The organism is Thermoactinomyces sp. CICC 10523 (genome assembly GCF_016055105.1).
Classification (GTDB): Bacteria; Bacillota; Bacilli; order Thermoactinomycetales; family Thermoactinomycetaceae; genus Thermoactinomyces_A; species Thermoactinomyces_A daqus.
Genome location: NZ_JAECVX010000002.1, coordinates 111,782 through 227,124, shown reverse-complemented (window position 1 = coordinate 227,124; position 115,343 = coordinate 111,782). Strand labels below are relative to the sequence as shown.

Here is a 115,343-nt window from a genome sequence, read left to right as displayed (position 1 = left end):
CCAGAACCAGGCCGTTGACATCCCGTTTTTGATCAGGCTGCTTCTTCTTTTTCTTTTACCATTGAAGGAAGATAACGTTTGACCAGTTTGGTTCCCGCCTGATGGACGATAATCGCACTCACAACGCCGACTGCCAGACCTCCCAGAACATCCGTCGGATAATGATGTCCTACATAAATGCGGGAGAACCCGATCAGCAAAGCCAACAGAAACATAGGCACCCCAGCTTTTCTGCTAAAGAACCAAAGCGCCATCGCAATCGCCACCGCTCCGGCCGTATGGTCGCTGGGAAAAGAGGCGTTGGGATCGTGAGGCAATAACAAATGGACATGGTGAGTGACAAACGGACGCGGCCGATTATATAGAACTCCGATTAAAAAATTCACCGCCATCGCCACACAGGGTGACACAAAACCAAATACGGCGGCCAGGCGCGTAGCGGGACGAAGTGCCATGATCATGACGACGAGCACACAAACGTAGGGACCATAAGAGCTGAGCGCCTCAAAAACATGGTCCTGCACTGCGTTATGCCCCGCCAATCCATTGATATATTGAAACAGTCTGTAATCCAAAGCCAACCTCTCCTTCTTTTTTCTTTCCGTTTGTACATCTGCAAAGACACCAAATGAACAAAATAAGTTCACGTGAAAACAAAAAAATTCTTCCGATTGATGACAGGCATGGTTTCTGTCCCGGGATTATTGCAAAAAAGAGGAATTTCTTCATGAAAACGGGTCAAGTATGAACTTTTTATCTTTCGCCGGTGTCCTTTGTCTACAGTAAGAACATATAAAATGCAAGAAGGTTGATCAGCGATGGCCAAATCGGATAAAATCCTCATCAGTTTCCTCTCTTCGCTCAGCAAAAAGAAAAAGCAGTTCCTCTGGGAAATGCTGATGTTCATGTCGCTCTTGGGAACTTTTGCCGCATTATCTGAAGATCTCATACACGGTAAATTAAAGCTGTTTGACACCATCATCGGTGAGTGGATCTACCGCTTTACCGAACCGGGAGTAACAACAGCAGCAGTCTGGATTACCACTCTGGGCTCGGCCTTTGTAGAGGTTCCTTTGTTATTGGGAACAGTGGCCTGGCTGCTCTTCCGCTCCAAAAAGCACTGGCAAGCCGTGATGTTGGCGATCAGCCTGTCCGGGAGCGAATTATTAAACCTCTTCCTGAAAGAGATATTTCACCGTTCCCGCCCTACGCTCCCGCATCTGGTCGAAGCCGGCGGATACAGTTTTCCCAGCGGGCACGCGATGGCAGCCGCTTCGTTTTACGGCATGCTGGGCTATTGCATCTGGCGAAGCCGGCAAAAGCAAGGGAAATGTTCTTGGCCTTTGCCGGCCTTTACAGGAATGCTCATTTTTTTGATTGGCTTGAGCCGGGTTTATCTGCGGGTTCATTTTCCCAGTGATGTCATCGCCGGTTTTGTCGCCGGAGGAGCATGGCTGATCATTTGTATCATGGTTTGGCAAACAATCGACAATCACAGCCACAGCTGAACCGGTGTTCCTCTTGGTTAGCGACAAGGAGAGAAAGCGCAAAAAAGTGAAGGGAGAACCGGGAGGCCCGGGAATGTGGATTGGCACAAAACTTTGGCCGTCATCAACGCCGGAGAACCGCACTCAAAGGATTAAACGGAAAACATGACGCGACGAGTGCAAGCCATCTTTGCAATCTCTGCGATAAAGCTATGTCCTGGCATAACCTGCCGCAGGCATATATTCCTGTGCAATTCTCCTATTCTTCTCTAAGCATGAAGATTTCCTTGCAGTTGCGGATGAGGACGGACAGGACCGACCGGAATCTGCAACAGGCATGTTTCTCCTCGCGATTTCATCCCGTAAAGCCCGTCACTAAGGTTCACATCAAATCCGAGAAGCGGATGTCCTCCCATCCCGAGCGCCGACGCCGCCAACAATAATCGCTGCATCAGCATGCCCGCTTCCATCTGTTGGATGCGATATCCCCTGTATCCAAGTGCCTCCTTCAAATGATTCCGGTCTCCGGTCACATGCAGGCAGAGGGGAACCTGGAACAGATTGACATTGTGCAAGGTCATTCCCTGTTGCAAACTGAACCGATGATCTCCGGGCTGCAGCAATTGCAAAGCATGAGCATCGCTGTCATAGCGATAGGCACCATCCGGGATGCCTTCAACGCCATAAAAACAGCCTGCAAGCGAGATACGAGGCCTGGCTTTTTCCTGTGATGCATCCAAATCATTGCGATAGGCGAAGGAAACGGTTGCCTCTTTAAGCAGAGCAGCCAGTTGATGTTGGCACACTTTGCCCAAAAAGAAATCCATGCCAGGTGAGTACCGCTTTCGGCAGGCCGCTGCCAGATCATATGACAATCGGTCCGCCTCAGGCAAAGTGAGTGACGGCCCCTCACCGCTGACGCGCTTCCCGCCGGCCGGCCGTTGAAACGACGGCATGGTTTCCAACATCGCCGCCTGATTCATCTTCACCAGCATCGGATACGGTTTTACCTTCCGCGAGCGAATGAAATGCCGGTGCCGTATTTCCGGCAATTCCCGGCACAATTCCCTGTCCCTGACCTGCCCGTCTCCGTCCGATCCCCCGGCAAACCAAGCGTCCACCGGCTGCAGTGACAGCGGAATCACGGCATATACGCTTTCCTCTTGTTCACTTAACCCGAGCAGATGGTTCACAGCCCGATCGAGAAATTGGAAGCAGACGCCGGAGACGAAGCCGAACCGTTTTGCCAATTCCAGCAACTGACCGATCAGTGCGCCGGCATCCAACCCTTGCAGCCGATAGGAAAAGTAATTGTATTTAAAAAAATTTTTCCAAAAGACGGTTGAAACAAAAACCGTGGCAAAACATGACGACCAATCGCAGCGGTTGCCGAGCGCCCGGAGCAAATAGGAATCAAAATTCCCCTCGCGCAACAAGACAAGCCGGTGATGTGCCACATCATAATGATAGATTCCGTCCGGCACCTCTTCCATCTTCAAATAGAGATACAATTCGTTTGGATACAACGCCCCTCCTGAGGGAACAAACCGGCGACTGCGGTGCATCGGTCCCCGGCCTTTTCCCGTGGAATCGAGTGCATAAGCAGGCTGGGAACATTGGGTGAGCCCGTATCCATACCAGAGAAAATGTCCCATTTCGCGAAGACGGGGCTGCACGGGCGCTTCTCCTCCGATGAGCGACAGCGGAACTTCCGATGACAGGGGGATCGCAGGCAAATCCTGATAAAGTTTATAGGGAAGCGGTGCATCCTCCCAGTCCACCTTACAGTCCGGCGGCCTGACTTTGTCGACATCAAAATGCAGCGACTGCAGAAACTCATCCAGATTCATCCTTATCTCTCCCGAATGCGGTTTATGGAAACGGATGCGGATGCGGATTGAGCTGATCAGGGGTCAGCCGCCGTTTGGCATACCCCAGTTCGGCCGGAACCTGCAATACCCTATCCAACCCGGTCAAGCGCACCAGATGATGCCCGAACGTGATCGGCAACATTCCCGGAATCAGCACTTTCACGCAAAACAGGCCATTGCGCCTTAATTCCGGTGTCGTTTGGTCGACCACAATCACATCAAGATTCACGCGGCGAAGCTTTTTTATTATCCTCTTCAGATCATCAGTCAAATCCGGATACCACTCCTCCCGTTGGAATTCCTCAGCAAATGTTCGCAGCGGCCGATTTTCATCCAGCAAAAACCGCAGGCGCTCTTCCGCTTCGGGCAGCCCGTAAAGCAGGGAATGATCCTCCATCTGTTGCACCAGGTAAGGATCGCGATACATTCGCATGCACTTGTCACGGTTCGCTTCCAGCTTCTCATCCAGATTGAGCATCATGCCTGCCAGCTCGTGAATCGCGCTTTTTGCTGCCCGGACCGGATCCGGATGGGCGCCGGCCGCACAGAGGAGATTCATGCCCTTTGGTTTCCGGTTTTTGGCCAATGCCCACACACCGGGAATCCCGTGTTCCATCGTCGCGTTAAACAGATGGACATCATACCCGGCCACCGCTCTGATGCGATCGACCATTAATCGCAATTCCCGATCCTCCGCAGAATACGGATCAAGACGCGGGAGCGGCAATTGCGCGTACCAGGTAATCAGGAATGAATCGCGTTCGACCACTTCCAAAATGCCGTAAAAGATCGCCTCTTCCAAACTTCCGCCCACAGCGCACCCGTTGGACGTTTCATAAACAAAGCCATCCTCAAAGCCCAGGCTGTAATAGGCAAGCAGTTTTGGCACGAGAATCGGACGTTCCTCGGTAAATGAATAGCCCCATACCCAATCCATCGAACGGTCAGGATCAAACGGTTTAAAGGGAAAAATCAGCTCCTCATATTGTTCCGGCGCGTGCACCCCCACCTTCAGCGGATTGAGCGCCTGACTTTCCAGATTGCGGTAACTGTCATGAACTGTCATCCGTTTGCCACGGGGGGTGATGCCGCAATACCGCTCCAGGCTCTCCAAAATCGCCGTCATTTCGCTCTCCGCATAGGAATGGGTCCGGCCTGCCGATGTCTCATCTCCCCGGAGCAAGGGCATGTTTACCCCCACAACTGCGAACGGCGTGACAGAATCGATCATTTTTCCATTAAAGAGACCGGTACGGTGATCCAGATAGTCCCTGGCCAGACATTCCTTCAGATCATCGAGCGAACGGCAGCGGTAACTGTCCGCGCTGATTTTCGGATTCGGTTTCAGGGAAAGGCGCGCCGCAGCCGGGGAATCATCGGGCAATCGACTGCAAACCGGGCACAGCGGGTCGGGATGGAAAAAGTGACGAGAGCTTTGGAGCGTTCTCAGATTGAGCAAATAGAGATGTTCTTGTAAATGGGACTCTTTTCCTTGCAAAACTCTGTGTGTTTCCTCCGTCAGAACGTGAACCATCTGCAACAGGGCGGAGCGCGATGCCCATGCGTCACGTTTAAGTCCCCCGATGTCTGCAAGGCGTTGCTGAAGTTCCAACATCTCGGCGCGATCCGTTCTCGCCATCATCCGCCTTGCATCAGCGCAGCGGGTACATCCCGGCACACCCGGGCGAACCAGCGGCCCGACCACACCTTCGCCAAAGAAAGCGAAGCCGCGCAACCAGGAAATCCCGGCAGATGAAAACACCTCCTCGGCCACGGCATAAACGGAGGGATCCCAGGAATCGTGCAGCATCAAAGCCATCTCTGCTGTTTCCGGCACGCCTGTTGTTAAATTGCTTCTCCGAACGACCCGGTATTGGGGAGAGATCTCTTCACACACCATGTCCGCCAAAAGTCCATCTCCGACTACCAACACCACCGCGCTCATCTTGTCTCCCCCCTCCTTAGCAACACGCCAAACACTCCTGCCAGTGCTTTCTGTAAAAAGGGTTCCAGTGCCAAATCCAAGACGAAAACCTCCCAGCCGTTCTGTGTCAGAATCTGAGAGGCAGATTGCCACAATTGTGATGAGGATTCCCCGCAGGAAGGCAACCGCAGGTGATGCGGTTCCTGATCCCGTAATAGGACAGATGAAACTTCTGCTGTTTTGATTCCCCCGCACTCCGTTTGATTTTGTTCTCTTTGCACGGCCTGTTGCAATGCCGTTCGCAAGGCCATGGTCTCATTCAAGCCGGCACTGCCAATCCATCTGCCTCCCGTACCGATCCAAACCACCGGAAACCCGCATACGCTTTCGCCCAAACCGATCACCGCTTCCCCGTGCAAGGTTGTCAATGCTTGCAAAAAAAACTGGGAGCGTTCATCGCTGACCTCCGGCAACTGCACCGGAACAACAACAGGCCGCCGTTCCATCAGTTGCTTCACCAGTTCATCAGCCAGGCACTTTTGCAATCCGCGACAGAACGCTTCGGCAACGGTTGTTCCTGCGCCGACACCGACAAATTCCTGCGGCTGGATGATGCCATCCTTTACGAGCAAACCGGTCATTTGAGATACATATGCCTCGACTCCGGCCAAACCGGCTTCCCTTCGCGCTTCTTCATGCGTCAGCCCGGAACAGATGATTTCCGGCAAGAGTTCTGCCGGCCCGTCCGACAGCGGATTCACCGCCTGGATGCGGCACTGGGACAACGGAAGCTGTTTCAGGTCTCCTTCTCCCCAAACGTGGAAAATTCCCGATTCCACCGATGTCAGGTGATTGAAATAAGAAAACAAATCCGTTCCTGCCCCGCTGCCCGCACTCTCTTCCAGCTGCTGAACAGGCTCCTGAACCCATGTTGGTTCCCTGTGTCCGGCCACCAATGGATGGGGGAAAAACGAGTGCCAGCTTCCTTCCAATGTATCCGGATTCAGCAAAAATAATTTATTTTTCTCTTCCGCCTGAGCCACGCCGGTAACAGTTTTGAACAAGGCGAACACGATCACATTGGCCAACAGCGCCCCGGCGGTCGACGGGAATGCATTTTGCCCAGTTTCTTTGCCAATTGCGTTCCGGTGCAGACGCCGCCACGCCGATTCCCAACATCCCTCCGCGCCCGGTTCCACCACCGGCCCCGCCATCCCGAACCGGGCAAAACCGACGGCCGGGAGAAACACTTTTTTCTCCTCCCGGCAAATGGCATGAAGCAGCCGCAGTTCATCAAGCCCTCTTCCTGGCGACACGTATAAAACATAATCAAACGGATCCACCGCTTCCCGCCAGAAATCCGGCCCCTCCTTGTCCCGGCAAATTTCCTCCAGTTCCACCTCAGGGTCGGTTTTGCGGGCATGCGACGCCAATTCAAACAAGCGCTCGCGATTGGTTGGATGTGAGCCGGTTACCAGCAGACGCAACCGGGGCAATCCGGATTCCAGCAAGGCCTGCGTTAATGAGGCCAACATCGGGCCGCAGCCGACTGCCAACACTTTGGCCCGGCGATAGGACTCAAAACGGGAAGCGCCGGAGTCGGCCAACGTATCCAGAAATTCAATCTGCGAAGCAAATTTTTGCCGCACTTCATCGGTTAATTGGTGCGGACGATCTTCGCTCACATCCCGCACAAAGCCGTTTTGGCACAATACTTCCGCTATTTCATACACCCGGTTGCGGTACGCCTCCGGCAATCCGTCTGTTAAATCCTTCAAGGTGTGCTCGCCGTTAAACATCGGCAGCAGCTTTTCCATCCACTGATCGACCGTTTCGCCTTCAATCCGGAATGAGCATGAGTTATTCCGAAAGTACACCCCTCCTTTGGCATCCGGGAAAAAAAACGTGTCCCCCTTCACTTTCAAACGCATGGAAGGCTTCAAACCGGTCATTCCACTCCTCCTCACCGCGGGTCTGTTTTGCCCCGCATCATTTCCCGTTCATTGATATCTTATCTGCAGTAATTTGTCCTCTTTCCTGTTGATCTGAAAAAAACCCTGCGAGCCGGGCAGCCGGCTGGCAGAGTCAACCAATTGGGGGACAATGCTGTTTTCAAGTCTAAAAAATAGGAAATACACACGCAAAACATCCAACGCAACCGCCACAGCCGAAGCACCTGCCGCAACCGCCGCATCGGAAACATCCTCCGCATCTCCAGCACCTTTGTGATACTTCCGCATCATAATAGTAGGGATATTCAGGGTATTCCCAAGTCTCCAACTCCCCGGGCTTAAAACTGTCCACGCTTAATTTTTGAATTTGTTTTTTAAAATCATCCATGATCAGCAACCTCCGCTTATGCAATGAATGCTTGCGCCGGAACATCACTGAACCGGCATCTTTTGCCTTTGCTCAAATCTGCTTCATATTTATGAAAAAGAGTCCGTTGTGGTTACGTGTCCCGATCATTTATTTTGTTCAATTTGTTTCCGTCTTCGGATCGCGATCATCCAGGCATAAAAAAAGACTTGACTGCACAGAGCCAAGTCTCGATCTTTCCCTTCAACGTTGCAGACGGGTACGTACACTGCCCGTCTCGCTCTTAAAAAAGGCCGGACGGTACCGCTTTCAACCCTGCAACAGCCATTTATGTGCCGGCTGGTCAAAAGGTTTGAGCCGGCGTCCATCACCACCGCCTAAGAACCAGAGGTAGTAGATTTTGTAACCGCCCGCCGCGGACACGGGATGGTACCCCTTATGCAGGGCGACCGCATCTCCGTGACGAATGATAAAGGATTCGTTTACCTCACCGTCCTCGGTGTAGACGAGCTGTACACCAAAACCTTGCTGCGGCTCCATCTGAAAATAATAGATTTCTTCCATTTTCACTTCTGTCTCGTTGTTTTCGTCATGTTTGTGCGGCGGATAGCTGGACCACCCGCCGGGTTCACCGTAGGTTTCGCCGAGCACGATCCGCTGGACGCGCCCTTCTCCATTGTCGGCGATAATGTCGTGTACCTCCCGTTTCCAAGTCTCTTTGCCACGGTGATGGACGACGATCTCTTCCGGTTCGACCAGAAACGGTTTAAATTTTTGCTCCGCCTTCACTTTGCAAACCCCGATCTGAAGCGTTCCGCCTCCGGCTTCCGTCACTGAAAACGCCGTACGGATCGGTACATAGAGAGCCGTCGCCTTTCCGGAAAACACATTTTCCCGTCGACCGACCTGTTCCCATGTTAGCCCTTCCACGGTAAACGTGGCTTTTCCGCCGAGGATGACCAGCACCGTTTCATAATCTCCCGTTTCCCCGCGCCAGGTTTCTCCCCGGCCCAAACGCAGGAAATCGAAACGGTTATATTCAAGGACATCACAAGACTCATCGATCACGCTTTGATAGCCGGATTTTTCTTCGACATGGTATAACAGTTTCATTTTTCAACCTCCCGATCTCCAAACCTTTCCGGTTGCGCCATCTCTGCGGGAGAACAAAAAACACAACGTTATCATAATACATTCTAAATTATAAGAATATACTCATCAATATTAAAGACGGATATCGTCCGGCTGGCAGGAAGAGTTATTTCGCTCGGTCGGGATTTCGGCCGATCTATGGCCGCACGGATTGCTGATGCGCATATACGGCCGGATTCCCTCTTCATCTCTCATAATGCGGCTCTGTTTAAAAGCTAATCCAGTATTTTGCCCATATAATATTCGTCGACAAAACGGTCTTCCAAAATCAGAGAATGTTTTCTCGTCCCTTCCCGCTGAAAACCCATTTTTTCATATAACGAGACGGCGGCAACGTTGTAGGTCATCACCGTCAATTCCAAGCGGTGGATCCGATGCTGCCGGGCCCAGTTTTCTGCGGCATGCAGCAGTTTGCTTCCCCAACCTTGACCTCTGGCTTCCCGCAACAATCCCAGCACCAGATGGGCCGTGGCTCGGTTCCGCCGAAATCCTCCGCCGAAAACTTCAATAAAACCGAAGATTTTTTCTCCTTCTTCGGCAATGAAAACCGTTTGATTGGGATGACTCAGGATTTCCTGAATCCACTTTTCCTGTTCTGCCACTTTTTCTGTTCGTTCACCCGGTTCCAGCAGCATAAATTCGGTTTCCAGGTCAAGTTGCCGGAGGAACGCCAAAAAAGAACCGGCATCCCGGCGTCTGATTTCGCGAATTTGCATCTGTCCCCCGCCCCTTCAATTCATTTTGTCCGGCCGTGGACACACCCGGCCGAAGGTTGCCGGCAAAGCCTGAACAGGAATCGAGACCCTGCTTCCTCTTTTTGCCCCTAATTCAGATTGCCAGCCGCATCAGCCGATCGTCCACGGCATCTTCTGTCAATCCGTCAGTGACTGCGGATGATCCTCCAGGATTTGCACATACCCCGATGTTCCGTCCACCCTGATGTATTGCCCGTCCTTGATTTTCTCCGTTGCCCCTTCGACTCCGACAACAGCGGGAATGCCGTATTCGCGGGCGACCACGGCACCATGGGTCATCAAACCTCCCACTTCCATGACCAAAGCTTTGGCCGAATGGAAAAGCGGGGTCCACCCCGGATCGGTAAATGGGGCGATCAAGATTTCACCCGGCTTTAACTCCGCTGATTCCGGCTTTAAAACGACACGGGCATACCCTTCCGCCACCCCGGAGGAGACCGGTGTCCCGACCAGGGAATCTTCCGGAACCTCAATATCGTTCCTTATTCCCGTAATCACTTCCCCTTCGCTTGTCATCAACCGGGGAGGGGTCAGTTTTCGCTGCCATTCATACTCTTTTTTGCGCTGGCTGATCCTGGTTTGCACCTCGCCGGAATCTCCTTGTTCCAGGAGCAAAGTCAATTCATGGAGAGTGAGGTAAAACACGTCCGTCTCCTGCTCCAACACCCCATTTTCCGCCAGCTGGCGGGCTTCTTCCATTATCGCCCGCTTAAACAACGCGAAATGACGGATCATGGTAAACTTGTGATGCTCACGTATTCCCATCACATTGCGATATCTGCGGATCAGAAAGGACATCCACTTCGCTTTCAGCCAGCCGCCCTTCTTCTCGCGAAGCCGTCTGAGCAGTGTTTCTTCCGCTTGTTCCGCCTCGATGATCCCCTGCTTGAAGCGGGTTCGATGTTCTCCGGGTTCCACCGTTTGCAGATGGCTCAATATGGCCGGTACCAACGTGGTTGGCGCTTCATGCCAGCGCGGTCTGGTAATGTCAATCTCACCCGGACAGCGCGTCCCGTATTTATCCAAAAAATGCGCAAAGGCGGCGCAAAAATCCTCTCCACCCTCCGCTTTCCCCAGCTCATCATAAAGCGTCGCGTCCGTGGCTTTTTTCAACGCTGCGATCACTTCGGGGTACGGCCTCGCGGCATCCGCCAAATCCCCGAGCGCAAGTCCCATCTCGCTCGTCACATTGCCCGGCAGCGACCGGTTCAACAGCGGAACTTCCCGGGCATCACCGAGCCAGCGAACGGAAAAATGCTCGATCCATTTCAGTGTCACGATTCCGGTGAAAAGGTAAGGGGCGAAATGGGAAATCATCCTGAGCAACAGCGTTCCCAAATTTTCACGGATTTTTTTGATCCGCTCCGCCCCGGTGAGCGAGGCGAGTTCCTGTTTGCTCTCTTCCACCAGCCGCTCCATCATCTCGTTACATTTATCCACTGCCTTGGAGGGATCGCTGAAGAAAATAATCCGGATCACCTTGGCGAGCAAAGGCGGAATAATACGCCGGACGGTTCTGCCCACTTCCTTGTTGGGAACCGCTTCCTGCAAAAAACGTTCGCGCTGGATGACCTCGGACAACGCATAACTCATCCGTTCATCCATATTGACCATCAGCTTCGGGATGATTTTCCGGGCAACTTTGGAATATAAAACCGGAGTCAGGTCGATATAGATCCGCCCGCCTGCTTCCAAAGCGGCTGTGCTTTCCCCCGTGTGCGGATCCCGCTTTCCGAAAGGAAAAACCGTCCGCATGGTCGAAACCGCCAACGGCCGCATCGCTTCCGTCATCATCTGCTGATGACCGAAGGAGAAGAAAACGTGCAACTTTCCATCCTCTTCAACCTGCGGAACCGGAAACAAAGAGGTGATCGGGCGACTTTGCAGGATAAAAAATCTCCCGTCAGCCAGACACCATTCGATATCCTGCGGGCTTCCGTAATGGGCCTCGATTTTCTTTCCCAGCTCCGCCAACGCCAAAATATCCCGGTCAGCGAGAGCTTGTTCGTTCCGCTGCTCGTGGGGCAAGTCGCAGGTTTTGGTTCCCCCTTCCGGCAACGGGAAAATCGCTTTTTGCTTGTCGGCAATCTTTTTCCTGACGATTTTTCCGGAGCGCACCTGATAGAGATCGGCAGAGACAATCCCGGAAACCAGCGCTTCTCCCAGACCGAAGCTGGCATCGATCGAAACGGTGCGGCGGTGGCCGGTAATCGGGTCAGCCGTAAATAAGATCCCGGAAACTTCAGGGAATACCATTTGCTGCACGACAACTGACAACAATACGTTCCGATGATCAAAACCGTTTTTGATCCGGTAGATGATTGCCCGATCCGTGAACAGAGAAGACCAACACTGCTTTACGGCCTGAAGGAGTTGCTGTTCCCCTTTCACATTCAAATACGTTTCCTGTTGCCCGGCGAACGATGCCGTCGGCAAATCTTCCGCCGTCGCACTGGAGCGGACGGCATAGGCGGCGTCGTTCCCCGCTTCCTGCCAAGCTTCGATCAGGGCATTGCGGATCTCATCAGGAATGGGCAAGGTATGCAAATGCTCACGGATTTTTTGCCCGATTTCCCGAATTGGTTCCAGCTGTCCGGCATCCAACTGCTCCAGCTGCCGAAAATACCCATCCATTTCACTGCTTTCATGAATAAACCGCCGATAAGCAGAAGTGGTGACACAAAATCCGGCGGGAACCGGAAAACCGGCTTTAGTCAACTCCCCGAGATTTGCTCCCTTCCCCCCGACATATGGAAGACTGGCATGATCGATGTCGTGGAAGCTCAATACATATCGCTCTATCGAACTCACCCTCTTTATGTGAAGTGTATATCCGGTCAGATCGTGCCTCCCCACGTTTTTAATGGTCAGTGAGGAGTAACACTCTCCAGCCGATTCTTAAAGCCCGGCGCTAGCAAAAAAGCGCTGTCTGCCCGCATCTGTCAGGTTCCCCTCAATCATGAGCGTAGAGATGTGTCTGAATACATCCTTCAGCGTATAGGGGGTGTGGGCCAAAAATTCCGGATTGGCAACGGTTTGAATCGCATTCATGACAATCGTCACCACCAAGGTCTGGTCAAGATCGTCTCGAAAGATCCCCTGCTTCACTCCTTCCTCAAACAGGGGAATGAGCTTGTTCAAAATCACGTGTTTGCGCTGTGCCTCAAACCGGGCATAGGCATCGGGAACCGCCCGTTTCATGTCATGGAGGGCGGCAACCTCAATTCGCGAGATCCGTCCGCTGATCACAAACAACAATTTTTTGATTTGCCCGGTCAAATCCAGGGCCGGGTCTGAGGTAATCCCATCAATCTCCCGCACGATCCCACCGAAAAAACTTTCAATCACTTCATTCAGCAAATCTTCTTTGCTGGAAAAATATTTGTAGAAAGTCGATTTGCTCATTTTGAGTTCGGAGGCAAAATCCGCGATGGAGACGTTGGAATACCCTTCGGTCCAGATCTTTTTCGCGGCATAGTCCAAAATCTTCTGCTTCGCTTTCTCCTGTTTATTCATCGCGCCTTCCTTCATTCATCCAAAATTTATAGTACCATTAATACTTATATGGTACTATAAGTACCATGATAAAGCAATTTCGAACATAACTCTCCACATTCACGGCAAAAATCAAGAGGGAACATGCCGAGGTTGAAGCCTGGCGGGCCGGCTTTCTCAAACATTTCGCTTCCCCACGCCGGGCTGTTCAACGTGATCGTCACAAGTATAGCTTTTGACTGATTACGTCTGGTGATGAGCACAAAAAAAGGCATCCCCCTCACGGGACGCCAATTACTCAGCTATCGGCCCATTTTTTTCAGAAAGTACATATTCATTGCGGCCGGCACCAATCCCCGCCAAAATCATAAGAATTGTGGCCAGCGCCAGAAGTATCAACGAAGGCTCCCAGGAATGAGTCAAATCATACCAGAAACCGAGCAGGGTGGGCCCGACGGCGGCCAGGGAGTATCCGACCGACTGAGCCATTCCGGAAAGCTTGGCCGCCTGGACGGCATCGGTGGTTCTAAGCCCCAACAGGGAGAGAGCCAAGCTGATACTCGCCCCCTGGGCAATTCCGGTCAGCACAATACTGCTGATCAGAGCGGCCGTTCCGTCAGCAAACAGGCCCGCTATTCCACCTAACTGGATCAAGCCGATCAGCACGGCAATGCCTTTTTGCTGCGGCATCCGGTCCGCAAGCACCGGAGTGAGAAATGTCGCCGGAAGGCTGACAAATTGCATAACGGAGAGCATCCATCCCGCCATTTCTTCACTCATGCCATGGCTTTGCAAAATTTCGGGAAGCCAGGCGACGGTACAGTAAAATAAAAAAGACTGCAACCCCATGAAAAACGTCACTTTCCAAGCCAGGGGCGAACGCCACAAGGAACCGGCAGACCTCTCCGGGATCCCGGGTTGCAAGGTCGCGGCCGGTTTACCATGGCCACGCAACTGGGGAATCCAAATGAGAACGGCAGGGACAGACAAAACGGCCCAAAACATCAGGGAATATTTCCATCCCAGATGAAACCCCTTTGCCAGGGGAATACTCACCCCGGATGCCAGCGCCGCAAACGCGCACATGGAAGTCGAATAAACACTGGTCATCAACCCGACTTGTCCGGGAAATCGCTGCTTCACAATGCCGGGCAACAGCACATTGGCGATGGCAACGCCAATCCCCACCAAAGCTGTTCCCAAAAAAACGGCGAAGACCGTTCCCGTTGAACGGATCACAATCCCGCCGGTCAAAATGAGCAAACCGAAAAACACCGATAATTCATTTCCCCACCATCGGGAAAAGCGGGGGGCAAGCAATGAAAGAAGGGCAAAGGCAATCAGAGGGAGCGTTGTGATAAATCCCGCCATCCCGTTGGAAATGCCCAAATCTTCGCGTATCCACCCGATCAAGGGACCGACGGAAGTAATCGCCGGGCGCAAGTTCAGCGCGACAAAGATGATTCCCAAAACTAAAAGGGTTTTTCTCGCTGGCAGCTGCTGTGATTGGGTCAGAGAATATTCTTTCATCCGATAAAACTCCTTTAACGAACGATTGTCTGGACTATCTTAACACAAAATCGCCTCCGAACCCCAATCATTCTCTCCATCCTCCCAACCACCAAAAAATTGCGGTTCCCGCAAGCAAATGATCCGGGAAAAAATCAACTGATGGTTCCGCCCGCTTCGCGAATGTCCTCCTCTGTCCGGATGGTGGTTTCAATCGCCACTTCCAAAGCTCTTACAATCAGATCCAGATGCATACTCGGTTGTCCCGGATGATGGACAGCCTGTTCCGGCGAAAAAGGGATGTGAATAAAGCCGCCGCGCACTCCTTTTTCCTGTTGAAGCCGGTGCATCAATCCGTAAAACACATAATTGCACACAAACGTTCCGGCCGTATGGGAAACATGTGCGGGGATCCCTTCTTCCCTGATCCTTTTTACGATGGCCTTGACCGGCAGGCTGGACCAGTACGCTGCCGGGCCCCCTTCAACGACCGGTGTATCAATCGGTTGCTGTCCCTCGTTATCGGGAATCCGCGCATCAATGATGTTCAGTGCAACGCGTTCAATGCTGACGGAATCGCGCCCGCCGGCTTGTCCCGCACAAATGACAATCCTCGGCTGATGATAGTCGATCAGTTGCCAGAGCCGCTCGAGCGAACGGCCAAAAGCGGTTGGCAATTCTTCAGCCACCACCTGATACCCGTGCACCCATTTTCCCTGTAGTCGTTTGGCCGCTTCATATGAAGGGTTGACCGTTTCCCCGCCAAAGGGGGAAAATCCCGTCAATAAAACCGTCTCCATCCGCAATGCCTCCCTTTAAAAGCGATAAACGAGAAAATACATCAGAAACATATTGACCAGGAACAGAGCGATACCGGTCGGTATTTGCTTTTTCACTACCGCATTCTGATCATCCAGGTTTAACAACATCGCAGGAACGATATTGAAGTTCGCAGCCATCGGCGTCATCAGTGTTCCACAGTAACCGGAAAACATGCCCAGTGCAGCCATGATCGCCGGATTGCCCCCATGTGCATGCACGATCAGGGGTAAACCGATTCCTCCGGTGATCACGGCAAAGGCGGCGAAAGCATTTCCCATAACCATTGTAAAAAGAGTCATCCCGACACAATAAGCAACGACGGCGACAAACCCGTTATCTGCGGGCAGATACCCTTTTACCAGATGGGACACGGCATTACCCACACCCGCTTTGTCAAAAATGCCTCCCAGAGCGGCGAGCATTTGCGGCAGCAACACGGCCCAGCCAACCGCCTGGAGCAATTTGCTCCCCTCTTGAAACGGAACATTCATCTTCGCTTTCGTCACATAAAGGGCAATCGCAAAAGCGATAATCGTGGCCAGCCCCAGGGATACCAGTGTGACATCCTCTTTCTTCACCAGCACGGCCGAACCCCATTTCAACCTGTCCAACGTGAGTGTGCCGATCACCGTCACAACCGGAATGGCAAGCGCTGGTATAAAAATTTTCCACTTCAGGCGTTGGGCCAGATGAATCCGTTCATCCTTGCCGGACCCTTCCGAGTGGGACGGGGCTTTCACTCTTCCGAGAGCAGCCAAAATCACCATCACGATGACGAGATAACCGATGATCAAAGGAGGAACGAAATCGCCGGCGATGAAAGTAAAGGCAAAAATCCCCCAAAAAAGGGCCGATGTCCATCGGGTCGGATGCTTTTTGTTTAAAGCCACTTGAATCGCGATCATTGCGACGATCAGGCCGATCAGCGCATACAGGTCATTCATATGAACCAGTGATTTCATTTATTGGCACCGCCCTTCTCCCTGCTCTTCGCTTGTGCTGTTTTGCCAAAGCGGCCCAGTCTTTTTTCCAGCCGGTACAGGCGAAACCAACTGATCAAAAATGCAGCCGTCGCGGTGGGCAATCCCCATAAAGCCATATCCCAGATTCCCACATTCATGCCAACCGAATGAAAAAACCCGCTCATCAATAAAATCGCCCCGGTGGCAATAAAAATATCCTCTCCGAAAAACCAGGCCGTATTTTCCATCGCAGCTGCATAGGCGCGAATCTCTTGCATCACTTTATCCGGCAGCTTTCCATATCGCACCTGCGCTGCCACTTCCGCCATCGGAGCGACCAACGGGCGAACGGTTTGTGCATGCCCTCCGATGTTAAGACCGATTGCCGCCGATAACTCCCTTATAAATAAATAAACGAGCAGAATGCGGCTGGCCGTTGTATTTTTTGCTTTGGCGATCATCATCTCCACCCGTTCTTTCAGACCGTAACGTTCGAGAACGCCTATAACCGGAAGCGTTAAGATAATCGCCATCGACATATACCGGTTTTGCACAAAAATTTCGCCAAATTTCTCTATAATATCATTAAATGACATTCCAGATACCAATCCGGTAATAATTCCCGCTCCCATGACAACGAGCAACGTATTGAATCGGAACAGGAAACCGATGACCACAACCAGGATGCCAATGAGCTTAAGCAAAAAGCCCCCTCCTCCCATCGTTTTGAAATCGTCGCAAAGCATCAAATATGTTTGTACTAAATCTTATCCCGCTGAAAGATGTTGAATCGGGAAATAACGAAAACAATACTGTATACACATTAATTTATGTAATTTACGAATCATTATACTATTTTATGGCTGGTCATTCAAATTTGTAATTCGCTTCCGGCCTGTTATCACCAAACCAGAAATTGTTATGCAATTTGCGGACACATCCCGTAAAATAGAGCAGAGCGAGTTGTTTCTTGCTTACTATAAAATAATTTCATTTATGTTGAGGGTGGTTGAGTTGAGTTTGAGCAGAGATCAGTTTGAGAAACGCGAGGATGTATTACAGCGGTCATTGTCTGAACGGCAGATGATCATGATTGGATTGGGGAGTGCGATTGGAACCGGTTTATTCATGGGTTCCAGTCTGACCATCCATTATGCCGGCCCGGGTGTTTTATTCAGTTATCTTCTCAGCTCGTTGATCGTTCTGGCCATGGTCTTTTGCTTGTCCCGGCTCTCGGTGATCCATCCGACCGCGGGCTCTTTCGGCCTCCATGCAGAAACATATTTGGGTTCTTGGTTTGGTTTCGCGGTTCGATTCACGTATTGGGCGGCAAACGCGATCGTGATCGGCGGTGAAGCGACGGCGATCGGGCTTTATATGAAATATTGGTTTCCCGGCCTGCCATCCTGGATTTGGATCATTGCATTCTCCCTGCTGATTATCGGGATTAACGCCATTTCTGTTCAGAGTTTCGGCTGGTTTGAATACTGGTTCTCCACGCTGAAAGTGGTGGCCGTCATCGGTTTTATCCTGTTGGGCATCGCCCTCATTTTCGGAAACGGCACGCAAAGCACCCACTATCTGCTCGCTTATGGCGGATTTCTTCCCCATGGATGGAAAGGGGTATGGATGGGCAGCGCCATGGCGATGTTCAGCTTTATGGGAACCGAGATCATCGCCATCACGGCGGGAGAAGCAAAAAAACCAAAGCAGGCACTGACCAGGGCCATGAAATGGATGGTGGCCCGACTCGTTATTTTTTACCTTCTATCCACACTGGTCATGGTTTGCATCGTGCCGTGGAATCAAATCGGAGGCGAACAGATTCAGGAAAGCCCGTTTGTCAAAGTGCTGCAATCGCTCCATATTCCCTATGCTGCAGGAGTGATGAATTTCATCATCCTCACCGCTGCGCTTTCCACGATGAATGCCAATTTGTATGCTTGTACACGGATGATGTTTTCACTGTCCAAGAGCGGCTATGCCCCTGCTGTTTTCGGAAAGGTCAACCGCCGCGGAATTCCGCTCATGGCTCTGATTGTCTCTTCCTTTGGATTGGGTGTCGCCGTTCTCCTCAATCTGTTTGATCCGCAAGCCTATAATACACTCTTCGGCATTTCGATTTTCGGCGGTATTTTCACCTGGATCACCATCTTTCTCAGTTACGCCCGCCTCCGGAGAAAAAAGACCGGAAAAGCTTCGGTTCTTGCATGGGCCGGTGCCGTGCTTTTGGTGTTGTTTTTGCTCACCATGCTGCTGAATCAGGCATGGAGCTTCGCCATTTATACCGGATTCTGCTGGTTGTTTCTGCTGACCCTCATCTATTTGGCGAAAAAAGGGGTTCAGCGGTCGCAATCGGTTCATCCGGAACAGTAAACACAGAAAAAACGGCCGGGTCTTTTTCATCCGGCCGTTTTCTCCGTGAAAGTGCATGGGGACACCGGAGGGTTTCCTCCGGCCTTTCCGGGCTGTGCATCTTTCAATATTCACCGAGGTCAATGATCTCCCCCAGCTCTGAATATCTCGAATCCATTACTTTTTTGATATTGATATTCCAGTATTTACTCAAGTATTGAACCGTTTCTTCCTGATCGTGCATGATCATTCGTTCGTTACGATGATAAACGGCCCATCCTTCCTCCATTCCGATCATAATGCGTTCCACTTCCAATGATTCATCAGGAGGGTCTGCGGAAAACCGCAACACCTCTCCTACCCGCATTTCCTGCAACTTTTTCCTCAATTCTTTATCTTTCATCCCCAAAAGCTCCCTATGCCAGTAACCCACATCGACAAATCCTGATTTTTAAGAAGGGGTTCTTTTTTTATTATTTTATGATTCCACCCAAAAAAACTCAATGAACACCATGGCAAAAAAACGAGTATCCATTTTTGATCAGGCGCATGAATCAAGACATCTAGCAGAGGCAAACTTTTCTGTTTGCCATATATTACGAATAGGTTCGTTGATAGTCATTATATCAGGGAAAGGGGCGGGAACCAGATGTCTCAACCGATCCTCATTTTCTCTCACATTCCGAAAACCGGCGGGCTGACCTTGCGCAAAATTATCGACCAGCATTTTGCTCCGCATCATATCTATAAATATCCGGCTCATCATCAGGCACGTGTCCTCAACCTCGTGCCACAGTCCAAAATCTCCCATATCCGCTGCGTCTATGGTCATTGCCGCTTCGGAGTACACCGTCATTTTGACCGGCCATTTCAATATATCACGATGTTGCGCGATCCGCTGAAACGAATCATTTCATCCTATTACTTTATTCGCTCCAGTCCCAGCAACAGGCTTCACAATAAAGTAAATAAAATGAGTCTGGAAGAGTATATCTTCAGCCGCGATCCGCGGATTAGCCTTCCGTTGCATAATCACCAAACCCGTTTCATCTCGGGCAAAAATGATCCCGACATCAAACTGGCGATGGAAAACATCCGCAAGCATTATCTCTTCGTCGGCATTACGGAAATGTATCCTGAATCCGTTTTTATGCTGAACCGGCTGATGGGATGGAAACATAAGCCTTACAGCAAAGAAAACATCACCAAAAACAAGCCGAAAAAAATCCCGTTGTCCGATCAGGCAATCCGGCACATCAAGGAACAAAACGCTTTGGATTATCAAATCTATGAATATTGCAAAGAGCAGTTGACCAATCAGATCAAAAATCTGCCGGAACCGGCCAAGGAAAGGATGGATCGTTTCATAGGCGCAAATCGGTGAATTCGGGTTGAAGGGGGTGACCAATCCCCTTCCTCTCCCACCGGCCTTCAGCCTGTTCGTACATACCCACGTTGAAACGCATGCCCGGAACAAGTGCATAACAAAAAGCCCCCCTCTTGCGGGAAGCTTTTTGTTATTTCCACCCTTAACGGGAAAAAGGGTATTGATTCGGCGCCACAAATGTATTGGGACCGTGATACTGGTTCGGCGGGCTGTATTGGTTATGGGGTGTGGGATACTGGTTGGACGGAGGCATCGGCAAAGCCTTTTGTTGTTGCTGTTGCTGTTGCGGCTGAGTCTCCTCTTCCAGTCCCTCCATCCCGAATTCCTCCAGGACACGGCGGGCCAGTTTCAGTTCATCATTGACCATTTCATCTTGATCTTTCGACTTGAGCAAAAGATTTTGATATTGCAAAAGAGCCTCTTCAATCAGGTCCAGTTCGGCTTTTGTCAAATTAACTGTGATTTTCATTATTTCTACTCCTTTAACCTTATCCTATCACTACCTATATCATAATCGGATCGAAATAACAAAACAACAAAAACTCGCACTGGTTGATTTTATATTCAAATGCTCTTCTCACATCAAAATCAGTTTTATTTTCTTTAAAAATGTATTTATTCCATGCAATCTCCAATTGTCCCGCCCTTCATTCCATGGAAAAGTGACGTTCTGATTCAAGCGGATTCCCTGCTTACCACTAATCACGTCTGCTTCACTTATTTCTGGCGAACATCTTTTTCATCGATCTTTTTTTCCGCTTTTTCCATCTGAGCCAGCAACTCCATTACCTGTTGAAAGATTTGCATGGCTCGCGGATCTCCGTCGTCCGGAACCGAACGAAGGACGACAGCCACCGCATATCGCGGATGGTCGGCGGGACCGAATCCGATCATCCATTTATTATACTTGTCTTTCTTTACACCGACCTGGGCCGTTCCCGTCTTGCCCGCCAATGGCCATGGGGCACGGGAGACAGATTTGCCCGTCCCGTCCGTCACCACCTTTCGCATCATTTTTTTGACGGCATTCAGCGCATCCGCTTTGATCGGCTTTGCACCCGGGATGAACTGGTTGCGAAAGCGGTAGAGGACCCGCCCGTTCTGATCGCAAATTTCCTTCACCAGTCTGGGTTCCAGCGTTTTTCCCCTGTGAAACAGAGAAGTGATCATATTGACCGCCTGAAGCGGTGTCATCTTGACATCATGCTGCCCGATTCCGGTTTGTGCCAGAACACCCGGATCATTTGCCTGCGTGTTTTTAGCGAAAATCAGCCCGGTCTGCTCTTCCGGCAACTGGGAAAAATGCGCTTCATCAAAAACGCGGCCGTTCCAGATCACCTCTTGCGCAAGCCCCAACCGCTTGGCATAGGAGGAGAGTTTTTGAGCACCGAGTGTCTGTGCAACTGTTCCCAATACGACATTGCAGGAATTGGCATAGGCGTCGGCAAAGGTTTCCCGTCCGTGCCCTTTGGGATTGTCATCGTGCAAGTGATACCGGTCCAGTTTTCCATTGCAGTAAAAAACGGTGTCGGGTTTAACCAATCCTGTATCAAGCGCGGCGACCGCGACCACCGTCTTGAAGATCGATCCCGGTGTCGCTTCCATCACGGCCCGGTTTTCCCAGGGATTTTTCTCATCCTCTATCGTCGTCCCTTTCGGGCTGCTCGCCATGGCCAAAATATCCCCGTCGGCAATCTGCTGCACCACCACTGCACCGTCTTCCATCCGCTTCTCTTTCATCAATTCTTCCACTTGCCGCTGCAGTTCCTTGTCAATCGTGGTCACAATGGTTTTCGGAGGATCTTCATTAATTCCGCCGATTTTCTTTTGAAGCATCTGTACTCCGGTCAGCGGCCTGCCGGTTTGAGTGGTGGTATAGACGAGAAGATCTTCATTTTCTCCATGCAAAAAAGGCTCAAAAGCCGCTTCCAATCCGGAAATCCCCAAGAGAGACTGGCTGTTCCATTTTCCGCTTTCCACTTCCGGTTCAAACCATTTTTTCATCAGCAACGGACTGCGAACCACTTGACCGATCACCTGTTGCCCAAGCTGATTCAAGGTCATTCGCTGATCGGACATGACCGTTCGCACGGCCGGCAGGTGAAGGGCATCGATCTTTTCTTTCTGATCCGGTGTCAGGATCAGCTCCCTGCCGTCTTCCCGCGTCAGAATCATCGGTGTCCGCAACCGGGTCACCAGCGATATGAACTCTTTCATCGGATAGTGGATAAGATCGGTAATAGCTCTCACTTTTTTTTGCTGATAGGCAATTTGTTCTTCAGACTGGGGAAAAACGAGCAAATGCCAATTCTTTTCCCCCACGAGTGACTTTCCGTTGCGGTCCAGGATCTCCCCGCGTCCGCTGTCGATGACGACTTCCTTATTCTGTCGCGATTGCGCCATTGCAATCAGGTCCACTTGCTCATCAAACAAGGAAAACGATCTGGTGGATGCGATTTGAATCATATACAGCCTGAAGATAATCCCCATAAAAGCGATGATGAACAAAAGGCTGACGATCCAGCTCCTTCGTATTTTTCTCATAGATTCCACCCCGCTCTTCTCTTTCTCCAGCATGGACAGGAAAAGAACGAGGTATACTTTTGGATGGATAAAAACTGTCATGACTTTGGCACACTCTGGGGATTAACACACGAAGCAAAAAGAGGGGGTTAAGGGGACACCGCTTTCCGGCACAAGATAGACCGGCAAAAAAACCCCTCCGGTCTGGAGGGGGGGAGCTTTTATTGAGCTGTTGAAGATTTCTCTTTTAATTTACGTTCATTGGCGTTGCTTCTGGCTATATCCCGATTATGCTCGGCCACGGTCGTCTCAAAATAGTGGAGGCCTGTCCCGTCACTGCGGGCAACATAATAGATGTACGGATGTTTTTTCGGACTCAGGGCCGCCTGCAATGATTGAACACCCGGGTTGCTGATCGGTCCCGGAGGCAATCCCTTGTTTAAATAGGTGTTGTAGGGATTGGGGATTTTCCGCAGTTTATGCATGGGCATCTTTTGGCCCGTCAACATCTCAACATACAAAAAGGTGGCATCGATTCCCAGATGATCATCCTTGGGATCATTATTGTTCAAACGGTTGTAAATCACGCCGGCAATGATCGGGAGCTCCGTCTTTACTTTTCCTTCTTTCTCCACCATCGAAGCAACCGTCACCCACTGATCAACTGTCATTCCCTTCATTGGCGGATTGGACTCCAAAATGTCCCGCGCATGAAGTTCTTCCATATGTTTGGCAAACTCACCCAGCATTTCATTGATAATCTCCTCGGGTGACTCTTCTTTATAAAAATTATATGTAGCGGGATATAAATACCCTTCCAATTTGTATTTTCGGGCGGGGTTATTCGGGATCTCTTTTTCAAATTCATACTTGGGCTTTTTATTGTTTAGATAATACAGGAACTTCTCTTTATCAAAGCCTTTTTGCTCCAAGGCATTGGCGATCTGCATGACATTCCATCCTTCTGGAATCGTCACCTTCACTGTATTCTGTTCGCCCTTTTGAAATTTGGCAAGCATGTCATCCAGGGATTCGGTCGGTTCGATCTGGTATACTCCTGCTTGCAAATTGGTTTTATGTTTATAAGCTGCATAGTAACGAAAAAAATAGGATCTTCTTATTAGATGTTTTTTCTGCAAAATTTCGCCGATTTGTACAAGTGAGGTATTTTTGGGTAATTCAACTTCAACCGGTGCTGTCCGTTTGGGTGAACCCAACGTAAAAAACACAAACTGATATCCCAATACTCCCCAACCGGCAAGCAACACCAGCGTAAAGAAGATGCGCCAGAACCATTTCATTATTTAAAGACTCCTTTTTCCCCTTTATACCTTCTTTCCCGAAAAACCTTTATTTAATGTTAGCATAGATTTTAAAAAAGAAAACGGGGAGATCTCCCCGTTTTTATTGAAAGTCATGAAAATATAACATTTCGTCTACAGCTTCGGCAATATTTTCCCACTCGGTTTCATCATCAATTTCCACAATCTGCCCCTGCTTGACCCGAAAGAGATATGCATCATCCGGATGATCATCGTGTTTTTGCAAAACAGCGTAATGTTCACCGTTCACTTCCATTTCACTGAGAACGCGATAAGGGACGGGATTGCCATTGTCCGATGGGTACTGAAGCGGTTCGCCCGGGTGCAGGCGATTCCGTAAGATATAGACTTCTCTGGGTCCTGATTGATTCATCGTCAATCCCTCTTATTCGCGATGGTCTTCTTCCTCTTCTAATTCTAACCCGCTAAAGAGTGTGTTAAACATTTCTTCCACCATATCCCATTCTTCTTCATTGTCCTCATCGATCATTTCAATCCGGAAATCGCCGTCCTCATCTTCATAGCGGAAAGCGAGCACTTCCTGGTAATCGTCTCCGACATCTTCTTCGTCTTCCTCGGCGGGTGTGACGAACATATATTTTTTTCCTGTTTCGTCATGCTCAAACGTAAACATGATTTCAAATTTCTCTTCTTCCCCGTCTTCATTGGGAATGATCAAGTATTCCGGTTCATGGGTGTGATCCGTCATGTGTCTGCCTCCTCTTCGCGTCCAAAAACCCTTGCAAAATCCAAGTTGCGGCCATTTGGTCGATTACTTTTTTTCGTTTGCGGCGCGAAACATCCGCCGTGATCAGCGTTCGTTCCGCGCCGGCTGTAGATAAGCGTTCATCCCAGAGATGCACGGGAAGAGAGTAGCGCTCCTTGAGCTCTTCCGCCACTTTTATGCACAGCTCCCCGCGCGGGCCGATGGTTCCGTTCATGTTACGCGGCAAACCGACCACAATCTCTTTCACATGAAGGCTTTCCATTAATTTGTCCATCTCGGAGAGCCAATCTGCATGCTTTCGGTCGATCACTTTCACTCCTTGAGCCGTCCACCCGAGGGAATCGCTGACGGCTACACCGATCCTGCGATCACCGATATCAAGTCCGAGCACTCTGGATGAACCATCTATATCCAAGGAAAACTCATCCAAACCCATGGTCGTTTCCTTTCATTTTTTTGCTTCGAGGTAAAATTTCACCAGTTCTTCAACCAGTTCGTCGCGTTCAAGCTTGCGGATCATTGTGCGAGCATTCTTATGGCGAGGAATGTAAGCCGGGTCTCCGGAAATGAGATAACCCACGATTTGATTGATCGGGTTATAACCCTTCTCCTTTAAGGCTTCATATACATGAAACAGGACGTCTTTCGGATCGACATTTTGATCTCCCCGAAAATTGAATTTCATCGTTTCATCCATGGATAATCTCACACCTCTTTCGTTTGGATGACCAGCTTTTTACTTCTTCGCCTTTGCTCGGACATTATCCTTTCATTTTAAAATTACTTTTGCTCCTTTATCCATTCATATACCCGTTTCAGTGCATCAGGCAAACGTTCGGGTTGTTTTCCGCCAGCCTGAGCCATATCCGGACGGCCACCTCCGCCGCCTCCGCATAAGGTCGCCACCTCTTTGACCAGCTTGCCGGCATGAAGGCCTTCCTTGACAAACTTCGGCGAGATGGAAGCGACGATCTGCACTTTTCCGCCCGATGCGGAACCGAGCACAATCACCCCTTCTGCCAGTTGCCGGCGCAAGTCGTCAACCATGGAGCGAAGCCCTTCCATATCCCCTGCTTCCACTTGGGCGGCCAAAACCGGAATGCCCGCCACTTCCTGAACCTGACTTTCCAATTGGGAAGCAGCCGCACGATTCACTTTCGCTTTGAGCGACTCATTTTCGCGCGCCATCTCTTTCATCCGCTCCTGCAATTGTTCAATGCGGGCGACCAAATCCTGCGGGTTTGCTTTTAAACATTCGGCAGCTTCCTGCAACAGATTTAATTTTGCTTCCACGTAGGCATAGGCATGCCGGCCGGTTACTGCTTCAATTCGGCGTGTGCCCGATCCGATTCCGCTTTCGCTGACAATCTTGAACTGCCCGATCTCCCCTGTGCTGTGAACATGGGTTCCGCCGCACAATTCCAGGCTGTAGTCCCCTACTTTCACAACGCGTACCACTTCACCGTATTTTTCGCCAAACAGAGCCATTGCCCCCATCGCTTTGGCTTCATCAAGCGGTTTGATCATGGTTTCCACTATAGTATTTGCCCAGATCTGCTCGTTTACACGCCGTTCGACATCCTGAATTTCTTCCGCCGTCATCGCCCCGACATGGGTAAAGTCGAAGCGGAGGCGATCCGGTGCAACGAGAGAACCAGCCTGGTTGACATGGGTTCCGAGAACTTCTTTCAAAGCTTTGTGCAACAAGTGAGTGGCGGTGTGGTTTTTCACGATGTCCTGACGAAGGCTTCCATCGATCTGCGCCTGGGCGGATTCGCCGACAGAGACGCTGCCCTCTTCCACCACGACTGTATGAACGTGTTCACCGCGCGGCCCTTTTTGCACGTCTGTCACACGAAGGCGGCCATGACCGGTCACAATGGTTCCGCGGTCAGCCACTTGCCCTCCGCTCTCAGCGTAAAACGGGGTTTTGGCAAGAAGGAGAAGCCCTGTTTGCCCCTGGCTCAATTGATCCACCAGTTCGTTCTCGCGGATGATGGCCACAATTTCCGTCCCGGTTTCCCATACCCCGTAACCGACAAACTCGCTTTCCACCTTCAGTTCGTCCAACGGTCCTCCTTGAACCTTCATGCTGTTCACATCCTGACGGGCGGACCGTGCCCGCTCCCTCTGCCGTTCCATTTCCTTTTCAAAACCTTCCCGGTCGACACTCAGGCCGTGCTCCCGGGCGAAATCTTCGGTTAAGTCGAGCGGAAAACCATAGGTGTCGTATAATTTGAACGCTTCCGTTCCCGTGATGGCTGTACGCCCTTCGGACCGGGCTTTCTCCACGACCCCTTCTAAAATATGCAGTCCTTCTGTCAATGTTTCCAGAAAGCGCTCCTCTTCCCCTTTGATCACCCGTTCGATAAACTCCCGTTTCCCGGCAGGTTCCGGATAAAAGTCACGCATCACATCGGCAACGACGCCCGTCAATTCATAAAGGAACGGGCGCGTCATTCCCAGTTTTCTGCCGTAACGGACAGCCCGGCGCAACAAGCGGCGCAATACATAGCCCCGGCCCTCATTGGAAGGCAGCACCCCATCGGCCACCGCAAAAACGATCGTGCGGATATGGTCCGCGATTACTTTAAGGGCGATATCCGTTTCGCGATCCGCTCCGTACCTTACCCCTGCTTTCTCGCATGTAGCCTGAATGATTGGCCGGAACAGGTCCGTATCATAGTTGGTGGGAACGTTCTGCATGACGGAAGCCATCCGCTCCAGACCCATCCCGGTATCAATGTTCTTCTGCGGAAGCGGGGTGTAAGAACCGTCCGGATTATGGTTGTATTGGGAAAAAACGAGGTTCCAGATCTCAAGGAAACGTTCATTTTCCCCGCCCGGGTAGCATTCCGGATCATTCGGATCGCACCATTCTTCTCCCCGGTCATAAAAGATCTCCGTATTCGGTCCGCTCGGACCCTCCCCGATATCCCAGAAGTTGTCTTCCAATTTGATGATCCGCTCTTCTGGAATGCCGATTTTTTCATGCCATAACCGGTAAGCTTCATCATCTTCCGGATGGATGGTGACCGACAGACGATCCGGATTCAATCCCATCCATTGAGGGCTGGTCAAAAACTCCCACGCCCAGGTAATCGCTTCTTCCTTGAAATAATCCCCGACAGAAAAATTGCCCAGCATCTCGAAAAAGGTATGGTGGCGCGCCGTATAACCGACATTTTCGATGTCATTGGTGCGAATCGCTTTTTGCGAATTGACAAGCCGCGGGTTTTCGGGTTTCACCCGTCCATCAAAGTATTTTTTCAGCGTTGCCACGCCACTGTTGATCCAGAGCAGGGTGGGATCATCGACCGGAACGAGTGAAGCGCTGGGTTCGATTTTGTGACCTTTTTGCGCAAAGAAGTCCAAAAACTTGCGACGAATTTCACTTGCTTTCATGCGGAGTCCTCCTTTTCTCAGATTTCTGGTTCATGAATAAAGTGTTTCCGGAAGGGTCATGCGCGCTCCCGACCGTCAACAAAAGCACCATTCACCCTCCCGAATTTGCCAGAACGTTCATTCCAAGGTTGTGCTAAAGAAGATGAATGCTTTTATGAGCAACCAAAAAAGCCCTCCCGTCCTCAAATAAGGGACGAGAAGGCTTCCCGCGGTACCACCCTTTTTACCGCTTTATTTTTTCCCGAGCACCTGGCTCAGGTATGTAATCACGGTCACTCTAGCAAAATAAGATAACGGCAAGTGATGCTCACTCACCGGCAGGGATTAGCTGCACTCGGGAACTGGCTGCAAACCTGTCTGTTCCGGGAAAACCTTCCAGCCACCGGGTTTTCCTCTCTGGCGGGGACAAGATCGCTCGGTTCCGTCATCATCTTTAGCGCTTTGCAATTCACGATCTATTATACCCGCTTTGCACAAAATTTCAAACCCCCCGCCGGACAAAATGATCGATCACATGCTCAAAGACCACTTTTCCCATGGCAAAGAGAGGAACCGCCAGGATCAGGCCCAGTACTCCGCCCAGTTCTCCTCCGACGAGCAGGGCGAAGATGATCGCCAGCGGATGCAGCTGCAAACTTTTCCCCACGATTTGCGGGGAAATAAAATTCCCTTCGAGGATCTGGATGACCAGATTGACAATGACCACCCCGATCACCATCTTCATCGATCCGGAAATAAAGGCGACAAAGAGGGCCGGGATCAGGCCGAAGATGGGGCCGAGATAGGGAATGACGTTAAAGACGGCCACCAGCGCGGCGAACAGCAGGGCATAAGGAAGGCCGACAATGACGTAACCGATCAGGGACAGCAGCCCGACGACCAGACAAACCAGAAACTGGCCGCGTATGTAGTTGCCCAGCGCCAGATCCATATCCCTCAGAACGCGAATCGTCTCGCGCCGGCTCTTTTTCGGGATGATGAGGAGCAAGGTCCGTTCGATGGAATGGATGTCTTTCAACATATAAAAAGCGAGAAAGGGAATGATCAAAAACAAAAACAGCTGATTGATCGTACTCCCGATACCGCTCATCAGTCCGCCCACATAATCGGTCATTTTCATCTCCAGCCGTCCCAGCGAACGCTCCACGGCCGTTTGCAGACTGAGGGGCAACATCTCCTTGCTGTGGTCATTATACTCCTGAATCATGCTTTGCAGCCTGGCGTTCCACTTCGGCAAGTGCTCAGCCAATTCGCCCAGCTGAACCTCGAGCACGGGCGCCAGATTGATGACCAGAATCACAATCGAAGCGATAAACAGCGTATAGATGAGGAGAACCGCCAGCGAACGCGGCAATAAGCGGTGGCTTAACAGATTGACTATCGGATTGAGCAGATAGGAAATAATGACCGCAATGAGAAATGGGCCCAAAACCGCCTTGAGAAAAGCAAATAAAAGGCGGATCCACGGGCTGATTTGCATCAACAGGAAGACGATTCCCAGCAGAACCAGAATGAACAGCGAAATGGTCAAGGCTCTTTGCACACTCCAGCGTTCCACTGGCGGCACCTCCGCTTAAACGATGGGCTTATCCATAAGATACGAAAACCGGAACCATTTTATGAAGCTCGCCGCATGAATGGAAACCCCTGACATTTTCAGCCAGGGGTTTTCCTGTGTTACCTTGCCATCCGGAGGCGACGGAACATGCGTCGAAGGGTTTCCTCGACGACAAACCGGCGCAGAAACGGACTTTTTTGGATGCCGCGGACAACGGTCTGAACAAAAGGCTTGGAAACCCGTCTGTTTCTTCTCAAAAACATGCTTGCTCCGATCGCTAACAGTCCACCAAACAAAAGGGTCATGATTGTCTGGCGAGCCATGTTTCCCCTCCTTTGGCACGGTTAATCGAAATATTGAACGTGACTGCTTTCCTCCAAAAACAGGTCGTTGAGCGAGGTTAAGCTTCCATCTTCCTCCACCTGGTAGACAGAAGCAATTTTGTCATTTTCGGTGGTCATTTCAATAAAGCATTGCCAACAATAAAGTTGGTTTGTTCCCACTTTTCCCAGGTCGTGCGAATTGCAGTTGGGACAACGCAGCATGATTCTTCCCTTCCTTTAAATCCTTGCATCCTTAACTTCAATCCGGTCATGCGGGGCGATCAGCACATCTTTTCCCCACGTGAGCGGATGCGTGGTTTTCACCACTTTTCGCCCTTCTGCCAGGTCGCTGATAAGCCCGCCGGATAGTTCGTACCCTATCAGCGTTCCCACTTCTTCCATGAAGTAGACATTTTCTACCATCCCCATTTCATAACCGCCGGCGGTAAGCAGAGGACGGCCCTTCAATTTGTTTTCGCCGTTATAAATGCTGATCCACTCTTCCGCGTTCCGGTCAAAGGGAAGAATCACCTGGTCGCTGTCCACCATTACCGCATCCTTGCCGATTGATACGATGTTGTCAGATCGAATATATTTTCTCCTCTTGAAAAAACCACCTTCTTGCAAAACAACCCCCCGCCAACGCTGATCCCGATCAAACAAAAGATCCGTAACCGTACCCAATTTTTCCCCTGTTTTTAAATGGATGATGGAAAGCCCGATCACTTCCTGGGATTTGCGCAAGGAAATCAGCCTCCCCCGCTGTCATTAGTATTGGGAAAGGCTTCGCCGTGCATGTAGGGGAGTTGTTGCCATTTTTCCATGAAAGTGCCGGTCTTGCCGGGGCCGGGTTACCGTGGCTACCACTCTTCCTCAATCAGGTCTTTCAGCCGGCTGTTGCGCTTTTCTCCGCTCTGTCGCTTCAATCCGTCGGCAAATGCTTCCTTTTCCCCGCACATGATCAGATACGATTTGCTGCGTGTAATCCCGGTATAGAGAAGGTTTCGTTCCAACATCCGCCGGTACGTGTGCAAAACTGGAAACACAACGATGGGAAACTCAGAGCCTTGCGCCTTATGCACGGAACAGGCATAAGCAAGTGCAATTTGTCCCAGCTGCGATTTTTTATACGGGACCTCCAACCGTTCGTAGGCCACCCATAAAACCGGCTGATCCGGGGATGCATTCTCCTCGATCGCGATCACCTTTCCCATGTCGCCATTGTAGACGGGATGCTCGGGGTGATTGACCAGCTGGAGCACTTTATCCCCCAGCCGAAAGACAGAATCGCCCCAGGTCAGTTCCTTTTTGTTTTCATCCTTTGGATTGACCACCGCTTGAACTTCCCGATTGATGCGGTCGATCCCGACCGGCCCTTTGTAGATCGGCGCCAGTACCTGAATATCGAAAATCGTGTACCCTTTTTTCATGGCATTGGTTACCGTTTTGACGATGATCGGCAAGGCCTGCTCTTTTTTGCAGGGAAAAAAACGCCGATCCGGCTGGGGGATGAGCAAATCTCCCGGAACTTCCCCGCGTTTCATCGCATGGGCCAGCCTGATGATGGAAGAGCCCTCCGCCTGCCGGAAAATCTCCGTCAACTCGACACGGGGGATTTTGTCCACCTGAAGCAGATGGTGAAGCACTTGCCCCGGCCCGACCGAAGGCAGCTGATCCTGATCTCCCACCATGATCACCTGCATCCCTTGGGGAACCGCGCGAAACAATTGATTGGCCAGCCAGGTATCCAGCATCGAAACTTCATCGACAATCAGCAGGTCGCCTTCAATCGGGGATTCGGCACCGTGTTCAAAAAAGTCCCCTTTCCACCCCAGCAGGCGGTGGATCGTCATCGCCGGAAGACCGGTTGTTTCCGACATCCGCTTGGCCGCCCGACCGGTCGGAGCCACCAAGCGGATCGGATACGGCTGCTCCGCGGCTTCATAATGATCAGGGTCGAGCGAGATTTCACGCAGTTTTGCAAATAACCGGCATATCCCCTGGATGACCGTCGTTTTTCCGGTACCGGGACCACCGGTCAAAATCATAAACGGTGAAGAAAGGGCGGTGAGAAGCGCATCCCGCTGCTTTTCCGCATAGGTCACTCCCAGCTCTTCCTCGATCTCGCCGATCGCTCGGTACAGTTCGGATACGGGATAATCCGTTTCCGATTCCTGCTCCAGCAATTGTTTGATCCGCATGGCCAAACCATATTCGGCGTAGTAGAGCGACGGCAGATAATAACGGTCATCCTCCAAAATAATCCGTTCATCATCAATCAGCATTTCGACATATTTTTCCCGGGCGCTTTCGGAAAAAAGTTCAACCCCTGCCCCTCCCAGGAGAAGATTGACTTCCTGATTGAGCTGATCCCACGTCACATAAACATGCCCTTTGGAGACGGATGCCTCTTTCACGGCATATAACACAGCCGCCTGAAAACGTTCCGGCGCATCTTCCGGCAATCCCTGCTCCCGCGCAATCTCATCGGCCCGGCGGAAACCGATTCCTTCGATATCATCAATCAAGCGATACGGATTCTCTTTTAACAGTTCGATGGTGTGATGTTTATACGTCTGCACGATCTTGAGCGCCAAAGCAGGTCCGATGCCAAACTGGTATAAATAGACCAGCGCCTCTTCCAGAGCCTGGTTTTCCTGCAGGTTCTCGGCAATCGTCCGCGCCTTGGCAGGGGAGATCCCCCTGATTTCCGTTAGCACTTCAGGATTGGCGGCAATTTGATCCAGCGCCTTTTCCCCGAGATGCTCCACGATTTTTTCAGCCGTTTTTTTTCCGACTCCGGTGAAGATCTCACTTGAAAGATATCTGACGATCGCTTCTTTTGTCCGCGGAAACTCCTTTTTCACCTGCCGGGCATAGTACTGACGCCCGAATTTGGGATGCTCTCTCCATTCACCGTAGCAGGTATAGATCTCATCCTCATGGGGACGGAGCATATTCCCCACCACGGTGATTTCCTCTTGCGGAAGTTCTTCCGATGCCTCCGTGGCCCGCATGAGAAAAACTCCGTATCCGTTTTCCTCATTGTAAAAGATCTCCTGGATAAAGGAGCCTTTTACATAACTCGTTTGAAACAATTCCATTTGAGATGGCTTCATGATCCTACACCTTTTACCGATGATAAGGAAAATGACCCCGAACCGAGGGTCATCTCTCAGAGAAAATCATCTTTCATTTCCCCCATCAGACTCTCCATCGCGCATTCCGGGGAACAAAATTGGTTCTGCTCCCGTCTTTCATCCCACTTGTAGCGCTCGGGGTCCGCCGGGTTAAATTCATGTTCGCAACAGCTGCAACGCCTGGTTTGAATCACTTGATCCAATCCCGCTTTCAGCTGTCCGAGCCGGTCTTTGGGCAGATTTAAAAATTTGGCAATAAACGCCATGATTTCCCGCTTATCAGCAAAATAGAGCGGGTCTTCTTTGGCATAGGTTACGGGATTCCACCATACCCACCGTCCGTCGGAGAGGTGAGCAATGTAATAATCGTCCACAACCCGTTCGGAAGCGTGCTCCAATTTTTCAAAGGAAGGAAAGCCGAGTTCGGCTGCCAAATTATCCATCAGGGCACGATCTATATCCTTCAGTATCGATTTCCAATCGATGTTATCCATCTCTTTTTCCCAGTCTTCCATCTGGTTAAGCGGATTGATGCTCACAGTCCTCTCTCCCCTGTTTAACTGTCTGTTGGTCAATTACCGATGAATCAGCCTTCCCGTGATCTCCGCTGTGATCCGGGCAGCTTGCCGTACTTCTGCTTCTGTATTCCCCCGCCCGAAACTGAAGCGGATCGCGGATCGGGTCACTTCTTCACTCAGATGCATTGCTCTTAGCACATGAGATACTTCCAGTGTGCCGGAAGTACAGGCCGAGCCGCTCGCGCAGGCAACTCCCGCCAAGTCGAAATTCATCAGCAGCGTTTCCGTGTCGGTTCCCGGGAAGCTGAGATTTAAAATATGAGGTAAAAAGCGCTCGTGATGCCCGTTTATGACAAAAGTCACCTGTTGCTCTTTCAATTCCTCCAGAAACGCCTCGCGCAGTTGCAGCATCTCGCGGTAATGAACATCCCGATTTCGTGCCGCCAGCTCGGCAGCTTTTCCGAACCCCACAATCCCCGGCACGTTTTCCGTTCCGGCGCGTTTTCTCCGTTCTTGGGCACCGCCGAAAAAGCGGGGCATCAACTTCACCTGCTTGGACACATACAGCGCCCCTGCTCCCTTTGGCCCGTTGATCTTGTGGCTGGAGATGCTGAGCAAATCGACCGGCAGCTTCTTGACATCAATTTTCTCGATCCCAAACGCCTGCACTGCATCCGTATGGAAAAATACCCTGTGTTCACGGGCAATCGCCCCAATCGTTTCTATCGGCTGAAGCGTGCCGACTTCGTTATTTCCGTACATAATTGAGATCAGTGCAGTATCAGGTCTGATGCTCGATTTCAAATCTTCCACATCAACCATGCCTGTCCGGTCCACAGGCAAATAGGTAACCTCAAAGCCCATGTGCTCCAAATAACGGCACGTATCCAGCACAGCATGGTGCTCGATCTCCGATGTGATGAGATGCTTTTTTCCCTGTTCCCTGCACGCCAGGGCCACCCCGATCAGAGCGGTATTATCCGCTTCCGTCCCGCCGCTGGTGAAAATGATCTGGCTCGCTTCGGAATTCAGTCCTTCTGCCACTTGCCACCGCGCATGATCAATGGCATTTCGCACGGCCCTTCCATATTGATGAATACTTGACGGATTGCCAAACGCTTCATCCAGAAAGGGAAGCATCGCCTTTTTCACTTCGGGATGAATCGGGGTGGTCGCTGCATGATCCAAATAAATCGCCATTTTCACGTCACCTGCTAATTTTGCTAAATATAGAACATGTAGTTATCATTGTTTCCGTCATGCGAAAAGTTGATAAGGGAAGCCAGCGTCGTGGAATCCAGTTCCTTCGCAATCGCATCGCGAATCCGTTTCCACAAATCCCGGCGTGCCGGGTCTTCTTCCTCGGTGAATTCCACCGGACTGATCGGACCTTCCAATACGCGGATGATATCACCGGCCGAGATCTCTTCGGGCGGCTTCGCCAGCTTATACCCTCCGTAAGCTCCGCGAATGCTGCGCACCAATCCGGCATTTCTCAGCGGCGCGACCAGCTGCTCCAGATAGTGTTCCGACAGTTCATGACGCTCGGCCACGCTTTTGAGCGGAACAGGCCCCTTCCCGTATTGCGTCGCCAGTTCCATCATGATGGTAAGACCGTAACGGCCCTTGGTCGAAATCTTCAAGTTATCCCACCTCTCATTGATCATTCGCATTCCCGATATGTACTGCGCCCTGCTTCCGGTCAGGGGAGAATTAGTTTCATTATAAGATAAATCAATCCCTTCATCCATCCGGACGCCATCATCAGACGGCATGGCCAAGGATGATGGGGAAAGTACCCTACTAGCAAGTGTATCATAGGAGTATTCTCTTTTAGCAAGTTTTTTACACAATCATTGCAAACAAAAATGAACCTTACCGGCACGATCAGGGATGAAAAACGGCAAAAACGGGAGAAGCAGGGGTGACGACTTCCCGACTTCCGCCACCTTCACGGAAAAAGGAGAACTGGGCGGCGGAGATCATGACATTGGCCCGGCTGCTGTGATATTGTCTATCATAGGGACTTGTCCTTATTTTTGCCAGAGATAGAAAGGCGGGACCATGGTGGACTTGTTTGAATTTGGACGAATGCAAGAGAAAAAGCAAAACGAGCCGTTGGCGTCCAGAATGCGACCCCGTACGCTTTCCGAGATGATCGGCCAGTCCCACATCATCGGACCCGGGAAATTACTGAGGCGCATGATCGAAGCGGATCAGCTCTCCTCTCTGATCTTCTACGGTCCTCCGGGCACGGGCAAAACAACCCTGGCCCACATTATCGCCAACCATACAAAAGGATATTTTGAAAAATTGAACGCCGTGACTGCCGGAGTGGCGGATCTGCGCCGAGTGGTACAAGAAGCAAAGGAGCGGCTCAATCTGCACGGGCAACGAACCGTGCTGTTTATCGATGAAATTCATCGCTTTAATAAATCACAACAAGACGCTTTGCTTCCCTATGTCGAAAACGGAACGGTTATTTTGATCGGGGCAACAACGGAAAACCCTTCATTTGAGGTAAATGCCGCCCTTTTATCCCGTTCACGCCTGTTTATGTTAAAACAACTGGAACCCGGCGAGTTGCGCGCGATCCTGCTGGCCGCCCTGAAAGACCCTGAACGGGGGTTGGGAGATTACCAAGTAAAAATAGAAGAAGACGCTCTGGAGCATCTCATTCAAACAGCGGGCGGGGACAGCCGCAATGCTTTAAACGCGCTGGAGCTCGCCGTACTCACCACACCACCGGACGATGAAGGGATACGCCACATTACGTTGGAAGTCGCGGAAGAATCGATCCAGAGAAAAATGATCCGCTACGATAAAAGCGGCGATAACCATTATGATACGATTTCTGCGTTTATCAAGAGTATGCGCGGTTCTGATCCGGATGCAGCTCTTTATTATCTGGCCAAAATGCTGCAAGCCGGCGAAGATCCCCGTTTCATCGCCCGGCGCATCTTTATTCATGCCGCTGAAGATGTGGGGATGGCCGATCCCCGTGCGCTGCTCATCGCCTCAGCGGCCGCGCATGCAGTCGATTATATCGGACTGCCGGAAGCGCAAATCCCCTTGGCAGAAGCAGTGATCTATATCGCCACCGCTCCGAAAAGCAATTCAGTCGTCAAGGGAATCGGGGAAGCCAATGCCGCCGTTCGCAAGGAAAAGAGTGGGGAAGTTCCACCCCATCTGCGCGATGCCCACTTCTCGGGCGCCAAGGCACAAGGGCGCGGTTCAGGATACAAATACCCCCACGATTATCCGCGCGGATATGTTCCCCAGCAATATTTGCCTGATGAACATGCAGGAAAAACCTTTTACCATCCGTCTGCTTACGGGTACGAACAAAAATTGCAGACCTTGATCCGCTGGATGAAGGAAGGCGAAAAATAATCCAATTCCTCCGACGCCCTATAAAGCATGTTTTTTTCCAAAATGGGCAGTGTAGTAATATGAATCAAAGGAGGAGATTGGACAATGGATGCCAAACAAGAACTGATCAACGGATTAAATGAAGACCTTGCCTATGAACTCTCCGCCATTAACCAATATATTTATAACGCGGCCGTCGTTTCCGGGCTGGCCCGCCTGACCCTGCGCGACTTCTTTGCCAAAGAAGCACAGGATGAAATGGGGCACGCTCAATACCTGGCAGAAAAAATAGCCACCCTTGGCGGCGAGCCCATGGTGGAACCAAAACCTTTCTCCCGCCATCGGGATGTAAAAGGAATGTTGGAAGCAACCGTTCAAGCTGAAATCGACACAATTCAACGATACACCAAGCGGATTGAACAGGCGGAGGCGGTCCATGATATTGAACTGAAAACCCAGTTGGAAGATATGATTGCCGATGAAACGAAACATAAAGAAGAGATGCAGCGGCTGCTGGAGGACCCCCGCCTCTAGGTTGTCACACAGCGATGTCAAATGCCCCCTTTTCAGGGGATTTCTTTTTTTCCGATGAGTAGCCGGCATCGTGCTTGTACATATTAACTACTGGTTACAGTTTGAAAGGAGGATATTTTTATGAACACGATGCGTCCCAACGACAGCAAAATTGAAAATACCACCATTAATCCCCAAGTTTCACCGGCCATGAATCATGGTGCCCATGAAGTGTACGATGTTCACGAAGTTTTGTCTTGCGCGGTCAACTGCATGGACCAGTATGTGATGATGTCGCAGCATGTGAAAGATCCTGAGCTGCGGAACATCCTTGATCGCCAGTATCAATTTATGGCCAATGAGTACAATACTCTGGTCGAATGTTTCTCCACCGGCCGCGAACCGGCACAACCAACCGGCAAATACAAAATGCAGCAGGGAAACAACGTGACCTACGGCTTAAGGCAAAGCCAGCCAAAAGCACCGATGAAAAGTCCGGCCGAGATCAATGACCAACGCATTTCCGGACAAATGCTGAGTGCCATGAAATCGTCAGCTGCGGTCAAAGCGCATGCAGCCTGCGAAGTAACCAATCCGGTCGTGCGCCGCGTTCTGGCCGACAGCATTCCCAACTGCATCGAAATGGCTTATGAATTGTTCCTGTGGCAAAACAAACACGGATATTATCAAGTGGCACAACTCCCGCAAGCAGACATGCAGCAACTGACCCATTCCTACGCTCCGGCCACGGCAACCGCTCCGCTGCCCGGCCAGACGGGAACGATTCAATAGCAGTTCAGGCGGCTTACGGGTCGCCTGAACTTTTTTCGTTTTCCGGCTCTACATCCGGTTTTTGAAACCCGTTTCCGAACCCCTCTCTTCCCCGTTCACATCCTCAAGAGACCGTCCGGTGGAACGGGGACCAAACAGCCCGATATCAACCATGATCAGTCCCATGGCAACAGCAACAACGGAAAACATCGCCGCAGAACCATAATGATTGAGCACCGGAAGCAACATAAACGGCATCAAACCGCTCATCAAACGGCTTAAACTGTAGGCCGACCCGGCAGCAGTGGCCCGCACAGAGGTCGGAAATATTTCTGCCTGATAAATATGAAACGCATTGGAAAAAACGTTGCTGACCAAAGTATAAAGGAATCCGAAGATGACGATGAGCGAGGGAAGGTTTGCCATGCCGAAGGAAATGCCGAACACCGCCATCAAAAAGGCAGACAAGACGATCAGCCATTTGCGGTCGATCCGTTCAACCAGCGGCAGTGATAACAGCGAGCCGAGCGGATAACCCAAAAAGGTTAAGGCAGTATATTCAAGTGAATGGAGAATCGTATAGCCTTTGGCCTTCAAGATCAGCGGAACCAGCGTTCCAAAGCCGTAGTACCCGATCGTCTGCAAAATATGAAAAAACCACAGCATCAGCGTGTATCGCCGATATCTCTTTTGCCATAAAACAGAAAAAGAGGCGACCGAGGTTTGCCGGGGCGTTGTCGACTGTACCGGTTTCAGCTCACCCAATGCTTTCGCTTCATCTTCCATCTGAACAGCGATTTGATTCGCTTCTTCAAGGCGGCCCGCCGCTTCCAGCCAGCGCGGCGATTCGGGAAGATGCATCCGCCACACCCAAACGATGAGTGAACCGGCGGATCCGATGATAAACAACAGACGCCAGCCTTCCAAACCGAAAAGTTGAACCGGAACCAAAATTTTTGCCAAAATCCCCTCCACCGGCATAGCCAAAAAGGCTAACGTATAAGCCCAAGCAACATATCTTCCCCGCTGTGATGCCGGCAGCAATTCACTGAGGTAGGCATCGCAAAGCGGCGGTTCCGCCCCGAGGCCGAGTCCCGCAACAAACCGGAAAAAGATCAATAATCCGACATTGGGACTGAACGCAGCCAGCAACGAAAAAATCGAGTAGATCGCCAGATTATACATAAAGGCTTTTTTCCGCCCGAAGCGGTCCGCCAGCCCTCCCAGCACAATCGCTCCGATAAACATTCCCAAAAAACCGGAAGCCAGAAGCAGGGGCAGCCATTTTTCGTCAATATGAAACTGTTCAACCAAAACGGTGCTAAGCACACCGGCCAGGAAAATATCAAACAGGTCAAAAAAGATTCCCGTGCCGATCAACAACGTCGCCTTTTTGTGGAGACGGGTAATCGGAAGCCTGTCCAGGCGGGCGCCGATCGATATATTTGCCATCATTCATTCCTCCGCTTCATGATGCGCAGAACATACTCTTCCAGTTGGCACACATTTTTGTAATCCAAATCCGTGGCAATTCCCCGTTCCGCCAAACATTCCAGAACACTTCTTGAAGAGAGGTTTCCCGGTGCATCCGGAACAAAGGGACAACCGCCCAATCCCCCTTGCGCGACATCAAAGGTACAAACCCCCGCCTCGATCCCGGCAAGCATGTTCCTGAGCCCGTAACCCTTGGCATCGTGCAAATGAAGGCTCAGCTCCAGCATGGGAAACTGTTTTTTTAGGCTGACGCACCGTTCATAAACCAAATCGGGCGTCGCCTGCCCGGATGTATCGGCCAGAGACATCTCCTTCACTCCGCTTTCGGCAAGCGCTTCGGCAATCCGCTCCAGCCGGGAATATGGCACGACTCCGGCATAGGGACAGACAAAAGCGGTAGCAATTGCCCCGGCCGCCCGGCGCCCGTTCTCTTCGGCCAGACGAATAAGACTGATGATTTCAGCCAGCGATTCTTCCGTGGTCCGCTGAACATTGGCCTGGTTGTGAAGGGGACTGGCAGAAAGAAAAAGGACGGCCGTTTCTGTTTTCCCGGCCAAAAACCGCTGCATCCCCCGCCGGTTGGGAACCAGCGCCCGATATTCAACCCCCGGATATACGGGCAGGCTCTGTGCCAGTTCGTCGGCATCACGGAGAGCGGGCACACGGTCTTTCCGCACAAAAGAGGTTACTTCCAATGAGCGAAACCCGCAGGCAATGATGCGATCAACCAGGATTCGCTTTATCTTTGTAGGCACAAACACCGATTCGTTTTGCAACCCGTCCCTTAGCGTCACATCGCGCAACAGCACATGAGCCTGATCAGCCACAATGGATAACCCCTTTGTTCCGCCACTCGTTGATTTGTTCCTCCGTAAAGCCACAGGCGGAAAGCACTTCCTTCGTATGGGCACCACTGACAGGCCCTGCCCGGAGGACAGATCCCGGCGTCCCGCTCATTTTTGGCACGATCCCCGGCATCATAATCTCCGCGCCGCTTGCATCCGGAACCGGCAGAAACATTTCCCGCTCCCGATAATGAGGGTCACGAAAAATATCCGCGATTCCATAAACAGGGCCAGCCGGGACTGCGGCCTGTTCCAGCATGGCAACCACTTCATCACACGTATGCCTTAATGTCCACTCCCCGATCAGCGCATCGATCCGGCCGGCAGCGGCCACCCTCCCCCGATTGTCGGACAACTCCGGCTTTTGCGCGAGATCCTCTCTGCCCATCAAGGTCATCAACCGCTTGAACAAGGAATCGCTGTTGGCGCCGATCGCCACCCATTTCCCATCTTTGGTCGGATAAATGTTGGAAGGAGCCGTGGTCGCCAGTTGATTTCCCGTCCGTTCGCGCACCGCTCCAAGGTGGACATATTCCGGCAGGATGGACTCCAGCAGACTGAAAACGGATTCATACAATGCCACATCAACAACCTGGCCGGTCGCGTCCTGATTACGGTCGCGATGAAACAAAGCCAGCAACGTTCCGATCACTGCATACAAGCCGGAGATCGAATCGGCGAGCGACAGTCCGACCCTGACCGGCGGTCGGTCTGGATAACCGGTAACGTAGCGAAGCCCTCCAAACGATTCGGCAATGTTGCCAAAGCCGGGCCGGTGGCGGTACGGACCGGTCTGTCCGTATCCGGTGACGCTGGTGATGATCAAACCGGGGTTCAGCTCGCGCATCTCCCGGTGCGACAAATTCCATTTCTCCAGGGTTCCGGGTTTGAAATTTTCCACGACCACATCTGCCTGGCGAAGAAGTTCGCGGACAATTTCTCTGCCTTCTTCATAATGCAGATCAACGACGACCGATTTTTTGTTGCGAAGGATTACTTTGCTGAAATAAGAATCTTCTTCGCCTTCAGCCGCAAGTCCCCATTTGCGGATCTGATCCCCGCCCGGGGGCTCCACTTTTACCACCTCCGCCCCGAATTCGGCCAAAATGCGCGTGGCAAAAGGCCCGGCGATAAAAGAACCCAATTCAATCACCCGAATGCCGTCAAGCGGTTGATGATTCACTCCTTCACTCCTCCTCTCTCACCGCTTCTCATGAGAATAAAGTGCAGATCGTTTTTGATATGGCTTTCCATGCGCTTTCGGGCCAAAGCGGCGTCTCCCTCCTTCACGGCCCGATAAATGGCCCAGTGCTCCTGATTTGTTTCAATATTCCGTTTATATACCTTAAATACAAAGGTACGATAATACCGAACCAGGCTGGCTATTTCCGTCATCATCCGCTGAAACCGCCCATTCCGGGAAAAGCGGATCAATTGCTCATGAAACAGGGAATTCAGCTCAATCACCTTGTCAATTTCCCCTCTTTGCAAACACTGATCAGCAGAGATTAACAATCCGGCGATTTGCTCCAACTCATGCGCCTGGATGCGCCCGGTTGCCAGCTCCACGGCAATCGGTTCCACAGCCAGCCTCAATTCATACAACTCTTGAAAGTCGTCTGCCGAAGGGCGGAATACCAGAATCCGTCCGTTCTCCTGCTGCAACAACCCGTCTTTTTTCAGCAGTTGCACCGCCTCGCGGATCGGGCTGCGGCTGATCTTCAATTGCCGGGCCAACACGCTTTCCACAATTCTCGTTCCGGGTTTCATGTTCCCGCATAATATTTGTGCCCGCAAATATTCATAAACCTGGTCACTTAATGATTTGGCCTTTTGGATCTCCGCCGCTGTCATCACTTCTCACCTCCTTTGTCGACTGTCGACAATTTACCTGGTTATATTATACTTTATATAAATAATCTTTTGAATAATTTAAATAAAAATAATGGACACCTCTTTCCTTAAGGTGTCCGAATTACACTCCTTTTTCAACCAGTTCATACACCTGCCGCCAGTCGGTAATCCGCGGCAAAGAATAAGGGAAATCGCGGTTATAAACGGCATCGACAATCACTGTGGGAATCTTGTTTTTCACCAGATTGAGCAGATGATTGGGTGCATCTTCAAAGAAGAGGTCAACCTGCACTTTTTTTGCCTCTTTTGCTTTATCTTGCGCCCCCATGATTAGGTTTTTCCCGTTGAATGGGAAGCCGTGCTTTTTCAGCCAATCTTCCGTCACTTTCCGAATGTTTTTCATCCCTGGACGGGCGGTGATGAAATAAATGGTGTGCCCGTTTTGCGCCAGGCGGTTCAACACTTCCGCCGCGTTCTTTAAAGGAAGGCCCAGCGTGTAAATCTCTTCTTCCAGCTTCCTCCATAATTTGGACGCTTCTTTTGGCGTCAGCCCATACGCCTTGTCCAGATAAAATTCCTTCACATCCTCAACGCGCACATTCCGCTTCAAGACCCGGTTATGCACCTCAACAGCCGCTCGTTGCGTATCTTTGATTGTTCCGTCAATGTCCACACCGATGATCATTAAACTCGCCTTCCTCGTATGAATGTCCATTTTAACCTTTCCCTGTCGGAGAGAAATTATTCTATTTAAAAATCAGTCCCTATTGACATGTTATCATACGTTTGCCGGGGGCGGAGGCGTGAATATGACAAAAAGCCCGGAACAAAATAAAAAACCCCGGATTGCATTGAATCCGAGGTGTCGTTCATTCTCATGCAAAAAAAAGGAGCCCCGTTATGCCGTGCTCCGTTCGTTTTGAACCTGCTCTCGCAGGTGGGTGTCCTGCACCTGAGTTCACAGTTCCGCTCTGAAGGCGGCTTCTGTTAGCTCAAATGACGCAGACTCCCTTTCGTTCGGGTGTTGGCTCAAAACATCCCGGCGGACACGCACATCGCAGGACTCATTTCGTGATTATATGTTACCAGATATTTAAAAGGAGATCAAGCTATCCCCCCACTTTTTACAGGAAATTCTATTTTTGCGGTTGTCTGATTTTAATGTGCAATTCCTCCAGCTGCTTTTCATCGACGGGGCTCGGGGCCTCTGTCAGCAGGCAGGTTGCACTTGCCGTTTTCGGGAAAGCGATGCACTCGCGCAAATTGCTCCGCCCGGCAAGCAGCATCACGATGCGGTCAAAGCCGAAGGCAATTCCTCCGTGCGGCGGAGCGCCATACTCAAACGCTTCAAGCAGAAAACCGAATTTTTCTTTTGCTTCCTCATTTGTAATGCCCAGCGCCTTAAACATTTTCTCCTGTACTTCGCGCCGGTAGATTCGTTGGCTTCCCCCGCCGATTTCGTAACCGTTCAGCACCATGTCATACGCCTGCGCCCGCACTTTGCCCGGGTCTGTATCCAGAAGCGGAATATCTTCCTCGAGCGGCATCGTAAACGGGTGGTGCATCGCATAGTAGCGCCCGTCTTCCTCCGAATACTCCAGCAGCGGAAACTCGGTGATCCAGACGAATTTATATTCATTTTCGGGAATGAGGTTCAATGCTTTTCCAAGGCGCAAACGCAGTTCGCCCAAGACGTTTGCCACTGTCTGCGGACGGTCGGCGACGAAGAATAACAGGTCGCCTGTTTCCGCTTTGGTTTTGCCAGCAATCGCATCGATCTCTTCCGGTGTGAGGAACTTGGCTACAGAACCTTTGACCCCTTCCTCTTTAAAGGACAGCCAGGCCAATCCCTTTGCGCCCAACGATTCAGCTGTTTTCCCCCACTGATCCACTTCCTTGCGGCTCCAGCCGGCACATCCCTTTACATTGACCGCCTTTACCTGGCCGCCGTTTTGGATGGTACCGCTGAACACCTTGAAGGAGGAATCGCGCAGCTCATCGGACAAATCCACCAGTTCCATTCCGAAACGCAGGTCCGGTTTATCCGACCCGAATCGCTCAATCGCTTCCCGGTAGGACATGCGCGGGAACGGAACGGGCACATCGACTCCGATCGTCTCCTTAAACAATGTCGCAACCATCTCTTCCATCATCGCCAGGAAGGTTTCCGGCGGAATAAATGACGTTTCAATGTCGATCTGGGTAAATTCCGGCTGCCTGTCCGCGCGAAGATCCTCGTCGCGGAAACAGCGGGCAAATTGAAAATAGCGCTCCATCCCCGCCACCATGAATAATTGCTTAAACAGTTGCGGTGATTGGGGCAATGCGTAAAACGAACCTTCGTGTACCCGGCTGGGAACGAGATAATCACGCGCTCCTTCCGGCGTGCTGCGCGTCAGCATCGGGGTTTCCAGTTCGATAAAGCCCCGCTCATCCAGGAAACGGCGCACCGACTGCATCGCACGGTGGCGGATCAGCATGGTCTCCTGCATTTTCGGGCGTCGCAGGTCGATATAGCGGTATTTGAGGCGAACCGCTTCTTCCACGTCGCTGTTGTCACGAATCGGGAACGGCGGTGTTTTGGCCGGATTAAAAATATGCACTTCTTCCCCGATGATTTCAATGTCGCCGGTCTCCATTTTCGGATTCACATTTTCCGGATCGCGGGCCGCAATCGTCCCGGTGATGGAGACCACATATTCGCTTCGCAACTGATCTGCCAAACGCGCAGCTTCCGGTGAAACTTCCGGCTGAAATACGATTTGCACAACGCCGGAGCGATCACGCAGATCCAGAAAAATCAAGCCTCCAAGATCCCGCCTCTTCTGCACCCAACCATTCAGGGTGACTCTCTCGCCGATTTTTTCCTTGGTGCATTCCCGGGCCTGATGTGTACGAAAGACGCTATCCATGCTGTTCCCTCCTCAACTTCTCTCTTTCAGGTATGGTATGAGTTCTTCCAGTTTGACCGTTTCCTGTTCGCCTGTAGCCAACTGCTTGACGTTGATCTGTCCCTGCTTCAATTCCTCATCACCCAGGATCGCCACAAAGCGTGCCTGCAAGCGGTCGGCTGCCTTAAATTGCGCTTTCAGCTTGCGGTCAAGGTAATCACGATCGGCAGTCAGGCCGGCATGGCGCATCTCGTTCAGCAGTTTCGCCCCGTAGAGCTTCGCTTCATCGCCGAGAGTAACCAGATAGCAGTCCAGTCCCGTTTTGACCGGAACATCCACTTTCTGCTCCCCGATCGCCAGCATCACCCGTTCCAGGCCGATGCCAAAGCCGACGCCCGGCATCTCCGGCCCGCCAAATTCTTCGACCAAACCGTTGTAGCGGCCGCCGCCTCCGATGGTGGAAGCCTGCGCGCCGGGAATATCGACCATAAATTCAAAAGCGGTATGTGTATAATAATCGAGTCCGCGCACGAGGCGGTCATTAATGACGTACTCGACGCCAAGCATATCCAGGTATTGTTTCAGCTGCTCAAAATGCTTCCGGGAAGGTTCATTCAAGTGATCGAGAATCGATGGCGCCCCTTGGGCGATCTCTTTCGTTTTCGGATCTTTGCTGTCGAGAATGCGCAGCGGATTTTTATAGAGCCGCCCTTGTGCTTCCGTCGACAATTCCGCTTTGTACGGCTCAAAGTATTCAATCAACTTTTCCCGGTATACGGCCCGGACTTCCGGATCACCAACGCTGTTGATCTCCGCCCGGACTCCTTTTAAACCGAGCGACTCAAAAAAATGAATCCCCAGCGAAATCACTTCCGCATCGAGGGCAGGGTCGGAGCTGCCGAAAACCTCAACGCCAAATTGATGAAACTGGCGCCGCCTTCCCGCCTGCGGATTTTCATAGCGAAACATCGGTCCCATGTAATACCATTTGGTTGGCTGCGGTTCGGCAAAAATCTTCTTTTCGACAAATGAACGTACAACCCCCGCTGTTCCTTCCGGTCTCAATGAAACGTCCCGTTTGCCCCGGTCCTGAAACGAATACATTTCTTTTTCCACAATATCGGTCGCTTCGCCCACACCGCGCTGAAACAGTTCCGTGTATTCAAAAATCGGGGTGCGAATCTCCTTGTAGTCATACAAACGGCAGATTTCCCGCGCTTTCGCTTCTGCCCATTGCCAAATCTCCACCTCACCAGGCATCAGGTCATCGGTGCCGCGGGGAATTTGGTATTTCGCCGAAGCTTTGAATTTCATGGCAAACCCTCCTTTTCGTTTCGTTCGTTCCACAAATTAAAAAATCTCCCGCCACTGACCTCTGTTTGTCAGGGACGAGAGATTGGTTAACGATTCCCGTGGTGCCACCCTAGTTGGAAAACGACACAAAGCCGATTTCCCACTCGATTCCCGTTATCGCCAGGATGACGTCTAAGTCTACTGACCGCTTGAGCGGTGTTCGGTTAGAACCTCCAGGTGTCTTTCGCCGATTCGTAACAAAGAGAACCTTTCAGCCCATGAGTTCTCCTCTCTAGTTGTCCGTCAATCGGGTACTTTTCCCTTCACAGGCAAGAATATAAGTCATTTAGCGGATTTGTTTACTCATTTTAAAGACCCGCCCCTCGTTTGTCAAGGAATTTTTAACATGTCATTAAGATTTCACGATTGTCCAGGTCTGTTCTCTCAGGAGAGACGCTTGACATGTGGTATAGTTTAAACAAAACCTGTCCGAATTAAAATGAAGGAGGCACAACTGATGAAACTGATGATCATGCTCGGCAGCATCAACATGGCACTGGCCATCGCCCTGGGAGCGTTTGGCGCACACGGTCTGGAAGGAAAAGTGAGCGAAAAGATGATGCAGATATGGAACACAGGCGCACATTATCACATCATCCACGGCCTGGCACTGATTGCAGTCGGTCTGATGCTGGCCAAAACGAACGGAAATGCGACTCTGCTCACTGTGGCCGGATGGCTGCTGTTTGCGGGAATCGTTTTCTTCTCGGGAAGCCTGTATGCTTTGGTGTTGTCCAATGTGAAAATTCTGGGGGCAATCACCCCGATCGGCGGTGTGTCATTTATTGCCGGATGGGTACTTGTCGCCGTCTCCGCCGCCAAATATCTCGGTTGAACAATTGCTTCACCGCTTTTTCCATTTGTTCTTGTCAAACGGGCCGGGCTCGAAGACAAAGCCCTTCCATTCCCATGAATCAAGGGGAAGGTATGACTTGTCCGCAATGTCGGCCGTTCCCTGCAAGTTCATTTGATCCCGGTTTCGGTCTTCCTTTTGGATTCGCCACATGAGTCGTTCCCACTTTCATGCCATTATTTTTATATAGCATACCCGAATCCGGCCGGGATCAGACCTCAAAAAATCTCTGCCACGGAGAGCGGATGCCGACAAACAGCATCCGGCCCTGATCTCAGCCAAAAAGTAGACACGAAAAAATCACCCGGTTATGGTAAAAGCTGATGTCCGTTTTACTGGCGTCAGCCTATTCAATTTCAGCTGAATCCGCTCTTATTTTGCAATTTTGTTTAAGTTCTTTCAGTTAAATGCCAGCTTCCCCCAATGAAATTCCCTCGAAGGAAGAGTAAGTCTTCTGCTTGAAATTCAAAAGCTTAAAGAGCTAAGTATGTTGAAACTCCCTTACGACCTGTTTAACAAGTTCCAGCAAAAAAGTTGAGAAAGTACCGATTACGTTATGCTTCGGAAAAATAAGTGAAATTCGCCGTCATCCGCCAGAAGTTCGATATACATTGTTATCTGCATATTCCGGGCTCGTTCTTGATCACAAACGATTTAGTGAAGCTTCTCATGATCATTGTTCATAACATCAACATTTTCTCTTGGTTAATCTGAAGCGAGGTAATTAATAATTTCTCTATTTGTAATATTCATTTCCTTAATAGTTAGATTTTTTGCCAAAACTGCAAAATAAGAATCTGCAGGTAGATTGATCTCTTCTAATTTAAAATTCCGATAACCCAGAGCCTTGATTAGCTGTTTATAAAAATCAGCTTGGGTCATCATATCGTTACTTCCCAAATGGTAGGTTCCGGTCATCCCCTTATTCATCAGATAGACGATTTGCTTGGCTAATACAATGTCTGTAGTACGATTCATATACAAATTACTATATACTGATATTCCCTGATTTTTAGCCAATTGCTCCAATAGACTGGTCATTCTTGGCGAGTTCTTGCCCCATACTTCAGAAATACGTAAAATCCCCACTCGATCAGACAAGATTTCTTTCAGCTCTTTTTCACAATTCCATTTATATTGTCCATATGAACTTTCTGCAACAGTTTCATCATCTTCATAATGAGGTTTGTCAATTGAACCATCAAAGACATTGGTTGTAGAACAAAAGTACATCAGCCCTCCCTGCTCTTTTTGGTATTCTGCCACTCTGCAGTGAAAGATTAATTGCTTTTCAAAATCGCCTCTTAGTGCAAGAAACGTAATATCAGGCTTTACATCTTCTAATATTTGATCGAGCTTGTCTAGATCTCCAATTTCAAGTTGAAAACACTTCTCTTTTGGAAGGATAGGGAGGTTTTTATTATATGTGCCATAAATATTATAGTTACCAAATAATGACAATTGATTGATTAATGCTTTGCTTACAGTTCCGCTAGACCCAAAGATCAAATCCTTTTCATAAAATTTCTCCTCTGGTTATGAATACTGAGAAAATTTTTATAAAAATTGTACGTTTAGACATATTTAGATACAAATCAACCGACTCCTTAACGAACAAGGAGTCGGTTGATTTATTTTCTTGCTTATCTTTCCAGATACAACAGCGTTGCTGTCACTGTCACCAAGTGCAAACTAAATTCGTTTCTTGGGCAAATGACAGCAAAATCAATTGATACTTCCGCACCCCTTAAAGTAATTTCACAGTTTTTTCTCTAACCACTTTAAGGAGATCATGTCAGAAGTGACAGAGGTCTTTTTAACCCTTCAAGACTTCTTCGACATGTTTTACCACATTGTCCACGTTAAAGCCGAATTTCTCCATAACCAATCCGCCTGGTGCCGATGCGCCGAAATGATCAATGCCGATCACGCTTCCCTGATCACCGACATAGCGATCCCAGCCGGCCGGATGCGCTGCTTCCACGGCGACACGGGCCCTGACGGACGGCGGCAGGATCGAATCGCGATACTCTTTCGGTTGCGCCTCAAACTGCTCGCGGCAAGGCATGCTGACAACCCGCACCGCAATGCCTTTTTCCTGCAGTTTGGCCTGAGCCTCCACCGCCAGGCTGACTTCTGATCCGGTGGCGATGATGATCGCTTGAGGCTGTCCGCCTTGCGCTTCGGATACGACATAAGCGCCTTTCTCGATGATCTCTTTATCCTTGCCTACGGTACCGGGCAAAATGGGGAGATTTTGCCGAGTCAGTGCCAGAACGACCGGATGTTCCGTCTGGGAGAGGGCGTATTGCCAAGCAGCAGCCGTTTCGTTGGCGTCCGCCGGACGAATCACTCGCAATCCCGGGATCAGGCGCAGCGACGGAACCTGTTCGATCGGTTCGTGAGTCGGGCCATCTTCGCCCACGGCAATGCTGTCATGGGTGAAGACATAGACAGCCGGCAGTTTGGAAAGAGCGGCCAAACGAATCGCCGGACGCAAATAATCGGAGAACACGAGGAACGTTCCGCCGTATGCGCGCACACCACCGTGCAGCAGCATTCCGTTGAGGGCTGCCCCCATTCCGTGCTCACGCACACCGAACCAGATATTCCGGCCGCTGTAATCTTCAGCGTGGAATGTGCCTTCCTCTTTCATCAAGGTGTTATTGGACGAAGCGAGGTCAGCTGATCCGCCAACCAGCGCCGGAACGCTTTTTGCCAGAGCCTGCAAAACCGCTCCGGACGCCGCCCGTGTGGCTATCGGTTTATCGCCGGTGTTGAACTTCGGCAGGCTTTGCTCCCATCCTTCCGGCAATTCACCGCGAATGGCCCGGTGCAATTCTCTGGCCAGATCCGGATAGCGCTCTTCATACTGCTTCATCAAATCCTGCCATGCTCCCTCTTTTTCAGCCAAACGGGACTGAATATCGGCAAAGTGTTGCCGCACTTCGGCCGGAACATGGAACGGCTCTTCGGAAGGCCAGTTGTACGCTTTTCTTACGCCGGCAACTTCTTCCTGCCCAAGCGGCTTCCCATGCGCTTCCGAGGTGCCGGCACGGTTCGGGCTGCCGTAACCAATCACAGTACGGATCTCGATCAGGGTCGGGCGGTTCGGCTCTTGTTTTGCCTCTTCAATCGCCCGTCCGATCGCTTCGATGTCATTGCCGTCTTCCACGCGCAGGTATTGCCATCCGTAAGATTCATACCGTTTTTGTACACTTTCCGTAAAGGAATGAGCCAATTCGCCGTCCAGGGAAATGTCATTGGAGTCGTACAGAGCAATCAGTTTTCCCAGACGAAGGTGTCCGGCGAGCGAACTGGCTTCGGCGGATACGCCTTCCATCAGATCCCCGTCGCTGCAAAGAACATAGGTATAATGGTCGATGACGTCCAATCCCTCGCGGTTAAATTTCGCGGCGAGATGCGCTTCGGCCATCGCCATGCCGACCGCCATGGAAATCCCCTGTCCGAGCGGCCCTGTCGTCGCTTCCACCCCAGGTGTATGTTTTACTTCCGGATGTCCCGGTGTCAGGCTGCCCCATTGGCGGAAACTTTTAAGATCATCCATGGACAAAGGATAGCCAAACAAATGCAACAAGCTGTATAGTAAAGCAGAACCGTGCCCTGCTGACAAAACGAAGCGGTCACGATTAAACCAGTTGGGATTCGCCGGATTGTGGTTCATGTGTTTTGCCCATAATTCATAGGCCATCGGCGCGGCGCCCATCGGCAATCCGGGGTGGCCTGAATTGGCTTTTTCCACTTGATCGATTGACAGCATGCGAATAGTATTAATCGCCAGTTGTTCGATATTTTTCAAGGTTGGTTCCCCCTTATGGTTCTACTTCCTATGTAATAAGGAATGATACTCTTTTGGGCAGTTCTTGGCAACTCCCTCCGTCCTTCCGGAAAACCGGACACCACCCAAAGGGTTGCCGTTTCTTGAGTTTTGTTGCGGGCCGGGTTGCGGTGTTCCCCTGACCTCCCGTCGTTCCAAATGGGTGGTCAGGGTTTCATCCGCCCCCCTGACGGAGTTTTCATTCCCGTTTTGCCCGAACAAAACACATCTTTTTACAGAGGCGAATCCAAAACAAAGTCCCAAGACAGAAGCCCATCGGATCCTGATGCTTTTTGCTCCCGGTTCTTTCGCCACAAAAGCCGCTGGTGAAAAACACCAATCCCCTACTATTTAAGTTTGTCGTCAGCCTGCACTGATTATCCCGTTTTTTTACTTTCCAATAAGAGCGTGACAGGACCGTCGTTTACCAGTGACACTTCCATCATGGCGCCAAAAATTCCCGTTTCCACTTTTACCCCGTACTCACGCAGGATTTCGTTAAACCGCCGGTAAAGCGGTTCAGCCAGGTCGGGTTTTGCCGCATCCATAAAATTGGGGCGGCGGCCTTTGCGGCAATCGCCGTACAGGGTAAATTGGGAAACAGACAAAATGCTCCCCCCGACATCGAGGAGAGAGTGATTCATTTTGCCTGTCTCATCTTCAAAGATGCGCAGATTTACTACTTTATCCGCGAGATAGCGCAAATCCTCTTCGGTATCCCCCTGGGTAAAACCGACGAGCAAAAGAAGCCCGTGACCGACCGCACCTGTACACTCGTTATTCACCGTGACGCTCGCTTCTTTTACCCGCTGCAGAACGATTCTCATCTTACCTTCCCCTTACTGTATGATCCGTCTGACACTGTAAATATCCCGTACCCGTTTGACGCGTTCAACGACCGATTGCAGGTGATTGATATTTTGAATCCCGATCCGAATATGAATGGAAGCGATTCCGCGGCGATTGGTTTTGGCGCTGACCGCGGAAAGCTGGGTATTGGCATTATTGACCACTTGCAGGACATCGTTGAGCAGCCCTTGCCGGTCAAAACCGGTTACCTCTATATCAACCGGATATTGATGTGACGTGTTGCTGTCCCATTCCACTGCGATACGCCGCTCTTCCGGTACCGACTTCAGATTGGGGCAATCCGAGTGGTGGACGGTAACCCCGCGCCCTTGGGTGACATACCCGTCAATATCATCGCCCGGAACCGGATTGCAACATCGCGACAAACGAATCAACAGATTGTCAACACCTTTTACCCTGACACCGTGATCCACCTTGCGATGATGGCGCGGAAGGGATTTGACCTCCGGCAGCACGACCGGTTTTTGCTCTTTCAATCCATCAGTCAAACGATGAACCACCTGGGCCGTGGAAATTCCGCCATAACCGACGGCGGCAAAGAGATCATCCGCTTCATGGAAATTGAATTTGCTCGTCACTTCTTCGATCCGCTCCGTCGTCAGCACTTCGGATACGTCGAAATCATGCTTGCGCAGAAGCGCCTCCACCATCTCCCGGCCTTTGGCGATGCTTTCTTCCCGGCGTTGTTTTTTAAACCAGTTGCGGATTTTGCTCCGCGCATGGGAAGATTTTACGATATTCAGCCAATCCTGACTAGGTCCGTAACTGTGCTTGGAAGTGAGGATTTCCACAATATCGCCCGTTTTTAGCTGATAATCGAGCGGCACGATCTTTCCGTTCACTTTGGCCCCGATACAAGTATTTCCGATTTCCGTATGAATGCGGTAAGCAAAATCCAAAGGCACGGAACCGACCGGCAGCTCAATCACATCTCCCTTCGGTGTAAATACAAACACCGAATCGGAAAACCAGTCCATTTTGAGGCTTTCCACAAACTCCTGGGCATCCCGCGTTTCCTGTTGCAGTTCCATCATCTCGCGGAACCATTTCAGCTTTTCCTCAAATTTGCTGTTTTCAACCGTCGTTCCTTCTTTATAAGCCCAATGGGCGGCAATCCCGTATTCCGCGGTACGGTGCATCTCCATCGTCCGGATCTGCACTTCGATCGGCTCGCCTTTGGGTCCGATCACCGTGGTGTGAAGGGACTGGTACATATTTGCCTTCGGCATGGCGATATAATCTTTAAACCTGCCGGGCATCGGCTTCCAGATCGTGTGAATAATGCCGAGAACAGCGTAACAATCGCGGATCGATTCCACGATGACGCGGACGGCCATCAGATCATAAATCTCATTAAATTCCTTGTTTTGCGATACCATCTTGCGGTAAATGCTGTAAATGTGCTTGGGCCGTCCCGATATATCCAGCACATTGACATTATCCCGGAGCCGTTCTTTTAGCGTGTGGATGATCTCATCCAGGTATTTCTCCCGTTCGGCCCGTTTTTTCTTCATCAGGTTGACGATTCGATAATACTGCTGCGGATTGAGGTAGCGGAGAGAGATATCTTCCAACTCCCACTTGATCTTGGATATGCCCAGGCGGTGGGCCAGGGGGGCGAAAATTTCCAATGTTTCCTTCGATTTTTGTCTTTGTTTGTGTTCCGGCATGTATTTAAGGGTTCGCATATTATGGAGGCGGTCGGCCAACTTAATGATAATCACGCGAATATCCTGTGCCATCGCCACAAACATTTTGCGGTGATTTTCCGCCTGGTGCTCTTCATTGGATTTGAATCGCATCCGCTTTTTCAGTTTGGTCACACCATCCACCAACTGACGAACCGCCATGCCAAATTCCGCTTCCACCTGTTCCAGGGTCACACCGGTATCTTCCACCACATCGTGCAGGAGAGCCGCAATCAATGTCGTGACATCCATTTTCAAGTTGGCCAGAATTTCCGCGACTTGCACCGGATGATGAATATAAGGTTCGCCGGATTTGCGGTATTGCCCGCGATGGGCCTGTTCCGCAAACCGATATGCCCTCTCCAACTGGTTGACTTCCTCATGCGTCAAATAGTCAGCTGATATATTCAGAAGTTGCTCGATCGGCATTTGTTCAGTCGGCATGTTTTTCTCACTTCCGTCACCCTGAAAATAATTTTCCTATTATTATCTCCCAAGCCTTTGGGAAAGTAAAGAGAGGCTTTCTGGAAGCAATGGCACGGAAAAAAGAAAAAGCCGGCTGACAACCAACCGGCGGGCAGGGTTACTGACGAAAGTTGAGCTTTTTAAAGCCTCCCGTCTGCTTGCGAATATAGAGGTATATGACCGATAATATGATGGCAGCGATTGTCATCATGCCGTACTTGGCATAATCTTTGGTCACCAGCATGACGACCGGGGCCACCACCACCCCCAGATACGCAGTCCACTCAAACGAGGAGAGCAACAACTTCCAGACTTTATATAAATAATCGCGAATATTGAAATCAGCCGTGTTGAACATCTCTTTGAACAGCAAAACAAGCAACCCAATCATCCAAACGATGACAGAAACCATAAACACATGAGAAAATCCCATGATAAAGGTCATAAATCCTTCTTGAAACCCTTCCACTTGATTTCCTCTCTCCTTAATTATTTGAAATAACTACATCAACATATTAGAGTAAAGTTTCACTTGCTGCAAATGAAATATATGAAAAATTATTAAGAATCATCCCTGCTGAAGACGACTATTTCCCCCTTCCGCTTCATCACATAACCATTGGCAGGGACAATAACGGCAATGTCTGCCCGGTTTGGCCGGGAGGATGTTTTCTTTTCCCGCGCGCAACCAGTCCATGCTTTGGTGGATCTCGGAAGCCGTGCTCCTCTCCCACTCCTCCGTCACTTGCCACGTGAACTCCCGGTTCGGTGAAAGAAAATAGAGCGTGGCCCACTCAGGGGAGAACCCCCATTTGCGCCTGCATGCCCAAACATACAGTTTCAGCTGCGGCAAGTACTCCTGCGCAATTTGCTCCAACTCCCTGGCAGGAGTGCGATCCGTTTTGTAATCGACGATTTCCAGGCTGCCATCCGGGCGTCTCCAGACAGCGTCAATCACGCCATGCAGGCGAAGTCCGCCTTCTTCCAGAGTAAACTCCGTCTCTGTCATGGAAAAAGAGCCGCTTCTCCTCTCTGTGTAAAAACGGCTGTGAAGAAAAGAGGTCAGATCAGGCTTGATCTCCTCCATCACCCTCTGCCGGTCGGCGTCCGGAATCCCGTGCTCTTCCCATACCGTTTGGAACGTTTCTTCCCAGGACAGCCGCCCTCTGTTCGGATCGGATAAAAGCTCGATTATCCGGTGAACGATGCTGCCCCGCTTTGTTGCCGGCAGACCAGACGGCGCTCTGGATGATCCGGTCTCCGGCGAAGCCGGTTCTCTCAGGTCGGGGACTCCCATGACCTTCGCGAACCAGTGGCGGCGCGGGCAATTGAACAGGTTTTTCCACTCAGTCACACTGATCTCCAGCCCGTCCCTTCCGTCCCATCTTTCTTTTTTCAGAAGCAAAAGTTCCGGTTCCTCCCTGACGGATGACCGGGAAAGGTCAAATTCCCCCGCGAGCATCATGTCCAAGGCTGATCTCTTTTCCCGCTCTTCCTTTATTCCCGCATCAATCTCCACCAGGCGCAGCGGGCAACAATCCGGGGAAAATCGCCATTCTCCGCGCTCCGAGTCAAGCCCCTCCAGACCGAGCGCGCCGATGATCCACTCGCTCCATTTCGTCGATCCCGCCTCTTTGGATGCTTTCAACGAGCCGCTCAAAACAAGGCGCCGCTCCGCCCTGGTCATGGCCACGTACAAAAGGCGCACCGATTCTTCCCATTCCATCTTCCGGTTTTTTTCCTTCGCTTCCTGATAACGCGCCGGTTCACATTTCACCCCGTTCTCATCCCACAGCAAGGAGACTAGGCCGGACTTTTCATCCACCCAGCATTCCGGAAAACGCACGTGCGGTGCGGAATGCAAATCAGGCAAGAAAACAACCGGGAACTCCAGCCCTTTTGCCTGATGGACGGTCATGATTTTCACGCTGTCACCATGTTCAGGCTCAATGGCCGCTTCAGTTTCGCGCGCCTGTTCGTCCGCCAGCCTCCGCATCCAATCGAGATAAGACGGAATGGAAAAGACAGTAAATCCTTCCAGCCTGCGTGCCTGTTCGATCAGTTTTTTCAGGTTGGCTGCCACCTGTTGCCCGCTCTCCGTTGCCCACATGACAGTGAGATATCCGCTTTCCCGGACCAGCATTTCCAGCAGATCGGCAATGCGCACAGATCCGGCCATTTTTGTCATCCGTTCGAGGAAATTGCCAAAATTGAAGAGTTTCAGCCTCTCACCTTCATCCAGTCCGGCCATTCGGCTCCAATCAAAAATGGTTCCTTCCCATGATTGCATCAGGGCAATCCGCGTGATGGTCACATCGGACACTCCGCAAAAAGGAGAGCGCAAAACGACCGCCCAAGCATGATGATCCTCCGGATGGATCAGAAGCTGCAGTAGAGAAAGGATATCCTTCACTTCTTGCTGGTCAAAAAACCCCCTTCCCTTCACTACATAACAGGGAATATCCATCCGCCTCAGCGCTTGCTCCCACGTTTTTACATGGGTCATCGTTCGCAGCAGAATGGCAATTTCAGCAGGTCGGGCGCTGTTTTCTTCAGTGATCATCTGTTTGATCCGGCTCGCGACCAGATTCGCTTCGGCCTCCCGCTCAGTCAGACCGGGAGGAAGTTCCTCCTTTTCCGAGACCCTGAGCCACTCCACTGCCCCCCCGGAACCTTCGGCCTCCCGTTTGGCCCGCAGCGGCTGAAAACAGTTGGGAGATCCTTGATCCTGATTCATGATCCGTCCAAACACAAAATTAACCATCGAGATGAGTTCGGGGTGAGAGCGAAAATTGTCGGAAAGGACATGTACCTTCCCGTGCGAATGCGATTCCGTCTCTGCCCTGATTTGCTGGAACAGAAAAACATCGGCGCCGCGAAAGCGGTAAATCGACTGCTTCGGATCACCGACGACAAACCATTTCCCCGGGGTTACTTCTCCCCGGTCATCTTTGGTGATCAGATCGATCAGCCGCTTTTGCAATTCATTGGTATCCTGAAACTCATCGATCAAAAGATAGCTGATCCCTGCCTGCACTTCGGCGCGCACCGCCGGATTTCTCTCCAGGCATTCACACAGGCGCCACTGCAATTCATCATGATCCACTCCGCCTCTTTCCGCTTTCCCTTCCTGGTATCGGATCTGCGCCTGTTCCAGCAAACGACAGAAGAGACGAAGCCAGGTCTCTTCTTCGTCCAGATGCAGCATCCCGGAATATAGAGACACCAGTTCCCTGTGCATCTCCCTGCAAGTTTTTAGCGCTGCCGCCGTTTCCGGCGCTTTGCTCCAGTTCACTTTTATGCTGGCTTCGATTCCCTGAAGCAGTTTCAGGCGTTCGGAGACCGTATTCCTTTGCTGCCATTCCCCTGGCAGATCCGGACAGGCCCGGCGAAAAGCTTCCGCTCGTTTGCTCCCGCGCAAACCGCGCAAATATTCCGCCGCTTCCAAAAAGGACTGTTCCCAAAGCGGCAGCTGCTCCCGCCTCTTCTTTTCCAATTGAGTCCGGCAAGCGTCCAAATGCCGGATGGTTATCTCTCTCAGCCGCTTCACTGTCCAGCCGTACTGGAAAAGCCGCTCCAATGCACCGGCCAGCAGCCTCTTTGCTTCTTCGATGCCGAGCGCGACCAGCCAATGGCGCAGCATGCCATTTTTCTCCCCATATGCGGCAAATCCGTCCCTGATCGCCTCTTCAGCCGCGTCGAGCATCAACGCCCGGCTCACCGCTTCGTCCAATACATCAAAGTCAGGGGAAAGACCGGCCTCAAGCGGATAACGTTTCAGCAGGCTGTGGCAGAAGGAGTGGATCGTCGAAATGCGCGCCCGGCTGAGCTCGGCCAAAAGTCTCCGCCATCCGTTCGCCTTTTCCCGCTCCCCCCTCGCCAGCGCTTCCGCCCGCTTCACCTTGATCCCTGTGCGTATTCTCTCTTTCATCTCCGCCGCCGCTTTGTCCGTAAACGTGATGGCAACAATTCTCTCCAAGGCATCCGGATCAAGCCGGCTGTGTTCCAAAATCTTCAAATACCGTTCCGTTAACACCCGCGTTTTTCCCGATCCTGCCCCCGCATAGACAATGCTGTTTTCATGCAGGGTATCCACTGCCCGCTTTTGCTCCTCCGTCAAATGAATCGACTTGTTCATCCGTTTCCCGTCCTCCATTTTTCAGCGCGTTCCCCGCTTTTTTGAAAGAATCCACGCATCGACGCGGCAAATATGGCGCGCCGGACAAAAACGGGGACAATCCCAGGTGGGCGAGACGGCAAAATCCCCTTGTTCCGCTTTGCTTAATGACTGGTCGATCAAGCGCTGAATATTCTCTTCCGTTTTCCGCCAGTCATCCGGATCGAGGGATTTTCTCGGATTCAACCCGACGCGTCCGGTTTCCTCTTTGCGCCATAACCCTTTATTTCGCTGGTTTGCCGCCGCGTTTCCTCCGTTTCCTTTCACATAATAAGCGCTGCCGATCGCCAAAGCGGGATCTTGCCCGAATCCTTGCTGATAAACCCATAAATAAAGGGGAAGTTGCAAACTTCTGCCTTGGCCGATCTGTTCGATTGTCGGAACCGTTCCCGTTTTGTAGTCGTAAATGGCATAATATCCTTCTTCATCGCGGTCGATCCGATCCATTTTCCCCTGCAACCGCACTTTTCTTTTCCCGCCGAGCACCAGCGTGACCGGCTCCGGACGCGAAGCGGGATCAAGCCGCCCCGTCTCCACATCCTCCTTGCAAACCGGCAATCCAAACGATAGTTCCAGATGGGCGGGAGCCGCATAAAATCCGGTTTTACGGCGCCATTCTTTTTCATGTTTCCAGATGGAAAGCAGTTTCTGCTTGATCCGGAATTTGTCGATCATGAGGTAAAAGGGATCCCGCTCCCTTTCTTCATCGCGCAACACCTCATCCGCCAGTTGTTCCAGACGGGCCAGCGCCCTTTCTTCATCCGCAAACGTCCATCGTCCCCGGCGATATTCATGAAAGAAACGGCATAAGATCTCATGAATCCGTTCCCCTTCTTCCCGCCAGGATAAACCCCGCTGCGGTGCTTCCTTTTCCGCTGCCTTCCACAATCGGATCGCCAGAAACTGAAAGCGGCATTCCACCAGGTGATTTAAAGCGCCGGCGCTCCAAACCCGCTTTTCCATTGCTCCCGCGATCCCCCGTGGAATGATTCCGTCATATCGGGTAAACACGGCTCCCCGGCGAAAGCGCTCCGCCTGAATGCGCGCCAGTAAATCCCGGCCTTTTTCTTGATCGGCACCAAGCATCTTCATGAACATTTCCAATGCCGGGTGTCCTTCTTCATCGAGAATTCTCTCCCCGTTTCGCAGTTGGATCAAGGCCTGGGCGAGTCCCTGTCCGTCGGAAAAACACCATTCCCAGCCGGCCGGCCGAATTCGTTGGGGAACATCGAGGGAAACGGTTTTTACACTGGCAAAAAGATCGGTGCACTCCTCCAAAAAAGGGGAGGGAAGCTGTTTTTTTCCTTCTTCGTCGGTATGCGGATAAGAGAGGACCAGCAGCTCGGTTGCCAGAGAGATCCCGGTAAAGAAAGGAAGCCGCTGTCGCTGGCGCAGTTCCCCTGAAGTCTCCAGCAAAATGCCTTCGGAGCGCAGGCGAACCCGTTCCGCGTCCGGGAGCAACCAATGATCAGCAAAAGGCCGGGGCCACCTTCCTTCGGCCAAACCAACCATAAACACAGCGCGAACCGGCTCTGCCAAACCCTGGTTTGCCTCCAGGATGCGAATGCCGCGCCGCTCTCCCTCCCGCGCCGTCAATTCACACCGCTCCGCCATCTGCATCAAAAACTGAACAAACTGCCGGTCGGTGACTTTTCTGTCACCAAAAATCCCTTCCAGGCTATCGCCCCATTGCCGCACCATTCGGTAGAGGGCATGCCATCCCTTCATTTCATAGGCAGCGAGCCAGGAAAGTTCCTTTTCGGCAATCAGTTCGCGCCAACGGTCAACCCGTTTCAAGGGCCTGATCCATTCAAGAAACCATTTTCCCCACTCCGCCCATGTCTGCGAATTCGGTATCGCTTCCATCCAGGCATCGCACTTTAAACCATTTTCTTCAGACACCGGCAAAAAAGGAGAGTACAGAAGCTCTTCCACCTTTTTTCCGCCGTCATCCCGTGCCGAAAAAACAGCATGAATCATTTGTAAAAGGGGATGCGAACTCAGGAAATGCCTTTCTTCCGTGCGGACGGGAATCCCGGCTTCATCCAGCTTTTGATGAAGAAGCGGGGCGTACGCCTCCCGGTCTGATGTCAAGATCACCGCATCGTCCAGGTGGTTTTTCTCTGACAACAGCCATTGTTTCAAGCGGGCGACAACCATTTCCACCTCCGCTTCCATTCCCGGTGCGGCAATCACTTCCAGACCATCCGAATGAGGAAAAACCGGCGGATCGTCGTCGAAAACGTGTTCTGCCAAATGCCTGAGCGAATCACGGCGGACTCTCCCGCTGCCGGATCCGATTTCTCCGGCGATCCGGAACCCTCTGCAGGTGAGTCGCTCAATCAGCGGTTTCACCAATCTGCCCAGCCTCTCCCGCCCTTTCGGAACAATCAGATGCACATGAATCTCCACTTGTGTGACCAACTGGCCCAACAGGAGTTCCTGCAAACGATTCAGCTCATAAAAATGCCGCAAAACCAGGCGGCCGGGAAGCGAAACGGATTCCGGTTCCCGCTGGAATGAGCGCATCAATTCCATATACGGCTCTTCATGATCCCACAAGTTCCCTTCCCAAAGCAGCTCCTGATATTTTTCATAAATGGCGGCCAACTCCCGATATTTCGGTTCGTGCTTTTCCCACAATCGCTTCAGCCTGACCGGGCTGACCCCGGATCGCTTTAATTCGCCGATCACCTGCTCGATCATGCTGACACCGCCTCCCGGTTCGCTCAAAACCGTCGCAAGAGCGGTCAAGGGATGGTCCATATTTGCCCGCTGCACCGCTTCCAGCACGACCCATTGCTGCTCGGACGGTGACATCAGCCGCTGCCCGCGGTCCGGCAAGCAGGCACGCACAAAGCGGTCAAATGTCATCCGATTTTCCTGCATGTTCAAACCCATCCGGCTCAATCCGGGATCAATATAAACCGTATCGGAAATAGCCCATTCCGTTCCGCCGGGCAAATCCGCTCCATTTCCAATTTCAGGATCGAAATGTAAATAGAGCCAACCAGCCATGTGCCTGTTCCCGCCTTCCTTTTCTTCGTATATTTCAGTTAAAACAAGACACGTTAAAGAGAGATGATGATGGAGGTGAAAAAAATGGCAAGGAAAAAAGTGATTAAACAAAAAAAATTGCCGGAAGCAGCAGAGGAAATCAGAGACGACGTCGAATTTTCCAATGAGTTTTACGCCGATGAACCCACCCGTCATGTGATCAGTGCGATTCAAGAAAGTTATAGTCAGGCAGGAATCCCCGAACAAGAATAGAAAAATATTTGTTGTTCACGTCCCATGTCTTACATGGGACACCTTCTTTACGTATGATTTAGAAATAAAATTTATTGCACAAAGAGAAGAAATAGCATACACTTTTTTTTGATGCTATAATATAGAAACGTAAAATCAACTCGTTTTTCCTACTATATTTTTCGGGGTTTTCCCGAAGTTTTAGGCCTTTTTCTGTTCTTTTTATCCGATTATCTTATGAACATATTTGCTACAATCTTTTGTTTATTTGCAAACTTTCACCCCTGAACGGGAGGTTGCTTATGTTAAAAAGCACGAAAAGCACTTTGTATGAGAGACTGGGCGGAGAACAAACGATTGCCGCGGTGATCAATGAATTTTACAACCGCATGATCCAGGATGACCGGGTGAATCACCACTTTATCGGAGTTAATATGGAAGCGCTTCGGCGTCATCAAATTACTTACTTTATGAGTTTTGCCCTTGGCGGGCCCAAACGGTACGAAGGCAGCACCCTTCGCCAATCCCATGCCGGATTGAACATCACATCCGAAGAGTACGAAATCGCGATCAAGCACTTGAACAGCTCCCTGCGCAAGTTTAACGTTCAGCTTGAGGATATCGCCAGGGTGGAAGCTTTTTTGCGCAGTGTCAAACCTCATATCATTTATAAATAGCTTTGCAGGAGAAGCTCACCGGCACAACTGGATTCCGCGATGAGCTTCTTCGTTGTTCACTCCCATTTCTTCACAATCAAACTCACATTGTGCCCGCCAAAACCAAATGAATTGCTCATGACATAACGGCATTCTTTTCGTCTGGCCACATTGGGCACATAATCGAGATCGGCCCCCTCATCCGGTTCCTCCCAGTTAATTGTCGGAGGAATCAGGCCGGTATTCAGGGTCTGAACCGAAGCGATCATCTCAACCGCTCCTCCCGCCCCCAACATATGACCGGTCATCGATTTGATCGAACTTACAGGAACACGCCCGGCGTCATCCGCGAACACCTGCTTGATCGCCTGCGTTTCAATCCAGTCATTCAGCCGGGTTCCCGTTCCATGCGCATTGATATAATCGATTTGACCGGGAGAGAGACCCGCATCTCTTAAAGCCAAACGCATCGCTCCGGCCGCCCCTTCTCCGTCCGCCCGCGGTGACGTGATGTGATAGGCATCGGTGGTCACCCCATACCCTATCAGTTCGGCCAAAATCGGCACATTCCTGCGCAAAGCATGCTCTAACTCTTCCAAAACAAGCACCCCTGCCCCTTCGCCAGCCACAAAACCGTCGCGGTTGCGATCAAAAGGCCTCGAAGCCTTGGCCGGTTCTTCATTTTTCCTGGAGAGTGCGCGAATTTTGGAAAAAGCGGCCAAACCGAGCGGCGTGATCGGTGCTTCCGTTCCTCCGGCCAGAACAATATCCGCCTCCCCATACTGGATGGCTCGCATCGCCTCCCCGATGCAACTGCTCCCGGTGGCACAGGCAGTCACCACAGCAGCAGACGGTCCCCGTGCTCCCAGCGCGATGGCAATTTCGCCGCTAGCCATGTTGGAGAGCATCGATGGAGCCAGGTAAGGGCTGAGACGATTGGGTCCCTTTTCCAATATTCTTCTGTATTCCTGCTGAATCATCGCCAATCCGCCGCTGCCCGAACCGACCATCACGCCAACGCGCTCCGCATCCCATTTATCCTCATGTAATTGTGCACGGTGAAAAGCCTGTTTGGCGGCAATCACCGCATATTGGGAAAATAAATCCATCCTCCGGGCATCTTTGGCATCAAGGTAATCCTCCGGATCATAGTCGTGGATCTCCGCAGCAATCTTCGTGGGAAAATCGCACGGATCGAATCGGGTAATCGGGCCTGCCCCGCTTTTTCCGGCGACCAGGTTTGCCCAAAAAGTATCCGGATCTTTTCCCAGCGGCGTTAAACAGCCATATCCCGTTACTACCACTCGTCTTTTAACCATCGGCCACACCTTTCCCGGAAAAACATTTGGATTCCATTGTAGTTTGCCGGAAAAGAGGAAAAATCATGCAGAAATAAAAAACCGGCCGGGATAGAGCATCACCGGAAAAGAGACTTAAGCAAGGCCGGGATGGAAGCAGGGCATCCGGAACCAGAGCGGACCAAAACCCGGTACCACATAAAAAACCCTTTGCCGGCAAGGGACAAAGGGTTAAATCAAGGCTTAATCGATTTCGATGATTTTAAATTGTATGGTACCGGAAGGTGTCGCAACATGAACGACATCATCGACACGACGCCCGATCAATTCTTTTCCAATCGGCGATTCGTTTGAAATTTTAAATTCGGACGGATTCGATTCAGCGCTTCCAACAATCGTATATGTTTCCCGATCGCCGTCGGGAAGTTCCTGAATGGTCACTTTTGAACCGACGCTCACAACATTTTTATCCAAATTGGAACCGATGATTTTCGCATTGCGAATCATATTTTCCAGCGTAATAATCCGGGATTCAATAAACGCCTGCTCTTCTTTTGCTGCATCGTACTCGGAGTTTTCGCTTAAATCACCCTGGGCGATCGCCTCTTTCAAGCGTTGTGCCACTTCATGACGTTTCGTCGTTTTGAGATGTTCCAATTCCTGCTTTAATTTCTCCAGTCCTTCTTCCGTTAACAAAACCTCTTTATTATTTTGCGACATGTAATTTACCTCCTTCAATCGACAACAGACCGCTTTGGACGGCAGGAATTTCCGCCGCCGGCACGGCTTTTTCATCCCGCGTTGTAAGCGATTACACAACACTTTCCTCGCGCAGTCACCCGTTTTTGCCCGATCCGGCAAAAGGGTTAAGCCAAAAATCAAGCTGCTGAATATATTAGCACATTTGCTTGTTTCGTCCAAGGCATTCGGAAAATTTTCCACACCTTTTATTTTCCCTGAAGACGCCGGGATCTCATTTCCCATACTTCTTCATTAACCAAATACCTTGGCTTTTTCCCTGCAAAGTAATCTGCTAGATTTTGCACCGCAAGCTCAGCCATCGCTCTTCGCGTCTCTTTCGTGGCGCTGCCAAGATGAGGGGCGAGCACAACATTGTCCAGCCGGATGAGCTCGTTGGGAACCAACGGTTCACGTTCATACACGTCCAACGCCGCGCCGGCTATTTTCTTCTCCTGCAACGCACGGATCAGTACCTGTTCATCGACGACTGCACCGCGCGCCGTATTGATGAGAAATGCCGATTCTTTCATCTGCCCGAGTTCCCTTGCCCCGATCAGATGATGAGTGGCCGGGGTATACGGCGTATGCAAGGAAACAAAATCGGATTCCGCCAGCAAAGAATCGATATTGGCAAATTGTAACCCCAACTCCCTCTCGATTGCAAGAGGCAGACGCGTGCGTGAATAATAAAGAATATTCATGGCGAAGCCCCTGGCCCGTCGCGCGACTGCCCGGCCGATTCGCCCCATGCCGATGATGCCGAGCGTTTTTCCGGTGACTTCGGTTCCTTGCATAAACGACGGCTCCCAACCCCGCCAACGTCCCTGGCGAACCAGGCGGTCCCCTTCGGTAACTCTCCGCGCAACATCGAGCAACAGCGCCCACGTGAGATCGGCAGTGGCCTCAGTCAAAACATCCGGCGTATTGGTTACGACAATACCTCTTTTGCTGGCCGCTTCAAGATCAATATGATTGTAACCCACCCCGTAGTTGCTGATGATTTGAAGCCGTGGACAAGCTTCGATCACTTTTTCCCCAATCGGGTCGGTTACGGTGCAAAGGAGCGCATCCTTCCCTTGCAGCCGCTGAATGATCTCCTCCTGTGTCCATGCTGCTTTGTTTGACACGATGTCAAGCTCAGCTTCAGTTTGCAATCGCTCCAGCATCTGCCGGTCGATTTCATGCGTAACCAACACCTGATGGTTCAATCTGGCTCCTCCTCATTTCCTTCTACGATTCTTATATAAGTATTGTTAGTAATCGTAATAATATTCGACAAAAAGGTGCGTCTTCCCTTCTGAATACCCTGTTTATTCAAAATAAAACGGAAATTTCCTCTGGCTTTCAATGTTATAATAATAGCAAAAAACCATCGCGAAACAAAGGGGGCAACAATTTGAACTCCATTTTGGATCTGGATGCAACGAGCCTGTCTGCGAAGATCAAAGCAAACCAACTCACTCCCAAGGAAGCGGCCGAAGCTTATATCAATCAAATCCGTGCCACTCATCCCGTAATCAATGCAGTGACTGAAGAGAGGTTTGCAGATGCGCTGGCTGAAGCCGAGCAGATGGCTTCCCGCCCGAAAGAAGGCAGATTGTTCGGTGTCCCCGTCAGTGTCAAAGAATGCTTTCATGTTAAAGGCACAAAAACGACCGGCGGCCTCTCTGCACGCACCCGGATCATCGACAAAGAAGATGCGGAAATCATCCGCCGCCTCAAACGCGAAGGAGCCATTATCCTCTGCAAAACAAATACGCCTTCCCTCTGTTTTTGCCAGGAAACGGATAATCTCGTATTCGGACGCACCAACAACCCCTGGAATCCCTCCTGCAGCGCGGGTGGCTCGAGCGGCGGTGAAGGTGCCCTGATCGCAGTCGGGGGAGCCGCCGTCGGAATCGGGGCGGACATAGGCGGTTCGATTCGATTTCCGGCCCATTTTAATGGTGTCGTCGGTTTCAAGTCAGGTTTCGGTCAAGTGCCTCATGAAGGAATTTTCCCACCGATTTCCCACCCTGTCCAGCAAAGTATGCTGGGAGTCGGAGCATTGGCCAAATCAGTCGATGATGCCAAGCTGATTCATGAGATTCTCTCCGGCCGGCACGTGCCCGCAGCCTCGTCCCGCTTTTCCGTCATCATCCCCGTGTTACCCGCTGCTTTCCCGATGCAGAAAGCGACTGTTGCCTGTCTGGAAAACATGGCGGCACATCTAAAAAATAACGTATCCGTTGATCACGACCCGCCTCCTTATCTGGCAGAATCGGCGCAGTGGTGGCAATGGATCATGTCCGTCGACGGTAGCAAATATTTGATTGGGGAAATCTTGGAAATGCGGATGCGCCACGTGGCGACCGAATGGCTCAAAGCAAAAGCGGGTTTGCCGCACCGCCTGCACCCTTATCTCACCTGGGCCCTGATCGCATCACGTTTGTTTAAACCAACGGCATCCACTTGGCGGAGGTTTATGGAAGCGTTCTCCCTCGCCAAAACCACGGTGCAAAACTATCTGCAATCCCGCGTGCTGATCCTGCCTGTTTACCATTCCACCGCACCCGCTCACGGTCAACAATATCGCGAGATTTTTTCTGTACGACGAACATTCCGAAAATTCCTCCCTTTCATTACCTATGCCAATACATTTGGCTTACCGTCGCTAACTCTTCCCGTCGGTGAGGATGAAAACGGAATGCCGCTCGCTGTGCAACTGATTACAGCAACCGGGCAGGAAGAGCTGCTTTTTCGGCTCGGAAAAGATTTGGAACGGACTTTCCGCGGTTACGTGCGCTGCGACCGGTATGATCCCCGCACATAAACATTGATGATCTGTAAGTCACCCCAAGCTTCACTGCCCCGACACAACGCACATGCGGAAAAGAGCGAGAAGAGCTGTATTTTTCTTCTCGCTCAGTGGTTAAACCCGCAAAAGGAGCCCGCCGGATTCCGGTGTTTCTCTTTTACTTGCGGTTCCGCGTCGCAAAGGCTGCCGCAAAATCGCCGGGCCGGGTCGTGAAGTGCTAAAACCGTTCCCTGTACCGCTGATAGAGATAAGAAACAGCAAGCAGAATGACGCCGAGCGCCATAAACGAGACAATGCGGTACAGCGTCTCAATCGAGGAGAGATCAAACAAAAAGATTTTCAGGATGGAAAGCCCGAACAGGCTGATGGCCGACCAGCGCAGCCAGGCCCATTTTCGCCAAATCCCGGTCAGCATCAACAGAAGCGAATAAAAGATCCAGGAAATGGACAGCGCGAGCTGCTTCTGATTCTCGATTTGATGTTGCAAAACCGGATTGCCGGTGTTGAGCTCCCACAAACGGTGCGCAAAAATGCCGCTGATTTCAACCGTAATTAATTCAAACAAAAGTACGACCAACAGGATCCGCGCGAGAAGCACCCAGATTCGTTTGGCCTCCAAAGCCTTCCCTTTCGATTGGTACAAATACAGACAGGCGGCGGAGATGAACAAGGCCGCAAAACGAATGTTTATCACCGGCATCCAATTGATCCGCGCCGGCAAAAACAGCCCTTGAAACATGACCGACAACACGCCCAAACCAAGACTTCCCCAGGCGAAAAACAAAATCAGTTTCTGCCGGAAACTCCTGCCGAGCCACACGCACAAAAGACTGTATCCAATCCAGCTGAGGGAGATAAAAAATCCCTTGTACCATTGGGCCCGGGTATAATCACCAAACGCCGGCGCAAAATAGTCTGATGTCCCTCCCACTTCCAATGTGACGATTTCAAACAGCAAAACCAGGAGCGCTCCCAGCAACAAAACCGGAGCCCACTTCAAGGATGGGAGCGGTTCAGCCTTCCTGCCGCGCCACAGCATGAGAATGACGCAACCGATCTCAACCAGAAAGGCGAGAAAACGCATATTGAAAACAGGAACAAAGGAAGAGAGCGGCTGATCCGCCATTCCCCAGACGGCGACGGAGACGAGCGCGAGAAACATCATGCCCCAGGAGACGGGGACCAACACGCGCACCCGCTGTCTCAGCCCGGTTTCATGAACGAGCAAACTGTATAATGCCCAGATCATATATAAGACAAAATAGCGGTTCAATTCCCAGAACCCTGTCCGGGCAGATCTGTCAAAATAAATGTTGATTTCGATCGACAGCCAGAAGAACAGCATAATGGCGCTGCCGGTATAAAAAATTTCAAACCAGGGCTCCCATCCGGGGGTGCGGCTTTTTCTGATCTGACAGGCCTGAAATGTGACCATCCCGGCCCACAGGAAATAAGAAAATGTTTCCCGGTTCCACACCGGAATCCAATGATGCAATGACAAGATTTCAGCTGTCCAGCCGAGGAGCAGCAAGGCCGCAATCCCGTAGAGCGCCGTTCCAAAATAAAAAGCTTGCTTCACTTTTTCCCTCAAAGCCAGCCAAACCAGCACAAACGACTCGATCGTCCAGACATTGGCAAGTGCCAGCCCATTCCACTTGATCATGCCGGCCAACGTAACGAGAAAAAGAAAAGTAAAACCGTAACGGTTTCGCTCTGTCTTGGAAAACTCCCGTTCCCGCCGCTTCCATTTGAGCCAGGCCAGCGGCAGCAAATAGGCCACACTGAAAAGATAGACTTTCTCTCCTGTCCATACCGCATGATGAAGCGGCAGTATAAGGAGGCCGAGAAGCATGAAAAAGGCGTTAAAGCTGGCGGTCACCAAATGGGCGGCGGGCCAGACCCCCGGCTTGCGCGCCACTGCCAGCTCGTACAGGTAAAAGATCAGCCAGAAGGCTGTTAAATATAACAGATGCCATGAATGGGAGCTTGACGTCATCAGAGCAAAACAGCAGACATAGATCGCATAAAGTGTCAGATGATATAAAATGGTCCAATTCCTTTTTTTCAAACTGATTAATACCATGCCCAGGGCGACAAACACCAGATAAGTAAACAGGCCCACTTGATTGCCAGGATCAGCTCCCAACACCGGCAGGGTGATAAAGGCCCCGATCCAACCGAGCAGGGAAATGGCCAGTGAATCATAAACGAGTGCCTGCCATAACGCCAACATGGTTACCAGCGACATGAGGAGAATCGCCATGCCGAATGACAAAAAATGATAAAAATCAAAAGCGGCATAGACGGAAGCATATAAGGTGGCAGTGCCTGCCCCGATCAGCCCCTGGGCGAAAATGGGCAACTGCTTCCGATAATAATGGCGCCCGCCTGCCAGGAGCAAAATTCCGAAGGCTCCCCCCATGAGGACGCGAACGATTTCGTTTACCCAATGATGATCAAAAGCGTACTTCACAAAAAAGACCAGGCCGATGACCAAAGCGACGGCTCCAATTCGGTTGAGCCAGCGCCCGCCGATCAGATACTCCCATTCTTTCCTGTTTCGCTTCGGACGGCTCGGCTTCTTCGCTTTTGCTTCTTTTTTCGGCACAGACTGAACCGGAACAGACGGTTTGTCCGGAACGGGAATACCCGGTTTGGCTGCGACGGGCTGGCCGGGCATCGGTTTTTCCGGTTTCGCAGCCGGTTGTGAAGCTTCGGCCGGCTCCGCTTGCGGCTTCATCTGTTTCTCAATCCGTATCACCCGTTTTTTCAGCTCGTTGACGGTGAGAAACAAATAAATCCATCCGGCCGACAGAAGAAGCAACAATAACCACATGAAAAAATTCAAGCGTTGTCTTACCCCCTTTTTCATCAACATTTATCCTATTATAATTGATTTACGAATTTTCTGGGTAAACTATTTCCTTTTCATTTGAATTTTTCCAGCCAGGGCCCGGGTATGTTGCCCGAGTGCTTTTTGTTACAATATTCAGAGGAGAGCGAAGGAGGAAAGATCATGAATTTGGTTGAGATGAGCTGGGTGCATGAACACCTGAACGACCCCCGGGTTTTGCTCGTTGATTGCCGGTTTACGCTCGGCAGTCCGGAAGCGGGAGAAAAGGCTTACCGGCAGGAGCATTTGCCGGGTGCCTTTTATCTTGATCTGGAAAAGGATCTGTCCGGCAAAATCCAACAGCACGGAGGACGCCATCCCTTGCCGGACCCCGAAGACCTGGCCAAGACTCTGAGCGCGATCGGAGTGGACGAGAACATTCATGTCATCGCCTATGATGATCAGGGAGGATGTATGGCTGCCCGCTGTTGGTGGCTTCTGACATATCTGGGCCATCCGAAGGTCAGTGTGATGAATGGCACGTTTCAGCTGTGGAAAGAACGCGGTTACCCCGTTACCGCCGAGGTTCCCTCCCCCACACCGCGCAGCTTTAAACCGCACATCATAGCGGAAATGGCTGCGGATCAGGACGAGGTAAAACAAAAAATGAACCGTCAAGATACTCTGCTGATCGACTCGCGGGAACTTAACCGCTATCTCGGTCTGGAGGAACCGATTGATCCCGTCGCCGGCCATATTCCCGGGGCCGTAAACTTCTTCTGGAAAGATGTTTTGCGTCCGGACGGGCAATGGAAAAGCAAAGAGGAACTGAAACATCATTTTTCCTCTTTGCCCAAGGATAAGGAAATGATTGTTTACTGCGGTTCCGGTGTAACAGCCACGCCCAATGTGCTCGCACTGAAAGAAGCCGGATTTACGCGGGTGAAACTCTATCCGGGGAGCTGGAGCGACTGGATTTCCCATAAAGAAAATCCGATTGCGACAGGGCCGGAAAAAGGCAACGGTTGAGGCAGCCAATGAAAACGCCAAGAAGGGGCATGATCATTGCCCCTTTTTTACTTCATCATCTTTTTCAGCAACTTCAAGCCGCTTTGGCTGAAGTGGTAACGAAACGGGAAATCGATTTTCGTCGATTGTTTTACAATGCCCTTTTGGTGCGAAAAACAATCAAAACTGAATTTGCCGTGATAGCTTCCGATTCCGCTCGGGCCCACGCCACCAAACGGCAGGTACGGCGTTGCCAGATGAACCAGTGTATCGTTAATCGCCCCTCCGCCGAACGAAACGGATTCGATCACTTTTTTCCCGGTTTCCCTGTTTTCCGTAAAGAGATATAAAGCCAGGGGTTTCGGCTTCTCACGAATCACCTGAATAACCTCGTCAATCTCCTGATATGAAAAAACAGGCAAAATCGGCCCGAAAATTTCTTCCTGCATCACCGGCATCTCCCATGTGACTTCGTCCAGCAAAGTAGGGGCGATCAAAAGTTTCTCTTCATCCTTTTGCCCGCCATAAATCACTTTCCCGTCGTTCAGGAAGCCGGACAGACGGGCAAAATGCTGCTCATTGACAATGCGCGTATAATTGGGGTTGACCAGGGGGTTTTCGCCGAAAGCACGGGAAATTTCCGTTTTCATCCGAATTATCAACGCTTCTTTCACTTTTTCATGAACATAGAGAAAATCCGGCGCGACACAGGTTTGCCCTGCGTTGATGAATTTCCCCCACACCAGCCGTCGCGCCGCCAGATCAATATGGGCGTCCTCCGTGACGATGACCGGGCTTTTTCCACCCAGTTCCAAGGTGAACGGAGTGAGCGATCGGGCCGCTTTTTCCATCACGATTTTCCCCACACGGGTACTGCCCGTAAAAAAGATATGGTCAAACGGCAGATCCAACAATGCCGAACTGGTCTCAACGCCACCTTCCACGACTGCGACGAACTCGCTCTCAAAAATGCCTGTCAGCATCTGGTTTATCACTTTGGCGGTATGCGGCGCCAGCTCGGAAGGCTTCAGCACGACACAGTTGCCGGCAGCGATGGCACCGATCAGCGGGGAAACCGTAAGTTGAAACGGGTAATTCCAAGGAGAAATGATCAGGCTGACCCCGTACGGTTCGGGACAGATATAGCTTCTGGAACCGAACAGCATCAAAGGAGTTTTGACCCGTTTCGGCTTCGTCCACGTTTTCAGATGTTTCATCACATACTTGATTTCTTCATAGATGACGCCCAATTCCGTCAAATAGGTTTCATACTCGGACTTATTCAGGTCTTTTCTCAGTGCGGTGATAATATCCGGTTCATAGCGGCGAATCGCATCACGCAAGAGGCGGAGTCGCTCATAACGAACCGGTGTCTCTCTTGTCTTCCCTTCGTGAAAAAAAGCCTTCTGTTTGGCAAGCAGCTCCCGCAAATGATCCACTGGCCGTACTCCTTCCCATTCCGAATTCTCTCCAACCATGCAAACGCAAACCGGAACTATGTTTCCTGCAAAAAATCGGAAATGCCGAATTTGCTCGACCATTCCCCCGCCAATCTCGTCCGGTAGGCGTCGCTGAGAAAGCGGGACGCTCCGTTGTAAATCAGCTGCAAATATTCTTTGCTCGGCTTGATCTCTTCCTGTTCTTTGTTCACAATCGTATAGGTCATTGCGCGAACCAGCTGCTCCTGAAAGCAAACGTGGACATCCATTCGCTTATATTTGCCGCTCGGAACCCCCTCCCGCTCATCCAACGGTTCCAATGCTTCAGGCGTGATCCGATATAAGACGCCTTCCACCTCTTCGCCCGGCGCAAAAACCAGATCGGCCACCCCTCCATTCCGTTTCTTGCTGAATGCACTAAAGACCAGCTGATAATCCTTCAGGACTGCTGCTCCCGCCACTTCATAATGATCCTTTCCGACCGTTTGGGCAAAGCTCTGCTCGTCCATGCACGAACCATAGGCAAAGTAATAAATCACCTGAATTCCTCCCTTGTAAAACAAACCATCATCGTTTAAATTTAAGAGAAGATTAAAAGGCGAACCCTATATTTTGAATTTTAATTCATTTCATCCGAAAGGTGAATCAAATGGTTACAACGGAAGATAAAATTTTTGCGGTTTTATGCCATGCCAGCCTTTTCTTCTTTCCTTTTCTGCTTCCTGTCATCTTGATGATGGCGAAAAAAAATTCGCCTTTTGTGCAGCACCACGCCAAAGAAGCGTTCGCTTTTCATCTGTTCTCACTGGTCGCCGTGGCGGTGAGCGCGGTTCTGACGCTGGTGCTGATCGGATTTTTGCTGATTCCCCTCATCTCGCTCTTTGCCTTCTGCGCAACCATCATGGCCGTCATTCGCACGATCGGCGGGCAACTTTACCACTACCCCGTCACAAGCGGAATCGTGCATCGCCATTAGAAAAAAGCGGGCATTCCCAAATGGGTGCCCGCATGCTTCCACCGCCTTCAGGGACGGCCGGCAACCTTCTTTACCATTTCCCCAGTTCCGACAGGTACATGCCGGATGGCCAGCCAGGCCAACAATTGCGTAAATCCGATGATCAGCACAAACCAGCGAATCTGAAAAAGATTGGGGAAGGTACTCATCCACCAGATAAAAAAGAGAATCCCCGTGATCCGGCCAAGATTCAGGGCCAATTCCCGTGAAACCACACATTCAATCCGCCGCCGCGCCGCTCTCTCCGTGGCACCGATCACATCAAAGACGGAGGCCATGAGCGGAGCCGCATAAAAAGGATAGAAAAAGGCAGCGCCGACCCCCAAAATCCACAGGGATCCACTGCTGAGAGAGACGACGAGGGGAAGGATGAGAATCCCCATCATCGCCGCCCCGATCAGGAGAAAACGGTAACGAAGGGCCGGTTTCATATAACGGCTGACAATAAAAAATCCAAGACAGGAAACCGCCGATTGTACCGTAAAAAAACCGCCCAATTCCCATTCATTTTTCGTCACCACAAAAACGAGCAAACTGATCAAAAAGGTGAAAATGCCTTCGCGCAACCCTTGCGCCGCCATGGCCAAACTCACCCAGTACCAATTGCTGCCCCGCGTCCCGGCCAGTTTCAGAACGGGAAGCAACTGATACTCCCCGCGGGTGCGGCGGGATTTAAAAAAAAAGCTGACCATCACGGCACTGATGAAGATGGCTAGCGAAACCGCAAAAATGATGCGGTAACCCGCAAACTTCCCCATATGGCTGATGATGTAACCGGAAATAAACGGGGCCACGATCCCGGCAACCGATGTGAGAAAACCATTGACTCCGTTAAACACATCCCGATTCTTCCGGTCGGTGATTTCAAAATAGAGAACATTAAACGCCAGCCAGAAAAACCCCGATCCCACTCCCATCAGAATTCCCAGCCAGAATATATAATCGACGGCTTTCGTGCCCAACCATAAGACAGACAGATAAAAAACTGACAAACCGGCTACTCCCAAGCGAATTGCAATCACCCGCTCGATATGCTTGGTCATCCAGCCGGCCAACACAAAAGTGGCAGCGGCTGAGCCATAATGAATGGTATTGAACCAACTGATCAGAATCCAGTCGTTTTTTAGTTTCCATAAATAAATATTGACAAACGAACTGGACAGAGCGGATGCGATGGCAAACAGACCACTCATGAGCAAAAGCAACCAAGCTTCCCGATCAAGCCGGTCAGTTCTACCAAAGATGTGCATTGTCTCTCACCAGTCTTAGCTTAACCAAGAACTCTCCTGCACCATGCACTTTTTTTGTAAAAGCGGATGACGGCCAGGCATGTCCGGTTTTCACCACCATCATGCCGGCCGTCTTTTTTACTGCTCGGAATCTTGATTTTCTTTCATCTGCTTATATTGAATAAAGATCGCGGCAAACACAAACCCGCTTAAAAGGGCGAGGATATGGGCAAACAGAAAATGATAATCGAAGACCAGATTGATGATCAAGATGACGAGCAATCCCCTGCCGAGGAGCGGATGAATCATCCCGCGGATATACAAAAAAAGATAAACACCGACAAGGCCGTATATCGATTCAAAAGCGCCGGTGTAAACCCCTTCGGTTCCCATCAGATAAACGCCCAGATTTCCAAAGAAACCCGTCACCAAAAAAAGAAACAAGAAGGGCAGCTTTCCAAAAAACCATTCCAACTGCGGAGCCAATATGTATATGGAGAGCGCAACCACGAACAACTGCATGAAATCCACATGAACAAACAGTGAAAAAATTAACCGCCAATATTCCCCTTCATCAATCCGCCAACCGACAAAAGCCCCGTATCGTCCCCAGGTCGAGGGATCGTTCGCTTTTCCTGACAGGAGGATCATGACAAAAACAATGGTTTGAACAAGGATGATGCTGGTCACAACGGGGAAAACCTGCGGAAAGCGCTTAAGGGGAATCAACGTGTGGCGAAGCATCCCGGTCGTCCTCCTTTTTTTTGACCGCTTCTGCAATGGCCTGTCCCATCTTTAATTTGATTCCCGGCTCAGGCGAAATCATCCATTTGATGCTCTTTGGTTCAAACAGCAGAATGACGGTGGAGCCAAATTCAAACCGGCCCAATTCCGCTCCTTTGTCCAGCACTTGCGGTGACTGATAACACTTGTGGAAAGCCGCGCACTTGCAATCGGGGTTGGTGACGATATTGTCATCATATTCCACCTTGATGCTGCCGACGTTGGTTGCGCCAACCTTGACAAGCGCCATCCAGCCGAATTGGGTTTCTATGTAAGAAACGATTCGTTCATTGATCGTAAACAGACCCGGAAACAGGTTGACTCCTGTTTCATTCACCGGATATAATTCCCCCGGAATATAGGAGCATTCACGAATGACACCTTCAACCGGCATATGAATCCGGTGGTAATCGCGCGGACTTAAATAGATGGTAAGAAACTGTCCCCCTTGCAATTTGCGGACGAAGGAAGGGTGATCATTCAAAAGCTGATCAAGCGAATAGTCTACCCCTTTCGCCTGAATCAGAGTGCCTTTCTCAATCTGCCCGGCCTGGGAAACGGTTCCGTCAACAGGGCTCACGATCACGTCATCCCCTGCGGCAATCGGCCTGGCTTCAGGTGTCAGTTCCCTGACAAAAAAATCAAGCAGGTTTTGGAATTCATGCAACGGTTTGCGAACCGGCTCGAGATCAATATCAAAATAACGGATGTAGACAGGTATGAGATGGCGGCTGAGCGGATGCCGGGCAAACTTCCCCATCAGCCGGGATATTGCTTTTTTCGGTAAGCACCGCCAAAACATCGTTGATACCGTTTGCTTCATAAAAGCCTCCTTTGGTTTTGATGAGCTTGGCAAAAAAAGGGAGAAATAAATCACCTGCCCCCGGGCACTCTATCTAACAGGAGGTGATACGAATGGATCAACAAAGCAAAACCAATGCACAACAAGTTCGTGCCCAAAACCAGGCATCCAAACAAAGCCCGGGTGGATATCAAAGCTATAAAAATGAGTTTGCTTCCGCTGCCGGTACGAGCGCAAGTGCTACAGGTGCTGCAAACAAAGGTTTCCAAAATGAGTTTGCTTCCGCTGCCGGAGCAAGCGCAAGCGCTGCAAACAAAGGTTTCCAAAACGAATTCGCTTCCGCTGCCGGACAAAACACCAAAGCAGCTGCTTACAAAAACGAATTCGCTTCCGAAACTAGCGCACAACAAGTTCGCCAACAAAACAGCCAATCCATGGCTCAAAAAAACAAACAATAATTGCGTATCACTTCTTTACAGATAAGTCCCATCTGCTCAGGTAGATGGGACTTATTTCTGCTTGTTGGCACCGTTCCATTTGCTCTTTTTGACACGAATGCAAGTATCTCTGCGGCAAATAAACACCGCGTATTTTCCGTCTTTGCTCCGAAATTGCCGGTTGTTCCTCAATTTAAAAGCCCATCCGTTTCATTTCTCCCAGGTTGACCAAAGCAAATGTGTCAATCGACATTCATCACCGTTAAAAAGTAAGTCCCGAACGGGGAAACAGGCGAAGTCTCTTCTTCCCATACACCCCGCTTATTTTTTCATAAATTGTTCGTAATAGGAAGTGATCAGATACTTGGCGATCGGTCCGGCTGCAGTGGCTCCGTATCCGCCTTCCGGGACAACAACCGCCACCGCGATTTTCGGATCCTTTGCCGGAGCAAAAGCGATGAAGACCGAGTTGTTCACTCTTCCTCTGCCGGGAATGTCCTGCTCTGAAGTTCCCGTTTTGGCGGCAACTTCAAACGGCAGATCATCAAACAATCCGGCAGCCGTACCTCCGGCATGCGTGACATCCATCATCCCTTTTAAGACGGTATTGTAATCCTCCGGCTTGATGTTAACCTTATTCAACACCTTCGGTTTGATCACTTTCTCTTCATGGGTATTGGGGTTGACAATTTTATCCACCAGCTGAGGCTGAAGCCGCTCTCCTTTATTCGCCAGGGTTGCCGTATATTGGGCCAACTGCATCGTCGTATAGCGCTGGGCTTGACCAAATGAAGCCAAAGCCATCGCGCCCAAACCCGAATATTTTTTGGCCGTGAGCAGGTAGTCTTCCGAACCGTCCTGCTCTCCTGGGAGAGGAACACCTGTTTTAACCCCCAAGCCAAATTGATGTGTAAAGTTGCGAAACTCCTGAATCACCTTCATTCCATCCCGTTTGTACCACCGGGTTCCCAACCAGGCCATAAAGGTATTTGAGGATTTTTGCAACGCTTTTTCCGGTGTGAGATATCCGTAATCGTGGCCGCCCGAATTATGAATCGGCGGCGTCGCCTTAGCGTAATAAAATGAAACGGCATCCCGCCATACGGTTTCCGGGGAAATCAATCCCTTCGACAGCCCCATCAGCACCATCAGCGGTTTAAAGGTTGAACCCAAAGGAAGAACCGATAACGGATGTTTGGCATACTCTTTATCCGGATGACTGGAATTACGCGCATCATACGGTGCCTCGCGGATAGTGCCATTCCGGATCACATAGCTGAGATTGCGGTAATCTTTTTCCGTTACCCGATCATTCCATATGTTGGGGTCGTAATCAGGGTAACTGACCATGGCGCGGATTTTCCCGGTCTTGACTTCCATTGCGACAGCGTAGGCATTTTTGGCGTACGGAGCCCGGTTTGAACCACCAGACGTTTGCAGTTTCTTCAGTTGGTCGGCGATGAACTTCTCCGCCCCCAGTTGCATTTTCTCATCCAGGGTCAGATAAAGATTGTCTCCCGGCTTCGGTTCTACCTCTTTCAGCACATCGACCAGTTTGCCGGTCGAATTGACCCGGACCAGACGATAGCCGTTTTGCCCGCGCAATACATCTTGGTAACTGTACTCCAGACCGTCTACCCCGACCTGTTCCCAGTCCACATACCCGCCTTGATTTGACTTGCCATCCGCTTGTTTGTATTTGTCCATCGTTTCTTTCGCGCCGGCGTAGGGGCGTACATACCCGATCGTCTGTACAGCAAAGGTATCGTTTCGGTATTGGCGAAGCGGCTCGGTGAAGATATTGACTCCGGGGAACAGATCCGGATTCTCCGAGATTTTGACCACCTCTTCGGAAGTGAGCCGGTCCTTGATTTTTTTCGGATAATACGGCGGCTGTTTCCGCATCACATGCTTGCCGTGAGCATCCCGGCCGATATCCATTGCACTTAAGACATCGGCGAGCGGCATGTGCAGCGTTTGGGCCAGATGTTTCGCCGTGGCCATTTTTTCTTCGGGGCTGCTGTCCGGTTCCAGATAAATGGCGGAATAGAGCGACTGGTTTCCGACCAGAAGCTTGCCTGACCGGTCATACATTTTTCCCCGCGGAGCCACGATGGGAATCTGTTTGAAGTTATTTTCCACAGCCAACTGGTTGTACTTTTCTCCTGACCCGAGTTGAATCCAGCTCAGGCGCAGGGTAAGGATGACAAAAAGCAAGACGACGATCAACCATAAACTTTGCAAGCGCTGTGAAAACAGCCCATTTAAAGCTGATCTTTGCTTTAATTTCTTCATTGCAATGATCAACCCTTTATTTGTCTAATGCTTAATTTAGATACGAGTATTAGTTTATCACAAAAAATGCCGGGACAGAGAAGCGGTTTTCCAACCTTCTTTGACGATAATGTCCCGCAGTCACATATGGTGCAGGCTGCGGGACAAACGAATTTTTCAGCTCCAGAATTTCCGGTAAAACTTTATGGCCTGATATGAGTTGATCACACCGATGCCGATTTTTCCCGATTTGATTGAAGTTTGTGTCAGAATGTAGCGGATCTGTTCCGGATTCAGCGATGGATTGAGATGATATAAAAGTGCGATCGTTCCGGTAACATGCGGAACTGCCATTGACGTTCCACTCATTTCCCGTTTGGAATTGTTTAACCAGGCAGAGGGAATTCGATCTCCAGGAGCAGCGAGGTCAACCCCTTTGCCGTAATTGCTGAAAAAAGAGAGATTTCCGTCTTTTGAGACAGAAGTGACCGCAATCGTCTCCGGATAGCGCGCCGGGAAATCAATTTTCGCCGTCAATCCTTGGTTTCCGGTTGCGGCCACCATGATAATCCCTTTACGATGGGCAATTTGTATTGCTTGTTTCAGTGATTCGCTTAATTTATCCATGCCGAAACTCATGTTGATGATTTGCATTTTATTTTCAATGCACCAGTTGATCGCGCTCAACAGATCGGACAAATTGGCACTTCCCTTGCGGTTGAACGCTTTGACCGCGTACAGATGCGTGCGCGGGGCCACGCCCACAATTCCTGTTTCCGCCATTCTGCCGGCGATGATCCCCGCCACATGGGTGCCATGGCCATTATAGTCTGTCGGGGAAAAATGCGGGGATAAAATATTGATTCCCCCCTTGTAGTTATCGCGGATTGCCGGATGATCGGCAGCAATTCCCGTGTCGATAACCGCTACTCGCACCCCGCGCCCCCGGCTGATCGGCCAAACCTTCGGGGCATCAACCATGGCTACCCCCCAGGGAATCTTTTGTTCATAGGGGGGAGTGACCGTCCCCACAATCGGTTCGGTTATGGTTATGCGAATATCCTGTTCTGTATACTCCACCGCCGGATGTCCATCCATCACATGCGAAGCGGAAGGCGTAAAATATTCACCGATGACGATCCCCAAATGAGTGAGAAAACGAATCGGCCGTATCCCTGACCGTTTCATATCCTCCACATAACGATCGAGCTGGGTTCCGTCCCGGAGATAAAAAATTTTTCGAACCCGCCGTCTCCGATGTATTGCTTGATCTGATGAAGGGAGCAGCCATTTTGGATTAGACATCGCTTTTCACTCCCATCTTCACTCATTGCCCAAAAAGTGAATATATTTTTTAACAGGCGGAAAGGGAGGTGGCATGAGATGGATAAAAAGAAGGAAATCCCCCCGTTGCCTGAAGAGCTCCTCAATCTGATCGCTGGCGATGATCCCGCCGATTATTGGACGCAAATCCACAAATGGGTGGGCAACCTTTCCAAAACGACAATGAACGTGGAAGAGATCTTGCATGCACTCCATTCTTTAAACACGGCGCTAAGTGACAAAGGTGCCTTCATGAAGATGATCCAATCTTTGGCGAATCTGAATCGGACACAGACGCAAAAAAGCACCAATTCTCAGGGAGGAAACGCCGGTTCAAACAAAAACAACGTTACGAAAACTCCGGCTAAACAAGGGCAAAACAGTAATGACAACAAGATGGAAAGCGGGCAAAACCTGACGGGGGACAGTCTCTACGATATTTTCAATTCCCCGGCGATGAGGGAAATTGTCAGAGAAGTGATGAAACAAAAAGGAAAGAAGAAGTGGTAAAAATTATTTTTTCTTGTTGTTTTTCTTGGTGGCCTTCCGGATCTCTGCCGGAACATTTAATTGAAATTCCTGAAATAATGCAGATGCTCCGTCCGGCGAACTGAGACGTTCAAGAATATGCTGCATGAATTCATCCGAGATCGGTAAACCCAGCAACTGGCGCATATACTCAAACAGACCATTCATCCCCTGTTTCTGCACGCTCTTTTTTGCATTAAACAAAATTTGATCCAGTTTCTTTTCGGTCATGACTTCGGAACCCGTCAAGGTATTGATCCAATCGGCAAACTCTTTTTTTGAAGGACGTGTAGCCAACTTGCTTCCCTCCCATCCCAGCGCACGTTTATCTTAGTAGTATGAAATGCGCAGCAACATTCACACGTTATTCACCCATGCAAATAAAAAAAGGGCAGAAACCCTGTCGGCTTCTACCCTTTTTTTATTCACACCCGCATTCTCTTGAACAGCCGGTCATCGTAAAATCGACATCCCGTCCGATGTCAATCACCTGCTGCCAAAATTCGGCCACGCAGGCAAGAGGCTGGCTGACCCCGTTGGCATCAGCGAAAAAATAACTTGTTTCCCTGTCCTCACCGTCTTCCAAAAAGGTGACATAAAGCACGCGGTAACCTGTGCGTCCCTTTTTCTCATCGATGATGTCGAAGTGGGCTTCCTGGCTTAACAGCAGCTGATCAAAAGGATGTTCCTCCATCCCTTCTCCCTGTTCGGAGCGGTAACGGAAACGGCAGCGGTCTCCATCCTCATTGATCACCGCTTCCTCCAAAGTGCCGTATACATAAATTTCGCTTTGTTCCAAATCAATTTTTCCAAACAGCAGCTCACGGTACTCCTGTTGGTACTCGTGAATCAGGCGTTCCAGTTCACTTCCGGTCATCTCCCGGGCCGAACAGGCAAAGTTGATATTGCTGCCGTGTGTAAACACTTTCATGTCTTTTTCTCCTTTTAAAGTCCAAGTCCCACTTATTATATCGAACTTTCAGATTTCCCATCAAGCCCCGGCATTCTTTCTCTGTTTCTCCAGTTCCCGCAACTCCACCCTGCGGATTTTTCCGCTTGTCGTTTTGGGCAGCGAGTCGACAAATTCGATTTCCCGCGGGTATTTATAAGGAGCGGTCACCGTTTTTACATGGTTCTGCAAGGTTTTGACCAATTCTTCCCCCGGTTCCACATTTTCCTTCAGAATGACAAACGCTTTTACAATGGAGCCGCGCACGGGATCAGGGCTGGCAACGACGGCGCACTCTTTCACGGCCGGATGTTTGACCAGCGCATCTTCCACTTCAAACGGCCCAATCGTGTAGCCGCTGCTGATAATAATATCATCGGCCCTTCCTTCAAACCAGAAATAACCTTCCTCATCTTTTCGCGCCCGGTCGCCGGTGATATACCAATCCCCGATGAATGCCGCTTCTGTGCGCTCGGGATCCCGGTAATACCCTTTAAACAACGCCGGGGAAGAACGATGCACGGCGATATGCCCCACTTCTCCCGCCTTTACTTCCTCGCCCTGATCATTGATGATTGACACGCGGTTTCCCGGAGTCGGTTTTCCCATCGATCCCAGTTTCGGGGGAATATCTTTCAATGTCGCGATGAGCAATGTATTTTCCGTCTGCCCGTATCCATCACGCACCCGTATACCGAAAACTTTTTCAAATGTGTCAATCACTTCCCGGTTTAAAGGTTCCCCTGCGCTGACGGCAACCCGCAGATGCGAGAGATCAAACCTTTCCAGCTTTTCCGTTTTCGCCATCATGCGATATTCTGTCGGCGTGCAGCAGAGTACATTCACCTTTTGATCCTGCAATAACCGGAGATATTTTTCCGGATGAAACGCTCCTTGATACACAAAAGCGGTCGCCCCCGCCCCCAGCGTCGAGACGAACGGGCTCCAAATCCACTTGGCCCAGCCCGGCCCGGCAGTGGCCCAAACAATATCCCCTTGGTGAAGATCAAGCCAGGATCCGGTCGCTGTCTGCTGGTGGGCGATCGCCCAGCTATGGTGGTGAATCACTCCTTTTGGTCCCCCTGTCGTGCCGGAAGTATAGGAAATGAAAGCGATATCATCCGGGCGCGTCTGCGGCAGCCGGATTTCGGAATCGCCTTGCAAACCGCTTAAGGAAATCCAATCTTTATGCGCCTGCCCGCGCACATACCGCTTAAAGGACAAACCAGTATCTGACGCAGCTTCATCAACTCTCTCCGTCAAGCTTTCATCGGCGATGACCGCTTTCACTTCAGCATGCTTCATCCGATACGCAATATCACCGGCCCTGAGCATTTCGGATCCGGGCAAAATCACCAAACCTGCTTTGAGACAAGCGAGATAGGCGATATACGCTTCGGGTACCCTCGGCAACAAAATATGAACCCGGTCGCCTTTGACCAATCCTTCCTTTATAAATGCAGATGCCAATTCATCTGACTTTTCTTTCAATTCCTGATATGTAACGATTCGCTTGTCCCCATTTTCATTCATCCAGCGAATGGCCACCCGGTCTTTGTCAGCATGCCGGTCAATATCATTTGCAATGTTATAAAATTCTGTCATCCTTATCCCTCCCGAGTAATAAAAATCTGTGATCATGACATCGAACAATCAAAATTATTCTATTAAAAAACCAAAAATCCCTTCTTGCAGCAAAATAATTGCGGTGACCGGGCCGGCCACCGCATTCAGAAACCAGCTTATTCAATTGAGATTAACCAACGAAGCCTCCGCCAAGTTGTTGCTCAGCCATCGAAACGAGGCGTTTGGTGATTTCTCCCCCGACAGAACCGTTGGCGCGGGAAGTGGTATCAGGACCAAGTTGAACACCAAACTCTTGAGCAATCTCAAATTTCATTTGATCAAGAGCTTGAGCAGCACCAGCGACCAGCAATTGGTTGGAACTACGGCTGCGAGATTGTTGTGCCATGTGTTTTCACCTCCTTGGCTTTGTTGTTCTTATCATGCGTTTTTTGCTTCAATCAATACGTAGGAAAAATTGGATAAGATGGAGGAATTGCACCAGAAGGCCATCATTTGAAGGTGCTCCGCAAACGCTTTGCAAAAAAAGAAATCGAAGGCAATGGGTCAATTGAAACACAACCATTACGAATAAAATGCAATGTAAATCATATATTTTTGTAAGAAACTTTTCATATCGCCAGAAAGGTGGGTCGGAATGAGCAAATTCAGGCGCATTCCAAATCCTTTTACTCATCAGGAACGAGTGTGGTGCCCCTATGTCAGTCCCGATGACCCTTGTATCCCGATACGTAAAAAAAGGTATGTCGTACCTCCAAATCTGTTTTTAGGTTTCCAACCACCCTGCCTTCCCCAATTCCCTCCAAGTGAAGCACTCATCCACGGAACCCTATGGCCGATTCTGTACAGCCCCTACCATAAACCAAAATGGCAAAAAGGTGATGATTCATGAACCAAAAACACCAGCGTGAACTGCTGCGGCAGTTACAGGAGATCGATTTTGTTCTGGTGGAACTGAATCTTTATCTCGATACGCATCCCAGCGATCTGGAAGCATTGCAGCAATTCAACTGGTACGTGAACGAACGGAAAAAAATAGCACGTACATATGAAGAACACTACGGACCTCTGCGCAACTTCGGCCAAAGCATGAATCAGTATCCCAACGGCTGGAATGAAGGTCCCTGGCCCTGGGAAATCTAAGGAGGCTGATTTTTGTGTGGATCTACGAAAAAAAGCTGCAATATCCGGTTCGCGTTAGCAAATGCAATCCCCAACTGGCCAAGTACCTCATTGAACAGTACGGAGGGGCAGACGGAGAACTCTCAGCCGCCCTTCGTTACTTGAACCAACGCTATACCCTGCCTGACAAGGTGAAAGGGCTGTTGACCGACATCGGCACAGAAGAGTTTGCTCATTTGGAAATGATCGCCACCATGGTTTATAAATGAACGTATGCATTATGGATACCTTTGAAAACGCTTGTTTTTCCGCACACGGGGAAAAAATGCACAGACATCCGACATGTCATTCTGATCGCCTCAATCCAGATGGAACGATTTCAATCCCTGCCCCCACTGATTTTCATAGATCAATGACTTCAAATCCATCCGCGACTTCCAACCCAATTCTTCCAGCATCGGCTTTTCACGAAATTCCACCGGATATCCGATGCACAGATAGGCCACCAGCCTGATTCCCGGAGGAAGCCCTAAAATTTCTTCGACTCTCTCACGGTTGAGAATGCTGACCCAGCCAACGCCGACGCCTTCCACCCTCGCAGCCAGCCACATGTTTTGAATTGCCAAACAGGTGCTGAACAAATCGGTTTCCGGCATGGGCCCCCGCCCCAAAACAAACGGGGCATCCCGGTTTCGGTCACAAGTGACGGCCAGATTGACAGGCGCCTCCATGATTCCTTCCAGCTTCAAACGGCTGTACAATTCTTTTCGATCTGTTTCGGAAATCTGTTTAAGCTGATCAGCGTTCATCTCTTCAAATGAACTCTTAATCTGTTCGCGAATCTCTTTTGAATGAACCAGGATAAAATTCCACGGTTGCATAAACCCGACGGAGGGGGCATGATGGGCTGCTTGCAAAATCCGCAGGAGCACCCTTTCCGGAACCGGGCGGCCCGAAAAGTGGCGAATATCCCGCCGGGCACGAATCACCCGATAAACAACTTCCTGCTCCGCTTTGGAAAAAGTATCGCTCAAGAAAACGCCTCCCCATCCAAAACTGGTAATGACTGACAAACCCGGCTTTCTTGCAGAATACATTAAGCGGCATTAATGTCTCGGTTTTCATGAACACCTGCATTCCGGACATGTCCAATCCATCACCTGTTGCCAATTTTACAACGAATATTAGATAGATTCAAAAAAGGCGCAAAGCTCGCACCATAAGTGGAAAGCCCGGAAAACTTTGCGATAAATCGAACCATCCCGGGCTTTTTAGCTTGTATCCCTTATACGTTCTCCTTATTGGACAGGATGGCGGCAAAAGCAGTGCTTTCTCCCCAGCCGCTTAATGCACTCCTTGATTGAACTCATTGAGGCATTTTTGCAAAAGGGTGACTCCTTGGCTCATCACTGCCCCTCCACCGATGGCAGCCGCCACGCCAACCGCTTCCAATATTTCCTTTTCCGTGCATCCTTGATCGATGCACCCTTTGGAATGGTAAACCATGCAGTACTCATCCTGAGCATGGAGACTGATGGCCAATGCGATAAGATGCTTGTATTTCAGGGGAATTTCCCCCTCCTGAAAACAATGCGACGTAAATTCATTGTAAGCCCGTACAAGATCCGGCATCTTTCCCGCGAATTTGCCAAGCCCTTCCTTATAATGGATTAAATGCTGTTGAACCGAATCATGTTGAAATGTTGATTGGGCATCCATGATCTTCACTTCCTTCGCTTTGGTATCCTTATTTAATGTGAGAAATTAATCCTCTTTTTATCCTTTGAATTGGTCAGGACAGTACCGGACCATTATTCTTTTTCGGCATGGAAAACAAACTGTGCAAATACCAAAAAACCTGCCTTTTGTTATAAAACAATTATGAAATTACCAGGAACAGCGTTGTACATTCGCGCAATCCAGTCCCCGTTTGTTGGGGTATAATAAAAGAGAGAAGGAATAAACCAAATTTTTTCAATATTTTTTATGGCAGATTGGTAAAACAAAGAATCTTAATTAAATTTTGCGGGAGGTAGAGCGGATGGGCGCATATGTGGTGATTGATCCCGGCCACGGCGGTAAGGATAGCGGGGCCACAGGCTTTGGTTTAAATGAAAAAGACGTCGTTTTGGAACTATCAAAAAAAATCAATGACCATTTCGGAAAGTATCAGGATGTAACGGTATCTTTAACCAGGTGGGATGACCGTTTCATAGAATTGAACGAACGAGCGGATTTTGCCAATAAACGCAATTGTGATCTGTTTATCTCGATCCACAATAACTCAGCCAGTCCATCAGCCAATGGCTTTGAATCTTATATTCATCCGAACGCCTCCAGTTCAACAGTGCGTTACCAAGACGAGATCCATAAACATATCATGCAGTATCTGACCCAATATCAAATTCATGATCGAGGCAAAAAACAGGCCAATTTTGCTGTATTGAGAGAAACATCGATGCCCGCCATCCTGCTTGAAAACTTATTTATATCCAATCAAAGAGAAAACGAATTGCTCCGGGACTCCTCATTTTTGGATGGTTTAGCAAATGCCATTGTTGAGGGTGTCGCTTCAGTATTTCAATTGAGAAAAAAACCGGCGATGTACCGGATTACCGTGGATGGCCAAGCTGTTTATGATACAGCCTATGAATCCAAGATCGTTGATGCCGTATTGGAAGCAGTTCGCAAACATGCACAAGAGATCCAGTTGAAAAAGCTGTAAAAACCGGTGTTGGTGGCAATCAAAAAAAGCCGCCCGGAATCATTCTCATCCGGGTGGCTTTCTGCAATTCTTCTTGATTTCATGACGAAGGCAAAACCGGGGGCCGGATCCGGAAGATCACCAACATCGCGAAACAGAAGCAAACACTGTTCGGTTGCGCAGGATCCCGGCCGCAGATGGCACGCTTGCCGGCCTGTGAAGCAAACAGACTTTGTCAGCAAGCGATGGGCGTATTTCCCACAAGCGGAAAGAATCAAATCCCCTACTCTTTGTCAAGCAAAGAAGCTCCGGCGATTCCGGGATGCGTCATCTCATAGGGGTCCAGGATCAGATCCAATTCTTCTTCAGTTAAGACATCATATTTCAAGCATAATTCACGAACGGATTGGCCGGTAAGGATGGCCTCCCGTGCAATTCTTGCGGCAACTTCATAGCCTATATGGGGATTGACTGCGGTAATCACACCGACGCTGCTTTCCACATATTCCCTTAGCTTTTCCTCATTCGCTTCAATTCCCGCCAGGCAGTAATCAGTGAAAACACGGAAAGCATTATTCATGATCGTGATGGATTGAAGCAAGTTAAATACGAGAACAGGTTCCATGACGTTCAATTCAAGCTGACCGGCTTCAGAAGCCAGACAAATGGTATGGTCGTTGCCAATGACCTGAAATGCCACCTGATTGATGACTTCAGCCATCACCGGATTTACTTTGCCGGGCATGATGGATGAACCGGGCTGACGGGCCGGCAACCTGATCTCGGAAAATCCCGCACGAGGTCCGGAAGCCATCAACCGTAAATCATTCGCGATTTTGGACATGTTCATCATACATACTTTCAATGCCGCAGAAACTTCCGTATAGGCATCCGTATTCTGCGTGGCATCCACAAGATGTTCAGCACTTACCAATGGGAACCCGCTGATTTCAGAGAGATGTTTCACTACACTCCCGATATAGCGGGGATCGGCATTTAATCCTGTACCGACCGCAGTCGCCCCCATATTCACCTCATATAAATGTTGTCGTGACTGTTTAATTCGCTTGATGTCACGCTCCAGCATCCGGCTGTACGCTTCAAATTCTTGAACCAGACGGATGGGAACGGCATCTTGCAGATGGGTTCGCCCCATTTTTATGACATGGTCAAATTCTTTTGCCTTGGATTTCAACACACCATGCATAGATTCCATTGTATCAAGCAGTTTTTCCAGGAGACTCAGTGTTGCAATCCGAATGGCAGTGGCAAATGCATCGTTGGTGGATTGGGACATATTTACATGCGTGTTCGGGCTTAACATAAAATAATTCCCCTTTTGCTCGCCCAAAAGTTCGAGTCCCCGATTGGCAATCACTTCATTGGCATTCATGTTGATGGAGGTTCCGGCTCCCCCCTGAATCGGATCAACCACAAATTGATCATGCCACTTCCCGTCGATAATTTCTTGAGCCGCGGTGAGAATGACTTTTCCCAAGCGCGGATTGAGCCGGCCGATTTCCATATTGGCGAGGGCGGCAGCTTTTTTTACCATCGCAATGGCGCAAATCAAGGAGTGGTGCAGGTGATATCCGGTGATCGGAAAGTTTTCTTTTGCCCGCAATGTCTGAATGCCATAGTAGACATCGGCGGGAATTTTCTTTTCTCCGAGAAAATCTTTTTCCGTTCGATAAAGCTCTTGATCACTCATCCGCCTATCAACTCTCTTCTTCGTATTTAAGGGTTATGTCATTTGCAATCGGCGATTCCATCATCCGCTTCACCTCTTGCAAATCATTTGTCTGACCAAGAACCCACATCATTTTCGGAACAATGGCCTCGGTATTCATATCTCCGGAAAGAATAATTTTATTTTGAGCCGCTTTTCTGCCGACTTCATACAGGGTCAAATCTTCCCCTTCTTCCAGACATTGAGTGGTGATCACAACCGCAACCCCTGAAGCGATCAGCTCCTGCAATTTCGGAAGAAGGTTTCTGCCCTGAAAGGGGATTCCCCCGCTTCCGAAACTCTCAATAATAACACCCTTGTATAAATGCTTCAGATAATCAAAGAGCTCCGGTTTCGCACCAGGAACCAATTTCATCAAAAACACATCCGGACACAGTGAAGGATTAAACTGAAGTTTACCGTGCCTTGGCGGACGAACAGGATTGTTATAAGTCACTTTTGATCCGTTTATATAAGCGATATAAGGATGATTAATGCTCTCAAAAGCATCATAACTCTTGGTTCTCAATTTAACCGCCCTGGTTCCCTGGATAACCCTGCCGTCAAAAACAACAAAGATTCCCCCGATATCTTCACAGGCGAACCGGATCGCATCGGCAATATTTTTCTTGGCATCGGTTCGATTAAAACTGATCGGAACCTGGGAGCCGGTGACCACAATCGGTTTTGCCGCGTTTTGCAACATATAGGAAAGGGCTGCAGATGTATAGGCCATTGTATCCGTTCCATGGGTGATGACAAATCCGTCGTAGTGATCGTAATGATCAGCGACGGCCTCTGCTATTTTCACCCAGAACTCAGGTTGCATGTTGGTACTGTCAATATTCATCAAAAGTTTGCTTTCAATATGGTAATCCGGGTGTTCTTTCGGCAAGAATCCCAAAAGTTCTTCAGCTTTCATTCCGGGAGCCAGCCCTTCTTCCCCTTTCAGGGAGGCGATGGTTCCACCGGTGGCCAGCAACAGCAGTTTTTTCATATCCTCCACCCCGATCTAAAAGACAGCGTTCAGGCTCCATCCTTAAAACAGGCAAAGATAAACTTTTGAATCGCAGTCTATAATGTACGCTAAACGCGAACTCCAAGAGTAATTATAGGGAGAGTATCCGGGAAAATCAACAAAACTTTATTCATTTCGCGTACTTTTGTGGTATCTTAACAAAAGAAGAAAATTATAATGAGGTTCGATATAAGGGGGAAGGCCATGATTTTAAACAGAGTGATAGAATTGAGAAAGCGAAAAAAGTGGTCACTGCAATATACGGCCGACCAGCTGGGAATCGCCAAAAGCACCTATGCCGGATACGAATCAGGATATCGCCGTCCCTCATTGGAAGCGATCAAATTAATGGCTGATCTGTTTGAAACCTCGGTCGACTATCTGCTCGGCCGTGTAGATACAGAAACTTTTCATCCCGAGAAAGAAAACATACAGGAACTCGAACTCACCCAATTATCCGAAATCAAACTGACAGTAGACGGCAAACCCCTTTCGGACGGGGAAATAAACCAGTTAATTGCCTTTATCAGATCAAAGCGGGAAATCGAAGGCTTGCAGACTCCTGATGCGCAAACACAAAAAAATTGGTAAATCCCTCTGTCAAAGACGCATCTCCACCGCTAAGCAAGGGTTTTACTGCTCGCAAAAATCTAAATCGTTCGCTTTTGTCCGTCAATGATCCTTTCAAAAAATTCCGATGCAACGCAGCTGCATCCGCCCTGTTCAAGAAGCGGCGGTACAGGAACCCTTCCCGCGTATGTTCTCTGGAAATAAAAAAATGACTTGAGCCCAAAAAGGAGTCTCAAGTCATTTCGTGTTTATAACGGAAATCCAAGAGCGGTTTTACCGGAAAAACCCGGTGACCCCCCTGAAGGGGGGCATCACCAACCTACGCGGATAATCAAGCCTTTGGGATCATTTACTTCAAGATAGGAAGCTTGTCCGTTCACATCGTCGTAGGCAAAGCCGTAGGCGAGATGATCAATGCTGTGATCATGCCAAAATTTGGCGTAGTAGTTGGCCGGAGCTGCCTGATAATAGCGGCTGACATTGTTCCAGTCGCTTTCCGTGTAGACATGGCGGTTGATGGCAGCACAGGTTTGCGCATCGGAAGCAGCTCCGTCGCACCGTAAAATATCTTGTGTGGGTAAGTTGGAATAGCCGGCAAAGTAATTGGCATTGGGCCCGCCCGCTGCAAAGGAGCCGTGAATGGGGGCCACGATCCGGTAAGGAGATTGCACCGTAGCGAGCGACTTGAATTCAGAAGGAACTTCATTGACAAATTTTTCGAACAATCCTGAACGGGTTTCCGTTTCCAATTCGCCCACTGTCCGGTCATATGAGCCGGATTTGTTCACAAGGCGATGCTGAATGGGGAAGCCGAATCCATCCACCCGCGTTGTGTTTCCATGATATCCCGAATCATTGACGGTAAATTCGACAAAATCAAAATAAACATCACGGTTGGGATCAGTTGGATTGTTGATATCGGGACCGGCAAATCCGTTGTCATATGTTTTGATGTAGCAGGGGGAGCCAACACACAAGAACATTCTCCCGGAGGTGATTTTGGGAAGATTTATCCATTCTGCGTCACTGATTTTATGGTAAATGTTCGCATAATTGTTCCCATTTTTCGTCAAGTGACCGGGAGCATCATTCAAGGCAGTGGAAATAGGTTGCAGGTTGCCGTTTAAATCCAAGTAACTCCAACGGCCGGTGGATGGATCGATGCCCAGAACCCCCCAATAGATTTGGTCATCGGCATAAGCTCCGTTCGTTCCATTCATGACCTTGACGGACAGCACCCCGTTTCCGGTCGGGAACGGGATGGACGAGGCGGGAATCGAGTAGATGGAATTGGAGACAGCCGCGGTGGACTGCGGTATGGACGGGAATATTACCAGTGAAGTGATGATCGCACACAAAGCAACGATTTTTTTAACCATTCGCAAGACCTCCTGTCGGACATGGATTTAAGATGCATAACGAGGACGGCCGGGAAACTCTCAAATCCATAATGTTATTAGAAAAAAACGAACTTCCACACCCCCTTTCAGGTTGGAAAATTAAATTAATTAATAATATTATTTCATATAATTTTATTTATTTCAATAATTAATTTATGAATTTAACCCCAATTCAGTCTTTGTGCATTCATGAAGAGCTTAAACAAGCTGTCCTGACCCTACAGACAGCTTGTTTCCTTCCCGCACATCAAAAAAATGTTCAGGAAATCATTAAGGCATTTAAAGCGTCATTTGTTTATGTACAGGACATCCGGCACATTTTATTGAAAATTCACGATCATCCGGCCTTATTGATCTTCCCTGATGGGAAGCCATCCCGGAATTGCTGAAAAACCTTCCCACATGGGATCGGGAATGACCAATTTTTCTTTATCTTGAGCGGACAAGCTTTTACGAATTGCATTGACTCTCCCTTTTTGCACTTTTTGAACCCATTCAGGTTCGACAATCAGTGCACGGCCCAGCGCTACCAATGGAATCCCTTTTTCCAATGCTTGCAGGACCTCATCCGGATGCCAGACAGACCCCACGCCGATCAACGGGATCTTGTCACCAATGCGCTCATGGATACGAAGAAGCAAAGGTTCAGTTTCTTCTTTGTTGCGGATTGAACCTTTCCACAGTTCTCCGATCGAGAGGTGAATATAATCGAGATTTTCCTCTGCCAATTTATCAAGCAATTGAAAGGTATCTTCAATTGTAATCCCCGGCTCTTCCGCTTCCTCCGGTGAAATGCGATACCCGACAAGAAATGGATTTTTCGCATGTTTTTTTACCGTGTTTAAAACGGATTTCACGACGGCTAGCGGAAATCGCATTCTTTTTTCCAGCGTCCCTCCCCATTGATCTGTCCGTCGGTTTGAATACGGAGAAAAGAATTGTTGTATAAGGTACATATTGGCTCCATGAATTTCAACCCCGTCAAAACCCGCTTCAATCGCCCGACGTGTTGCTTCCCCGAAAGCTTTGATGACATTGTCAATTTCTTGTTCCGTCATTTCTCTGGGGGTAACGGTCCAATCCCTTGCTGCCCGAACAGCACTGGCACTTACCGGCGTTTCTCCTCCAATCGTCTGAGGTGAAACCATGCTCCCACCATGAAAAATTTGCAAGATCGCTTTGGAACCTTTACCTTGAATGGATTTGGCCACTTTTCTCAGGCTGGGAATCATTTTGTCAGAATCCGCACTGAAACCTCCGGCAACGGCTTTTCCTATTTTTTCGACATAAGCACAGGCAGTAATGAGCGCGCCCGCACCGCCTGAACGTTTTTCATAAAACGCAAGCTCGTCCTGTGTAACCATTCCGTTTTCAAATGCCGAAGCAGTTGTCAACGGAGCCATCAGAATACGATTGCGAATGGTAATTCCGGAGGGAAAAGTAAAGGGTTTGAAAATCGGCTCGTATTTTTTTATCAACTGTTAAACCTTCCTTTCACGAGTAACGGAGTACATCCCCTGAGCAAACAATAAAGGGTTCAATGTACCGAACATTGAACCCGCAGCCTGTTGACAAAGATCCAAAGCAGGGGTCCCAATGTATTTGATGCTTCTCTTTTCTCCGGCTTCTTCGCCGCAAAGGTCGCAGCTGAAAAGCACTCGTCCCCTCTGCTTAATGGTGTCATCCTCCCCGCGGGGAAGCAGGGAACTTCCCCACAGGGAATTGAGAAAACCGGCAAAGGATTGGCCTATTTTTGCACGAAGTCAAATTGCTCCCATGTACTGGCCGTCGGACGGTTTGCCACCAGTACCGAATCCAGATTCAGATCCGCACTCAGATACTCGTTATTTCCAATATTTTTAAGTGCCTTTTTTCCGTTTGCCTGGGTTTCCACCTGGAAAGTTTCCCATGGTCCGACCGTTTCTTTATCGGCGTAGACGGAGCCATCCGGCTTGACGGAAACGTATTTGTAATCGGTCGAGGACAACAGCGCCACTTTGCCATTCCCCAGATCTTTGACTTCAAACATTTCCCACACGCTGGCACTATCGCGGTTGGCGCGGAGCTTGTGGTCACCGACAAACTTGTCCACTGTCACGAACTTTCCGTTGGCAGCCGCTTTCAAAGCAATGAAGTTTTTCGCGGGAGCCGGCTCATAATCATTGTTTTGGCGCTGATAAACCCGGACATAATCAATTTTGTAATCTTGCGGGAAGATGGTGGTGTTATCCGGGGAACCAGGCCAATCCCCGCCCACGGCCAAATTCAGGATGATAAAGAAATTATGGTCAAAGACCCACTTGCGTCCATCGAGATCTTGCGGCGTCCTTACCTGATACAATTGGCCATCCACATACCATCTGATCACATTTGGTTCCCATTCCACCGTATACGTATGGAACTGGGTGCTGATCGTGTCGGACGTGTCATGATAGGCGCCGATTCCCGTCGACCCGAAGTAATTGGGTCCATGCAGGGTTCCATAAACCGTGGATGGGGTTTTTCCCACGTATTCCATAATGTCCAATTCCCCGCAATCGGGCCAGCCTGCCTGACTGTAATTGCTGCCCAGCATCCAAAAGGCCGGCCACATTCCCTGCCCCTTCGGAAGTTGCGCTCTCATTTCGATTTTGCCGTATTTGAAATCAAATTTGCCTGAAGTGTTCAGTCTTGAGGAAGTATAGTTAAAGGTCCGACCATTGTATACCTGGTTTTCCCGTTTGGCTTCAATAACCAAATATTTGTTTCCGCTGTTGTTAGGATCACTTTCAAAATGAACGTTATTCGGGGTATAGAGTTGGAGTTCGTTATTGGGTCCGGGGCCGATTTCAAAATTCCACTTGGAACTATCAACGCTGTTGCCGTTAAATTCATCTCCCCAGACTTGCACCCATGAGCCGGCCGCTTCCGTCTGCTTGGGTGAAGTTGTCATAAACCCGCATGACAAGGTGGTTACCAGGGACAGGAAACATATTCCTGCAGAGAATGCCTTCTTCAAGAACATGCGTATACCTCCTTTTATGCCGGAAAAAATCAGAAAACAAGAAACAGGGTATTCCGAAAAGCGACTTGGATGTCAAACAGACGCATTCCCAAGTGGAGAAGCCTTCTTTGAAGATTGCAATTTCAGGTTGAATCGCATAAATATTCAAACAATCGCATCTGATCAACTTTCCGCGGGCATACGCGCTGCCACCCGTAAAACGTCTCTGACAAACGGATCATCAAAGCCTTACGGAGCCACCGTTATGGTGAAAGACTCCCAAGCGCCACCAACCGAACTGCGATTGGCGATCAACTCCGGCGAAGACTGGTTCAGATCAGCACATACATACATATTGTTCGCCAAAGCCCTCAGGGCATAGGTATTGTCACCCAGAGGCTCCAATTTGAATTTCTCCCACTGTTGAACGATATCTGCTGATGCGATCAGTTTTCCCTGCTGATTCAAATCCGCTTTCACATATTTATGGTTGGCCATCGACAGGAGGGAAACGGTTCCGTCCGGATTGTTGATGATTTTGAATTCTTCCCATTCCTTTACGGCATCGCGATTGGCAATAAGCGGATTGTTCCCGTAATTATCGGCACTCACATATTTGCCGTTGGCAACCGCTTTGATACTGTACACGGTTTCCGGAACGGGAGGTGCGGTTGTGTATTTTTTAACGATATTTTGGAGCGTTGTGTTGGGAGTGAAATTGTCTGTGCTGAATTTTTTCCATTTTTCGATGATGGTGCTTTTGCTGTCAGTATCCAAATTGGGAGACGGGTTGTTGTTGTTGATATAATAACCCCAGTTTCCGCCGCCCTTCACTTTATAACTCCAGTTGGTCCAAGATGCATTGAGGGCATTTAACCTGGAAAGCCATTTTTCATACAAATCGTTTTGACCGAATGAAAATTCACCGGCATATAAAGGTATGTTCCATTTGGCTTGGTAATTGGCCAGATCGGTCAGCCATCTCTCTATTTCAGAATTGGTCAAATTCCAGTCATCATAATTTGTAAAGTTATAATGATGTGTCTCGTAAACGACGTTGGTCCATCCATAGGTGGACGGCGGATAAGCCGCATACCAATCGAAGAAAGCCGCAATAATGAGAATGTGGTCCGGGTCGACCGCACGAACTGCTTGATAGAGCCGATTATAGAACTGCATCTTTTGCTGGATCTGGCTGGAGTTTTCTCCCTCCCCCATCGTGACCAGCGGTTCATTCAACAAGTCGTAAGCAGCTACAGTCGGATTTCCTTTATAATGCGCAGCCAGTCGCTGCCAAATTTGAACGGTCCAATCCTGGAAGGTGGCGTTCTTCCACAATTGATTGTAATTTTCGCGACCGCAGGATTGCCACGGACAATCGGCGCCGGGTGTACCATGAAGGTCCAGGATGACATAAATTCCGCGGCTTCCGGCTTCAGAAACAAGCCAGTCCAATTTTCTGAATGTGATGCTGTCCGGTTTCATCGTACCGTCCGTATTCATGAAATCTTCCCAATACATCGGTACGCGAACCACATTCATGCCCAAATTCTTGATATTGTCAAGGTCGCTCGCCTGAATCCAGGTGTCGTGGTATGCGTTCAGCAGCTCTTGCGTATCCGCCTCTCCGAAACGGCTAATCAGTTTGCGCCGCAAGGTGTACTCGTCAACCGCTCCTGCTGGCGACATCCAGTCTTCCCGCAACAGCCAACCTCCAAGGTTCGTCCCCCGCAAGTTGACTATGTCACCGGTACCGGAGTGATTCCGGATTACTTTCCCGCTGGCTTTCAGAAAGTCATCGGAATCAATTGCCGCGTTAGCCTTCGGGATTAAAGGCACTCCCATAAACGTCCCAATCAATATCGCCAGGCAAAGAATGCCCAATAGTGTTTTTTTCAACATTTTTCTCCCTCCCTTGTATAAGCTGGGCTGATGCTCTTTCCCATCGTCAATCTTTACCATGTGACGGTATAGCTTACTTTTTGATCACCAAACTGAATCGCATTTGGAACCGCTTGGGGATTGTTCTCATAGTCGAAAAAGATGTCAACCCAATATTGGGATTTTTGGGAAGCGAGATCCCCTCGCCCGGTTCTGTCCTGGTTTGACATGGAAATGGCGCTTCACTTTTACAATGACATCGGTTGAATCGAGCTGAATGAGTTGGGTGGGAATTAAAAACGCTTGATCCGTCTTTTCCGTGGAAGGTATTTCTTTTGTGATAAGGCCGTCGTGCATTGTGATGGCAAACGTTTGTTCAGAGGATAGATCTGCAAAGATGAAATTCCAATTTTTCCTTCTACCTTCAGACCCGGCTTTTTGCTTCTCGCCGTCATCCACGCTGGACATGACGAGGAGCTCCGCATGACGATCCCATGCTCTTGCCTTTTTCCGGGCAATTTGGTAAGCCTCTTTCAAGGAACACAACCCGTCCGTTGCACAAGGGTTCACTGACTTCTCCGCTTTCAGTTTTTGGCTGTACAGAAAACCGGCGGGAAGAACGGTCAGCGCCATTGCCGCCAACAGAATTCGTTTAACGCAACGCAATGCCCCCTCCTTTTATTTGTCTAGACAACAGGATATTAGAATATTATCAATTATTATTATTTCAGTCAATATAAAATTATAAAAATTATAAATGTTAAATTCTGTGATTAATTACGAATCAAATTAATAAATGGTATTTGACCATTGACATCGGTCGTGCTTTATCATATTATTTGTTTGCGCAAACAAATATGCAGGAAGTGATGGTACATGATCGAGAACCTTTTAAATAGATGCCTCTACTTTACGACTCAAAGCCTGGCTCGCGAGATCAGAAAGATGGCGGAGGAAACTTTTGCTCCGATCGGCTTGTCCCCGACATACGCTTTTATCGTCCTTGTGGTGATTGAACAACCCGGTATTACCTCAACTGATCTGGGAAAAATATTACATGTCTCTCCTTCGACCGTCACGCGCTTTGTCGATAAATTGATTTTAAAAGGCCTGGTCGAGAGAAAAACGGGAGGGAAACTGTCGAAACTGTACCCTACCGAAGCCGGGGTGCAATTTCAAAGCAAAATTCAAGAATGCTGGGATGAGCTGCATAAAAGATATTCAGAAGTTCTCGGAAAAGAAACAGGCGATCTGCTGAGCAGTCAAATTGTGGAGGCAATGCGCAAATTAACCGAGTAAGATTTTTAATCACATATTTGTTTGTACAAACAATAAAAGATAGAAGGAGGAGACATAGATGAAAACGCTGGTGATCGTTGTTCACCCGAACATCGAATCCTCGCGAATCAATAAAAGATGGAAAGAAGCGGTTTTGAATGAACCGGGCATAACCGTTCACGATCTCTATGAAAAATACCGCAATCAACCCATTGATGTGGAATTTGAACAGCAATTACTCCTCGCCCACGATCGTATCGTGTTCCAGTTTCCGTTGTATTGGTACAGCAGTCCCCCGCTCTTAAAACAGTGGTTTGATGAAGTGCTTGCCTATGGCTGGGCTTACGGCCCCGGCGGAACCAAATTGAACGGTAAAGAATGGGTATTGGCCATTTCCGCCGGTGCACCTGAACATGCTTATCAAGCCGGAGGTTCCAATGCATTTTCAATGAGTGAACTGACCAGACCGTTCCAGGCATCTGCCAATTTTGTAGGCATGACCTTCCTGCCTTCCTTTGTCCAATATGACGCAAACAGAATCACTGACGAAGAAATTGCCCAAAGCGCAATCCGCTATGTACAGCATATTACCAATGTCGAATTAAACCCAAAGGCTCGCCTTCGCAACTAATAAAAATACTGAAGGAAAGCCCGGAGATTAAGCTTACCAATCGAGCCCTCACCAGAGGGCTCTTTTCAACCAAATCATCTCAATAATCTCAATGATTTCACTCAACCGCCGATCCTTTTCTTCCTCCGTTTGCTTTGCGGCAACAATATGAATGGTCGTATTCCCGATCCGGTAAGTTCTGTCAAAGCCCGTTTCCCTCTCCCTCACATGGATCACCTCGGTAAATGGTATGCAAGAATGGCAAAGGGACAGCCATATAAATTAGAACAGAAAGGGAGGGAATCGCATGGATCGGGTTTGCATGTATCTTCGCAAGAGTCGCGCCGACTTGGAAGCCGAAGCCCGCGGAGAAGGGGAAACACTGGCGAAGCATAAAAAAACGCTGCTCCAGATCGCCGAGCAAAAAAGCCTGAACATCGTGAAGATCCGGCAGGAAATCGTATCCGGAGAAAGCTTGATCCATCGGCCCGAAATGATGGAACTTCTCAGAGAAGTGGAAAGCGGCTGCTACGATGCCGTTCTCGTCATGGACATGGACCGGTTGGGGCGCGGCAACATGCGTGAGCAAGGGATTATCTTGGAAACCTTCCAAAAGTCCGGGACAAAAATCATCACCCCCCGGAAAATATACGATCTTCAGGATGAATTTGATGAAGAATACAGTGAATTCGAAGCATTCATGGCCCGCAAGGAATTGAAAATCATTACCCGCCGGCTTCAGAATGGCCGGATCCGCTCTGTTCAGGACGGAAACTATGTGGGTACCCGGCCGCCGTATGGATATCAAATCAAAGAGGATCACTCCGGACGCTACCTTATACCAGATTCGGAGCAAGCCCCCATTGTCAGGCAAATTTTTAATTGGTATACCGAAGATAGGCTGGGAACCGTAAATATTGCCAAACGACTGAATGAGATGGGCATTCCTTCTTACAACAAGACAAAGTGGAACTCAAACGGTGTTCTCAATATCATTCGAAATTCAGTTTACATTGGGAGAATTCAATGGAGAAAAATGGAGAGAAGAAAAACACCGGATCAGAGCGGTCGCAAATACCGGAAACGACCATATACCGAATGGATCGATGTGGAAGGAAAACATGAACCGATCGTTTCTATCGAAACTTTTAACAAAGCCCAGGAAATCCGGACCAAAAGAAGAAATTCACCCTATCATTATTCATTTAAAAATCCTTTGGCCGGTCTTGTAATTTGCGATCAATGCGGCGGTACGATGCTGTTGAAGTATTCGCGTTATAAGGTGGCTCATCTCATCTGCGACAATAAGAAAAGAGGAGGCGGTTGCAATAACAAAAGCAGCCGGCTCGATTATGTTGAATCCCGCCTGTTGGAGGCATTGTATGACTGGTTAAAGGCGTACAAGATCGAATTGAACCTGAACGAGGAATCTGCAAACCACGAAACGACGGCTTATGAACTGGCGATTCAAAACCTGTCACTGCAGCAAAGAAAACTGGAAACGCAAAAAAGCAACTTGCATGACTTATTGGAACAAGGCGTATATGATGTGCAGACATACATCGAGCGGTCAAACAGCATTGCTAAGCGATTGAAAGAAATCCGCGAAAAAATCCGGGAAAACAAAATGAAATTGGAAATGGAAAAGAAAAGGGAAAATGCAAAACAAAACGTTATTCCAAAAATCACTCATCTCCTGGATACGTATCATCATGTGGATGACCCGAAAGAAAAAAACATCTTGCTGAAAAGCGTCGTCGATCATTGCCTGTATCACAAGGAGAAGCATCAAAAAAACGATGAATTTACACTGATCGTTTATCCCAAACTGTAGTACCCATCGTACATACGTCAATAAACTCACGAAAGATGCAACGCCCGAGCAATTGCGGGAGGCGGGATTGGGAGAGCATTTTGTCGATCACGGCTATTCGCTTTTTTACCACAATGCGGCCGGCACCCCTTGGACAGCCACCTATATCCAGGCCAAAGGCGATCCGATCGCCGATTTGTACGAAGATATTGCGGCCGAGGAAAAGGCGCGGGCCACTTATCAGTGGTTGATCGACATCTCGGATGATCCGGATATCAACGACGCTCTCAAGTTTTTACGGGAACGCGAAGTGGTTCACTCGCAACGTTTTCGCGAAGCAGTAGAGCTGATTAAGGAGTATCAGGGGCAGAAAAAGTTTTTTTAGGTTCCTGTGCACACAGGTTCAAAAGAAATCCCCATCCGTTATGTGGATGGGGATTTGTTGTGTTCTGATTTCATCGTGCAAAATCATCCGGTCCGCCAATTCATTTTTGGCCAACTGACATTAAAGGCGATTGCTTTCATTCATCACAGGTCAGTATTAGCAGTCATGATATCATAATATTCAGTAAATAAACAAGTTACGGCATTCCCTTGATTTGCCCTTCCATTCATCCTATAATAAAAAGGTAACAACGAAATGCAAAAACAATAAAAACCCAATATACATTATAATATATAAAATCTGCTGTGTCAAGGCTAAAAAGGTTAGAGAAAGGAAAGAAAAAATGGACAAACACGAGCAAGAATTGAGAGCCGAACAAAAACGTGTCCGCCATGTTGCAGAGAAAGCCGGACAGCGCCTCCGGCTTCTGAAAAAACAAATGGATCAGGTTAAGTCCAATGTGGTGGAAATCCGTAAAGGTTTTTGGGATGATGTGCGGGTTAACTTCGACGACCCGGAGGAAGCATTGGAAACAGCAACAGCCATCAAGCAGCAAGCTGAAGTGCTGGGACAAAGAGAGCGGTCGCACCAGCATATGCAAAAGGAACTGGATAAGCTGAAGCGGCTATGTTACTCCCCCTATTTCGGGCGCATCGATTTCCGCGAAGATGGAGAAAACGAAACCGATCGTGTATACATCGGCATCGGGTCGTTCCAAGACGAGAACAACCGTTTTCTCGTCTATGACTGGCGTGCCCCGATTTCCAGCCTTTATTACGATTTTTCCCCCGGGCCTGCCCAATATGAAACACCCGGAGGCATCCTGAAAGGCACGATGGAACTCAAGCGACAGTTCCTCATCCGGGACGGGGAGATCAAAGCGATGTTCGACACCGGTGTCATCATCGGAGATGAGCTTTTACAGGAAGTGCTGGGCAAGCAAGCCGATCATCAGATGAAAAGCATCGTCGCCACAATCCAGAAAGAACAAAACCGCATCATCCGAAATGAACGGAGCCGGCTCCTGATTGTTCAAGGTGCGGCGGGAAGCGGAAAAACTTCGACTGCCTTGCAACGGGTTGCTTATCTCCTGTATCGGTATCGTGATCACTTGCGTCCGGAACAGATCGTCCTGTTCTCCCCCAATCCCCTGTTCAACAGTTATGTTTCTACGGTTCTCCCCGAACTGGGTGAAGAAAACATGGCACAAACCACATTTCCGGAACTGCTGGAGAAGCGTCTGGGGCATTCGTTCCGTCTGGAAACCCCGTTCGAACTGATGGAATACATCCTGACCAAGGAAGGCGAGCCCGGCTATGCCGCCCGGATGGCAGGGATTCGCTTCAAGTCATCGCTCCAGTTTATGGAATTGATTGACCGCTATGTTTCCCATCTCGGCCAAACCGATCTGCTGTTCCGGGATGTGAAATTACGCGGCGAAATCATTATTCCCAAAACGAAGATCAACGAGCATTTCACCTCACTGGATCCGAAGCTGCCCATTCCCAACCGGTTGCAGTTGGTAGCGGAACAGCTGCTCGCCGCATTGGCGGAAAAGGCGAAAGAGGAACGGCACAAACCCTGGGTGAAAGAAGAAATCAACTACATGAGCCAGGAGGAATACCAAAAAGCCTATAACCGTTTGCAACAGGCCAAACGTTACAGCGAAGATACGTTTGATGACTTTCAGCGCGAAGAGGAACTGTTGTCCACCCGGGTGGTCGACCAACATTTCAAACCCTTGCGCAAATCGATCAAACAACTGCAGTTCGTTCGCTTCCTTGATATTTACAGACAGTTATTCACAGACCCGGAATATGTCCGCTGCTTTTGGCCCGACTTTCAGCCCCCGCGGCACTGGACGGAGATTTGCCGGCAAACGTCCAGTCGATTGCAGAAGCGAACCCTGGCTTACGAAGATCAAACCCCTTTTCTCTATCTCAGGGAACAATTGTCAGGGTTTCATGTCAACCGCTCCGTCAAACATCTCTTTATCGATGAAGCGCAAGACTATTCCCCGTTTCAATTCGCCTATTTGAAAAAACTGTTTCCCCTGAGCAAAATGACCATACTCAGGGATTTGAAACAGGCCATCTTTTCTCACACTGACAGTGAACTGGAAACTTTCCAAAGTTTAACTTCCCTGTCGGACGGGGAGGAAATCGAGACCATTGTGCTGAACCGGACCTACAGATCAACAAGGCCGATCGTGGAATTCACCCGGGCGATGATTCCCGGAGGCGAGGCCATCGTTCCTTTCAATCGGGCCGGAAAAAAACCGACAGTCACCCAACTGGCTGACAAGGCTGCGCTTCGGGAAGCGGTCCGAACACAAATCCGGGAACTGCTGTTGGCACAGCATCAGACTATCGCTGTCATCGGAAAAACAGCCGCCGAATGCCAAGAGATTTATCAGTCGCTCAAACCGCACTTTGACATCCAACTCATCCGTGAGGAAACTGCCGCCTTCAAGCCCGGAATCATCGTCATCCCCTCCTATTTGGCCAAAGGGATCGAATTCGATGCGGTCATCATCTGGAACGCTTCCGAACAACAATATCATGCCGAAAGCGTGCGAAAACTTTTTTACACCGCGTGCACTCGGGCCATGCATGAACTGCATCTTTTCACACCCGGCAAGCCCAGCCCCTTTATCCTCGATGCGTCGCCGGAAACTTATGATCTGCGCATTAAGGCATAAAAAAGCAGGCTCCCTTGCTTCAAAGAGGAGCCTGCTTTTCCACAACACTCTTTTCTTATTATGTAAATACATGTTAAAATAAAATATCCAATTGCATATTTCAACCTGCGATGGAATGGTTCGTCGCTTTTTTTATCCTCTTAAACCAACTATCTTGATCGGAAAGGGTGAGAAAATATGTCAATGCCGCAAACTTCCCTAAAATCAGCACCATCCATCCACTCGCGCCTGCCCGGACTGAAAGCTCCGCTCGTTTGGATTGCGATCCTTGCCTTTATTGTCTTGGGAGCTTTCGTGTACAGGTACGGCTGGCAAAAGGAATTATTATTCATCATCGGCGTTTTGCTCGGTGTTGCGCTCTACCACGCGCGGTTCGGTTTTACTTCCGCTTTCCGCGAACTATTATCCGTCGGACAAGGGCAGGGATTGCGCGCACATATGCTTATGCTGGCGATCGCCAGCGTATTGTTCGCTGTCATTTTCTCGACCGGCACGACCCTGACCGGAGCAGCTCCGCAAGGAAATGTGGAACCGATCGGAATCAGCCTCGTTTTCGGTTCATTTTTATTCGGAATCGGAATGCAATTGGGCGGGGCATGTGCCTCCGGCTGCCTTTATCGTGTCAGCGGCGGGACTCCGTCTTTCATTTTAACCTTGATCGGTTTCATTGCCGGTTCGGTTTGGGCGGCTTATCACTGGCAGTTCTGGTCCAAAGACCTGCCCTCTCTTCCGCCCGTCTCGCTGGCAACATCCACAGGTCTGGGTTACGGAGGAGCCGCTCTTCTGCAACTGATTCTGTTTGCTGGCATCGTCCTCTTCACCTATTGGATTGCCAAAAGGAAAAATCCGCCGCCCCGTAAACCGGTGCCAACCGCTCAGGGCTGGAAACGAATTATCCGCGGATCATGGCCGCTCTGGGTTTCAGCCATCGTGCTGGCTGTTTTGAACGCACTTACCTTGTTCATCAGCGGCCAACCCTGGGGCATTACCTCCGCGTTCGCTCTATGGGGTTCCAAAATCCTGCAATCCTTCGGTGTGGACGTCTCTTCCTGGGTTTACTGGTCCGGTGCCAAAGCAAAGGCGCTGCAAAGCCCGATTCTGGCGGATAAAACATCCCTGATGGACTTCGGCATTATCATCGGCGCCTTTTTTGCTGCAGCGGCAAGCGGTACGTTCAAAGTGCAAAAAATCCCGTTCAAAATCCATCTCGCTTCGCTGATCGGCGGGATCATGATGGGCTATGGAGCACGACTCGCCTACGGGTGCAATATCGGCTCCTATTTCAGCGGCATCGCCTCTTTCAGTCTGCACGGATGGATTTGGGCCATTTTTGCTCTTCTAGGAACCTATGCCGGCCTGAAACTGCGTCCTCTGTTCGGATTAAAAAACCCGAAACAGAGCGATTCATTTTGCTGAAACGAAATACAATGATACAAACCCCAGGCTTGCATACCGCAACGGCCTGGGGTTTTTTCTTCATGTTGAAGACAGAAAACCTTTCTTTTTATCGTTTATCTATTTCAATTTAATCCAAGTTTCATTTTTAGCTCACGGCGCTTTTTGTTCAATTGTTTCAATTCTTCATAAAGGTCGTATTGCGCCAAAAATTCGTGACGTTCTTTCGCCAATAAATATTCTTGCTTAACGGAACAGAGCCGTTCTTCCAGTGCTTTTAACTGCTCTAACATAACGAAGCACCTCAATTCTTTTAAATTGATATCAAAATGCTCGTTCGGAGAATAGTTACCCTGATAGATTTCAATCTAAACCCAAAAAAATTGTCCCAACGCGCAAAAATATTTGCTGAAAAATTGTAAAACGGCGAATCTGAGTCAAAAAACTGACAAAAACTGGAGCATACTTCCTTTTATCAACATTGACCCGCGTCGAATTTTTGATAAAATGAAGGAAGTCTACCTTGAGCATCTCCTGGCGGCCGATCAGACAATCAACTATTGGCAGAATCACAGGGCGAAAGGAGTTTTTTCTGTGTCTGTTAATCCTCAATACATGCCATCTTTTTTGGAAGAATTTCGGTCGATGAAACTGGAAATGATGATCCGTGATCTCCATAAGTTAACCCACGAGGAGCTCATGCGAATTCAAAAGGAAATTGACCAATTACTCCATTCCGATAAAGAGTAGGATGAGCCGCGATGAGTCAACCGACAGAAAAGCTCTTAATCCAAACCTACAAACATATCAACGAATCCCGGAATCTGATTGAACAATTGATCAATCAACTCGGACAGCAGCAACAATTTATCCATCATTTACCTGACGACATTCAGCATCTTATTCATGTCGCCATGGAACTATCACCGGATCAGCGAAAGACGTTGCGACGTTTCCTGGAATCTTTGAAATTTGATTAACCCCAGCCCTTTCAAATTGTATTGAAAGGAACTGGGGTTTTCATTTATTCCTGCGGCTTCTCAAGCTGAAACATTTTTCTGGCCAATACGGAAGCGCGAAAATAGCGGTACATTTTGGCGGCATCGACCGAAGCGAACAAACCGGTTCCGGGAATGATTTCCTCATTTCTCTTTATTCGTATGTAATCATGTTTTTGCAAACGCTTAAGTATCTTCAAGCACTGCTCGCGATCTCCCACATAATCCCGAAACAAACAGGTGAGTTGCTCTATATTTACCCAGTAAGTCCGTTTTTCCCGTTTCAAATCAGGGTCCAGTTGCGGATAGACCAGCAATCCCCATAAAATTACAATCGCCGCACGATCCCTTAATCCCCATGCGCGGTGAGGAGGTTCTTCCCGGGCTTGAGCCGCTTTTGGAACGGCAATTCGCGTCATTAAAAGGGAACTCATTTCTTTAACCGAAATTCGGTTCAATGATAACTCCCCTTTCTGCTATTTCCTATCAAAAATATCCAATTTTTGATCTTAATAAGGGTTATAGTCAAAAATACGCTTTTTCATACACACTCCCCAGAAAATGATTTAATATATAATTTCATGATCATATCATTAAATTTTCTTATTCTAACGCTTTAATGTGACCTTTTTCGTTGTAAATATCATCAAATAAAAAAGTTTTTAAGAGGGATAGTGGAAAAGATTATGTCTTTTCTGTTATATTTATAAGTAAAGATTTTCAGGATAATTATGTTTAAGAAAGGAGTTTCTATCGAATGATTTTTGAAACAAAAAAAGGAAAATATACAAAAGAAGAAAATGAAACGATCATTCGTGCGCTGAATGAAGGGCTGAAGGAAGGAAAACGAGAACGTGAAATCCTTAAAGAATTATCGATTCAATTAAAACGAGGATATTCGGGAATCATGTCGCATGCGCGTAAGCTGAGATCAGAATACCCGGAGCGTTTCCATTCTTATGAAGATTCAGGGGAAAGTGGCAACCGGTTGAACAGTTGGAATGAGGAAGAGGAAGAAATCGTGATCAACACGGTAAATACATTTTTGGAAGAAGGCAAATCCCTCTCAGCGGCGATCATGGAATTGGAAAAAAAACTTTCCCGAACCCAGGGGGCCATCTATCAACGCATCTACACACTGCGCCGCAAACATCCGGAGCGGTTTAAGCACTTACCTGCCGAGCGCCCTCGCCGCCGCCGCAAATTCAATGAATGGGGCTCACAGCATCCCATGATCCGTTCTCTTGATGAAGCGTATCCAATCCATCCGAAAGAACTGGCATCGACCGCGGAAAACCAGCTGGCAGCGGCAATCGATCATTTACATAACTACGGTTCGACGCCCGACTCCTCCCTTTCATCCGGCAAAAGGGAACAGCCCAGCACATCTACATTGGAGGAAGAGATGCTGTTAAAAGCATTTGAGGAACGCTATGGCCGCCCGAGCGGGGAAGCGAGAAGCAAACTGATCGAGCTGATGAGAAAGTTTGGCTGCACCCGCGTTTCCATCGCCATTTTCACCTTGGCGGAAGATAAGGCATTTCCGGCGCATATCATTGAATTTTTGGAGCGCAGGCTGCATCATCACAAGTTTATCTGACAAAAAACACGAACCCGATCGGTCCGTGCATCAGAGAGGCTCTTTTAAGCGTACCGGAATACTGGCATTAATGATGGTAGTACGCTCTTTTGACTGTGGAATCACTTCGACATGTCCGACAACATCATAACCGAAGTCATCGCACAATTCAATCAGCCGGGCTCGAAACTGCTTCAGTTTTTTTTCGTCGATATCGGAACGTTGATAGCTGAGTACCAATGACAAACGGTCATCGGCGGTTACGGCGGTAGGTTCTTCTTTCTCACGATTAAACATATTTAAAAAGGCCACCTGATTCACCCCTGTCCAAGTTTAGGCGATGTGGAACAAACGCTTGATTCTTGTGATCAACGTAGTAGAATCCAATTCCAAAAACGGTACGTCTTCACCGGTCAGTCTGCGCGAAATATTGCTGAATGCTTTTCCAGCCAACGATTTGCTGTCAAGAATGACTGGTTCTCCCGTATTGGAGGAGCGAATAATTCGCTTATCTTCCGGAACCACTCCCAGAAGATTAATTGCCAGGTGGCTTTGCACTCTCTCAACGCTCAACATATCTCCGTCACGCACCATGCCCGGCTGGACACGATTCACGATCAAGTCGATCATTTTGACATTGGCTGATTCGAGGAGACCAATCACCCGATCCGAATCGCGGACAGACGGAATTTCCGGATTGACGACCAGGATGGCGCGATCAGCCGCGGCAATCGCGTTGCGAAACCCTCCTTCGATCCCGGCGGGGGAATCGATCAATATGTAATCAAATTCATTGCGGAGCTCATCGACGACAGCCTTCACCTGCGAAGGTGTCACCTCTTCTTTGTATCGCGTCTGTGCCGCCGGGAGCAGGGCAAGATCCGGATATTCCTTGTGCCGAACCAGAGATTGCCTTAATTTGCTGACTCCTTCGATCACATCGACCAAATCGTAAACGATGCGGTTTTCCAGGCCCAGCATCAGATCCAGCTTGCGAAGCCCGATATCGGTATCGACCAGGCAGACTTTGTAGCCAAGCTGAGCCAAGCCCAATCCGAGGGAAGCAACCGTGGTCGACTTGCCAACCCCACCTTTTCCACTTGTCACTGTAATTGCCACTGACATGCGGTTCATGCTCGATACCCCTTTCCTAACCCTCTTTTTGTTCTTATGTGTAAACGAGATGAAATCGGTGTTTCTCCTTTTTTTCGTGATATAATCCCCAGTCATTTTTCCGTGAAATCGTGTTGCAACGGGTTATGGAACCTCACTGACCTCCCGGTTTTCCAAATGGTCGGCCGGCAGAGTCCTCACGCCTTCCCGAATCTGCTATGTCTTTTTCGCCGAGTTGTGCCAAAAAACATAAATATTCAGGGTTGACCTTCCCAAAACCCGCGGTTTTCAACAAGTTTCACCATTATTGTAGCAAAACCGCAAGAATAAAAAAAGTAAGAAATCAGCTTTTTACCAACTTTATCCTAAAAAGCTGATTTCTTACCGTTTGGCAGAGTCATTTTGGATCGATTTTTGCGCAAAAAGCTCCAGTTCCTTCGAAAGCAAACGCCAAACTAAGAGGGCTGCCGTCATATCATCCAGGTAGCCAGCAACGGGAATCCAGTCTGCAACCACATCCGTCGGCAAAATAAAATACAAAAGGGCCGCACCCACCAGTCCCTTTTTCGTTTTGCTCACATGCGGATCCCGAAAATATTGATACATCACCTTCAGCTTCTCGATCAACGCTTCAATGCCACCGGCGCGCTCCACTTTTTGATTAAACTGATCCAGGACCGTCCGTTCCCCTTCATCGGTTAACGAACGCTGTTTTAATTTCTTGAGGGTTTGGACGATCTTCCGGTTCTTTCCCTGCAATCAATCCGCCTCCTTTGCTCAATAAAACCTCTCGTTGCAATGGTTGCAAAAAGTGGCCTCATCGGATACCTGATGGGCGCAAAACGGGCAAAGAAAGACAACCGCAGGGATTTTCCGTTCATCGGCGCTCGGCTGAATCGGAGAAACAGGCCCGAGCAAGATCGTTTCCTCATGAGGCCGTACAGCTTCAGGCCGTACAGCTTCCACTTCCGTTTCGGCGATCACCAGGTTCACTTTCTCTGCCTGTCTGCGCGGAACGATATCAGCCTTTTTCACTTCTTCCAGTTCTTTTTGCAGTTCAAAAAGCTGCTCTTGCTGACTGCGGATTCCCTGAAGCGAAAGATGAATCGACTCGTTCAGTCTCAGTTCCCCCGTCTTTTCCCAGTGTGTATACACTTCCCAGCCCAGCTTTTGAACCTGTCGTTCAATGTCTTCTTTTTTCCCTTTGATACGCAGAGCTAACCGGCTGATTTCAATCATTTTTTGCGATTTTTGGCCGGCGGTTTCCACACCTTTTTCCAGCTTTTGTTTCAAATCCTGTAAAAAACTCAAACGAATCGCTCCTTATCCAGACATCCCTGATGTCTATTTTAAGGACTCTTCGGCTGGCCCACAAGCAAAAATCAGGTGAACACTTCTTCAAGCTGACGACTTCATTAAATTTTTCTTCGACAGCGACGTTTTTTCTTTAAATCCGTGCTTGAGCCATAGCGCATTTAACAGCAGGAGAATTCCCGTCAGCAGGAAAGTGGCTGGAATACCGATCGGCCCCGACAAAATCCCGTAGGTGACCGGACCGAGCATATTTCCAAGGGCTACCGCACTCTGGTAGAATCCGTACGCGGTGCTTACCTTCTCTTCCGGAGCATTTTTGCGGATCAAGGTATTGAGAGAAGGGAGCAATCCTCCGACGAACAGCCCCAACAGGAAGCGCAGGAGCAGCAATTCCCACACATTCTGTACGAACATATGCGGAATAAAGATAATCCCCGCACCGATCAGAGCGACAAACAAAACCCGTTCTGAACCGAACCTGTCGCCGAATTTGCCCAGGAATGGGGAGGACAGCATATTGGCAAATCCGGTCATCGCCGTCACCAAACCGGCAAAGAAGGAAATATAGCCTCCCGGAACCTTCAGCTTTTCAACGAACAAAGACATGAGCGGCGACGGACCGATCATGGCAAATTGCAACAGCATCCCAACAGAAAACAAAATCAGCAGCGGTTGCTGCCGCAAAATGAAGGCTCCGTCTTTAAAGAAGCTTTCATTTTTCTGTTTCGGACTTGCCTGGAACTCTTCTTTCACCTGGAAGAGAACCACAAAGCTGGCAATGGCCAGGACTGCCGAAGTCAGGAAGAAAATATCGCGGTAACCGATCAATTCTGCCAACAGGCCGCCGATAAACGGCCCCAGGATTGAACCGGCCACTTGCCCGGCCTGCATCATCCCCAATACGTAGCCCACTTTTTCTTTCGGTGTATTGGTGGCCATCAGAGATATCGAGGCCGGAATAAAGCCCGAAATCATCCCGTTGAGCATGCGCAGGAAAAAGAGCTGGATGGGTGAGGTGGCCAATCCCAGCAAAAAGATGGTCACCGCCATCCCAAACCCCGAGCGGAGAATCATCGGCTTGCGCCCGTAACGGTCAGCCAGACTCCCCCAGATCGGCGCGACAATAAATTGGGATAAAAAGTTGACTCCAAAAATGAAGCCCGCCCAAAGCTGAACGGTCTTCGGATCCTTTAGCCCCATTTGCTGCAGATAAAGCGGCAAAAAGGGCATAATCATGGAAATGGCACTCATCACGAGAAACTGCGACACCATCAAAATATATAGGTTTCTTTTCCACCAGGCCATGGAACCTTCATCTCCTCAAGTCACTATTATATATTTCGGTGAACGAAATATCAAAAGAAAAAAAAACTGCCTTTGGAGTTGGCAGTTATCAACAAATTTATCAGGCCTTTACGAATGAACCGGCCTGCTGAACTCAAGCGAAATGTTCATGCGCTGTGACGGTTCCACGCGTTTAACAAACGGCAGTTTCTCGATCCGGCGGATCACTTGGTCTGACGTCTTTCCGTCCACATAAAGATAAACATATTTTAATCGTTTGGAGATATAATGAATATTTCCCAGGCGTCCCAACGAACGAGCTGCTTTTAAATCTTTTACCCAAACAGCTAAACCTAATCTTTCCACAATATCCATTGATTTTGTAGCTCCTTTTCTAAAAACATGTCCGAAAGGGCGCTTACACGTTGGTTTGGGGTAACAGGCGAAAAATTCACCCAATATTATCGTACCATTCCGGAAAACGGAATTCAATCAACAGACCACCAAAATTAGAATGGACAGGTGAACAGGAGCGGCCATTTACCGGCCGCATGCGCGCCGCAGTTTCTTTACACCCGGTTCGGGATCATTGCCCGGAACCTTGATCGACGGGGAGACTGAGCGGGCGATCGTCAGGGAAACCGCGTGGAGCAATTGATCCAATCGTTCTTCCGCTTCGAAACAGTCGCGAACAACGGGGTACTGGCGCAGTTTCTTCTGGTAAGAAAGCGCCGCCTCCTTAGCTTCATGATAATTGGGATGAAAAATGCCAAAGCGCTGTGCTTCTTCGTATCGGTCTTTCAGTTTCTGAAACTCCCTGATCATTTTTTGCGCTTCCGGATCCTCTTCCATCCTCTTTTTGCATTCCAGGTAATGCTGCACTTCTTGGGAATTATTTATCTGATCTGCCAAACGATAGGCTGCCAGCAATATTTCCGTCATGTCCAGTGTATTCATCATCGATTCCCTCCACCTTTATTGTATAGCAGTTTCCGGATGAATCCCACTGTTTGGCAGAAGGAAAAAATAGAACGGCTTCCCTGCCCGGCCATGAACGGCAACCTGCCAACTGCCGGACAGCTCACATTTCACAAGCACGCAAAGGGACAAATCCATCCATTCACTGCTCCACCATGACTTGTACGCGGGAAATCCTCCCAAGCGGATAGAACTTTTTTTCCTTTCCCACTTTTGCGTGCATCAGCCAATCTCCCCCGCAGTACTCAACCTTTTGCGGACTGACTGTGATCAGGTCGCCCTGATATTCCATCTTCAGCGCAAAACCATAATGAATGCTTTGTTTTACCATCTCTTTTACCATTTCGCGCCCGTATGCCCGCAGGCCGCTCGTCCAAATTTTGGGCAGTTTGTCGGCATTTGAGCGCATATCCAGCCCGGAAGGCCAATGCGTTTCCACACGCCACTCCTTTAAGGGAGACAATAACCGGCCCCAATCCACATGCTTGATGTTTCGTTCATCGTTGCCGTGGAGAGAATGGTGCATTTGTTGCACTTCCTGCCCGCTCTCCTGCAAAGCAGCCTGCGCCGCAGCAAAATCGGCAGCGGAAATGATCAACCGCTCCCCGGTAAACTCCGGTATGTTGATTCCTTTTTTCTCCAATATCCGGCGGCATCGGTCCAGTCTCTCCGGCGATCCATGCAGCAGGAAAGCAGACTCAGCCAGAATCGACGGAGCTTGGCGAAACCAGTGAATCACCTGTTCCTTTACAGGTTCGGGCACCTCCGTCCCGCTCCAGGCGGCCAGCAAGCTGAGCAAATCCTCTCCGGTCAGGCCATACCGCCTTGCCCGTTGAACGGAACGCTCATTCAACTCATAGATGAGCATCCGGTCTCCGCCCATGAAGTCAGCGGCCTGAGCCAAGACATAACGTTGCGGAAGAGGAAAGTAATAAGGAAGGTATATTTCCATGTGGGGTTCAATGTAAAAAGGCACTTCATCCGGCACCTGACCCTTCGGCGGGAGTTCCAGCCAGCGAAAATAAGTTTCGCTTGAGCCTGATTGTCCTTTTTCCATCCAGCCCATGGCCACGAGCGGATCGATCAATTGCTTTTCCAGATGCTCCAGGAGCGCAGGAGAAAAAAAGGGGAGATCCCATTCGGACAAAAAGCAAATGATCTCTTTCAAAGCGTACCAGTTCTCCGCCTCCAGGCATTCGAGCAGTTGCAAATAACCATGCAAGCCGTTCCTTTCGGCGGTGAGCAGATTAAAAACAGCCTGATAGAGGATTCTCATCATTTGGTCAAAAGAGAGCTGAAGCCACTGTTGCCAGTTCATCTGCCGCACTCTGACGGATTGGCTTGTTCGCTCTGTCAAACCGAGCAGCTGACTCAGTTCGAGCAAAAAGGAGATCCATGGCGGCAACTCATCCTGTTTCCCCCATTTTGTCTCCTTCAGGGAAGATGCATCCAAATCCAGCTCCACATCCAGCTTTTGCGCCTCTTTTTTGGGAATCTGCCCCGTTTTTGTCAACAACAGCGGTTCCTGTTCCAGCATAAACAAAAAGTGGAAAAACGCCTGCCAAATCCCTGCCGACGGTTCGGAACAATGCATAACGGAAGCGGCGTTTACCGGCTTTGGCAGGGAGCCGGCAGCAAGCGCCGCAATCCATGCCCGCCTCAGCTCAGCCGGAAGATAGTACAACCGTTCGTGAAACTGATTTCGCACGGGAAATATCCAGCCTCCCCGAAAAAATTCCGATATTTTCCTTCGGCAGGCTTTGAGCCCGAACTTCTGCTGCTCCCTGGGAATCTCCCTTTCTCTGATCACCCCGTTTTGGCTGGCGAACAAAAAATAAAGCAAAACGGCCCGCTTCTCCGACGGCATCTGCTGGAAACAGCGGCGCAAATAAGCCGGATCAGTCATGCGCCCGGCGAGAGCCCCGGGGTCAGGATCGGCCACCGAATGGAGATTGCCGATCCGCCTGATTTCTTCTTCGTTCAGCGATTCCAAACAAATCCACAAATCATCTGACATGCCGGCACTCCCTTTCCATATCGATCACCTCATACCGGTATCCCTGCTCGGCAAGATAGCTCTGCCGGCGCCAGGCATATTCCTGGTCGACCGTATCCTTCGTCACCAAATGATAAAAATAAGCTTTACTCCCTGTTTCCTTGACGCGCAATATGCGTCCAAGCCGTTGTGCTTCCTCCTGCCGGGAGCCGAATGTGCCGGAAATTTGAATCGCGACACTGGCATCGGGAAGATCAACCGCCATATTGGCCACCTTGGAAACGATCAGCACCCGGATACGTCGCTGGCGAAACTGGCGATACCACGCCTCCCTTTTATCTGCGGGCATACTCCCCGTAATCAAAGGAAATCCGTACCGTCTGGAGATTCTATCCAGTTGACGCAAATACTGTCCGATGATCAGGATCTGCTCATCCCGGTGCCGGTTGATAATCTCCTCGATCAACGGAATTTTTCGCGGATTTTCCGCCGCCAATCGCACCTTCTGCCGCTGGTCCGCCTTTTGATAAGCGGTTTCCCAGTCAGGGTCAAAGGGAATGCGAATCTCCCGCAGCACCGCCTCAGAGATCCATCCGTTTCTCTCCAATTCTTTCCATGATCCTTCGTAAAGCTTCGGCCCGACCAGGGAAAACACATCCTCTTCTTTCCCATCTTCCCGCACGAGTGTCGCCGTCAGTCCCAACCGGCGTTTCGCCTGAAATTCGGCGGTCAGGCGAAAAACCGGAGCCGGCAGCAGGTGAACCTCATCATAAATCACAAAGCCAAAATCACGCGAACGCAACAGTTCCATATGCGGAAATGATGCATCCTTTCCATCCCGATGAGTCAACATCTGGTAAGTTGTCACCGTCACCGGGCGAATCTGTTTGACCGTCGCCGTATACTCCCCCACCTCATCCGCCCGTAAATCCGTCTTATCCAATATCTCACGCACCCATTGTTTCGCCGACGTGCCATTCGGCGTCAATATTAGAGTCGCCTTCCCGAC

General features: G+C 49.8%; 106 protein-coding genes, 1 other RNA gene and 2 pseudogenes (1 of these 109 cut by a window edge). 28 read left to right on the top strand and 81 right to left on the bottom strand.

From position 1 onward, the window contains the following. Positions 1-32: 32 nt before the first annotated feature. The gene (locus I8U19_RS04035; protein ID WP_198055248.1) at positions 33-575 is read right to left on the bottom strand and encodes an undecaprenyl-diphosphatase; all 543 of its coding nucleotides are present in this window, start codon (positions 573-575) and stop codon (positions 33-35) included. A gap of 243 nt (positions 576-818) precedes the next feature. On the opposite strand from I8U19_RS04035, the gene I8U19_RS04030 reads away from it, so the two are divergent. Further along, positions 819-1,508 carry a phosphatase PAP2 family protein gene (locus I8U19_RS04030; RefSeq protein ID WP_198055247.1) on the top strand — a complete coding sequence of 230 codons (690 nt, stop codon included), beginning with the start codon at positions 819-821 and terminating at the stop codon, positions 1,506-1,508. A 248-nt stretch (positions 1,509-1,756) separates the two neighbouring features. On the opposite strand, the gene I8U19_RS04025 is transcribed toward I8U19_RS04030, so the two are convergent. From I8U19_RS04025 to I8U19_RS03970, 12 genes are all read right to left on the bottom strand, one after another. Next, positions 1,757-3,337, bottom strand: a complete 1,581-nt coding sequence (locus I8U19_RS04025) for a SagB family peptide dehydrogenase (protein ID WP_198055246.1) — start codon at positions 3,335-3,337, stop codon at positions 1,757-1,759. 22 nt (positions 3,338-3,359) lie between these two features. Then, on the bottom strand, positions 3,360-5,303 hold the full coding sequence (locus I8U19_RS04020; protein ID WP_198055245.1) for a TOMM precursor leader peptide-binding protein: 1,944 nt from the start codon (positions 5,301-5,303) through the stop codon (positions 3,360-3,362). Then, positions 5,300-7,234 carry a putative thiazole-containing bacteriocin maturation protein gene (locus I8U19_RS04015; protein WP_198055244.1) on the bottom strand — a complete coding sequence of 645 codons (1,935 nt, stop codon included), beginning with the start codon at positions 7,232-7,234 and terminating at the stop codon, positions 5,300-5,302. Before I8U19_RS04015 ends, I8U19_RS04020 begins: the two co-directional genes overlap by 4 nt. Positions 7,235-7,400: 166 nt before the next feature. Continuing rightward, complete coding sequence (locus tag I8U19_RS04010; protein ID WP_198055243.1) at positions 7,401-7,622, bottom strand: heterocycloanthracin/sonorensin family bacteriocin; 222 nt, start codon at positions 7,620-7,622, stop codon at positions 7,401-7,403. Between the two features lie 288 nt (positions 7,623-7,910). Beyond that, entirely contained in the window at positions 7,911-8,714 is an 804-nt protein-coding gene (gene iolB / locus I8U19_RS04005) for a 5-deoxy-glucuronate isomerase (protein ID WP_198055242.1), read from the bottom strand. A gap of 254 nt (positions 8,715-8,968) precedes the next feature. Next, positions 8,969-9,469 (bottom strand): GNAT family N-acetyltransferase, encoded by a 501-nt coding sequence (locus tag I8U19_RS04000; protein WP_198055241.1) that lies wholly within the window; start codon positions 9,467-9,469, stop codon positions 8,969-8,971. A gap of 156 nt (positions 9,470-9,625) precedes the next feature. Next, complete coding sequence (locus I8U19_RS03995) at positions 9,626-12,319, bottom strand: phosphoenolpyruvate synthase (RefSeq protein WP_370589758.1); 2,694 nt, start codon at positions 12,317-12,319, stop codon at positions 9,626-9,628. A gap of 87 nt (positions 12,320-12,406) precedes the next feature. Beyond that, positions 12,407-13,024 carry a TetR/AcrR family transcriptional regulator gene (locus I8U19_RS03990; RefSeq protein ID WP_033100940.1) on the bottom strand — a complete coding sequence of 206 codons (618 nt, stop codon included), beginning with the start codon at positions 13,022-13,024 and terminating at the stop codon, positions 12,407-12,409. Positions 13,025-13,297: 273 nt separating this feature from the next. Next, on the bottom strand, positions 13,298-14,533 hold the full coding sequence (locus I8U19_RS03985; protein WP_198055240.1) for a CynX/NimT family MFS transporter: 1,236 nt from the start codon (positions 14,531-14,533) through the stop codon (positions 13,298-13,300). Positions 14,534-14,667: 134 nt separating this feature from the next. Beyond that, positions 14,668-15,312, bottom strand: a complete 645-nt coding sequence (pcp, locus tag I8U19_RS03980) for a pyroglutamyl-peptidase I (RefSeq protein WP_198055239.1) — start codon at positions 15,310-15,312, stop codon at positions 14,668-14,670. Between the two features lie 15 nt (positions 15,313-15,327). Further along, on the bottom strand, positions 15,328-16,296 hold the full coding sequence (locus I8U19_RS03975) for a DUF979 domain-containing protein (RefSeq protein ID WP_304650701.1): 969 nt from the start codon (positions 16,294-16,296) through the stop codon (positions 15,328-15,330). Further along, on the bottom strand, positions 16,293-17,000 hold the full coding sequence (locus I8U19_RS03970; protein WP_198055238.1) for a DUF969 domain-containing protein: 708 nt from the start codon (positions 16,998-17,000) through the stop codon (positions 16,293-16,295). Before I8U19_RS03970 ends, I8U19_RS03975 begins: the two co-directional genes overlap by 4 nt. Positions 17,001-17,310: 310 nt before the next feature. Between I8U19_RS03970 and I8U19_RS03965 the strand changes: the two genes are divergently transcribed. After that, a complete protein-coding gene (locus I8U19_RS03965; RefSeq protein ID WP_198055237.1) occupies positions 17,311-18,672 on the top strand; it encodes an amino acid permease in 1,362 nt (453 codons plus the stop codon). 103 nt (positions 18,673-18,775) lie between these two features. Here I8U19_RS03965 and I8U19_RS03960 read toward each other — a convergent pair whose 3' ends face one another. After that, entirely contained in the window at positions 18,776-19,054 is a 279-nt protein-coding gene (locus tag I8U19_RS03960) for a hypothetical protein (protein WP_033100944.1), read from the bottom strand. A gap of 246 nt (positions 19,055-19,300) precedes the next feature. Between I8U19_RS03960 and I8U19_RS03955 the strand changes: the two genes are divergently transcribed. Beyond that, positions 19,301-20,035 (top strand): sulfotransferase family 2 domain-containing protein, encoded by a 735-nt coding sequence (locus I8U19_RS03955; RefSeq protein WP_033100945.1) that lies wholly within the window; start codon positions 19,301-19,303, stop codon positions 20,033-20,035. Between the two features lie 145 nt (positions 20,036-20,180). On the opposite strand, the gene I8U19_RS03950 is transcribed toward I8U19_RS03955, so the two are convergent. The 16 genes from I8U19_RS03950 to cymR all read right to left on the bottom strand — a co-directional run bounded on the left by I8U19_RS03950 (position 20,181) and on the right by cymR (position 35,197). Continuing rightward, complete coding sequence (locus I8U19_RS03950) at positions 20,181-20,507, bottom strand: hypothetical protein (RefSeq protein ID WP_033100946.1); 327 nt, start codon at positions 20,505-20,507, stop codon at positions 20,181-20,183. A gap of 248 nt (positions 20,508-20,755) precedes the next feature. After that, positions 20,756-22,582: a peptidoglycan D,D-transpeptidase FtsI family protein gene (locus tag I8U19_RS03945; protein WP_198055236.1), complete on the bottom strand. Its 1,827-nt coding sequence runs from the start codon at positions 22,580-22,582 to the stop codon at positions 20,756-20,758. 200 nt (positions 22,583-22,782) lie between these two features. Continuing rightward, a complete protein-coding gene (gene mltG, locus I8U19_RS03940) occupies positions 22,783-23,862 on the bottom strand; it encodes an endolytic transglycosylase MltG (protein WP_052154172.1) in 1,080 nt (359 codons plus the stop codon). A gap of 103 nt (positions 23,863-23,965) precedes the next feature. After that, complete coding sequence (locus I8U19_RS03935; protein WP_033100947.1) at positions 23,966-24,256, bottom strand: DUF1292 domain-containing protein; 291 nt, start codon at positions 24,254-24,256, stop codon at positions 23,966-23,968. A gap of 12 nt (positions 24,257-24,268) precedes the next feature. Then, positions 24,269-24,592, bottom strand: a complete 324-nt coding sequence (locus tag I8U19_RS03930; protein WP_198055235.1) for a DUF1292 domain-containing protein — start codon at positions 24,590-24,592, stop codon at positions 24,269-24,271. Continuing rightward, positions 24,573-25,046: a Holliday junction resolvase RuvX gene (gene ruvX, locus I8U19_RS03925; RefSeq protein ID WP_052154173.1), complete on the bottom strand. Its 474-nt coding sequence runs from the start codon at positions 25,044-25,046 to the stop codon at positions 24,573-24,575. The genes I8U19_RS03930 and ruvX overlap by 20 nt, the downstream gene beginning before the upstream one ends. Before the next feature lie 12 nt (positions 25,047-25,058). After that, positions 25,059-25,307 (bottom strand): IreB family regulatory phosphoprotein, encoded by a 249-nt coding sequence (locus I8U19_RS03920; RefSeq protein ID WP_033100949.1) that lies wholly within the window; start codon positions 25,305-25,307, stop codon positions 25,059-25,061. An 83-nt stretch (positions 25,308-25,390) separates the two neighbouring features. Beyond that, positions 25,391-28,015 (bottom strand): alanine--tRNA ligase, encoded by a 2,625-nt coding sequence (alaS, locus tag I8U19_RS03915; RefSeq protein ID WP_033100950.1) that lies wholly within the window; start codon positions 28,013-28,015, stop codon positions 25,391-25,393. 481 nt (positions 28,016-28,496) lie between these two features. Continuing rightward, positions 28,497-29,573, bottom strand: coding sequence for an AI-2E family transporter (locus tag I8U19_RS03910; protein WP_370589360.1), 1,077 nt, complete (start codon positions 29,571-29,573; stop codon positions 28,497-28,499). A 119-nt stretch (positions 29,574-29,692) separates the two neighbouring features. Continuing rightward, positions 29,693-29,896, bottom strand: a complete 204-nt coding sequence (locus tag I8U19_RS03905) for a hypothetical protein (protein WP_033100952.1) — start codon at positions 29,894-29,896, stop codon at positions 29,693-29,695. Positions 29,897-29,917: 21 nt separating this feature from the next. After that, positions 29,918-30,118: a hypothetical protein gene (locus I8U19_RS03900; RefSeq protein WP_033100953.1), complete on the bottom strand. Its 201-nt coding sequence runs from the start codon at positions 30,116-30,118 to the stop codon at positions 29,918-29,920. A gap of 15 nt (positions 30,119-30,133) precedes the next feature. After that, entirely contained in the window at positions 30,134-30,640 is a 507-nt protein-coding gene (locus tag I8U19_RS03895; RefSeq protein WP_198055234.1) for a PRC-barrel domain-containing protein, read from the bottom strand. A gap of 116 nt (positions 30,641-30,756) precedes the next feature. Further along, positions 30,757-33,015, bottom strand: a complete 2,259-nt coding sequence (gene recD2 / locus I8U19_RS03890) for an SF1B family DNA helicase RecD2 (RefSeq protein WP_198055233.1) — start codon at positions 33,013-33,015, stop codon at positions 30,757-30,759. A gap of 56 nt (positions 33,016-33,071) precedes the next feature. Continuing rightward, the gene (locus I8U19_RS03885; RefSeq protein ID WP_033100955.1) at positions 33,072-33,575 is read right to left on the bottom strand and encodes a hypothetical protein; all 504 of its coding nucleotides are present in this window, start codon (positions 33,573-33,575) and stop codon (positions 33,072-33,074) included. A 36-nt stretch (positions 33,576-33,611) separates the two neighbouring features. After that, on the bottom strand, positions 33,612-34,760 hold the full coding sequence (locus I8U19_RS03880) for a cysteine desulfurase family protein (protein ID WP_198055232.1): 1,149 nt from the start codon (positions 34,758-34,760) through the stop codon (positions 33,612-33,614). A 17-nt stretch (positions 34,761-34,777) separates the two neighbouring features. Continuing rightward, the gene (gene cymR / locus I8U19_RS03875) at positions 34,778-35,197 is read right to left on the bottom strand and encodes a cysteine metabolism transcriptional regulator CymR (RefSeq protein ID WP_033100957.1); all 420 of its coding nucleotides are present in this window, start codon (positions 35,195-35,197) and stop codon (positions 34,778-34,780) included. Between the two features lie 424 nt (positions 35,198-35,621). Here cymR and I8U19_RS03870 point away from each other — a divergent pair, with 424 nt between their 5' ends. The 3 genes from I8U19_RS03870 to I8U19_RS03860 all read left to right on the top strand — a co-directional run bounded on the left by I8U19_RS03870 (position 35,622) and on the right by I8U19_RS03860 (position 38,231). Beyond that, the gene (locus I8U19_RS03870; RefSeq protein ID WP_370589757.1) at positions 35,622-36,947 is read left to right on the top strand and encodes an AAA family ATPase; all 1,326 of its coding nucleotides are present in this window, start codon (positions 35,622-35,624) and stop codon (positions 36,945-36,947) included. A gap of 84 nt (positions 36,948-37,031) precedes the next feature. Next, complete coding sequence (locus I8U19_RS03865) at positions 37,032-37,460, top strand: ferritin-like domain-containing protein (protein ID WP_198055230.1); 429 nt, start codon at positions 37,032-37,034, stop codon at positions 37,458-37,460. A 129-nt stretch (positions 37,461-37,589) separates the two neighbouring features. Next, the gene (locus tag I8U19_RS03860; RefSeq protein WP_052154179.1) at positions 37,590-38,231 is read left to right on the top strand and encodes a spore coat protein; all 642 of its coding nucleotides are present in this window, start codon (positions 37,590-37,592) and stop codon (positions 38,229-38,231) included. Between the two features lie 48 nt (positions 38,232-38,279). On the opposite strand, the gene I8U19_RS03855 is transcribed toward I8U19_RS03860, so the two are convergent. The 8 genes from I8U19_RS03855 to hisS all read right to left on the bottom strand — a co-directional run bounded on the left by I8U19_RS03855 (position 38,280) and on the right by hisS (position 46,608). Beyond that, positions 38,280-39,662, bottom strand: coding sequence for an MFS transporter (locus tag I8U19_RS03855; protein WP_198055229.1), 1,383 nt, complete (start codon positions 39,660-39,662; stop codon positions 38,280-38,282). Beyond that, a complete protein-coding gene (locus tag I8U19_RS03850) occupies positions 39,662-40,531 on the bottom strand; it encodes a hydroxymethylglutaryl-CoA lyase (RefSeq protein ID WP_198055228.1) in 870 nt (289 codons plus the stop codon). Before I8U19_RS03850 ends, I8U19_RS03855 begins: the two co-directional genes overlap by 1 nt. Next, positions 40,524-41,732, bottom strand: coding sequence for a CaiB/BaiF CoA transferase family protein (locus tag I8U19_RS03845; RefSeq protein ID WP_370589756.1), 1,209 nt, complete (start codon positions 41,730-41,732; stop codon positions 40,524-40,526). Before I8U19_RS03845 ends, I8U19_RS03850 begins: the two co-directional genes overlap by 8 nt. Continuing rightward, positions 41,729-42,403: a GntR family transcriptional regulator gene (locus I8U19_RS03840; protein WP_033100959.1), complete on the bottom strand. Its 675-nt coding sequence runs from the start codon at positions 42,401-42,403 to the stop codon at positions 41,729-41,731. Before I8U19_RS03840 ends, I8U19_RS03845 begins: the two co-directional genes overlap by 4 nt. Positions 42,404-42,524: 121 nt before the next feature. Beyond that, a complete protein-coding gene (locus I8U19_RS03835) occupies positions 42,525-43,118 on the bottom strand; it encodes a 5' nucleotidase, NT5C type (protein ID WP_081943821.1) in 594 nt (197 codons plus the stop codon). Positions 43,119-43,291: 173 nt separating this feature from the next. Then, a non-coding RNA gene (gene ssrS / locus I8U19_RS03830) (6S RNA) lies at positions 43,292-43,470 on the bottom strand. A gap of 69 nt (positions 43,471-43,539) precedes the next feature. Next, a complete protein-coding gene (aspS, locus tag I8U19_RS03825; RefSeq protein WP_033100902.1) occupies positions 43,540-45,315 on the bottom strand; it encodes an aspartate--tRNA ligase in 1,776 nt (591 codons plus the stop codon). A gap of 12 nt (positions 45,316-45,327) precedes the next feature. After that, positions 45,328-46,608 carry a histidine--tRNA ligase gene (gene hisS, locus I8U19_RS03820; protein ID WP_033100901.1) on the bottom strand — a complete coding sequence of 427 codons (1,281 nt, stop codon included), beginning with the start codon at positions 46,606-46,608 and terminating at the stop codon, positions 45,328-45,330. A gap of 496 nt (positions 46,609-47,104) precedes the next feature. Here hisS and I8U19_RS03815 point away from each other — a divergent pair, with 496 nt between their 5' ends. Next, entirely contained in the window at positions 47,105-47,482 is a 378-nt protein-coding gene (locus I8U19_RS03815) for a DUF423 domain-containing protein (protein WP_033100900.1), read from the top strand. A gap of 723 nt (positions 47,483-48,205) precedes the next feature. On the opposite strand, the gene I8U19_RS03810 is transcribed toward I8U19_RS03815, so the two are convergent. The 7 genes from I8U19_RS03810 to I8U19_RS03780 form a co-directional block, all read right to left on the bottom strand. Continuing rightward, a complete protein-coding gene (locus tag I8U19_RS03810; protein WP_198055227.1) occupies positions 48,206-49,009 on the bottom strand; it encodes a sugar nucleotide-binding protein in 804 nt (267 codons plus the stop codon). A gap of 307 nt (positions 49,010-49,316) precedes the next feature. Then, positions 49,317-51,320, bottom strand: a complete 2,004-nt coding sequence (gene tkt / locus I8U19_RS03805; protein WP_033100899.1) for a transketolase — start codon at positions 51,318-51,320, stop codon at positions 49,317-49,319. A gap of 395 nt (positions 51,321-51,715) precedes the next feature. After that, complete coding sequence (gene dtd / locus I8U19_RS03800; RefSeq protein WP_033100897.1) at positions 51,716-52,165, bottom strand: D-aminoacyl-tRNA deacylase; 450 nt, start codon at positions 52,163-52,165, stop codon at positions 51,716-51,718. A 12-nt stretch (positions 52,166-52,177) separates the two neighbouring features. Next, positions 52,178-54,340, bottom strand: coding sequence for a RelA/SpoT family protein (locus tag I8U19_RS03795; RefSeq protein WP_198055226.1), 2,163 nt, complete (start codon positions 54,338-54,340; stop codon positions 52,178-52,180). Positions 54,341-54,479: 139 nt separating this feature from the next. Continuing rightward, the gene (locus I8U19_RS03790; protein WP_198055225.1) at positions 54,480-54,830 is read right to left on the bottom strand and encodes a hypothetical protein; all 351 of its coding nucleotides are present in this window, start codon (positions 54,828-54,830) and stop codon (positions 54,480-54,482) included. Between the two features lie 99 nt (positions 54,831-54,929). Then, entirely contained in the window at positions 54,930-58,499 is a 3,570-nt protein-coding gene (locus I8U19_RS03785; RefSeq protein ID WP_198055224.1) for a UvrD-helicase domain-containing protein, read from the bottom strand. Between the two features lie 21 nt (positions 58,500-58,520). Continuing rightward, positions 58,521-61,556 (bottom strand): PD-(D/E)XK nuclease family protein, encoded by a 3,036-nt coding sequence (locus I8U19_RS03780; protein WP_198055223.1) that lies wholly within the window; start codon positions 61,554-61,556, stop codon positions 58,521-58,523. A gap of 84 nt (positions 61,557-61,640) precedes the next feature. Between I8U19_RS03780 and I8U19_RS03775 the strand changes: the two genes are divergently transcribed. Next, positions 61,641-61,808 carry a hypothetical protein gene (locus I8U19_RS03775; protein WP_160173838.1) on the top strand — a complete coding sequence of 56 codons (168 nt, stop codon included), beginning with the start codon at positions 61,641-61,643 and terminating at the stop codon, positions 61,806-61,808. Between the two features lie 281 nt (positions 61,809-62,089). Next, positions 62,090-62,464, top strand: coding sequence for a group I truncated hemoglobin (locus I8U19_RS03770; protein ID WP_033100890.1), 375 nt, complete (start codon positions 62,090-62,092; stop codon positions 62,462-62,464). A 56-nt stretch (positions 62,465-62,520) separates the two neighbouring features. Here I8U19_RS03770 and fabF read toward each other — a convergent pair whose 3' ends face one another. From fabF to I8U19_RS03755, 3 genes are all read right to left on the bottom strand, one after another. Further along, positions 62,521-63,762, bottom strand: a complete 1,242-nt coding sequence (gene fabF / locus I8U19_RS03765) for a beta-ketoacyl-ACP synthase II (protein ID WP_033100889.1) — start codon at positions 63,760-63,762, stop codon at positions 62,521-62,523. Between the two features lie 222 nt (positions 63,763-63,984). After that, positions 63,985-64,461: a transcription elongation factor GreA gene (gene greA, locus I8U19_RS03760; protein ID WP_033100888.1), complete on the bottom strand. Its 477-nt coding sequence runs from the start codon at positions 64,459-64,461 to the stop codon at positions 63,985-63,987. A 227-nt stretch (positions 64,462-64,688) separates the two neighbouring features. Then, positions 64,689-65,690, bottom strand: coding sequence for a 2-hydroxyacid dehydrogenase (locus I8U19_RS03755; RefSeq protein ID WP_198055222.1), 1,002 nt, complete (start codon positions 65,688-65,690; stop codon positions 64,689-64,691). 188 nt (positions 65,691-65,878) lie between these two features. Between I8U19_RS03755 and I8U19_RS03750 the strand changes: the two genes are divergently transcribed. Further along, the gene (locus tag I8U19_RS03750) at positions 65,879-67,294 is read left to right on the top strand and encodes an amidase (RefSeq protein WP_198055221.1); all 1,416 of its coding nucleotides are present in this window, start codon (positions 65,879-65,881) and stop codon (positions 67,292-67,294) included. 202 nt (positions 67,295-67,496) lie between these two features. Here the strand turns inward: I8U19_RS03750 and I8U19_RS03745 are convergent, their stop codons facing one another. Then, positions 67,497-70,151 carry a DUF2339 domain-containing protein gene (locus I8U19_RS03745; RefSeq protein ID WP_198055220.1) on the bottom strand — a complete coding sequence of 885 codons (2,655 nt, stop codon included), beginning with the start codon at positions 70,149-70,151 and terminating at the stop codon, positions 67,497-67,499. Positions 70,152-70,292: 141 nt separating this feature from the next. On the opposite strand from I8U19_RS03745, the gene I8U19_RS03740 reads away from it, so the two are divergent. Then, positions 70,293-71,141, top strand: a complete 849-nt coding sequence (locus I8U19_RS03740; RefSeq protein WP_198055350.1) for a sulfurtransferase — start codon at positions 70,293-70,295, stop codon at positions 71,139-71,141. A 47-nt stretch (positions 71,142-71,188) separates the two neighbouring features. Here the strand turns inward: I8U19_RS03740 and I8U19_RS03735 are convergent, their stop codons facing one another. Both I8U19_RS03735 and I8U19_RS03730 read right to left on the bottom strand, forming a co-directional pair. Continuing rightward, complete coding sequence (locus I8U19_RS03735; protein WP_198055219.1) at positions 71,189-72,598, bottom strand: aldehyde dehydrogenase; 1,410 nt, start codon at positions 72,596-72,598, stop codon at positions 71,189-71,191. Between the two features lie 17 nt (positions 72,599-72,615). Continuing rightward, complete coding sequence (locus I8U19_RS03730; RefSeq protein WP_052154189.1) at positions 72,616-73,098, bottom strand: gamma-glutamylcyclotransferase family protein; 483 nt, start codon at positions 73,096-73,098, stop codon at positions 72,616-72,618. Positions 73,099-73,208: 110 nt separating this feature from the next. On the opposite strand from I8U19_RS03730, the gene I8U19_RS03725 reads away from it, so the two are divergent. Beyond that, positions 73,209-73,535 carry a DUF4870 domain-containing protein gene (locus I8U19_RS03725; protein WP_033101020.1) on the top strand — a complete coding sequence of 109 codons (327 nt, stop codon included), beginning with the start codon at positions 73,209-73,211 and terminating at the stop codon, positions 73,533-73,535. A 47-nt stretch (positions 73,536-73,582) separates the two neighbouring features. Here I8U19_RS03725 and I8U19_RS03720 read toward each other — a convergent pair whose 3' ends face one another. From I8U19_RS03720 to asd, 3 genes are all read right to left on the bottom strand, one after another. After that, positions 73,583-74,824 (bottom strand): MFS transporter, encoded by a 1,242-nt coding sequence (locus I8U19_RS03720; protein ID WP_198055218.1) that lies wholly within the window; start codon positions 74,822-74,824, stop codon positions 73,583-73,585. A 117-nt stretch (positions 74,825-74,941) separates the two neighbouring features. Then, positions 74,942-75,547: a rhomboid family intramembrane serine protease gene (locus tag I8U19_RS03715; protein ID WP_033101019.1), complete on the bottom strand. Its 606-nt coding sequence runs from the start codon at positions 75,545-75,547 to the stop codon at positions 74,942-74,944. After that, complete coding sequence (gene asd / locus I8U19_RS03710) at positions 75,519-76,409, bottom strand: archaetidylserine decarboxylase (protein ID WP_052154187.1); 891 nt, start codon at positions 76,407-76,409, stop codon at positions 75,519-75,521. The genes I8U19_RS03715 and asd overlap by 29 nt, the downstream gene beginning before the upstream one ends. A gap of 92 nt (positions 76,410-76,501) precedes the next feature. Between asd and I8U19_RS17580 the strand changes: the two genes are divergently transcribed. After that, positions 76,502-76,846: a gamma-type small acid-soluble spore protein gene (locus I8U19_RS17580; protein ID WP_198055217.1), complete on the top strand. Its 345-nt coding sequence runs from the start codon at positions 76,502-76,504 to the stop codon at positions 76,844-76,846. Positions 76,847-77,146: 300 nt separating this feature from the next. Here I8U19_RS17580 and I8U19_RS03700 read toward each other — a convergent pair whose 3' ends face one another. Continuing rightward, positions 77,147-79,120 (bottom strand): peptidoglycan D,D-transpeptidase FtsI family protein, encoded by a 1,974-nt coding sequence (locus tag I8U19_RS03700; protein WP_052154186.1) that lies wholly within the window; start codon positions 79,118-79,120, stop codon positions 77,147-77,149. Positions 79,121-79,276: 156 nt separating this feature from the next. Beyond that, positions 79,277-80,404: a S8 family peptidase gene (locus I8U19_RS03695; RefSeq protein WP_052154185.1), complete on the bottom strand. Its 1,128-nt coding sequence runs from the start codon at positions 80,402-80,404 to the stop codon at positions 79,277-79,279. 78 nt (positions 80,405-80,482) lie between these two features. Here I8U19_RS03695 and I8U19_RS03690 point away from each other — a divergent pair, with 78 nt between their 5' ends. Beyond that, entirely contained in the window at positions 80,483-80,932 is a 450-nt protein-coding gene (locus tag I8U19_RS03690; protein WP_033101017.1) for a hypothetical protein, read from the top strand. Positions 80,933-80,935: 3 nt separating this feature from the next. Here I8U19_RS03690 and I8U19_RS03685 read toward each other — a convergent pair whose 3' ends face one another. The 4 genes from I8U19_RS03685 to I8U19_RS03670 all read right to left on the bottom strand — a co-directional run bounded on the left by I8U19_RS03685 (position 80,936) and on the right by I8U19_RS03670 (position 83,871). Next, complete coding sequence (locus tag I8U19_RS03685; RefSeq protein WP_033101016.1) at positions 80,936-81,247, bottom strand: hypothetical protein; 312 nt, start codon at positions 81,245-81,247, stop codon at positions 80,936-80,938. A 124-nt stretch (positions 81,248-81,371) separates the two neighbouring features. After that, positions 81,372-81,881, bottom strand: coding sequence for a hypothetical protein (locus I8U19_RS03680; protein WP_033101015.1), 510 nt, complete (start codon positions 81,879-81,881; stop codon positions 81,372-81,374). Positions 81,882-81,941: 60 nt separating this feature from the next. Then, positions 81,942-83,504: an acetate--CoA ligase gene (locus I8U19_RS03675; protein ID WP_198055216.1), complete on the bottom strand. Its 1,563-nt coding sequence runs from the start codon at positions 83,502-83,504 to the stop codon at positions 81,942-81,944. A 151-nt stretch (positions 83,505-83,655) separates the two neighbouring features. After that, entirely contained in the window at positions 83,656-83,871 is a 216-nt protein-coding gene (locus I8U19_RS03670) for an alpha/beta-type small acid-soluble spore protein (RefSeq protein ID WP_033101013.1), read from the bottom strand. Between the two features lie 249 nt (positions 83,872-84,120). Here I8U19_RS03670 and I8U19_RS03665 point away from each other — a divergent pair, with 249 nt between their 5' ends. The 3 genes and pseudogenes from I8U19_RS03665 to cotJC all read left to right on the top strand — a co-directional run. Beyond that, entirely contained in the window at positions 84,121-84,375 is a 255-nt protein-coding gene (locus I8U19_RS03665) for a spore coat associated protein CotJA (protein WP_081943843.1), read from the top strand. Continuing rightward, on the top strand, positions 84,372-84,626 hold the full coding sequence (locus I8U19_RS03660; RefSeq protein WP_033101012.1) for a spore coat protein CotJB: 255 nt from the start codon (positions 84,372-84,374) through the stop codon (positions 84,624-84,626). The genes I8U19_RS03665 and I8U19_RS03660 overlap by 4 nt, the downstream gene beginning before the upstream one ends. A gap of 14 nt (positions 84,627-84,640) precedes the next feature. Beyond that, positions 84,641-84,871: pseudogene (cotJC, locus tag I8U19_RS03655) on the top strand (spore coat protein CotJC); the annotation flags it as partial. 93 nt (positions 84,872-84,964) lie between these two features. On the opposite strand, the gene bluB reads toward cotJC, so the two are convergent. Continuing rightward, positions 84,965-85,639 (bottom strand): 5,6-dimethylbenzimidazole synthase, encoded by a 675-nt coding sequence (gene bluB, locus I8U19_RS03650; RefSeq protein WP_232337213.1) that lies wholly within the window; start codon positions 85,637-85,639, stop codon positions 84,965-84,967. Positions 85,640-85,949: 310 nt separating this feature from the next. After that, a complete protein-coding gene (locus I8U19_RS03645) occupies positions 85,950-86,324 on the bottom strand; it encodes a carboxymuconolactone decarboxylase family protein (protein ID WP_198055214.1) in 375 nt (124 codons plus the stop codon). Between the two features lie 334 nt (positions 86,325-86,658). On the opposite strand from I8U19_RS03645, the gene I8U19_RS03640 reads away from it, so the two are divergent. Next, complete coding sequence (locus I8U19_RS03640; protein ID WP_198055213.1) at positions 86,659-87,330, top strand: N-acetylmuramoyl-L-alanine amidase family protein; 672 nt, start codon at positions 86,659-86,661, stop codon at positions 87,328-87,330. A gap of 262 nt (positions 87,331-87,592) precedes the next feature. On the opposite strand, the gene aspA is transcribed toward I8U19_RS03640, so the two are convergent. Continuing rightward, entirely contained in the window at positions 87,593-89,020 is a 1,428-nt protein-coding gene (aspA, locus tag I8U19_RS03635; protein WP_198055212.1) for an aspartate ammonia-lyase, read from the bottom strand. 7 nt (positions 89,021-89,027) lie between these two features. Next, positions 89,028-90,035, bottom strand: a complete 1,008-nt coding sequence (locus tag I8U19_RS03630; RefSeq protein WP_198055211.1) for an asparaginase — start codon at positions 90,033-90,035, stop codon at positions 89,028-89,030. Between the two features lie 225 nt (positions 90,036-90,260). On the opposite strand from I8U19_RS03630, the gene I8U19_RS03625 reads away from it, so the two are divergent. Further along, positions 90,261-90,647 (top strand): helix-turn-helix domain-containing protein, encoded by a 387-nt coding sequence (locus I8U19_RS03625; protein WP_052154183.1) that lies wholly within the window; start codon positions 90,261-90,263, stop codon positions 90,645-90,647. 290 nt (positions 90,648-90,937) lie between these two features. On the opposite strand, the gene I8U19_RS03620 is transcribed toward I8U19_RS03625, so the two are convergent. The 5 genes from I8U19_RS03620 to I8U19_RS03600 form a co-directional block, all read right to left on the bottom strand. Then, the gene (locus tag I8U19_RS03620) at positions 90,938-92,005 is read right to left on the bottom strand and encodes a glycoside hydrolase family 64 protein (RefSeq protein ID WP_198055210.1); all 1,068 of its coding nucleotides are present in this window, start codon (positions 92,003-92,005) and stop codon (positions 90,938-90,940) included. Positions 92,006-92,373: 368 nt separating this feature from the next. Further along, positions 92,374-93,504 carry an NADH-dependent flavin oxidoreductase gene (locus tag I8U19_RS03615; RefSeq protein WP_033101007.1) on the bottom strand — a complete coding sequence of 377 codons (1,131 nt, stop codon included), beginning with the start codon at positions 93,502-93,504 and terminating at the stop codon, positions 92,374-92,376. Positions 93,505-93,773: 269 nt separating this feature from the next. Then, on the bottom strand, positions 93,774-95,030 hold the full coding sequence (locus I8U19_RS03610) for a family 16 glycosylhydrolase (protein WP_033101006.1): 1,257 nt from the start codon (positions 95,028-95,030) through the stop codon (positions 93,774-93,776). 228 nt (positions 95,031-95,258) lie between these two features. Further along, positions 95,259-96,911, bottom strand: a complete 1,653-nt coding sequence (locus I8U19_RS03605; protein WP_033101005.1) for a cellulase family glycosylhydrolase — start codon at positions 96,909-96,911, stop codon at positions 95,259-95,261. 144 nt (positions 96,912-97,055) lie between these two features. Beyond that, on the bottom strand, positions 97,056-97,556 hold the full coding sequence (locus I8U19_RS03600; RefSeq protein ID WP_033101004.1) for a hypothetical protein: 501 nt from the start codon (positions 97,554-97,556) through the stop codon (positions 97,056-97,058). 210 nt (positions 97,557-97,766) lie between these two features. Here I8U19_RS03600 and I8U19_RS03595 point away from each other — a divergent pair, with 210 nt between their 5' ends. Continuing rightward, the gene (locus tag I8U19_RS03595) at positions 97,767-98,189 is read left to right on the top strand and encodes a MarR family winged helix-turn-helix transcriptional regulator (RefSeq protein ID WP_033101003.1); all 423 of its coding nucleotides are present in this window, start codon (positions 97,767-97,769) and stop codon (positions 98,187-98,189) included. A gap of 58 nt (positions 98,190-98,247) precedes the next feature. Beyond that, positions 98,248-98,799, top strand: coding sequence for an NAD(P)H-dependent oxidoreductase (locus I8U19_RS03590; RefSeq protein WP_033101002.1), 552 nt, complete (start codon positions 98,248-98,250; stop codon positions 98,797-98,799). Positions 98,800-98,847: 48 nt separating this feature from the next. On the opposite strand, the gene I8U19_RS03585 is transcribed toward I8U19_RS03590, so the two are convergent. Then, a complete protein-coding gene (locus tag I8U19_RS03585; RefSeq protein ID WP_160173847.1) occupies positions 98,848-99,006 on the bottom strand; it encodes a hypothetical protein in 159 nt (52 codons plus the stop codon). Between the two features lie 79 nt (positions 99,007-99,085). Between I8U19_RS03585 and I8U19_RS03580 the strand changes: the two genes are divergently transcribed. The 4 genes and pseudogenes from I8U19_RS03580 (at position 99,086) to I8U19_RS03565 (ending at position 105,093) form a co-directional block, all read left to right on the top strand. Next, positions 99,086-100,612, top strand: a complete 1,527-nt coding sequence (locus I8U19_RS03580; RefSeq protein ID WP_198055209.1) for a recombinase family protein — start codon at positions 99,086-99,088, stop codon at positions 100,610-100,612. Between the two features lie 10 nt (positions 100,613-100,622). Beyond that, positions 100,623-100,976: pseudogene (locus I8U19_RS03575) on the top strand (manganese catalase family protein); the annotation flags it as partial. A gap of 343 nt (positions 100,977-101,319) precedes the next feature. After that, positions 101,320-103,677: an RNA polymerase recycling motor HelD gene (helD, locus tag I8U19_RS03570; protein ID WP_198055208.1), complete on the top strand. Its 2,358-nt coding sequence runs from the start codon at positions 101,320-101,322 to the stop codon at positions 103,675-103,677. Positions 103,678-103,854: 177 nt separating this feature from the next. Continuing rightward, a complete protein-coding gene (locus I8U19_RS03565) occupies positions 103,855-105,093 on the top strand; it encodes a YeeE/YedE family protein (RefSeq protein WP_370589194.1) in 1,239 nt (412 codons plus the stop codon). Between the two features lie 104 nt (positions 105,094-105,197). On the opposite strand, the gene I8U19_RS03560 is transcribed toward I8U19_RS03565, so the two are convergent. Next, positions 105,198-105,365 carry a hypothetical protein gene (locus I8U19_RS03560; RefSeq protein ID WP_160173846.1) on the bottom strand — a complete coding sequence of 56 codons (168 nt, stop codon included), beginning with the start codon at positions 105,363-105,365 and terminating at the stop codon, positions 105,198-105,200. 301 nt (positions 105,366-105,666) lie between these two features. On the opposite strand from I8U19_RS03560, the gene I8U19_RS03555 reads away from it, so the two are divergent. Then, entirely contained in the window at positions 105,667-105,822 is a 156-nt protein-coding gene (locus tag I8U19_RS03555) for a hypothetical protein (RefSeq protein WP_160173845.1), read from the top strand. 11 nt (positions 105,823-105,833) lie between these two features. After that, positions 105,834-106,052 (top strand): hypothetical protein, encoded by a 219-nt coding sequence (locus tag I8U19_RS03550; RefSeq protein WP_033100999.1) that lies wholly within the window; start codon positions 105,834-105,836, stop codon positions 106,050-106,052. A 44-nt stretch (positions 106,053-106,096) separates the two neighbouring features. On the opposite strand, the gene I8U19_RS03545 is transcribed toward I8U19_RS03550, so the two are convergent. Then, positions 106,097-106,528, bottom strand: a complete 432-nt coding sequence (locus I8U19_RS03545; protein WP_033100998.1) for a hypothetical protein — start codon at positions 106,526-106,528, stop codon at positions 106,097-106,099. A gap of 299 nt (positions 106,529-106,827) precedes the next feature. Between I8U19_RS03545 and I8U19_RS03540 the strand changes: the two genes are divergently transcribed. Next, positions 106,828-107,670 carry a hypothetical protein gene (locus I8U19_RS03540; RefSeq protein WP_198055207.1) on the top strand — a complete coding sequence of 281 codons (843 nt, stop codon included), beginning with the start codon at positions 106,828-106,830 and terminating at the stop codon, positions 107,668-107,670. Between the two features lie 30 nt (positions 107,671-107,700). On the opposite strand, the gene I8U19_RS03535 is transcribed toward I8U19_RS03540, so the two are convergent. The 9 genes from I8U19_RS03535 to I8U19_RS03495 form a co-directional block, all read right to left on the bottom strand. After that, the gene (locus I8U19_RS03535; protein ID WP_198055206.1) at positions 107,701-107,961 is read right to left on the bottom strand and encodes a hypothetical protein; all 261 of its coding nucleotides are present in this window, start codon (positions 107,959-107,961) and stop codon (positions 107,701-107,703) included. 21 nt (positions 107,962-107,982) lie between these two features. Beyond that, a complete protein-coding gene (minD, locus tag I8U19_RS03530; RefSeq protein ID WP_033101156.1) occupies positions 107,983-108,774 on the bottom strand; it encodes a septum site-determining protein MinD in 792 nt (263 codons plus the stop codon). A 369-nt stretch (positions 108,775-109,143) separates the two neighbouring features. Then, a complete protein-coding gene (locus I8U19_RS03525; RefSeq protein ID WP_052154182.1) occupies positions 109,144-109,521 on the bottom strand; it encodes a YkvA family protein in 378 nt (125 codons plus the stop codon). An 18-nt stretch (positions 109,522-109,539) separates the two neighbouring features. Next, complete coding sequence (locus tag I8U19_RS03520; RefSeq protein WP_033100995.1) at positions 109,540-110,073, bottom strand: zinc ribbon domain-containing protein; 534 nt, start codon at positions 110,071-110,073, stop codon at positions 109,540-109,542. A gap of 87 nt (positions 110,074-110,160) precedes the next feature. Beyond that, positions 110,161-111,381: an MFS transporter gene (locus I8U19_RS03515; protein ID WP_198055205.1), complete on the bottom strand. Its 1,221-nt coding sequence runs from the start codon at positions 111,379-111,381 to the stop codon at positions 110,161-110,163. Positions 111,382-111,489: 108 nt separating this feature from the next. Then, the gene (locus I8U19_RS03510; RefSeq protein ID WP_033100993.1) at positions 111,490-111,735 is read right to left on the bottom strand and encodes a YlbG family protein; all 246 of its coding nucleotides are present in this window, start codon (positions 111,733-111,735) and stop codon (positions 111,490-111,492) included. A 165-nt stretch (positions 111,736-111,900) separates the two neighbouring features. Continuing rightward, positions 111,901-112,317 (bottom strand): YlbF/YmcA family competence regulator, encoded by a 417-nt coding sequence (locus tag I8U19_RS03505; RefSeq protein WP_232330819.1) that lies wholly within the window; start codon positions 112,315-112,317, stop codon positions 111,901-111,903. 163 nt (positions 112,318-112,480) lie between these two features. After that, positions 112,481-114,355: a hypothetical protein gene (locus I8U19_RS03500; protein ID WP_198055204.1), complete on the bottom strand. Its 1,875-nt coding sequence runs from the start codon at positions 114,353-114,355 to the stop codon at positions 112,481-112,483. Beyond that, positions 114,345-115,343, bottom strand: partial view of a DNA repair helicase XPB gene (locus I8U19_RS03495; RefSeq protein ID WP_033100990.1) — the 3' portion only. It continues 690 nt past the right edge of the window; the window shows 999 of its 1,689 coding nt (coding positions 691-1,689); its start codon lies beyond the right edge, outside the window; it ends in the stop codon at positions 114,345-114,347. Before I8U19_RS03495 ends, I8U19_RS03500 begins: the two co-directional genes overlap by 11 nt.

Excerpts from the sequence above, each read along its gene's own strand:
- I8U19_RS03785 (WP_198055224.1), bottom strand. The coding sequence starts at position 58,499 with ATGAACAAGTCGATTCATTTGACGGAGGAGCAAAAGCGGGCAGTGGAT.
- I8U19_RS03510 (WP_033100993.1), bottom strand. The coding sequence starts at position 111,735 with ATGGATATTGTGGAAAGATTAGGTTTAGCTGTTTGGGTAAAAGATTTA.
- I8U19_RS03955 (WP_033100945.1), top strand. The coding sequence starts at position 19,301 with ATGTCTCAACCGATCCTCATTTTCTCTCACATTCCGAAAACCGGCGGG.
- I8U19_RS03700 (WP_052154186.1), bottom strand. The coding sequence starts at position 79,120 with ATGAAGAAATTAAAGCAAAGATCAGCTTTAAATGGGCTGTTTTCACAG.
- I8U19_RS03675 (WP_198055216.1), bottom strand. The coding sequence starts at position 83,504 with ATGACAGAATTTTATAACATTGCAAATGATATTGACCGGCATGCTGAC.
- I8U19_RS03625 (WP_052154183.1), top strand. The coding sequence starts at position 90,261 with ATGATTTTAAACAGAGTGATAGAATTGAGAAAGCGAAAAAAGTGGTCA.
- I8U19_RS03840 (WP_033100959.1), bottom strand. The coding sequence starts at position 42,403 with ATGACAGCGGCGGAGATCCAAAAGGCCAAATCATTAAGTGACCAGGTT.
- I8U19_RS03690 (WP_033101017.1), top strand. The coding sequence starts at position 80,483 with ATGGATAAAAAGAAGGAAATCCCCCCGTTGCCTGAAGAGCTCCTCAAT.
- fabF (WP_033100889.1), bottom strand. The coding sequence starts at position 63,762 with ATGGTTAAAAGACGAGTGGTAGTAACGGGATATGGCTGTTTAACGCCG.
- I8U19_RS03605 (WP_033101005.1), bottom strand. The coding sequence starts at position 96,911 with ATGTTGAAAAAAACACTATTGGGCATTCTTTGCCTGGCGATATTGATT.
- I8U19_RS03860 (WP_052154179.1), top strand. The coding sequence starts at position 37,590 with ATGCGTCCCAACGACAGCAAAATTGAAAATACCACCATTAATCCCCAA.
- iolB (WP_198055242.1), bottom strand. The coding sequence starts at position 8,714 with ATGAAACTGTTATACCATGTCGAAGAAAAATCCGGCTATCAAAGCGTG.
- I8U19_RS03770 (WP_033100890.1), top strand. The coding sequence starts at position 62,090 with ATGTTAAAAAGCACGAAAAGCACTTTGTATGAGAGACTGGGCGGAGAA.
- alaS (WP_033100950.1), bottom strand. The coding sequence starts at position 28,015 with ATGAAAGCAAGTGAAATTCGTCGCAAGTTTTTGGACTTCTTTGCGCAA.
- I8U19_RS03935 (WP_033100947.1), bottom strand. The coding sequence starts at position 24,256 with ATGAATCAATCAGGACCCAGAGAAGTCTATATCTTACGGAATCGCCTG.
- I8U19_RS03905 (WP_033100952.1), bottom strand. The coding sequence starts at position 29,896 with ATGGCTCGCCAGACAATCATGACCCTTTTGTTTGGTGGACTGTTAGCG.
- I8U19_RS03775 (WP_160173838.1), top strand. The coding sequence starts at position 61,641 with ATGGCAAGGAAAAAAGTGATTAAACAAAAAAAATTGCCGGAAGCAGCA.
- I8U19_RS03670 (WP_033101013.1), bottom strand. The coding sequence starts at position 83,871 with ATGGCACAACAATCTCGCAGCCGTAGTTCCAACCAATTGCTGGTCGCT.
- greA (WP_033100888.1), bottom strand. The coding sequence starts at position 64,461 with ATGTCGCAAAATAATAAAGAGGTTTTGTTAACGGAAGAAGGACTGGAG.
- I8U19_RS03595 (WP_033101003.1), top strand. The coding sequence starts at position 97,767 with ATGATCGAGAACCTTTTAAATAGATGCCTCTACTTTACGACTCAAAGC.
- I8U19_RS03680 (WP_033101015.1), bottom strand. The coding sequence starts at position 81,881 with ATGAAAGTGTTTACACACGGCAGCAATATCAACTTTGCCTGTTCGGCC.
- I8U19_RS03560 (WP_160173846.1), bottom strand. The coding sequence starts at position 105,365 with ATGTTAGAGCAGTTAAAAGCACTGGAAGAACGGCTCTGTTCCGTTAAG.
- I8U19_RS03920 (WP_033100949.1), bottom strand. The coding sequence starts at position 25,307 with ATGGATGAAACGATGAAATTCAATTTTCGGGGAGATCAAAATGTCGAT.
- recD2 (WP_198055233.1), bottom strand. The coding sequence starts at position 33,015 with ATGAAGCCATCTCAAATGGAATTGTTTCAAACGAGTTATGTAAAAGGC.
- I8U19_RS03540 (WP_198055207.1), top strand. The coding sequence starts at position 106,828 with ATGATTTTTGAAACAAAAAAAGGAAAATATACAAAAGAAGAAAATGAA.
- I8U19_RS03630 (WP_198055211.1), bottom strand. The coding sequence starts at position 90,035 with ATGAAAAAACTGCTGTTGCTGGCCACCGGTGGAACCATCGCCTCCCTG.
- I8U19_RS03945 (WP_198055236.1), bottom strand. The coding sequence starts at position 22,582 with ATGAGAAAAATACGAAGGAGCTGGATCGTCAGCCTTTTGTTCATCATC.
- dtd (WP_033100897.1), bottom strand. The coding sequence starts at position 52,165 with ATGAGAATCGTTCTGCAGCGGGTAAAAGAAGCGAGCGTCACGGTGAAT.
- I8U19_RS03815 (WP_033100900.1), top strand. The coding sequence starts at position 47,105 with ATGAAACTGATGATCATGCTCGGCAGCATCAACATGGCACTGGCCATC.
- I8U19_RS03780 (WP_198055223.1), bottom strand. The coding sequence starts at position 61,556 with ATGGCTGGTTGGCTCTATTTACATTTCGATCCTGAAATTGGAAATGGA.
- I8U19_RS03695 (WP_052154185.1), bottom strand. The coding sequence starts at position 80,404 with ATGTCTAATCCAAAATGGCTGCTCCCTTCATCAGATCAAGCAATACAT.
- I8U19_RS03500 (WP_198055204.1), bottom strand. The coding sequence starts at position 114,355 with ATGTCAGATGATTTGTGGATTTGTTTGGAATCGCTGAACGAAGAAGAA.
- minD (WP_033101156.1), bottom strand. The coding sequence starts at position 108,774 with ATGTCAGTGGCAATTACAGTGACAAGTGGAAAAGGTGGGGTTGGCAAG.
- I8U19_RS03735 (WP_198055219.1), bottom strand. The coding sequence starts at position 72,598 with ATGGTTGGAGAGAATTCGGAATGGGAAGGAGTACGGCCAGTGGATCAT.
- I8U19_RS04015 (WP_198055244.1), bottom strand. The coding sequence starts at position 7,234 with ATGACCGGTTTGAAGCCTTCCATGCGTTTGAAAGTGAAGGGGGACACG.
- ruvX (WP_052154173.1), bottom strand. The coding sequence starts at position 25,046 with ATGGGTTTGGATGAGTTTTCCTTGGATATAGATGGTTCATCCAGAGTG.
- I8U19_RS04010 (WP_198055243.1), bottom strand. The coding sequence starts at position 7,622 with ATGGATGATTTTAAAAAACAAATTCAAAAATTAAGCGTGGACAGTTTT.
- I8U19_RS03985 (WP_198055240.1), bottom strand. The coding sequence starts at position 14,533 with ATGAAAGAATATTCTCTGACCCAATCACAGCAGCTGCCAGCGAGAAAA.
- I8U19_RS03950 (WP_033100946.1), bottom strand. The coding sequence starts at position 20,507 with ATGAAAATCACAGTTAATTTGACAAAAGCCGAACTGGACCTGATTGAA.
- I8U19_RS03725 (WP_033101020.1), top strand. The coding sequence starts at position 73,209 with ATGGTTACAACGGAAGATAAAATTTTTGCGGTTTTATGCCATGCCAGC.
- I8U19_RS03565 (WP_370589194.1), top strand. The coding sequence starts at position 103,855 with ATGTCAATGCCGCAAACTTCCCTAAAATCAGCACCATCCATCCACTCG.
- I8U19_RS03505 (WP_232330819.1), bottom strand. The coding sequence starts at position 112,317 with ATGAATACACTGGACATGACGGAAATATTGCTGGCAGCCTATCGTTTG.
- I8U19_RS04020 (WP_198055245.1), bottom strand. The coding sequence starts at position 5,303 with ATGAGCGCGGTGGTGTTGGTAGTCGGAGATGGACTTTTGGCGGACATG.
- I8U19_RS04030 (WP_198055247.1), top strand. The coding sequence starts at position 819 with ATGGCCAAATCGGATAAAATCCTCATCAGTTTCCTCTCTTCGCTCAGC.
- I8U19_RS03835 (WP_081943821.1), bottom strand. The coding sequence starts at position 43,118 with ATGGACATTCATACGAGGAAGGCGAGTTTAATGATCATCGGTGTGGAC.
- I8U19_RS03620 (WP_198055210.1), bottom strand. The coding sequence starts at position 92,005 with ATGGTTAAAAAAATCGTTGCTTTGTGTGCGATCATCACTTCACTGGTA.
- I8U19_RS03665 (WP_081943843.1), top strand. The coding sequence starts at position 84,121 with ATGAGCAAATTCAGGCGCATTCCAAATCCTTTTACTCATCAGGAACGA.
- I8U19_RS03960 (WP_033100944.1), bottom strand. The coding sequence starts at position 19,054 with ATGAAAGATAAAGAATTGAGGAAAAAGTTGCAGGAAATGCGGGTAGGA.
- I8U19_RS03515 (WP_198055205.1), bottom strand. The coding sequence starts at position 111,381 with ATGGCCTGGTGGAAAAGAAACCTATATATTTTGATGGTGTCGCAGTTT.
- I8U19_RS03610 (WP_033101006.1), bottom strand. The coding sequence starts at position 95,030 with ATGTTCTTGAAGAAGGCATTCTCTGCAGGAATATGTTTCCTGTCCCTG.
- mltG (WP_052154172.1), bottom strand. The coding sequence starts at position 23,862 with ATGAAATGGTTCTGGCGCATCTTCTTTACGCTGGTGTTGCTTGCCGGT.
- I8U19_RS17580 (WP_198055217.1), top strand. The coding sequence starts at position 76,502 with ATGGATCAACAAAGCAAAACCAATGCACAACAAGTTCGTGCCCAAAAC.
- I8U19_RS03865 (WP_198055230.1), top strand. The coding sequence starts at position 37,032 with ATGGATGCCAAACAAGAACTGATCAACGGATTAAATGAAGACCTTGCC.
- aspA (WP_198055212.1), bottom strand. The coding sequence starts at position 89,020 with ATGAGTGATCAAGAGCTTTATCGAACGGAAAAAGATTTTCTCGGAGAA.
- I8U19_RS03900 (WP_033100953.1), bottom strand. The coding sequence starts at position 30,118 with ATGCTGCGTTGTCCCAACTGCAATTCGCACGACCTGGGAAAAGTGGGA.
- I8U19_RS03715 (WP_033101019.1), bottom strand. The coding sequence starts at position 75,547 with ATGCTTCGCCACACGTTGATTCCCCTTAAGCGCTTTCCGCAGGTTTTC.
- I8U19_RS03745 (WP_198055220.1), bottom strand. The coding sequence starts at position 70,151 with ATGAAAAAGGGGGTAAGACAACGCTTGAATTTTTTCATGTGGTTATTG.
- pcp (WP_198055239.1), bottom strand. The coding sequence starts at position 15,312 with ATGGAGACGGTTTTATTGACGGGATTTTCCCCCTTTGGCGGGGAAACG.
- aspS (WP_033100902.1), bottom strand. The coding sequence starts at position 45,315 with ATGGATAGCGTCTTTCGTACACATCAGGCCCGGGAATGCACCAAGGAA.
- I8U19_RS03930 (WP_198055235.1), bottom strand. The coding sequence starts at position 24,592 with ATGACGGATCACACCCATGAACCGGAATACTTGATCATTCCCAATGAA.
- I8U19_RS03550 (WP_033100999.1), top strand. The coding sequence starts at position 105,834 with ATGAGTCAACCGACAGAAAAGCTCTTAATCCAAACCTACAAACATATC.
- I8U19_RS03990 (WP_033100940.1), bottom strand. The coding sequence starts at position 13,024 with ATGAATAAACAGGAGAAAGCGAAGCAGAAGATTTTGGACTATGCCGCG.
- I8U19_RS03645 (WP_198055214.1), bottom strand. The coding sequence starts at position 86,324 with ATGGATGCCCAATCAACATTTCAACATGATTCGGTTCAACAGCATTTA.
- I8U19_RS03720 (WP_198055218.1), bottom strand. The coding sequence starts at position 74,824 with ATGCACATCTTTGGTAGAACTGACCGGCTTGATCGGGAAGCTTGGTTG.
- I8U19_RS04000 (WP_198055241.1), bottom strand. The coding sequence starts at position 9,469 with ATGCAAATTCGCGAAATCAGACGCCGGGATGCCGGTTCTTTTTTGGCG.
- helD (WP_198055208.1), top strand. The coding sequence starts at position 101,320 with ATGGACAAACACGAGCAAGAATTGAGAGCCGAACAAAAACGTGTCCGC.
- I8U19_RS03975 (WP_304650701.1), bottom strand. The coding sequence starts at position 16,296 with ATGAAATCACTGGTTCATATGAATGACCTGTATGCGCTGATCGGCCTG.
- asd (WP_052154187.1), bottom strand. The coding sequence starts at position 76,409 with ATGAAGCAAACGGTATCAACGATGTTTTGGCGGTGCTTACCGAAAAAA.
- I8U19_RS03660 (WP_033101012.1), top strand. The coding sequence starts at position 84,372 with ATGAACCAAAAACACCAGCGTGAACTGCTGCGGCAGTTACAGGAGATC.
- I8U19_RS03855 (WP_198055229.1), bottom strand. The coding sequence starts at position 39,662 with ATGGCAAATATATCGATCGGCGCCCGCCTGGACAGGCTTCCGATTACC.
- hisS (WP_033100901.1), bottom strand. The coding sequence starts at position 46,608 with ATGAAATTCAAAGCTTCGGCGAAATACCAAATTCCCCGCGGCACCGAT.
- I8U19_RS03580 (WP_198055209.1), top strand. The coding sequence starts at position 99,086 with ATGGATCGGGTTTGCATGTATCTTCGCAAGAGTCGCGCCGACTTGGAA.
- I8U19_RS04025 (WP_198055246.1), bottom strand. The coding sequence starts at position 3,337 with ATGAATCTGGATGAGTTTCTGCAGTCGCTGCATTTTGATGTCGACAAA.
- I8U19_RS03590 (WP_033101002.1), top strand. The coding sequence starts at position 98,248 with ATGAAAACGCTGGTGATCGTTGTTCACCCGAACATCGAATCCTCGCGA.
- I8U19_RS03795 (WP_198055226.1), bottom strand. The coding sequence starts at position 54,340 with ATGCCGACTGAACAAATGCCGATCGAGCAACTTCTGAATATATCAGCT.